Genomic DNA, 114,043 nt, shown 5'->3' on the forward strand with positions numbered 1-114,043 from the left:
GTAGTTGCGTCAGACATCGCGACTCTTATTCGCCGTAGCCGAAGCGCTCGAGCAGAGCACGGCGCTGGCGATCACCGAGGCCGCGCAGACGACGGGTCTGAGCAATCTCGAGATCTTCCATGATTTCCTTAGCCTTGACCTTGCCAACCTTCGGCAGAGCCTCGAGGAGCGCGGAGACCTTGGTCTTGCCGATGATCTCATCGGTCTCAGCCTTGTCCAGAACGTCCTTCAGGTTGGTCTCGCCGCGCTTCAGCGCAGCCTTGAGCTCAGCGCGAGCCTTGCGAGCCTCAGCAGCCTTTGCGAGAGCTTCCTTGCGCTGCTCATCAGTCAACTTGGGAAGGGCCACGGGTTTCCTCCGATTTCATTAGATCGATAATTTACGTCCAGTAAGTCTTACCAGATTCCGGCCGCAATAACGGGAGCGAATCCCTTGATGCCATGAGAACTCCCCGAGCTACAACCCTTGAGTAGAGCTCGGTTTTGCCACTTGGCGCGAACCGACTTCTGGCAATCCTAGCACTGGTGTTTACGCGATGACATTATTTGGGTCCAGTTTGGATGGAATTCCCGCACGTCATCGCGGTGCGTTTTACAAACTACCAGGTAAATGGCGGGCCTGTTAATCGGCCACACCACTTCCCTAAAAAGCAATCTCTGCCAGTGCTTCCTTCACGGCTTCCTGCAGGTCACGCACCTGAGGTCCGCGCGAGAGCACAGAGCGGGAAACATTTGCAAAACCAAGTTCCGGCGCTGCGATGGTGATTGCTTTCACGTCCTGTGCCGTGGCCCCTTGTGCTCCAACGCCAGGAAGCAGAACTGGACCCGCAAGCTGGTCAAGGACCGGTGGATGCTTTAATGTTGCACCAACGACTACTCCGACATTGCCAGCACGGCCTTCTGCTGCGTAAGACGCATTAATCGCAGCACATTGATTGACTACTCCCTGTGCCACCGTCACACCGTCAGCGTCCCTGATGGACTGGGAACTCACCGCTTCAGGATTGGAGGTCGCAGCGAGAACGAACACACCGCGTCCAGTCTCTTCCGCCAAGTCGAAGACTGGTTTAAGAGAGCCAACCCCCAAATACGGCGATACCGTGACCGCATCCGAAAGCAACGGTGAGGCCTCCCCTAACCAAGCATCAGCGTAGCCAGCCATGGTGGAACCGATATCACCGCGCTTTGCATCAGCAAGCGTCAGACATCCGGCCTCGCGTAGGCCCTGGAGTGTTTCTTCCAGTACTGCAAAGCCGGCGGAGCCGAAACGCTCAAAGAAGGCCACCTGCGGCTTAACCACGGCAACAGTGTCAGCAAATGCTTCCACACAGGTGCGAGCAAACGTCCGCAGACCGTCAACATCGTTGTTCAGGCCCCAGGCCTGCAGAAGGTGCGCGTGTGGGTCAACGCCTACGCACAGACGTCCACGCTCAGCCCCTGCAGCGACCAGCCGCTCACCAAAGGTCTTACTTGGTTGGACCATGCTCGAGCTCCTGGAGTGCACGGACCTCGAGGTCACCAACACGAAGCGCCTCGATACCCTGGACCGCTGCGGTTACGCCCTGCACAGTGGTGATAAGCGGCACGCCTACAGATACCGCAGCCGCGCGGATGTCGTAGCCATCGTGGCGTGCGGTACCAGAACCAGCTGGCGTATTGAGGATGAGGTCAATCTTGCCACCAAGGATTTGGTCCACGATGGATTCCTGGCCCTCTGCAGCCTCAGATACCTTGACTGCTACTTCACAGTCAATACCGTTGCGGCGCAGCATCTGCGCGGTTCCCGAGGTAGCGATGATGTTGTATCCCATGTAGGCCAGACGCTGGATCGGGAAGATGAGGGTGCGCTTGTCGCGGTTAGCCACCGAAACAAACACGTTGCCCTCAGTTGGCAGCGGGCCGAAGGCTGCCATCTCGCCCTTGGCATAAGCAGCACCGAAGTTGCTGGCAAGGCCCATGACCTCACCGGTGGACTTCATCTCCGGCGAAAGAAGGGTGTCAAGCAACTTGCCGTCTTCGCGGCGGAAGCGATTAAACGGCAGAACAGCTTCCTTAACGGCGATCGGGTGTTCAATTGGCAGCGAGCCGCCATCGTAGTCAGTTGGAATCATTCCCTCAGCCTGCAGGCTGGCGATAGAATCGCCCAACATCACACGTGCGGCAGCCTTAGCTAGCGGGACGCCTGTTGCCTTAGAAACGAAAGGCACGGTACGCGATGCGCGCGGGTTAGCCTCGATTACGTAGAGGATGTCATCCTTCAGCGCGTACTGAACGTTCATCAAGCCCTTCACGCCGATGCCGTGTGCAAGGGCGCGAGTGGACTGACGGACCTTTTCAATGTCCTCAGGGCCCAGGGTCATAGGAGGCAGTGCGCAGGAGGAGTCACCGGAGTGAATACCGGCTTCCTCGATGTGCTCCATCACGCCGCCCAGGTAGACATCCTTGCCGTCGCAGAGCGCGTCGACGTCAATTTCGATTGCATTATCCAAGAAGCGGTCAACCAACACTGGGTGGTCGGAGGTGATTTCGGTGGCGCGCTCAATGTAATCGCGCAAGGAGGTCTCGTCGTACACGATCTCCATACCGCGGCCGCCCAAGACATAGGACGGACGGACCAAGACAGGGTATCCAATGCTGAGGGCAACAGAACGTGCCTCCTCGAAGGAGGTGGCGGTACCAAAGTCTGGTGCTGGCAGCTTTGCTTCAGCAAGTACCTTGCCGAACTCGCCGCGGTCCTCGGCCAGGTCGATTGCCGATGCGGAAGTACCAACGACTGGAACACCGGCCTGAGTCAGGCGCTCAGCAAGGCCCAGTGGAGTTTGTCCACCAAGCTGGACAATGACGCCAGCTACCGGGCCGGACTCGGATTCCGCATGGAATACCTCCATCACGTCTTCGAAGGTTAACGGTTCAAAGTAAAGGCGGTCAGCAGTGTCGTAGTCCGTGGACACGGTCTCAGGGTTGCAGTTAACCATGACGGTCTCGTAGCCCTGTGCGGACAGCTCGAGCGCTGCGTGAACACAGGAGTAGTCAAATTCGATGCCCTGGCCAATTCGGTTCGGGCCGGAGCCCAGGATGATGACTTTTCCTTTGCTGTCGTCCGGCGCCAGCCGGACCTCGGACTCAGCGTCTGGGTCGAGCTCGTAAGAGCTGTAGTGGTACGGAGTCTGTGCCTCGAACTCACCTGCACAGGTGTCGACGGTCTTGTACACCGGGCGAATGCCCAGGGACCAACGCAGGGAACGAACGCCATCCTCGCCCGCGAACTCAGGACGAAGCGCGGCAATCTGGGCGTCGGAAAGCCCGAAGACCTTTGCCTCACGCAGAAGCTCAGCATCGAGAACCGGCGCATTAACGAGTTCTGCACGGAAATCAACGAGTGCCTTGAGCTCAGCAAGGAACCATGGGTCAATCTTGGAGTGCTCGTGGAGTTGCTCAACGGTAGCGCCCAAGCGGAAAGCTAGTTCGACGTCGTACATGCGGCCCTCAGTCGGGCGCTCGAGGTCCTTGAGGACTGCGTCCAGATCCTGAGCACGATCGCCTGCAAAGAATTCGTCAGGCTTGGTCCAGAACCCGTTAGGCTTGCTCTCGAGCGAACGCATCACCTTGTTGAGACCAGAGATGTAGTTGCGGCCGATGCCCATGGCCTCACCCACCGACTTCATGGTGGTGGTCAGGGTGTCATCTGCACCTGGGAACTTCTCGAAAGCAAAGCGAGGAGCCTTGACGATGACGTAGTCCAAGGTCGGTTCAAAGGCGGCCGGGGTAACACCCGTGATGTCGTTCTGAACCTCATCCAGCGTGTATCCAATGGCCAACTTTGCAGCCAACTTGGCGATGGGGAAGCCCGTTGCCTTGGAGGCAAGAGCGGAGGAACGAGACACACGCGGGTTCATCTCGATGACGATGATGCGGCCATCAACCGGGTTGACGGCGAACTGGATGTTGCAGCCGCCGGTGTCAACGCCGACCTCGCGAATAATCGCAATGCCGAGGTCACGCATCTTCTGGTACTCGCGGTCAGTCAGGGTCAGGGCTGGTGCCACGGTTACAGAGTCACCAGTGTGCACGCCCAATGCATCGACGTTTTCGATAGAAGCGATGACCACGACGTTATCGTCGCCGTCGCGCATCAGCTCGAGCTCAAATTCCTTCCAACCAAGGATGGATTCCTCAATGAGAACGTTGGCCTCGGGCGAAGCAGCCAGGCCGCCGCCTGCGATGCGGTCGAGATCTTCCTGGTTATAAGCCAGGCCAGAACCCAAACCACCCATGGTGAAGGAAGGACGCACGACTACCGGCAGGCCAAGGTCTGCAACGGTCTCGTGGACCTCGTCCATGTTGTGGCACACGCGGGAGCGCGCAGACTCGCCACCGATGGAGGCCACGATGTCCTTGAACTTCTGACGGTCCTCGCCGCGCTCGATAGCGTCAATGTCTGCACCAATGAGCTCGATACCGTACTTATCAAGAATGCCAGCGCGGTCGAGCTGCACGGCAGCGTTCAGCGCGGTTTGGCCGCCCAGGGTAGCCAGGACAGCATCAATCTTGTGGCCCTCTTCGAGCTCCTTGACGATGATCTTCTCAATGAAGACAGGGTCGATTGGCTCGACATAGGTGTGGTCGGCAAATTCCGGGTCGGTCATGATGGTGGCCGGGTTGGAGTTGACCAGGGTGACGCGCAGTCCTTCTTCTTTCAGGATGCGGCAGGCCTGGGTGCCCGAGTAGTCAAACTCACAAGCCTGACCAATGACGATCGGGCCGGAGCCGATAACCAGGACGTGGTTTACATCGTTGCGCTTTGGCATAAGTTTCTAATCCTCTTCCTGGTTCTTACTTGTTCGGGGTGTGCTCGGTCATCAGCTCAATGAACTGATTGAACAGCGGGTTGGCATCGTGAGGGCCGGCTGCCGATTCAGGGTGGTACTGCACGGAATAAGCCATACCGTCCTTGAGCGCCACGCCTTCAATGGTGTTGTCGTTAAGACAGGTGTGGGTCACGATGCCGCGACCGAAATCGGTGTCGAATTCCTCGCCAGCCGGATTCTCTTTGCCGGATGGGCTAGCGATAGCAAAACCGTGGTTCTGAGAGGTGATATCAATCTTGCCGGTCAGGTGATTCCGGACCGGAACGTTGATGCCACGGTGGCCGAACTTCATCTTGAAGGTGTCTAGGCCCAGGGCACGACCCAGAATCTGGTTACCGAAGCAGATTCCGAAGAAAGGCACGCGGGCGTCCAGAACATCGCGCACAACGACGACCATCTTGTCAGCGGTTGCTGGGTCACCAGGGCCGTTGGAAACGAAGACCCCGTCCGGGTTGTACTGTTTGATCTCCTCGTAAGGGGTGTTCGCCGGCACGACGATGGTCTCAATTCCGCGCTTAGCAAAGTTGGCCGGAGTCGCTGTCTTGACGCCCATATCGTAGGCAACAACGGTGAACTTCTTCTCCCCCTCTGCCGGAACGGTATAAGGCTCGTTAGTCGAGACCTCTGCCGAAAGGTCAAGACCTTCCATCGACGGCTGTCCCTTGACCTCAGCAAGCAACTCCTCGACAGGGCGCTCGGCTGCCTCGCCGCTGAACACGCCGGCGGCAATGGAACCGTAGTTGCGCAGGTGGCGAACTAGGGTGCGGGTGTCGATGCCGCGGATGCCGATAATGCCCTGGTTTTCCATCTCTTCGGAAAGTGAGCGCTCGGCACGCCAGTTAGACACGCGCTGTGCAAGGTCGCGGATAACCAAGCCCGCGACCCAGATCTTGTTGCCGTGGGACTCGTTGTCCTCGTCATTCCAGCCAGTGTTACCGATCTGTGGTGCGGCTGCAACCACAATCTGGCGGTGGTAGGACGGGTCCGTCAAGGTCTCCTGGTAACCGGTCATGGCGGTGGTAAACACTGCCTCGCCGAGTGTGGTGCCGGTGGCGCCGAACCCGTATCCACGGAAGGTACGACCGTCAGCCAGCACGAGAATTGCCGGGATCCTTGCCGGTTTGTTGTCAGTCACAATGTGGCCTTTCTCTGGCTCAAAAGATTTCCTAGGTTGCAAGATTACTTGCCTTCAGCTTCGTCTGCGCCGAGTTCATAAGTTACGGTGCCGCGCAGAATGGTGTGGGTGACGCGGGCGCCAAACTCCTCACCTTCATAAGGATTGTTTTCAGACTTCGAGGCAAGCTGCGTGGAATCAGATACCCACGGGTGCTCCGGGTCAACGATGGTCAGGTTCGCAGGCTCGCCAACCTCAATCGGACGACCATGACCTGGTAGCTTGGTGATCTCAGCTGGGCGCTCAGACATCACGCGGGCGACGAAACGCCAATCAGCGAGCCCAGTGGCAACGAAGATTTTCGCAATGACCGCCAGTGAAGACTCTAGGCCCAACATGCCAGGCTTCGCGTTCTCGAACTCCACACACTTGTCCTCCGAGCCATGCGGCGCATGGTCGGTTGCAACGACGTCGATAAGCCCATCGAGCAGGGCTTGGCGCAAAGCAAGGGTGTCACGCTCCTCGCGCAGCGGCGGGTTCACTCGGAACACACCGTCATAGGTCACGAGCTTCTCGTCGGTGAGCAGCAGGTGGTGCGGGGTGACCTCTGCGGTCAGCGGGATGTCCTGGCTCTTAGCCCACTTCAAAAGCTCCACCGTGCCTTCGGTCGAGGCGTGACAGATGTGCATACGGTTGCCGTAGTCACGGGCGAGCAGGGCGTCGCGGGCCACGATGGACTCCTCAGCCACGCGCGGCCAGCCACGCAGACCCAGCTTCGCGGCGGTCTCGCCCTCGTGCGCCGAAGCACCCTGGGTCATACGGTGATCCTCCGCGTGCTGCGCCAACAAGACATCCAACCCCTTGGCGTATTCCAGCGCGCGGCGCATCAGCTGCGGATCCTGGACGCACTTACCGTCGTCGGAGAACATGCGGACCTTCGCGTCAGAGCGCGCCATCATGCCGAACTCAGTAAGAGTCTTGCCCTCGAGGCCCTTGGTGATGGAACCCACCGGGTGAACGTCGCACAAGCCCAGTGCCTGCGACTTAGCCCAGACGGACTCAGCGATGATCGGCTGGTCAGTAACCGGAGTGGTGTTAGCCATGGTGAACACCGCAGTGAATCCACCCTTGGCGGCTGCCTTGGAACCGGTCTCGATGGTCTCGGTGTCCTCACGGCCAGGCTCGCGCAGGTGGACGTGCATGTCCACGAGGCCCGGCAGCAAGACGTTGCCCTGACCGTCGATGCTCTCATCGAAGGAGGTGTTGGATTCCAAGTTTGCTCCGATGGCAGCAATTACGCCGTTCTCAATAAGGAGCTGCACTGGCTCGCCTTCACCGTAAGGGCGAACGTTGGTCAGCAACAGACTCTTTTCCGCGGGGGCGGAAAGACGGCCGGTTTCTGGATAGTTAGTCATAAGTTGCTCTCCCCTTTTAGATTCCGGCGTTCTCGCCATTAGTCAGAAGTGTGAACAGCACTGCCATGCGCACGTGGACACCGTTGTTTACCTGCTGCAGAACCGCAGTCTGGTCATAGTCAGCAACCGCGTAATTGATCTCCATGCCACGGAGCATAGGACCTGGGTGCATGACGATGGCGTCCTTCTTCATCGCTGCAGCACGCGTCTTGGACAGCCCGTAGAGGTTGGCGTATTCGCGATGCGACGGGAAGAAGCCACCGTTCATGCGCTCAGCCTGAACGCGCAGCATCATCACAACGTCGGCGTCGGCAATCTCAGAGTCAAAATCATAGGAGACGTTCACCGGCCAGGTATCTACTCCGAAAGGCAAGAGGGTCGGCGGTGCCACAAGGGTGACCTCCGCGCCAAGCGTGGTCAGCAAATCAACATTGGAGCGGACCACGCGGGAGTGCAGGCAGTCACCAACGATCTTGACCTTGAGACCTGAGAAGTTTCCGTCCTTTAGACCAAGACGTTGACGCATAGTCAAGGCGTCGAGAAGCGCCTGCGTTGGGTGCTGGTGCGCACCATCGCCCGCGTTGATAACGGACGGGCCCTTGCCACCTGGTGCAACCCATTCGGAAAGCTGCTGAGCAGCTCCCGAAGATGGGTGGCGGATGATGATGGCGTCCGCGCCGATGGAGGAAAGAGTGAGGCCCGTGTCCTTGAGGGACTCACCCTTCTTCACTGACGACGTCGAGGCAGACAGGTTGATGACATCAGCAGACATCCACTTACCCGCGGTCTCAAACGAGGAACGGGTGCGAGTGGAGTTTTCATAGAACAGGGTAAAGACGGTACGGCCGCGCAGCGTCGGCAGCTTTTTAACCTCACGGCCGTCGAGAGCCTCGTGGAACCGGTCGGCTTCGTCGAGAAGGCCAACGATCTCGTCCTTGGACAGATCTGAAATGGACAGTAAGTGCTTCATTTAAGCCTCCGCGGTGGTGCGGGTCAGGACGACGGCGTCGCGGTCGTCAATATCAGCGTTGAAGACGGTGACGTCTTCGTCGCGTGCCGTAGGGATGTTCTTGCCCACGTAATCAGCGCGGATCGGAACCTGGCGGTGACCGCGATCAACGAGGACAGCGAGCTGGATGATGTCGGGGCGTCCCACGTCCGAGAGAGCATCAAGTGCCGCTCGAATCGTACGACCGGAGAACAAAACGTCATCAACCAAAATAACGGTTGCGCCGTTAATTCCTCCGTTAGGGATCTTGGTTGGCTGCAGGGCACGGTGCGGTTTGCTGTTGAGATCATCGCGGTAGAGCGTGATGTCCAACGAGCCCCATGGAACTTCCACCCCTGAAAATTCCTCAATTTTGGTTGCTAGGCGCATAGCCAATGGCACGCCACCAGAGGGAATGCCAAGGAGCACGACCCGAGGTGCGTCCTCAGAGTCGAGCGCCGTCTTTTCAATGATCTGGTGCGCGATGCGTGCGACAGTTCGCGCGACGTCATCAGAGCTCAACAGCTCATTTGACTCCGCGTTGGTGCCAGTTCCACTCATCGTGACCTCCTTCCCCGCCTCACGGTGCGGTCTTTAAAGGATGCCGGTAGATGTAATCGAGGGAAATCTGCCGCGGGATTGCGCAACAAACTCCACCTCGAATGGTATTGGATGTCTATGCTTAAAAGACAGCAATTACTTTAGCACTTCGGTGCCTAACTTGTGTGCACTTGCGCACGGTGAAACCACACAGCAGCACTCCGCGCTGCTAGCGTCGTGCATAGCTATCAAGAATTAGTTCGTTTGGTGCTGTTAAGGCGTTAATAAGGTAACCAAACAGATGAGAAGGAAGGCACAGGCCTAGTGAGTTTTTCGGCACAGCACGTGGTACCTGCCCCACGTGAGCAAGTATGGCAATGGCACGCCCGCCGAGGAGCCCTAGCGCGTCTTACTCCTCCATTCGTTTTCATGACGCCGCTCCAACAAGCCGAGTCCTTGGCAGACGGTACATCGATTCTCGGCCTGCCAGGCGGACTTAAATGGATCGCGCGGCATGACCTTTCGCGCTTCCAAACCGGAGTAAGTTTCACCGACGTCTGCCTGACCGCGCCAATGCGCTCCCTGGCTACATGGCGCCATGATCACCTTTTCAAAGACGAAAAGCAGGAAGGCGCCGAGGTCCCGTACACGCGGATCACGGATAACGTCGATACCCGCATTCCAGCCCACGCGATGAACTCCCTGTTCGCTTACCGCCAGCAGCAGCTCATCAAGGATTTTGAATTCCTTACGCAGCTCAAGGAGCTGGGACCGCATGCGCTACCCCCTGCAGTCGCTGAGCAACAAGCCGTCCGTCCGCTCGTCTTCGCTATTACCGGTTCCCGTGGCGGGGTGGGCCGTGCGTTGACTGCCCAGCTCACCACCGCTGGGCACCAGGTCAACCAACTTGTACGCGCCAACCCGAAGCCGGGCCAGCGTTTGTGGCGGCCACATCTGCCTTCACCTGAGCTCTTAGAAGGCGTAGATGTACTCATTCATCTCGCTGGCGAGCCGATCTTTGGGCGATTCAACAGCGCCCACAAGGCAGAGATTCGGGACTCCCGCGTGGGACCGACGCGCCTCCTGGCGCAGGTTGCAGCTCATACTCCAGGATTGAGCACCATGGTGTGCGCGTCTGCTATTGGTTTTTATGGATCTGACCGTGGCGATGAAGAGCTGACCGAAGCCGCACCGCGCGGCGAGGGATTCCTCGCCGATGTCGTAGAGGCCTGGGAAGATGCTTGTGCTCCTGCCCGGAACGCGGGAAAGCGGGTAGTAAATGTGCGCACCGGCATCGCTCTCTCTGGCAACACCGGCCTGCTCCCAATTCTGCGCGCCCTTTTCTCCACAGGACTCGGTGGCTCTTTCGGAAAAGGCGAATTTTGGTATAGCTGGATTGCACTCGATGATCTCACCGACATCTATTTCCGCGCCGCGGTAGATCCCCAACTTAACGGCGCTATCAACGCAGTCTCCCCCACCCCAATCCTTAACAAGGAGTTTGTGAGCGCATTGGGCGAGGAACTCAAACGGCCTGCTGTAGTGCCGATCCCCACGATCGGGCCGGCACTGCTTTTGGGCAAAGAAGGCGCGCGTGAGTTGGCCTTGGCCAACCAAAGGGTACTTCCCACAAAGCTTCAGCAGGTGCGTCATTCCTTCCGCTATGAAAGTGTCGATGCGGCCCTTGCACACGAGCTGGGCGGCGAAGAGCTGTGGGGGTCTAAGTCGCAGCGCGGGTGAGTAAACACATCACCTATCACTCCGGTACCCTTGGGTGAGTCGTCCAATTTGTTCACTAAGTACCAACGTGAGGATTGTAATCAGTGACTGATCAGCCCAACGGTCAACCCACCATCGTGCCAGACACCCCAATTGAGGCAGTGACTCTTGAGCGGGTGGCTGAAATCTTCGATTCAGAGAATCTGGAGTACCGCATCGAAGAGCAACCAGTATCTGAGGACCAGACGGTCCAGCTGCTGCGTACTGGTTTCTCGAATACCGCCATCGCATTGCAACTGCGCGGAAATACGCTCACTGCTGATTCTGTGTGGCGCGGTACTGTTCCTGCTTCTGAGGGGCCAAACCTCCTGATGCTGATCAACCAGTGGAATCAGACTCACTTTGCACCCACTTTCCGTTTCTTCGAAGGCCCGGAAAACACCCTGGCTGTTTCCGGCGTTCGAGAACTAGACATCACGCACGGCGCGTCGCGTAACCAGCTTGGTGCCTTCGTGATGTCCACTTTGGACGCCATCTTGCAGTCCTTCGCGTGGATGGAAGAACAGTACCCGCAGCTCGTAACCTGGGAGGAGCACCAGAATGACTAATCAAGCCGCCGCTCAGCCGCAGGTCGATCTAGACCGCGTTATTGAAGCCATGAAGACCTTCGACATTGAACTAACTGCAGTCGAAGGCCGCGATGACGCGGCTACCGCTAACCTAAACGGCCTACCATGCCTTTTTGCAGTCCTAGACTCAGTGACCATCGTCCGCTGCGATGTTCCTACCGATGCTTCTTATGCAAAAGCCGACGCCGGTCTTTTCTTGGCTGCTAATCAAATCAACTCCGTCGCGTTAGGTGCACGCGCAGTCATCACCGAGCACGAAGGACTCCTCGTGGTCCGGACCGAGCGGGATATTGCTTGCGCCGCTGGAATGTCCGATGAGCAACTCGCTGCTTCGTTGAAAGTAGCTGTTGACGGCGTTATTGGCGCCCAGGACGCCATGGTGGCTTCCGCAGAAGAGATGGCGAAGTTGGGGTCCGAGACAGCGGCGAAGGCCGGCGAGGATTCCTAGCCTCTACAACGCAGCTTAAGCGCCCCAAGCCTAAGTTCTCACCGTTTTCCGAGGGAGGCCAATGCGCCTCCCTCCTTTTATCCTCCATTGATAAAGAAGGCATCTTTCGTGGCTATCAAGTCCACTTCCAACCAATCTCTCGCATCCCCAGACCTGCATCAAATTAAGCCGGTCAATATCCACCGTCTCGCAGAGCTTTTTGAATTGCTTGAAGCAGACTATGTCTTGGTAGACAAGGTCAGCGAGTCCGGCAGCGACGGCGACCTTGATGACACCGCCGAGAAGCACGCTGAAAAGAACACTGAAAAGAACACTGAAAAGAACACTGAGAGCAGCACAGGCCCCTCGCTTGGCGACGCCCTTGTACTGCAAACCGGTCTTCCCCACATCACGATCCATTTTGATCTAGAGGACGATGTGCTTAGTGCCTTTGCGGTGTGGGAGGGCAGAATTCCAGCCCGCGCTGAGGCGAAAGTAGGAGCATTCGTCTCCCACTTCAACTGGAACATGGCCGCCCCGACGCTAAGCTATGACTTCCGGGTCAAAGGCAATGGCGCCCCCACAGATAAGGAACCCACGGAAGAGATTGCCATCTGCGCCAACCGCGCCATGGGCGTCGGCGAAGGTCTCACCCGCAACCAGCTCGGCAGCTTCGTGCTGAGCGCCTTGGATAGCTTCGGCTCCGCGTTCGAAACTGTGGCTCAGGAGTTTCCACAGTCTGTGAAGTGGCAGGAGAAAGAAAATGTGCACCAGTCCCCTGCTGCGCGCAAGAAAGGTCAAGGCCGCTAATGTCGAACAATAACGTTGACCCATTTCAACTCTTCGGTGAGCTGTCGTTTCCTGCTGTGACCGTTCAGCGCACCGCCAAGCAATTGGGCACCCCTGAACTCAACATGGACCCGGTTGAGAATCCTGACTTTCCGGATTCACTTAGCGGCAAGCTCAACAATCTTGACTGGGTGATTTCGGTTGCGGAGGATCTGGTCAAGCTGGAGTGCATCTTGCCCACCACGCTGTCCTACGAGGATGTCGCCCAAGTCCTGCAAGTGATCACGAACGAACACAACGCATCAGCTTTTGATGGCCGCGCGCTGCTCGGTCAAACCGAAGAAGGCATGATTGAGCTGCGTGGCGACGCCAGCTTTGTCACCACCGCCGGCATGAATGATGATCAGCTCTTTCACGCGCTGAATCTCGCCATCATCGCAGCTCAGGATGCCCTCTTTAGTTCCCTGGACCGCTTCAACGCCTTCGCGCTGGCCGTCAAAGAGGCCGATGAGCAAGGGGGCAACTAGCCCACTGGCTCTGTCGCCTCTTCGGCGTCGCGAATGCGCGGCCTTTCGGCCTCTGGGTCGAAGCCATGATCGAAGGGGCCACGAGTCGATTTCAAAGACTCAGCAAGCCGCGCACCAACGCACTGAACGCGCCCAATGACGCCACGCTCAAAGACAGCATGCGCGCCTTTTCGCGCGGGACGTGGCGAGCGATGCGCTTGCCCACCGTAATGCCGATGAACATGCCCAGCACGCCAGCTGGCCAAATGAGCCACGTGACATCGGAGAATCCCCCGGCACCAACAAGCAACTTCGTCGTCACGGAGAATAGCCCGCCGACGAAGAAGCACGGCTGCAACGTCGCGGCGTAGACGGCTTGCGGCCAGCGAGCAGCCTGCGCATAAACCGTGATCACTGGACCAGCCACACCCGCTAGTGTGTTGGTAAAGCCACCGATAACGCCGGCAGACAGGGCCGGGCCAATTCCGTTCATCTCCGGCACGAATTTCTTACCAAAAGTCACTACGCCCAGTGCCACGAGCAAAGCCGTACCGACCAAGACGAGCAGCACCGCCGAGTCAATGTTTGCGACCAGCAATGCCGCTGGTATTGCGCCCAGAACCATTACCGGTGCGATACTCAGGAACTTCTTCCAGTCTACGTTCGCGCGCATCGAATACGTGGTGAGCAGCGCATTGACCACCGCCAAAACGTTGATCACCATGATTCCTTGGACTGGTCCCAACAGCAGAGTTAGGATCGGTCCACCAACAAGACCCAGACCCATGCCTGAGACGCGCTGGAGGCACGACCCAAGCGCTACCGTCGCTAGGATCGCTAATGGAATCCACATCATTGTGCGTACTTCTCCACCACGGCTCGTCCTACGTGTTCAGGGAACATACCCGTCACGTCACCGCCAAACTTCGCCACCTGTTTGCACAACGAGGAGCTGATGTAACCGTACTTCTCGTCGGTTAGCAGAAAAATCGTATCGATCCCAGAAAGCCGGCGGTTCATCTGCGCCATCGGCAGCTCGTACTCGTAGTCGAGCGAGGAACGCAGGCCCTTAACCAAGGTGTCGATGCCATGCGCAGTGGTGTAGTCCACCAGCAGCCCCGACCACCAGTCGACCTTGATGCGGGAATCGAAGGTCTCGCGGATAAAGTCCACGCGTTCCTCAACGCTAAACAGGCCTGAAGGCTTGTCCGGATTGGCGGTCACCAGAACCGTCACCTCATCGAACATCACAGCCGCACGGTTGATGATGTCTACGTGGCCCAAGGTGATCGGGTCGAATGAACCCGGGCATACCGCTTTAGTGGTCAACTTCTATTCCTCTTCCTCGCTGGCATTGCCGTTCGGCTCAGTCTCGAGTGCTCGATGATAAATAGCCATGTCAAAGCGGGCGATGCCAAACGTACGCTTTTTCAGTTTCTGTCCGGTCGGCTCAAAGCCCTTCGGCCAAACGGGTTCGGGGCTATCAACGTGACGCTCGATGACCACTATCGCGGCGTCGTCAAGCACTGGCTCAATCGCCGCAAGCAAGCCATCGACGTCGTCAAAAGCGTACGGAGGATCCGCGAGTACCATGTCGAAGTATTTGCGCGGAGCGGATGCCAGGTACGTCGAGGCTTTCATCGCGCGGACAGTCACCCGCGGGTGCTTGACGACGCCCATGTTGTGCTGGATGACCTTTACGGCCGCCGGACTCGATTCAACGAGCACGACCTCCTCTGCCCCACGGCTCGCGGCTTCCAAGCCCAGTGCACCCGAGCCTGCAAACAGATCTAGAACGCGACTATCGGCAAAACCCCACCGCACGTTGAGCGAAGAAAACAGTCCTTCGCGTGCACGGTCGGAGGTCGGTCGAGTGCCGGACTCGGGCACCTTTATGCTGCGCCCACGCGCCTCGCCTGCAATGATTCTGGTCATCGTTCCTCCCCAATATTTGCGAGCGCATCCCCGCCATAAACACTGGCATAGTCTTCCTGGGACAACTCGGCGACGATACCTGGCCCCGGCACCACAACAGGCGCTTCGAGCTTGGTCGCCTCCACCGTCGCTATCACTTGTCCTGCCGCGACGTGCTCGCCCACGCGTACGTGATAGCGCACGGTGCCGGCGAAGGGGGCGCAAATAATCATGGCTTCTAGGTTAGCGCCTAAAGCGGGGCATCATTCAACCGGCTGCACTATCCGCCGGGAAAACTAATTCTTCTCCAAATATTCCTGCTCACTTTGGCTCAGATTTTTAGTGAGCTCATGCGCCAGTTGCGGATTGCGCTGCACTAAAGCGAAAGCATCATCATGTGTGCGCTCGACGATGTCCCTATCCTGAGCCAAGTCCAATAGCTTAAGGGAACGTTGCGTGCCCGACTGCACTGTGCCCAAGATGTCACCCTCGTGGCGTTGCTTTAAGTCCAACTCAGCGAGCTCGAAGCCGGAGGTGGTGTCCGCGATCTGCATGATGCGTTTAAAGGTCGGAGTGTTTTCCGCAGCCATGGTGTGAAATAAACAAATGGAGGCGTTGCCTCCACGACCCACACGTCCGCGCAGCTGGTGGAGCTGAGATACTCCAAAGTTCTCTGACTCGCGGATGAGCATCACCGTGGCATTGGGTACGTCCACACCCACCTCAATCACAGTCGTGGAGACCAGCACATCAGTCTCGCCTCGGCTAAAGCGATTCATGACTTCTTCTTTGTCGGCCGTCCTGCCGTGCAGTATGTCCACGGTTAGCCCCTGCAGCGGTCCACTTTCCAGTTGTTCTGCTACCTCGAGAACCCCACCCTCGCCTTCGATACGGGGGCACACGATATAGGCCTGATGGCCGGCCGCAACCTCCTCGCGGATGCGAGCCAAGGCGCGCTGCACCCAGGCGGGGGCCCATTCGGGAACCACATTCGATTGAATAGGTTTGCGCCCACCCGGCAGCTCCTTGAGCGTAGAGACCGCAAGATCGCCGAACACGGTCATGGCAATCGTGCGCGGAATCGGCGTCGCCGTCATCACCAATAGGTGTGGGCTAATTCCCTCCCTGGTTTTATTGCGCAGGCTGTCGCGCTGCTCGACTCCGAAGCGGTGTTGCTCGTCGACCACCACAAGGCCTAAGTCAAAGAACTCGACGGTGTCCTGGATTATCGCGTGTGTGCCGATAACGATGTCGGCCTCACCCGAGACAATGTCCAATAACGCTTGGCGCTTTTGTGCTGTACGCATAGAACCGGTCAACAAGGTAACGGTTACTCCAGCAGGGACGCTGGCGCTAATCGACGCCGCGTGTTGCGCCGCGAGGACCTCCGTCGGGGCAAGAAGTGCTGCCTGTTTGCCGGCATCGACGGCTTGGAGCATCGCGCAGGTTGCAACCATGGTCTTGCCCGAGCCGACCTCGCCTTGTAGCAGGCGCATCATTGGCAGCGTGCCGGAGAGATCCGCGTCGATCTCGCCGATGACCTGGCGTTGGCCTGCTGTGAGCTCGAAAGGCAGGTTAGCCAGCAACTCGTCACGATATCCCTCAAGAATGGCGGGCATGGCCACCGCAGTGCGCGCCTGGCTATCGCGCTGCCGCAGTGCCATAACAATACCGATGGACAGCGCCTCGTTGTACTTCAGCCGCTGGATAGCGCGTTCAGGGCCAGCGGCCGTGGGCTGATGAATCTCGCGCACAGCCTGATCCAGGCTCACCATCATGCGATAGTCCAATGGTTCAGGAATCGGCGGCGTATGTGCCAAGACCATGTGAATGGCGCCCATGATGTACCACGAGGTGACCTTACCGCTGGCCGGATACACAGGGATCCACTCCTGCTCGAGCAGCTGCTCGAGTTGGCCAAACTGCGAGAGGTTGCGCAGCGAGCCCGTGGCCTTGAGCTTGGGGCCACTTGCTGAATCGTCGACGTCGTAAAGCGCATCGCTCTGCCCGCCGGCATCGATGATGACAAAGTCAGGATGCTGAAGCTGTGGCTGACCGCGGAAGTACTTGAGCTTGCCACTGAGCATCAAGCGCATGCCCTGGCGCAAAACTCGCGTCAGGTAATGGGCGTTGAAAAAGGTGGCGGTGATGCCGTTATCCATCGACAATGTCAGCAGGAAAGCCTTGCCCGTGTTGCGCTGCTGGAGGCGCAATACTTGGCCGGTGACGGTGACGTAGTCGCCCTCATTGGCGCCGCCTAGGCCTACTTCCTTGTTGTGGCGGATGTAGTCGCGCGGATAATGGCTAAGCAGCTGCCCGCAGGTGGTGTACCCAAAGGCCTTTTTGATTTTGGCGGCATCCTTCGCAGGCAAGACATCCTTTAATAGCCGATCATCTTGCCAGCCCAACATGCCTACTCCACCCCAATTTCAGTAGTGATTCCGCCTACGTGAATCGCAACGACTTCTACGTCGAGCTCATCGCTCAACTCAGCGTCGCTGAGCTCAACACCAGACAGGATAGTCACTTGTTCCCCGCCCCCGGCGAGCAGCTCCCGGCTCTTGGCGATGATTGCCTCCACTGACTCTTCATCTGGGCTATCTACCCGCATGGAACGCGCGGCGTCGCGCATGACTGACACCATGGAGTCGGTATCCGGGTTATCTGGCTCGTAGACCGAAATCGCAGCGAGTCCGGCCACCAGGGAGGCGGTGGGCACAACGCGGGCATCGCCGGCGTCACCACCGTAGCCGTTGGGCAGATAGATGTCCTGCGCCGCCGAGGTCTCCACGACCTCATCAGGACGCACGATCCGGGCACCAACGGTCTCGAATAGCGCGGCTACAGGACCAGCTGGCGCAACGGCGAAGATGGTGCGCGTTTCCGCTTCAGCTTCCGCTTGTGCTTGTGCTTCAGGAAGAACCTCGAGGCGCAGGCTGCTTACTGCTCCAGCTGCGAAAGCCATCTCAATGACAGGGCCCGCCTCGCGGGTGTGAATGTGAACGGTGCCAGCGTCTTCGGTTGCGCGCGCTACGACCAAGCTGTTGCCGTGCGGCGCCAAGATCTGCTCGAGCGCAACCAAATCACCTTCGAAGAAGAAGACCACCTCGAGCTCAGCCTCTACCTCTTCAATAGCCTCAGCATCGCGAACGGCACCGCCCTCGATCTCGGCCAAGAGTGTCTCGAGCAGGATGACGAATCCAGTTCCTCCTGCATCGACCACTCCAGCCTCGCGGAGGACCGCCAGCTGGGTGGGTGTTTTCTCTAGCGCTTCGCGCGCAGCGGTGATGGTATCAACCAAGATTTCATGGAGCTGAACACCAGGGCGCTGGGCGGATTCCTCCGCTGCAGCTGCTGCTGCACGAAGCACCGAGATGACCGTTCCTTCGACTGGGCGCGCAATCGCTCTCTCAACGAGTCGAACTGCCAGGCTCAACGCCTCTGCCAGTGTTTGGCCATCCACCCGGGAGTCCACGGTTGAGTCGGCAACGCCACGGAGCACCTGCGAGAGCACCATGCCGGAGTTGCCGCGTGCACCACGCACCGAGCCGATAGCCAAAGCCTCGGCTACGTCGCCGCCCTTTTCCACCTCTGCGAGGGCGGCCTCCATGGTGTGCGCCATGTTTGAGCCGGTATCGGAGTCCGGGACCGGAAACACGTTAAGCGCATTGATCTCAGCTCTTCGATGGGAAAGCTCGCCGACGGTGCGGATCGCCCAATTGTGGAGACCGCGGGCATCTAACGAACTCGGGAAAGACATGCCGATTAGTTTACAAGTGCCAGTCGACACTCCGCGCGCCTTGGTCACTTAAATACGCATTGGTGCGGGAAAAGGGCCTAGAGCCAAAGAATCCTCGACGCGCAGAAAGCGGCGACGGGTGCGGCGACTCGATTCGCGGAACGTCGGGTAAAAATGCGCCGCACGCCTGGGCATCCTTACCCCATAAGATCGCCACCATTGGCTGTTTATTCAGGGCTTTAATCGCAGCCTCCGTGATGTGCTGCCACCCCAAATTCCGGTGCGAACCAGCATCACCTGGCGCAACGGTGAGAACGCGGTTGAGCATCAGAACCCCTTGCTCCTGCCACGCGCTCAGGTCCCCATCGGCCTTAGGCGCGATGCCCAGATCGGCCTCCAACTCGGCATAAATGTTACGCAGCGAACGAGGCGCGGGAACACCGGGAGCCGTTGAGAATGCCTTCCCCATCGCATGCCCTGGCGTGGGGTAAGGGTCCTGCCCCACGATGAGAACCTTCACCTGCGGCAGCGGCAGGCTAAAAGCAGCAAACACGTAAGGAGGCGCAGGCAAGAACTCCTGGCCAGCCAATGCTTCTTCAATGCCTGGCAGGTAGCGCTCAAGCGCAAGTTCTAAGACTGGCAACCATGACTCATCGATAACCGAGGTATCGAAGAGCTGACTGTGTAATGCTTTAATGTCCTATCCCCTCTCTTCACGCGTGAACGTCTCTTCACGCGTGACCGTGCTAGAGACTTTGCCATCCTGAGGCATAACGAGGCTTATTCCCGTCGATGGTGAGCCCGGTACCACGGTTGACCGTTCCGATAACGCGGAAGCCCGAAGGAGCGTCCTTCTGCGTCGTGGCCACAAGAGTGTGGTCTTCCCCACCGGTCAGGACCCATTCCCACGGGTCTATACCGAGAACTGCTCCGGCCGTCACCAACAAAGAGTCCGGCGCAATAGCGTGGGAGTTCAGGTCAATGTGGACATTCGACTGCTTCGCCATCGTGCCGATATCGGGCACCAAGCCATCCGAGTTATCAGTCATGGCGGTTGCACCGGTTGCCCGCGCAATCACGCCGCGGCCCGGCTTTAGCCAAGGATTGCAGTGGGCGTCGATAAGCGGCCACAGCTCTTCGTGTTCGGGCGGTAAATCTCTGCCAAACTCCTGGAGCAACGCAAGCCCCGCAGCCGAATAGCCAATCTTGCCGTGGCTGACCACCTTTTGACCCGGCCGCGCTCCTGACAAGACCAAGGGCTCTTGGCTGCCACCCAAGGAACCGATTGCAGTCACTGTAATGACTAGTTCCTTGGAACGCGTTAGGTCGCCGCCCACCAGCTCAGCGTTATAAAAAGCACAGCGCAGACCGATTCCCTCGGCTATCCCTCGCACGAAGTTAACTGGAGTATCCGCAGGCGCTGCAATAGCTAGTAGGGCTGCCGTGGGGCGCGCACCCATTGCTTCAACATCCGCAAAGTTGCGCAGAATGGCTTTTTGACCAATCTCGTTGGGAGTTGACCAATCGCGCCGGAAATGCCGCCCTTCGACCATCATGTCGGTCGATGCCACGGTCCGGGAATTCGGTGTGGCGGGATACATCACTGCCGCGTCGTCGCCATTGAGGGCACTCGGCGCCGCTGCGATGATCTCACCGATGACATAGTGTTCCCCTGCTTGCCCGAGAGTGTGAGACAAATGCACGATTGCCTTTCTCATGGGGTTTGAGTTTGTACTTCTACGACGCGTTAGGATAAACGCTTATGAGCAACCAATTTAACAGCACCGCCGTTCTCATCTCACTTGGCCTCTCCATAGCGATGGTGTTCGCGGTTATTTTTGGTGCCAAGTTCTACTTTGAGAACACAGCCAAAGCGCCAATTGCGCTTTCCCCTATTCAATCAGAAGACGCAGACTCCCCCGAGTGCCAGGCAGTTGTTGCAGCTGCCCCTGAAGAATTGATGGGCCAGCCCCGGGCTGAAATCGCCGAGCCAGTCCCACCAGGGGCCGTCGCATGGGCCAAACTATCTTCTGAATCGGTGAGCCTGCGCTGCGGAGCAAGTCTGCCCTATCAATACACCACCTATTCCCAAACCGAGGATGTTGATGGCGATCAATGGCTGCAGGTAAAAGACATGACCCCAGGATCGAACCTCACCACGTGGTACAACACTGAACGCACTCCGGTTGTTGCAGTAACCACGTTTAATGACGAACGTCCAGAAGGTCTTGGAGAAGCACTCACAAAGCTTCCTAAAGCCAAGCACGAGCCTCGTCAGGCACCGCTTTCCCAGCTCAAATCCGGACCCGCTGACATGTGCAACGCGCTAGAAAAAGCACTTCCAGCGGAGGCAGCCGACGAGTACACCCGCCGCACCGATATCAAAGAAAAGAACACCTACGTCTGGAGCGCTAAAGGCCGCGAGGACATTGTGGTGCGGTGTGGCATAGCACCCCCCGAGAACTATGCTGCTGGCGCGCAGCTGCAGCAGGTCAATAACGTCCCCTGGTTTGAGGACACCACCTTGGCTGAGGGCACCACTGGCGGCACTCGATTCGCACTCGGCCGTGCGAATGACTTAGCGCTGTTCGCACCGCAGGACGCCGCTAACTCCGCTCTGGTGCGGCTTAGCGACGCCCTCGTTAAAGCCACCCCAAGCCAGTAGCTGGAGGCTGGGCGCCGCGTTATGCGCGAGCCATCGCGCCTTCGATGAGGGCGTCGAGAAGCGCGGCGTAGTCCACGCCTGTTGCTGCAAGAACCTGTGGGTACATGGAGATCGGCGTGAATCCCGGAAACGTGTTGATCTCATTAATGTAGAAAGCATCCTTAGTGACGAAGAAGTCAACGCGGCTGAGCCCCTCGCAGCCGAGCGCGCGGAAGGCCGAGACCGCAGTTTCGCGCAAGGTCTGGATCAGATCCGGGTCAAGAGGCGCCGGAATTTGTGCGCTAACTCCTTCATCAATGTACTTAGCATCAAAGTCGTAGAAGCCTTCCTCTGCTTCTTCAATGCCGTTGAGCTGGGCAGGCACAGAGGCGATCACCGAACCATCCGCATATTCGAGCACACCGATTTCCACCTCAGCGCCCACGATTTCCGGCTCTACCAACACTTTGTTGTCGCTTTCGAATGCCACCTCGACGGCGCGCGAGAACTCTGCCCAATCGGTGACCTTGGAAACACCGATCGACGATCCGCCGCGTGCCGGCTTTACGAACACAGGCAGCCCCAGCTGCGCCTTCTCATCAGCGCTCAGCTCGGTGCGGCCTTTGAGAATCACCTCGGGCGCAACTGGCAGTCCCTCGGCAGTGAGCAGCTTCTTGGTGAACTCTTTATCCATGCCAGCGGAGGAGGCAAGGACCCCGGCGCCAACGTAAGGGATGTCGGAAAGCTCGAATAGACCCTGGACGGTTCCATCCTCGCCATAAGGACCATGCAGCACGGGGATAATAACGTCGACTTCCGCGAAGTGGCTGTGCTGGGTCACGTTGTGGAAACGGCCTTTGGTTTCAGGATTGAGGGAGAGCGCCAACTCGTCACCCATAGTGACCTCTGGCAACACGCCGTCAACAATCTCTAGGCCTTCCATGGTGCCTGGCGTCCATTGGCCATCCTTGGTGATGCCAATCGGCACCACCGTGTACTTGGCGGGATCCAGATGCTTCATAATCGCTCCTGCAGAAATGCAGGAAACTGAATGCTCGGAACTACGGCCGCCATAAACTACGGCTACACGGATCTTTTCGCTCATGGAGTCAAACTTTACCCCGCCGGCTACTCCGATTTTTTAGTACGCCCCATCAACGCAACAATCATGTCTTCTACGCTCACTCCGCGGTGGCACACGCCGAACACCGCCTGAGTAATTGGCATCTCCACCCCAACCTGTTGGGCGAGGCGGAAGATAGAATCCGAGGAGATGACGCCCTCTGCGACTTGCCCATTTGTGGCAGCCTTGGCTTCTTCCAGCGTTCCGCCTTGGCCTAGGCGGTAACCGAAGGTGCGGTTGCGAGACAACGTCGAGCTGCAGGTTGCCACCAAGTCGCCCATGCCCGCGAGGCCGGAAAAGGTGAAAGGATCCGCACCAAGCGCCACACCAAGCCGGGTGATCTCTGCCAATCCACGGGTGATAATGGTGGCAAGCGTGTTGTTGCCTAAGCCTCGTCCAGAGGCCATACCGCAGGCCAGGGCGATGACGTTCTTGCAAGCGCCACCGATTTCCGCGCCAATGACGTCCGTATTGGTATACGGACGTAGGTACGGGGCCGCCGCTGCATGCTGCACCAGCTTTGCGCGTTCCTCATCGGTGCACGCGATAACTGTGGCCGCCGGTTGTTCCCCAGCGATCTCCTTGGCCAAGTTTGGACCCGAGAGCACAGCAATACGCGACGCCTCTACTCCGGTTGCGTCTGCAATGACCTCGCTCATGCGCTTGAGCGTCGCAGACTCCACGCCCTTGGAGATCGATACCAGGGTGGAGTCAGCTGGCAGGAGCGGAGTCCACTTCTCTAGGTTGGAGCGCAGCGTCTGGGATGGCACGCCAAAGATCACGATGTCTGCGTTAGCCAGTGCCTCTGTAGCATCCGACGTCGCGTAAAGGCTTTCTGGCAGCGCCAAGCCCGGCAGATAATCGGCGTTGACGTGGGTCTGGTTGATTGCTTGCGCCAGTGCTGGGCGCCGAGCCCACAGACGAACTTCATTGCCTGCGTCAGCAAACACCTTTGCCAAGGTCGTACCCCAAGAACCGGCACCCATCACCGCAACGTTATGCATTGCCCTACCTCTAATCCCAGACTTATTCATGGACTATTTTCTGCACCCAGACTAACGCACGGGAAGCCTGGACTAAGACTGCTTCGGCGCTCGCTACTTCCACATAGGGGTGGACAAACTTCGCCGCGGCGCGTGCGGATGCAAAGCTCGCCCAGAAAGTGGAAAATAGAAGCGTTAATCTGCGCGCCATAATCATTAAAGGAGCACAATGCCGAAGGCAAAGAACATGCACGAGACTGACAAGGACGTAAAGTCTGAGGTATTCATCTCCGGCCGACACCAGGAAATTCCCACCAACCCAGCCAAGGAATTCAAGCGCACCACCTTGGCAGCTGGCGCTGTGCTGTGGCGCGGAAACCCTCATGACCCAGAGGTAGCCATTATTCACCGCCCCCGTTATGACGACTGGTCCCTGCCCAAGGGCAAGGTCGATCCGGGCGAATCGCTTCCTACTACCGCCGCGCGCGAACTCCGTGAGGAAACCGGTTACGACGCCAAGCTAGGCAAGCTCATCGGCAAGGTGACATACCCAGTGCAGGGGCGCACCAAGGTGGTCTACTACTGGCTCGCCAAGGTACTCAGCGGTGACTTCACAGACAACAGCGAAACCGATGAACTGCGCTGGATGCCCATCGATGAGGCCAGCGAGCTATTGACCTACGCCGTTGATACCGATGTGCTGGAAAAGGCTAAGAAACGCCTCCTCCTGGCCCCCACCACACGCGTGCTCTACGCCCGCCATGCCCACGCGCATGAGCGCCGCAACTGGGCTGGCGACGACAACCTGCGTCCGTTGGACAAGAAGGGGCGTCGCCAAGCAGAAATGCTCGTTCCCATGCTGGCGCCATTCCATCCCACCGCTATTTATTCGGCAGCACCGCAACGCTGCCAACAAACCGCAGCACCCTTGGCGGATGAACTTGGCTTGGACATTGCAATAAACAAGGACTTCGGTGACGAAGTGTGGCTAAGCAATCCCACTGCGGCGAAGGCAGCATTCCAACGCGTTGTCTCACGCGGCGGCATCCCCGTCATTGTCAGCCAGGGCGAAACTATCCCGGGCATCCTCAAGGACCTCGATCCAAAGTTCCTTAAGGTAGATTTTGAAGACCTCAAGTTTAAGAAGGGCTCGGTGTGGGTCCTTTCCTTCAACGAAGGCGAGCTCACCGGCGCTGACTACCTCGCCAGCTCCCTTCCTGTGCGTTAAAAGCAATAGGGACGACCGTAGAAAAAATCCCCAGACCTGTCGCTACTTCTAGAATGCGGCGAAAGGACTGGGGATTAGCTATTTTAGAACAGACTGCAAAGCAGCTTGTGCGCCTTTTGGCCTTAACTTAGGTCCAACGCACAGCGGGCTTACCCGCTGCGTAGCGGTAGAACAGCAGCAGCACCATCGATTGCACGCCGTAGGCAAAACCAAAACCTACGGCCGGAATGTAGAACAAGATGCCGACGAGCAATCCACAGATCACGATGCACAAAAGGCTCTGGCCAATGTTGTTTTTGGTCAATTCATAAGATGCGCGGAAAGTCTCCCCTATGCTCATCTGTGGGTTATCTGCCTTGATATATGGCACAAAGTAGAGCAAGAACGCTGCAATAATGCCGGGGATAACAAACAAAAGGGAAGCAGCACTAACCACTAGAGCAGCGACCAGTGAATGTCCTGCAACAGCGAATGCATTCTTGGACTTGAAGAAGTCTCCGAAGGTGGCTCGTTGCCCATCAGCTTCCTTGGACGCGGCACACTGGATATTGCCGATCATCCAACAGCTGTAGACCAAGCCAATCACGACTCCCAAGACTATTGACAGCACTGCAGCCGCGCTCATTCCCGTGCTGGCGCTATCGAAAGAGCTGTCGCCATAATAGTCATAGCTACTGCTCGTTGACGCCGATCCTAAGGCGAGTACGCCACCAAAAAGCATAGGGACGACCATGACTACGACGAGAATAATGAAGTGAACGGTAATCGCGCCGGTCCACGGAGCCCAATTGCGGAAGAAGCCCTTGAAACCCTGTCCGATAACGTCCATAGCATCGAGCTGGCGTGGCGCGTTCTGATAGGACCCGTTTCCATAGCCCGCATAACCTGCCTGCGACTGCATGTATTGTCCCTGTTGCGGCTGCATAGGCTGCTGCGAATAAGCCCCGTAGGACTGCTGATTGCTGTCGCTAAAAGGCTGCTGGCCGGGTACGCCACTATTGCCCTGCGAGAAGGGATTTGCCGGGCCGGTGGGCCCACCGTAAGAGCCACCACCGTAGGCGTCGCCGCCCTGCTGACCATAGTTTGAACCTTGACCGGCACCAAAGTCATTATTATTACCAAAATTATTACTCATGTAGGCAACAATATTATCGCTGGTAATTCGCTAACAGCCATGCGCGGCACCCGTTACCAATTGTTCACGCAACGGGGGCAAAACATAAGCAGTCCCACTCACCTTCATCTCCGCATGTGTCTGCGGATTAGGGCAAATAGGGCATTTCTAAACGCTGATACGAGCGCTAAAAATGCCTTAAGATACAGCGGGCTTAAAGGCAGCACGCTGTGCCTCGAATGTCTCGATGGCGTCTTCGCTGCGCAGGGTCAACCCAATGTCATCGAGGCCCTCCATCAGGCGCCAACGGGTGTAGTCATCGATATCGAAAGAGTAAGAGTTGCCGCCGACCGTGACACTGCGAGCCTCCAGATCCACCGTTACTTCGGTTTCGCCTTGCTCGAGCTGCTTCCAGATAAGCTCGATATCCTCTTGTTCCATAAGTCCAGTTAGCAAACCGGCTTTGCCAGAATTGCCGCGGAAAATATCGGCGAAGCGCGACGAGAATACCGCCTTGAAACCGAACTCGCTCAACGCCCACACCGCATGCTCGCGGGAGGAACCAGTACCAAAGTCGCGGCCGGCGAAGAGCACCGAACCATGGTTGAACGGCTCCTGGTTGAGGACGAAGTTCTCGTCGGAACGCCAGTTAGAAAACAGGCCGTCGGCAAAGCCTGTGCGCTTGACCGACTTCAAGTAGCGCGCCGGGATGATTTGGTCAGTATCGACGTTGGATGCGCGAAGTGGGACACCAACACCGGTATGGGTTACGAACTTTTCCATTGTCGTAGTCTCCTAGTTATCTGCAGATATGGCTATGGGTCGGTGAGTTAAAGGTCAGCCGGGGACGCGAGGTGACCGGTCACGGCAGTTGCTGCGGCAACCGCCGGCGAGACCAAGTGTGTGCGCCCGCCTGGGCCTTGGCGGCCCTCAAAGTTGCGGTTCGAGGTAGATGCCGAGCGCTCCCCAGGCTTGAGCTGATCCGGGTTCATACCCAGGCACATCGAGCAACCTGCGGTGCGCCACTCAGCACCGAAGTCGGTGAAAATCTTGTCCAGGCCTTCTTCTTCTGCCTGGACCTTGACTACAGCAGAGGAAGGAACCACCATCATACGGGTGCTCGGCGCGATGGTACGGCCCTTCACCACCTCCGCAGCGGCACGCAGATCCTCGATACGCGCGTTGGTGCACGAGCCCAGGAACACGGTGTCGATCTTGATGTCACGCAGCGGGGTGCCTGGCTGCAGGTCCATGTAGGCGAGAGCCTTCACAGTAGCGGCCTTCAAGTTCTCATCCCCAAAAGACTCGGGGTCCGGCACGCTCTCGCCCAGCGGGAGGCCTTGGCCTGGGTTGGTGCCCCAGGTGACGAACGGGGTCAGTGCAGAACCGTCAATTTCGACCACGGTGTCGAATTGCGCGCCCTCGTCGGTTGGCAGAGTCTTCCAGTACTCGACCGCTGCATCCCAGTCCTCACCCTTCGGCGCGAATTCACGGCCCTTGACGTACTCAAAGGTGGTCTCATCCGGCGCGACCATGCCAGCACGTGCACCAGCCTCGATGGACATATTGCAAATGGTCATGCGGGCTTCCATAGACATCTTGCGGATAGCCTCGCCGCGGTACTCGATAATGTGGCCCTGGCCGCCACCGGTACCGATCTTCGCGATGATCGCCAGAATCAGATCCTTGGCAGAAACGCCCTCTGCGAGCTCGCCGCTAACTTCGATTGCCATGGTCTTAAAGGGCTTCAGAGACAAGGTCTGGGTAGCCATAACGTGCTCAACCTCGGAGGTACCAATGCCCATCGCGATGGAGCCAAAAGCACCGTGGGTCGAAGTATGAGAGTCGCCACACACGATGGTCATGCCGGGTTGGGTGATACCCAGCTGGGGTCCCACGGTGTGGACAATGCCCTGCTGCGCATCGCCCATGGGGTGAAGACGAACCCCGAACTCTTCACAGTTTTGACGCAGCGTAGAGACCTGGGTGCGGGAAATCTCGTCTTTAATCTCCAAGAGGTTGCCGGTCTTGATACCTACGGTCGGGACATTGTGGTCCTCGGTGGCAAGGTGCAACTCCGGATGGCGCATCTTACGTCCAGCGAGGCGCAGGCCATCGAAGGCCTGTGGGCTGGTAACTTCATGGAGGAGCTGGAAGTCAATATAAATCAGATCAGGAGCGCCATTCTCGCCCTTCTGCACGACGTGGTCGCGCCAAACTTTCTCAGCTAGGGTCAGTTTCTCAGTCATTTCAATCACTCCACTTGAAATCTCATTAATTGGAACGTAGATTTCACTGTATGGGAGAGTATAGCGCAGTATCCGGAATTAAGGTACTTGACCGCGCCGTCGCCATCATGATGGCCGCAGCCAACCGTCCGTCCACCCTCAACGAACTATGTGAGACCACCGGTCTACCTCGGGCAACAGCCCATCGCCTCGCAACCGCACTGGAAGTTCACAGAATCCTGACCCGCACACCCGACGGCAAGTGGGGCGCGGGCCCTGCACTTCCCGGCAACCGGGATCACATCATCGAAGCAGCCGGTCCGATCATGGAACGCCTGCTCGCTGAGACTGGTGAATCCGTCCAGCTTTATCAGCTCTCCGGCAATTCTCGCACTTGCGTTGCCACTCGCGAGCCCGAGTCCGGCTTGCACAACGTGGTACCGGTAGGCCGCCAGCTACCGCTTACTTCCGGTTCAGCCGCCCGCATTTTCGCGGCATTCGACAACATCGACACTACTGGGGCCACCTTTAGCGATGAAGACGTCGCTCTAGCCCGCGAGAATGGCTATTCCGAGTCGATCGAAGAACGCGAGACGGGTCTTGCCTCGATCTCCGCCCCAGTATTCGACTCGGCCGGCAACCTCGTGGCGGTTATTTCGGTCTCAGGCTCCGCCGAGCGCTTCCGCCCCTCCCCGGCACAGAAGTACGCTCCGCTGCTTGCCGACGCCGCGACACAGCTCACCGCACGCCTCTAAACGGCTCCGCGCATTATGAGTTCAGCTCAACACTGAGTTCAGCTCACTACTGAGTTCTAAGCTACAGAGCCCGCAGCTTTTCTAGCTTCTGCCGGTACTCACCGAGCAGCGGCAGTTGCGGGCATCGCTGTTCTACAACGGAAAAGACGGCCCCATACCACCACTGTTGGTCTGATCTACCGCTGTTGAACCGCGCCCACAGCTTATCGCCATAAGCATCATGGTCGGCAAGGATAGAACTGAGGTTGTGAAGCTTATCGCAGGCGCTGACGATGACCGACGCCTCGGAGGCACCCCTCAGGTGAGCCAAGTATGCGTCTGCACGCTCGCGCCACGATTCCAAGGAGTCATCCTTAGTTACTCCCCGGACGATATTCAGTACGTGCGGGCCGAAGTCCTGTTCCATCTGCTGGGCCGAATAGCGCTCAGGGACATCCTCCAACGTGTCGTGGAGCAAACAAGCAATGAGGACGTCTTCACGGATATCGTCCGCCAGCCCCTGCGCTGCAGCGAGGTGCATCACGCCAAATAGATGCGAAACGTATGGGGTATCGCTCCCCTTGCGATAGTGTCCGTCGTGTGCCCGCGCAGCGACGTCTAGCGCACGCACAATATGCGGCGTGAGAACTTCAGACCCAGTGTTTTGCCACATGGTTTCGCCCCTCTCAAGCCACAGTCACTAGTCACTAGTCACTAGATGATAATGCCGTAGTTGTTTGCAATGCCACGGATGGCATCGAATCCAAAGCCTTCACTGCTCGTGGTGGCAAGGCCTTCCACCTGGTCGCCTACCTTGCGTAACTCGACGCCAGGAACCTCGACGATATTGCGTGGAGTGGCAATATCAGGACGGCGGGCGACAAAGCCCTTATGCGGAAGTGCGGCGAGCTCGTTCGCGTAAGGCATGCGCGCGTAGTTGCTAAAGAAGGCCGTTTGTCCATTACGTGAGACAACGGTGCCACCTTGGTAGATTCCGACAACGCCTGGTTGTCCCGGGACGTACACGCCCGAGCCACTGTCACCATTTACCTTCGGGATGTTGTTGGCATAGTTCATGCCATCGAAGTCACGCGGACCATTAATAGCCTGTGCACAGTCGTTGCCGCTCAGACGCCCATTAATGCAAACATCAGTACCTGGTGCAGGAACCGGGCGAATACCGTCACCCGTCTTTGGGTTGCCCCCACTATACGTTCCAGCCGCAAATTGGATATACGCCAAGTCATGTTCTGCAGCGCCCGATGGCTTAAACCAACGCAACGTTCCTACGTGCTGGCCAAACTGGTTATAAACCTGCTGCCCTGACAGGCCGCAGTGCGCAGCCGTCCAGGCACGGTCACCCTCAACATAGCCCACGGTGCAGCTGGCCCCCTCAGCCGTCATCACAACCTGCCCCTGCGTCACAGATACACCCGGCGCAGCTTGCGCAATGGCCTGGCCTCCCGCTATTGCAATGAAGGCCGCAGCAGCTGCGACCAGGCCGTTCTTTAAGCCTCGCATCTTCTCCCCTTTCACTTCAGTTACTTCCATAACATAGCGCTTTCACCAATTTTTTCCTATACCTACACGCGCTACCTCTTGCACCCCCTTCCCGGCTCACCCATTCGAAGCCAGGGAAAGACCAGGAAAAGGCTCAGAGTTTCACCGACAAGGAGTGAAATTGAAAATATTTTGAAAAAGTTAGCGCGGTTTATTGAAATTGGAATGAAAATGTTGTTAAATGAAAACGTACTGAAAACGCGGGCAAACCGCACCAACCTGAAGGAGCTTTCCATGAGCACCCACACCATCCACGAAGAGCACACCCACGTCCACGGCGCAGGCTGCGGCCACGTTGCTTTCCCTCACAAGGATCACACCGACTACCTCCACGAGGGCCACATCCACCGTGAGCACGAGGGCCACTGGGACGAGTGCGAGACCACCGAGCACCATGAGCACGCTGACCACGATCACCAGCATGGCGAGGGCTGCGGCCACGTTGCCATCCCTCACGGCGATCATGTTGACTACCTGCACGATGGCCACCGCCACGCCGCCCACGAAGGTCACTGGGATGACCACTAATCGGTAGCGAGCTATACCCGTTACCTCAACCGTCACCTCTTTCTTAGAGGTGACGGTTTTAATCTTTTCGAACATACGCCACACGATCCGCGTTAGGCTTAGGGCATGTTTGCTTCACGACGCCTTCCGCTAACGCTGGCCACCATCGCACTCGCCGGCGGCTTTGCTGCGGCCTGCAGCCCCGCCCCGAGCGATCAACCCTCCCCGGCTGAGCCAAGCTTCAACAACAGCTTTGAAGAGTTAAAGGCCCTTCAGCAAACCAACGGCGCTTCTGTCCCCGACGCCCCGCAGCCCACGCTGGACCTTAACGCACCACAAACCGTGGCACAGCAGGCAACCCCACAAGGTAATGGCCAGGAAGACCCCAGCAACCACGTCACCGACCAAGACGCACGCCAGAAGCTCATCGACTCCCTCGGCGTACAGGCGGGAGACGCTTCAGGAACGAAAGTGACGGTTAACGGCACTCCATCCGAGCTGTGCATGATGGGTGACGGTTACCACATCAACTTCCTCATGGCGGGCCCCAACACCAGCTGTGACTTTGCCAAGGAAACCACCAGTGCGCTTATCAATGCCACCCCAAGCCCTGCAGAGGACCTCCGCGGGTATATCCCCGGCTCCTTAAACGTTGCTAGCCCAGTAACCGGCAAGGCTTATCAGATGAGCTGCACCGTGTCCGAAAACTCGCTGATCACTTGCAAGGGCGGCAACAACGCCACGATTTTCATCGTCTAGGGCATTGAGTCAAAAGCGCCAGCGATCGGTACGCACGATTTTTAAACCATAAGCAAAAATCTCGAAACACTAACCACCTGGAAAGTGTTTCGAGATTTTCTATTTGTACCCCGTACGGGATTTGAACCCGTGTTACCGGCGTGAGAGGCCGGCGTCCTAGGCCGCTAGACGAACGGGGCTCGTTTAGCTGTCCGTTGCGGACTTGTTAAGAGTAAACGATGCCTAAACACTTAAACAAATCGCCTGCTAGCAATAGAAAAATCCCGAACCCTTTGGCGCTTTTCTTGCGTGGTTAGCAGCTTGCTTTCTCTTAGGCTGGGCGCGGATCGAATCAGTGGTTATTCCGCTTGCAATCTGTTGATAGACAGAGCCTGGAAATTTAGCGTGCCAACTCGGGTTCGGGATGACGCTTAACGTCTAACAGCATTCGCACGAGGCTCCTACTTCTACGAGAGTTGGTTTAAAAGGAAGTTAAGGATTCTAGCGATGCTGCCTAGTCGAAGGCGTTAGAGTAGCGTCGGTGAAAATGATGCGTTTCAATATCCGCCATCTACTCTCCTTTCATCCGGTAACTGCTTGTATCTGCAGTCTAGGCACCGAATATCAGCCGCGGAAGCACTTTGGAGAACTTCCCAGTGGTCCCCCCCTGGTACTTAAGCCTAAGACAAGAAGTGCTCGAGATTTAGCGCGCTGGTATGGGGTAAACAAGGACCGGTCCGCGCCGCCAACATAAGAAAAATCCCGAAACACGATCTTTAACGAAAGTGTTTCGAGATTTTCTATTTGTACCCCGTACGGGATTTGAACCCGTGTTACCGGCGTGAGAGGCCGGCGTCCTAGGCCGCTAGACGAACGGGGCATAGAACTGTGACTTCTGCTTAGCAGTCATCACTGCTGGCCTACCAGGACTCGAACCTAGAATGACGGTACCAGAAACCGTAGTGTTGCCAATTACACCATAGGCCATTATCGCTTTGAGCTCTTAACTACCTTGGAGTCAAACCCCGCGGTGTTGCTCGCTGCAACGGTTTATTACTATAGCCGCCGTTTCGGTTTTCACACAAATCGCAATGTCATTGCGGGTTTTGGGGCTAATAAGGTGGCTTTGAAAGCGTTCTAATTACATCGATGCGCTTTGCCCGGTGGCGGCCATTTACAGGCGCCCACAAAGACAGCAGCCCCACTCCCAACGCATTGCGGGAATGGGGCCACGAGAAGTGCCTAGCTAGTAGCTACATCTTTGCCACTACTGCTGCACGGGCGCCTGGAACGGCGTGACAGCCAGAGCGGCACGCAAGCGATTGAGGGTGGACTCCTTGCCCAGCAGCTCCATGGACTCAAACAGTGGCGGAGAGACCTGCTGGCCAGAGATAGCTACGCGCAAAGCTCCGTAGGCCTTGCGCGGCTTCAGCTCAAGCTCCTCGATGAGGGCCTTGGACAGTACAGACTCAATGGCGTCCGTCTTCCACTCTTCCAGTTCCTCCAAGCGAGCAATAGAGACCTCCAGCGGCTGCACCGCATCTTCCTTGAGGTTCTTCTTTGCGGACTTCTCGTCGAGCTCCAGCTCGGAATCCGGAGTAACCAGAAAGCTCATGAGACCATAGGCGTCGCCCAGCATCTTGATGCGGGTCTGAACGAGGTCTGCCACGAAGGCAAACTTCTGATCGTCATAGTCGGCCGGGAAATCGGTGTACTCGGTCAGGTAATCACGCAGACGCTGCGCGAAGACCTCGGGTTCCAGCAAGCGAATGTGATCGGCGTTAATAGCCTCCAGCTTCTTCTGATCGAAACGAGCCGGGTTACCCAGAACGTCTTCCACATCGAAGTTCGCAACGAGCTCGTCCACGGAGAAAATGTCCTGATCCGCAGACAGGGACCAGCCCAGCAGGGACAGGTAGTTGAGCATGCCCTCCGGGATAATGCCGGCGTCGCGGTGGTTAAAGAGGTTGGACTGCGGGTCACGCTTGGACAGCTTCTTATTGCCCTCACCCATAACGAATGGCAGGTGGCCAAACTCAGGGGTCTGCTTAGCGATGCCAAGTTCCTTCAGAGCCTCGTAGAGCGCCAACTGACGCGGAGTGGACGAAAGAAGGTCCTCACCACGCAGAACGTGAGTGATGCCCATCAGCGCGTCATCGACCGGGTTAACCAGAGTGTAAAGCGGCGCGCCGTTGGAACGTGCAACAACATAGTCCGGCTGGGTCTCAGACTTGAAGGTCAACTCGCCACGAACGAGATCCTTCCAGGTCCAATCCTGCTCCGGCATGCGCAGGCGCCACACCGGCTTGCGGCCTTCAGCCTCGAATGCAGCGATCTGCTCATCGGTGAGATCGCGGTCGTAGTTGTCATAGCCCAGCTTCGGGTCGCGGCCAGCCGCCTTGTGGCGCTCCTCCACTTCCTTAGCAGTTGAATAAGCCGGGTAGACGTAGCCACCCTCCTTCAGCTTCTCCAGAACATCGGCATAGATGTCCATGCGCTGAGACTGGCGGTAAGGCTCGTGCGGGCCGCCCGTAACAACGCCCTCATCCCAGTCCATGCCCAGCCACTTCAGCGAATCGATAATCGCCTGGTAGGACTCTTCGGAGTCACGTGCAGCGTCGGTGTCTTCGATGCGGAAGACGAGCTTGCCACCGGTATGGCGGGCGTAAGCCCAGTTAAACAGGGCTGTACGGACCATGCCCACGTGCGGGGTGCCGGTGGGCGATGGGCAGAAACGTACGCGTACGTCAGAAATAGTTTCAGTCATGCCGACCATGGTAGTGCAGGCGCTTTAGCGCCGTACCACCGGCCAAGCCTGCATCACCCCGCACTGCCCTCCCCATCGACGGGTTAAACCCAAATTGGGGTAACCGAAAGTCAATTTCATTAAGTTTTCCCAGCGACCACTATCGGGAGCGAGTTTCTGCTACCGGTAATGGTTGTCATTTTCTATAGTGAAGACCTCACATCAGAACTGAAGAAAGGTCTCCACACTGTGGCTCGTAACCGCACTCGCTATCTAGCTCTTCTCACTACCCTCTCGCTTCTCACACCTGGAGTGGCACTCGCTGGTCCTGACGACGGAAAAGCAATCGCAACCCAAAGTCACGTTGATTCCCCAAAGACATTTTGGGAAGGCGACAACTTTGTCCTAAAGTCTGAGCACAACTCAACCACCACGCCACTGCCAGATACCGTCGCGTGGATCGGAAAAGGCTGGGGCCGCGATGGTGGAAACCAGTACCAATTCACTCTTCCTGCAGATAACTCGTTCGACTTCATCGGAAAACCCGGCGAAACCTACTACGCGGCTCCTTTCAATCCTACTGGCTCCCACGATCCGATTTGGCTCGGCTTCGGCGCCGATGCAGGCTTGCCTGTGAAAAACTTCCGCGACGAGTACGCGTCCCTAGACATCGTATCTGTCGATGGTCCGGGCGACTTCGAGCTCTTCAACTACCACAACTCACCAGCCGACCTTCGCCGGATGCTCGGCACAACACCGAACTCTGCGCATTCTGCTGAGCTCACCGCTGGTACGCACACGCACAACTACACAATGTTCACGAAGCCTGGGCGTTACGAGGTCACCTACCGCACCACAGCGCGCAAGAAGGACGGCACGCTCATTGCTTCGGAGCCTACCACCACTTCCCTACAGGTAGGAGGCATGAAGCCTGCCGATAGCCCGACTCCTTCCTTGCAGGAGCGCTACGACGCTGCGGCTGACGGCGATGCCTCTGCGGCAGGCTACAAGCTCAGCATTGCTCCGAAATCCAATCCTGAAAAGGACGGCGACAAGAACCTGTCCACCATTAGCTTCAATGCAGAGAACAAGGCTTCGGGCACGTTAACGCTGCTTATCGACGGCTATTTCCTCACCGATCTGCCCGTAAGCGATGGCGTGGCGCAGTGGGATGAGTTCCTCGGCCCACTGGGCTCTGAGATTCAGGCGGTCTTTACCCCTGAGGGCGACGCACCACGCTGGATCTCCGAAACGCTCGCCTACGCGCCGCAGAGTCAAGTATCGACGGATTCCGCCAAGTCCGCTGACAAGTGGAACGAATCGCACAAGCCGCGCAATCTCGCGCCAATGGAAGAAACCGTTCCGTCGACACCTGAATTCCATACGCGAATCGAGCGTGTCAACGATTCTGTATCCAAGCTGGTGGTCGATACCGAGGACAAGAACTTCTCCGGCTTTATCAACGGCGGTCTTTACGAACGCGGTTCTAACTTCGCCACCTTGGATTTTGACGCTGCGATCAACAATGGGCACGCCGAGTTCCTCTTTGAAGACGAGGGATACTACGACGAGGCTAAAGTGAAGGTCACCGTCACGCCTCATCCAACTATTATGGCGGGATCCGGCTCAGTCGTCTTGACAGACAAGTACGAGTCCGGCAAGACCTACAAAGCCGACGGAAAGCTCGACGTAGCCGAGGCACCATCCGATGAAAATCCAACCAATCCGACGACCTCGTCAGTGCCCAAAGAGACCTCTGTACCGGCAACGGAAGGAAAGAACCCCGAGGGCACCGAGGGCACAGTGTGCTCTGCGAAACTCTCCCTGGACCACGGTCACGTCGACATCATGGGTGTTCGCGAGGGCGATGCGTTTGAGACCAAGCTCAAGGATGAGACAAACATCGGTGCTTCAGGGCTGACCTACCGCAAGCTTGACGACGTCGTCTTTGCGGTACACAACAATGCAATGATCCCCCGCCCTGAGAACCATAGCGACCCAAGCTTCGATTTCATGGGCCCGGTCGGTGAAAAGACTTTCTTGCTTCCGCAGACTCAAAAACGCGATGTTATCTGGCCTGGCTATAACACCGAGACACTCAATTACAAGGACTACAAGGACGGCGTCGTTCAGCTGAACATCAAGCCGGTTTCTATGCCTGAAGGGGCGTCGTTCGGTATGTGGCTCACCGATTTCGGTGGCCCAGGCGAGATTCTCGTGGACTCCACTAAGGACGACTTCACGATCGACACCACGTTTCCAACGCACACCCATACTAACTGGGCTTTCTCCAAGCCAGGTACCTATGTGTTCGAGGTGACCTACACCGCTGAGACGACAGACGGTAAGAAGCTTGCTTCCCAGCCACAGCATCTCACCATGGCAATGGGTGACAAAGCTATTGCTGACTGTGCCGCGGATAAGCCAGAGCCAAAGCCTGCACCAAGCTCCACGTCTAAGGCCCCTGCTCCTAAACCAGCACCGTCTTCGACGTCGGCTGCACCTAAACCAAAGCCAACGACAAAGCCTGCCCCAAGCTCCACGTCTAAGGCCCCTGCTCCTAAACCAGCACCGTCTTCGACGTCGGCTGCACCTAAACCAAAGCCAACGCCAAAGCCGCAACCAAAGCCACAGCCGGACAAGGAGGGTTCCTCCTTTAATCCGTTGTCGCTCGTGCTTCCAGTGGTCCTGGCAACTGTTTTCCAGGCGTTCTTCAATTTCTACCGCGATCACCGCGCCGAAATTGACCGGTGGATGCGTGGTCTTACCGGACGCTAATCCGAGGACTCCCCTCGCCTCCCCAACTCACCCAAACTCATTCAGGACCCATTTTCATGAACTCACTCGTACGCCTGTTGGAAACGCCTGTCATCCATACCCGCCAGCTGTGGCGGAGGTTTAGCCTGCTCTTGGCATGTCTGCTAGCGGTGTGCATCGCACCGTGGCCTATGGCGCATGCACAGGAAGTATTCGATTCCGGGCACGTCGACGCGTTCTTCGTGTCTGCGCCCGATGGTCAGCTTTCTTTGTCTATGAAAGAAGACATCACGGGCGCTGCCGTGGAGCGACCAGGCAATGACGTGATTTTGAAAGTCAATGAGAACGCGTGGTCCGACGTCACTGAGAGCATCGACGGAATCGGCGAATCCACCTACTACCTGCCCCAGACGCAGCGACAAGACATCCTTTGGCCCGGGTGGGACACCCAGCCCGCCCAAAAGGCCGGCTACACCGACGTTGATCTCAAGTTCCGTGAAGTCAGCGGACCAGGTTCCGTCTATGTTTTCGAAACCGCTGGCTTTGGCGAGCTCAACGCCGTGACCAACTCCGGCTCACTGGAGTTGACCAGCGGCGATGTCATCAATCAGCCATACCCAGCGCACCGTCACGTCAACTGGGCGTTTAGCCAACCAGGAATCTATACCATGACGGTGCAGGCAGCCTCCAACGGCGACACCAGTAACACCGTCACCTACACCTGGGACGTGGGCGATGGACAGGCAGCGTCCTCGGATGAAGAAGCGTCCGAGGACGGGGACTACTCCGGTTCGGAGGAATCCTCCGACTCCGCTGCCTCCGGAGTATCCCGCAGCGGTGGCTCGTCCGCCGCGGGCCTTGCCGGTGCTGGAAGCGGCGCAGCTGCAGGTTCGCGCAACGGCTCCTCCCGAGGATCGTCCAACGGAACCACGGGTGACGGACGAAAAGCCAAGGCTGATCAGAAGAAATCCCGCAACAAGCACCACTCCAAAAAAGCCGCGGCCCACGCTGGGGAAGGTGATCCGGATACCGACGTCGAGTTGCAATCAGTAGCAGGTGCTTACGGGGAGCCCAGGAGCTACTTGCCTTGGGGCATCGCAATCCTCGGCGGTGGAATGTTGGTACTTGGCTTGGGCGTTGCTCGTCTCGCATTGGCTAAGGCGCGCGACTAATGCAATACCCAATCCCTAGCCTTGGGATGCGCAGATGCATGGTGCTGGGGGCGTCGTTAAGCGCACTCGCTCTCAGCGCCTGTACCAGTGCAGGCCAAGCGGAACTACATCCGGGCGCGACGACCAGCCCCGCGGCCTTGAACGTAGTAGCCACTACGCCAATCCTCGCCGACGTTGTTCGCAACGTCGCAGGACCTGACGTCAACGTCACCACGCTCATTCCTGCAGGCAAAGACCCGCACACCTTTGAGCCCTCCCTGCGTACCATCCGCGACGCAGCGAACGCCGACGTCACCTTCGCCAACGGTTATCTCCTCGAACCCCAAGCGCTGATGGACACCCTCCGCGAGACGTCGTCGGCTCCCGTCGTTGAAGTCTCCGATCAAGCCTCAACCCGTGGTGCAAAGCTGGTCCCACTCGTAGAAAATGTCGCCCTCGACGCCATCTGGCTGGGCCTGCGCATCCAGGATGCCCCAGCAAACTCTCACGCCGTTGAGCTGAGCATGGTTTCTGCAGAGGGGCCCGGGGATGTGTCCGCATACGTGGTCACTACCTTTGGCACCCCAGAAGTTCTTTTCAACAGCGCTGATGGTATCTCCGCCCGCGAGGACACCGCGCAGCTGCCGGCCAACGCTCATACCCACGTCTCCTGGGGCTTTTCCAAGCCGGGCATCTACCGCCTTGGGTTCCGCGCGAACTCCAGGGAGGGCGATACCGAGCCGACCGAAAGCACCGAGGTCACCGTGGCTGTGGGCGTTAACCCACCTGACGGGATGCAGGCACTTAGTGAAGGCCACGTGGACATCACCGCGAACATGGCGGGCAGCACCATTGACCTCCAAGACAACGGAAAGCATTTCGATCCAGCGACTACTGCCCTGGCACTTCCCTCTTCAACGCTGCAGGAGATTCCCCCGAACCCAAGCTATCGTTTCCTCGGCCGGCCGGGTTCGGAAACCTATCTTCTTCCCCAGGCGGTCTTGGGCAAGCACATCCACGGCGAGGTGGACCCGCACCTGTGGCACGACGTGGACAACGTCATTGCCGAGGCCGAGGTGATCGCGGACCAACTTGCCCTGGTCGATCCCACCCATGGCGCAGACTATCGCAAGCGAGCGCAATCCTATTCAGACTCGTTACGTCAGACCGATGAATACGTCGCCGCGCAGTTAAACGCCATTCCGCCAAGCCGCCGGCACCTGGTCACGCCGCACCACGGCTACGCCTACCTCGAACAGGGCTACGGAATGCAGGTGGCTGGTTTCGTGACACCAAACCCGGCAATCGAACCCTCACCCCGCGACGTCATCGCGCTGCGCCGCACGCTGGAAAACCTCCAGCTGCCCGCAGTCTTTGTCGAGCCCACTCAGCAATCAAGCACCGCCACGCTCACTGAAGCCGCGGCTCAACTAGGGGTGGCAGTCTGTCCCATTTATGGCGACACCCTCGACGAACGCGTCCCCACCTACATCGACTTCATGCGTTTCAACGCTGATTCGCTTCGCCGATGTCTGGCCTAACCCAATTCACGCCCCCTCGCTCGCACACACCGATACACACCACAGAAGGAAACACTCATGCATAGATTTTTACTGTCACCCGATACTCCACATGGTTCCCTCCTCGCCCGTCTCCCCGTGGTCTTCCTAGGGTTGGCCACCGCCTTGACAGTGCTGGTGACCTCGGTGGTTCCGGTTCCGAGTGCGTGGGCAGGCGATCTGGCCCAGGTGGTCTCGGGGGACGAGGAAATCGCGCAGCCTGGCACCGAAGCTGTCATCGACCATGGCCACGTCGATGTGGGCGCGCAATTTATCGACGGTAAAGCGCAGTTCTTGGCGCGTGACGATTCCGCCGCCACCCCAGTGTGGCGAGACTTGAACGATGTTGTGTTCAAGGTCGGCGATGACGCACAGCTGGCGCTGCCTGACGACGCCCAGTTCGACTTCGTTGGCGGCACCCCTGGCGAAAATGTTTGGGTTGTTCCGCAGACAGAGCAGGCCGGGGTGCCGTGGGTAGGTTGGAATACTCAGTCGCCCTCGCTTGTCGACGCCGTCGATCGTGGCGTCACCTTGGAGTTCCTCGGGCATTCCGGCCCCGGTGAGTTCTCCTTGTTCCTGCAAAACGGCGGCTTTGAGGCACCCCAAGTCCTCTGGTCCACTGCTAAGCAACAGCAGGAAGGCTTTTGGGTCGATCTCAACACCCACACCCATGCGAACTGGACCTTTACCGAACCCGGTGTGCATCAAGTAGGAGTCCGCTTCTCCGGCAAAACCAAGGACGGTAGTGACTTCAGCACAGACGGCGTCCTCACCTTTGCGGTGGGCAATGACACCGACGTGGCGGAGGCCCAAAACACCGAGTGGGATCCGGCCGCGGTAGATGAGAAAGCCGATTCTGGATTGGCGTGGTGGATATGGGCCCTCGTGGGGCTAGGCGCCCTGGTCCTCGTAGGTTCCGTGGCGATGCTCGTCGCCTCTTCACGCAGGGAAGGCAAATAATGGAAACCTCTAAGGTGATTAGCGCGGAGCGCGTATGTGTCACGCTCAGCGGTCGAAACGTAATCGAAAATGCTTCTCTGCGGGTTGACCGCGGCGAGTTCATCGGCCTCTTGGGCCCTAATGGTGCTGGCAAGACAACATTTATGCGCTCGATCCTGGGCCTCATTCCGTATCAAGGCAACATAGACCGCTCAGCTTCCGTGGGCTATGTTCCGCAGCGCCACGACGTGGAGTGGGACTTCCCTATAAACGTCTATCGCGCCGTCTTGGGCGGACGCACTGGACTTATCGGTTGGTGCCGACGCCCCAAGCGCGTGGATCATGAGGCCGCTCGCCGGGCGTTGGAGTTGACCAACCTCGAGGAATTGTCGCGTCGACCCATTGCACAGCTTTCCGGTGGGCAGCGCCAACGAGTACTTATCGCCAGAGCCCTTGCCACTGAACCGGAGGTCCTGCTGCTCGACGAGCCTTTCACCGGGCTGGATGCACCCAACACGGAGGAGTTGCTTTTCCTTTTTGACCGGCTGTGTCACCAGGGGACGAGCATCGTCATGTCCACCCACAACCTCGCTGAAGCCGCCCACTCCTGCCATCGCCTAGTCCTGTTCAACCGGGGTGTGGTGGCAGATGGGCCAGCAGAGCTCGTGCTTGGCGACGCCGCCTCGTGGGTCGCTACGTTCGGTGTTCAGGCAGACTCTCCCTTGCTGTCCGCGATTGGAGTCGCCGCATGATTGAAGTGACATTAATTGACTTCTTTAGGGACCTGGCGAATCCGCACTTGGACTTTCTCGCGCGTGCGGTCGGGATTTCCATATTGGCTGCCATTGTCTGCGGTGTGGTGGGTTGCTACGTGGTGCTACGCGGAATGGCCTTCATAGGTGACGCCGTCTCCCACGCCGTGTTCCCGGGGCTGGCGGTCGCCTTCGCCTTGCAGGGTTCTGTGCTTTTGGGCGGCGCCGTCGCAGGGACTGTCGTGGCGCTGCTCATTGCGGGCTTCTCACAGCGTCGTAACCTACGGGAAGACTCAGTCATCGGAATCTTCTTTGCCGCATCTTTCGCGCTCGGTATGGTCATCATCTCGCGTGTTGAGGGCTACACGGCTTCCTTAACCAGTTTCCTCTTCGGAACACTGACGGGCGTGTCCCGCATTGATTTGTACACCGCTGCGGCAGTAACCGTCTGCGTGGTCGGCGTCATCGTGTTGCTCGGACCGCAGCTGACAGCCGCGTGCCTAGACAAAGAGACCGCCCGCGCGATGGGACTTCCAGTCTTCGCTCTGGACTTAGTTCTCTACCTGTGCGTTACCGCCGCGGTTGTCATCTCAGTGGGGACCATCGGCAACATCTTGGTGCTGGCCCTTCTCATCACGCCGGCTGCGACAGCCCGGCTGCTTACCAACTCGCTTGGCGCCATGATGTGCGCCTCTAGTCTCATCGGCGCCGCAGCGAGCTTCGCCGGTATCTACCTCGCATGGGCCATCGACCTGCCCGCGGGCGCGACCATCGTCCTAGTACTAACGGCCTTGTTCCTTCTGGCCTGGCTTGTCTCCCCGTTACTCCAACGCAGGCCGTCACGCCAGCCAAGAATGAATTCAACTAAGGACGCAGCCTCTCCAGGTTCTTCAACCCCATCCATTTCCGCCCCTGTAGCTAGCGAAACCCAGAACCAAACCGATAAGGAGCATTCAGCATGAACTTCCTAAAACGACCACTCCGTTCCAAGCTTTCTCATACTCGTCTCCCGCGCACAGCGCTTGCCTTGGGCGCAGCCGCTCTGCTGGGCACCGCAGCTCCCGTTCTCATGCCGACGTATGCCAACACCGCCGTGGCTCATGCCGAAGAATCATGCAGCCTTGCTAACGCTTACCAAATTACGAAGGGTCACCAGGATCTAGCGGTACGCGACGACAATGGCCCTTTGCGCTTTACCGTCGACGATGACAGCAGTGGTAGCCACGTGGAGCGCGAAGAGGGCGAGTTCGTCGTTATAGTAGACGACGCAATGACGCGCTCCCTCGACGATCTCGGGTTCCCAGGTATCTCTGGCAATGCGTGGCTCTTGCCGCAAAACCAGGAATACTCCCGCCCCTGGTTCGGTTTCTCGCTTCTCCACTTGTCCACGATGACGGACTCCGATACAGCACAGCTGACAATGGAGCTCAACAGCGCGCCGGCCGGTGGGCGTATCGTTGCATGGAAAGACGAGCTTACCGGTCACCAGCTGCTGCTCGACAGCGACGACCCAGGCATGGCGTGGGACTATTACCGTTCACACACTCACGTCAATCTTGGCTTTACCGAGCCTGGCGCATACGCGGTCACGTTTACTTTCACCATGTCCGATGGCTCCGAGCACTCCATGAAGGTGCCTTTCCTGGTGGGTAGCAATACCTCGGACTCGGAACTGTGCAATCTGGGCTTTGACGCTGGGGGGTCCACTGCTAAGCCAAAAAACAGGGCCCAGCAGTTGGCCAAGGACATAAATGATACTGGCAAAGCCATCGCCGGCCTCGACAAAACCCTAGCTGGAACGCTCAAGGAAGCAGAGAAGCTAGTAGGCAGCCCTAGTTCCGCAAAGCCCACTGCAACCAAGAACGCTAAGAAAGACAAGACAGGTTCCACGACGGCGAAGAAGACCTCGAAAGAGCCGACAAAGGACTCGTCCGACGGACAAAAATCTGGTGGCTCAGCTCAACGCGGTCAGACTGCACCCGCTATGCGTTCAGGCGGGACCACGAGCGACCACAGCCCAAAGAACTCCGGCTCAGGCAATTCCGGGAAAGGCACGGCCCAGAAAACAGCGGACAAACAGAGCGATAAGAAGACACAAGACGCCAAGGGCCATGGCCTTAGAAATCCAGCTAAAAGCCATAGTCTTGCCGCAGGTGACGAGCAAGGATATGTGGAAACAGATGCGCAAGAGATGAGCTACGAGATGCCTTTGTTTAACTTTTGGGCAGGATTCCTCGCAGGAATGGGGGTATTTGCTTTGTTCCTCGGCACCGGCCTTTTCGTGTGGGTGCAGTTCTTCCGAAACCGCAACCGACAAACCGATGTACCCGCCCAGCAGTTCCCGAGTAACACGCTGAGCTAGGAACTAATGCCTAGTGGCTGGGCTCCTCACCGGTCCTAGCCACGGTGCTACTTACGCTTGTCGGACAGGAAGTTCCATACCTCGTTGGAGGTGTCCGGCTCATGCCACCAGGTATGGTCGCCCTTGACCTTAAGAAGCTCGACAGTCTTCAGGCAGTTGTTAAAGCGGAGTCGCTCAGCCATAGGACCGTTCTGCTCGGCTTGGAAGGTCATGTCACATCGGTTGCGATTAAGGTAACCACCGACCACATCGCGAACGGGAAGATACCCGGCCTCATGGTGAGTTCCGCCTTCATACTGCATCATGTGGTCATTGACACCATGCATGATGAGGGTGTGCATGGGCGCATCAACACAGTTGACCTCTACCGGGTTGTAGAAAGCACCGGAAACAGTGGCAATAGCTGCAAATGTTTCCTGTGCGTGGCAGCCCAATACCGAGGTAAAGCCACCACCATTGGACATACCCATTGCGTATACGCGCGAGTGGTCTACGCGGTAATCAGCATCGACCGCGTCCAAGATCCGCTGGATGAAACGGATGTCCTCGCCATCGCGGGTCTTGGCATAGGGAGCCGCTTCCCAAGCACGCTCAAAGCCTTCTGGATAGACAATGATTGCCTCGTTAGCAGCGCCAGTACTACCCATTCGGGATTGGCTGAACTGGGCCGCTCACGACGAGGGCAGCAGCTCCTACAGCCATCGCCGAGCGAGCTACCTTCTTCGACCAATTTCCCAGGTTTAACACCGACAACTCCTTAATCAGGGCAAAATTTACCCTTGTCACACTAGTCACATTCTTCACGCAGGCATCTTTGAACGCGCGGAATTCTGTGAATTTTCAGCAAAGAAGTAAGCTAGATATTCATGCATGCGAACAGACCTTCCACGGCCCCCGACTTTTTGCTCTCCCGCGCCACAGGATCTGTCCGCACCCAAGGAGCGAAAAAGACCTTCACTGACACTGATGCCGCAATTAACGCCCTTCGAACTGGCAACGTAGAAATGATTGTCGGCGCCCTTCCCTTCAACCCTGACGAAGCTGTTGCCCTAACCGAACCCGCATCCATCATTCGCGAAGACGGACCGCTGGAACCACACGCGTACTACCGCCAGGGCACCCTCAATGCGCGCGTTACCGGTTTCGACCCAGAGCCCGAGGAACACCTGCGTCGAGTAGATGCTGCAATCGCCACGATTCAATCCTCAAAGCTTGACAAGGTAGTTTTGGCTCGTGGGGTAGACATCGAATTTGCCGCACCGGTCGACCCCCGATTCGTCGCAGCACGTCTTATCGATCTCTCCGCCAACCGTGACGGCTTCATCGCGGATCTCTCTCCAGCAGGACGTCCCGGCGCAATGTTGGTCGGCTCTTCCCCTGAGATTCTGGTCAAGAAGCAGGGTTCTACCGTAACCGCTTTCCCACTAGCAGGCTCAGCCCCACGCCAAGCAGACCGCGCCCGCGACCACATCGCCGGACAGGACCTACTACACTCCACAAAAGATCTCCACGAGCACATGTTCGTCGTTGACCATCTACGCCGCGTGCTCACTCCGCTCTGCGATACCCTGAGTGCGCCAACCACCCCGGAGCTCATCAGCACCAATGAAATGTGGCACCTAGGCACGCCAATCGCAGGCACTCTTAAGGACCCAAAGCTCACCGCACTCGAGCTCGCCCTCCTGGTGCACCCCACACCAGCGATTTGCGGCACTCCAACTGAGGCTGCTCAAGCGCTCATTGAAACTGCGGAATCCGACCGCGGCTTCTATGCCGGCGCCGTTGGCTGGTGCGATTCCTCTGGCGACGGCGAGTACATGGTCGCCATTCGCTGCGCCGAAGTCGCAGGCGACGGCCTCTCCGCGCGAGCTTGGGCCGGTGGCGGAATAGTTGAATCCTCTAACTCTCAAGAAGAGCTCGCCGAGACGAGCGCAAAGCTACGCACCATCCTCAAGGCTTTGGGCCTCTAACTTTCGGAACGTCGAACCCCTAGCCCTTTAGCCAGCAGCTTCAGTTGGGCGCTTGGCCACCAAAACCACGTCGTGGGAATGGTGGGCACCTGCGCCGCCCTCGACGCGGCGTTCCCGCTTATCCAGCTTGACCACCTCAAGCTCCTTGAGGTTCTCCGCAAGCCACGCGGGCATGGCAACGGCATCTGATTCAAGATCGTGGTGAACAAAGACCAAAACATCACCAGTCAAGGCCTCAAGCTTAGCCACGCCCTCCTCGGTCGCCGGGATACCGCCATAGTGCACCGACACCAAATCGAAAGGTTCGTGCTCAAACTCGTTATAGTCTGCCACCTCTGCGTGCAGCCCACGATCCAAGCAACGCTGCACAGCAGTCGGCGCAAAGTCTATGCCGAGTGCCCCCCACCCGCGGTCAGTTAACCACTGGAGGTCCGCACCTTCGCCACAGCCGACGTCAAGCGCGGTACCGGGCCGTAGGTCAGCTACTTCGTCAACCAACGTTGCGTTCACATTGCCAGACCATATCTGTTGGCTCTGTGCGTAGCGTTCCTCAAACTCTTCCCGGGTGGGCAGATGCCCTGGGCCATGAGTTGACCCATGCCCCTCATTATCGTACTCATGATGATTGTGCATACTGTCCACGTGGGGCATGGGTCTACCTTTCGCCAAATTAAGCGCGTTCGATCGGGTTGATCAGCGAGCCTAGACCCGGAATCTCAATCTCGATGGTGTCGCCCGGAACCATCGGCGCTGTACCAGCCGGAGAACCGGTAGTTACTACGTCGCCAGGCAGCAGCGTATAAGCCGCGGAGATCTCCTCCAGGATGCCGCCCATCTTAACGATCATCTGGTCAGTGTTGGAGTCCTGCTTCTGCTCACGCTTGCCATCGTGGGTCAGGTAGGCGTTGATCTTCTGATCATCCAGGTTCAGTGAATCCAGGTCGGTCTCAATCCATGGACCCAGTGGGCAGAAGGTATCAATGCCCTTTGCACGCGCCCACTGGCCGTCCTTGAACTGCAGGTCGCGAGAGGAAACATCATTGCAGATGACGTAACCCAAAACGTGGTCTTTCCAGTTCTCAGCCTTGATATTCTTAGAAACCTTAGAGATAACAACGGCCAGTTCGCCCTCGAACTCTACGTTGGTGGCAAAGTCTGGAATCTTGATCGGCACGTTCGGCCCGACGACCGCGGTCGATGGCTTGATAAAGATTGTCGGCGGAAGGTGCTCAGCGGACTCCTTGAAGACCTCAGCCACGTGGTCCGCGTAGTTGCGGCCCAGGGCAACAACCTTGGTGGGCAAAGTCGGGGCGAGCAACCGCACGTCGCTCACCTTCCATTCGCGTCCGGTAGGTTCTGGGGTGGTAAATGGAGTGCCGGAGATTTCCTTAGCCACAAGCTCCTCGAGCGGGGCGCCCTCCGGCCCGTCGATGATGGCAAAGCAGATTCCTTCTGGGTGAGCAATTCGTCCTAAACGCATAACGGCCATGCTACCAATATGGGATCTTCACACGTTAGCTAAGGTCATATTTGAATTCTGCGAATTCCTCCAAGAACTCTCCTGCACCCAGCGTGGACCCGTGACCTGAAGCTGAAATCGCATAACCTATCGCCGCTCCGACGCCGCCACCACTTGTTTCAACGTCATCCCCGCAAGGTCGTGGCGCAGGGCAAGGAAGAGCTCGGCGCATGCCTGGGCGTCGCTAAGCGCATTGTGATTGCCGTAATTGGGCAGGCCGTAACGCTGCCGAACGCGCGCAAGGCGGAGATCCTCCCCACGCGGGTACGTGGCCATGCGTTCCATGTGGCGCCGTTCCAACGCAAAGGTATCCACCACATCAAGGCGCAGCGCAGCTCCGTAAATTCGCTTGCAGGCGGCCTTAAGAAAACCCACTTCAAGCGCTGCGAAGTGCGCCAGCAACGCCCGCCCCTGCAAGGCTTCGCGCAGTCTCGATATACCTTCTTTTTCTGCAACGCCCGCATCCACCACGTCCTGGGTCAACATGTGGATGTGCACGGACTGTTCAATCTGGCCAGCAGTAGCTCCCTTAATCAGCACGTAATCGGCGCCGCCGAGATCGATAACACCGCCGTTAATGGGTACCCAGCCAATCGAAACAATCGCGCCTTCTCTTGGATCCAGCGACGTGGTTTCCATGTCGACAGCCAACAGCGGAAGGTCCTCTAAGCGCGTGCGCGGATCAGGGCGCTGCCAATCGAGGCGCTGCACGAAGCGATCAAAGAGTCCCATCTAGATGTTCCTCACGGGATACTTCGTGGCCAGGGCATTCTGCATGCTCTTGATCGCGCGAAATGCGTCACGCAGGCGCTCGCGCTCGAGGCGGCCCAGCTGTTTCGGATCGATGTGATAGTCCGGCGCAACGCCATCGCGCAGCTGCCGTGCCTGATGCGCGAGAGTAAGTGAACGCAGGTAGTCGAAGGCGTCGAGAAGCTCCTGGGCTCCCATCTTGCTTAGTGAGTCCCCCGCAGCCTCCCGCAGACGCTTGCGGGTATCGACCTCCTCACTGCCGATGGCCAAAGCAAAAAGGCGCGCCATCTGCACGATTCCTGCGGTACCGCCCTTCTTGATGTCTAGGGTATTGGCGTATTCGCCGTCCCTTTCCACCACCAGTCCGCGGAAGAAGGTCAGCGGTGGTTCACGGCGGGCAGCCAAACTCGCCAGGTGCGCATGCATGCGGCGAGCCCCCTTGCCCATGGTCACGGCCGCAGAATGGACGCGCTCGCCCAGTTCCCGGCTGCCGTAGAGGACGCGGAAGTCGAAGAAGATCTGCGCATTGAGCAGCGCGTCCGGCTGCGGTGCGGTAATCCATTCGTGGAAGGTCTTCTCCCACTGCGTCACCGTCATGCGCCACTGTGGCGTCATCGCCATCATCTCTCCCGGGCACAGCACCTGGCCGGCCTTGTCCAATCCGGTGCACACGAACAAAGATAGTCGCGCAAAGTACTCCCCATGGAGAGCTTCGTCATAGTCGTCCGCCAACACCAGCGCATTGTCCTGGTCGGAGGCAAGCGCCATCTCGCGCCGGCCCTGGGAACCCACCGCCACGAAGGCGTAGTCGACTGGTGGGGCGCCCAGCTCGCGCTCGGCAAGCACACACAAACGCCGCGCGATTGCGTCTGCCGCGATGGTGATGAGGCTCGCTGCTTCCGAAGGCGTGGAGCCGCGCTCGACGTAGCGTGCTGCGAGTGCGGTGGCCTCGTTGAAGGAACCAGCAAGCTCCTCGGCAGAGTTCTTGCGGGAAAGATCCGCAGTCAGATAGAGCGGGTCGTTCTGCAACAAACGCGTGATGTCGGATTGGGTAACGATGCCGCGCAACTGCCCTTTGGCCACGACGGGCAAGTGATGGATTCCTCGTTCTGCCATGTGCAGCAGCGCTTCCATGGCCGGCACGCTAGCGTTCACGGTGACCGGAGTACACGTCATAATCTCCGCGATCGCCTCCTGCGGGTCACGGCCTAATGCAAGAACCCGCGAGCGCAGGTCCCTATCGGTCACAATTCCGGTCAGTTCCCCACCGTCAACCACGAGCAGGGAGGACGCGCCATGCTCAGACATGAGTTGGGCAGCTGCGCTTATCGACGTCGTGGAATCGGCCTGCAACGGGTCCGTGCGGGTGATCTCTTCAATAGGTGTGCGCAGGGCGTCGCCCGTGGTGGCGTCCGACAGCTCGCGCGCAGCGGCACGGATCTGCCGGGACTGCGCCGAGAAGAAGCGCGCGATGTCCGGGTTGCGCTCGGCGAGTTGAGTAAAAGCTTCTTGTGGCAGGCGAAAGACCAAGCAGTCTTCCACGGCGATCATCTCGTAACGAGATTCCGGCTGCCCCATTAACGTGGAATAGCCAAAGGTCAGCCCGGAATCGCGACGATCCAAAAGCACGCCATCTTCACCGAGGACATCGATTGCCCCGGTACGGATGACATGTAGGAAGAAGTTTTCTTCGCCAAGACGGACGATGACATCGCCGCGGCGAAAATACGCAATGCTTAGGTGCGCGGGCAGCGCGTCGAGCTCCTCCTCCGGAAGGCGGGAGAAGGGCTCGTGCTGGGCGAGGAAACTGCGGACCTCGTCTAATTCAACGCTCATGCACCCACAGCGTAGCGGTTTTTAGGTCAGTGCGGCGGCGATTCGGTCACCAATTTCGGTGGTGCCGAGCTGCTCGCTACCACGAGCGGAGACGTCGGCGGCAACGGCTTCCTCGATGCGCACCGCATTGGTTTCGTCGCCAATGTGACGCAGCAGCATCGCTGCAGACAAAATGGCAGCGGTTGGATCAGCAATGCCCTTTCCCGCAATGTCCGGCGCCGAGCCGTGGACCGGCTCAAACATCGAAGGGTTGGTGCCGGAAGCATCGATGTTGCCAGACGCGGCCAGGCCGATACCGCCGGTCACAGCGCCAGCCAGGTCGGTGAGGATGTCGCCGAAAAGGTTGTCGGTGACGATGACGTCGTAGCGGCCAGGATCAGTAACCATGTGAATCGTGGCGGCGTCGATGTGGTTGTAGTCCACGGTGACCTCAGGGTATTCCTTAGCCACCTCTTCTACGGTGCGCTGCCACAAGCCACCGGCATTGACCAGGACGTTGGTCTTGTGAACCAAGGTCACATGCTTGCGGCGGCCCATTGCGCGTTCGAAGGCATCGCGAACAACGCGCTCAACGCCGAAGCGGGTGTTCTGGGAGACCTCGGAGGCTACCTCGTGCGGAGTGCCCTCGCGCAGGGTGCCACCGTTGCCGCAGTACAGGCCCTCTGTGCCCTCGCGGACGACGACGAAGTCGATCTCTCCTGGGTTCGCCAGCGGCGAGGTAGCCGTCGGGTACAGCTTGGAGGGGCGCAGGTTCACGTGGTGGTCCAGGGCGAAACGCATCTTCAGCAACAGCCCACGCTCCAGGATTCCCGGGGGAACCTGACCTGGCGCGCCGATAGCACCCAGCAGAATTGCGTCGTGCTCGCGAATAGAGGCGAGGTCGGCATCGGTGAGGAGCTCGCCATTGCGCAGGTAGCGTCGCGCACCCAAGTCATACTCGGTGGTCTCGATGTCGCCCCGTACCGCGTTGAGCACCTTGAGGGCCTCTGCAGTAACTTCTGGGCCGATTCCGTCTCCGCCAATAACCGCCAGTTTCATTTTGCGGGATTCCTTTCTCACAATATGGATACATCGGCCACATTAGCAGACCCCCATGCATTCCGCATGCAGCGGGAACACATGGGGGTCAGATTGACGGATTAAGCAGAAAGCGTCAGGCTAGGCGTCCAGATCCAGCTGGACACACTCTGCGCCGAGGGCAACCTTGATGTCCTCAACCAGCTCTTCTGCAACCTCGCACTCGACGCGCAGAATAAGCACGGCGTCAGCTGGCGTCTTGCCCTGCGTAAGAGCTGCGGCGACGATGTTGATGCCGGCAGCACCGAGCTTCGTACCCACGGTACCCAAGGCGCCTGGGACGTCATCGTAGCTAAAGAACAGGTTGCGGCCGGTGGCGCGCATGTCGACGCCGCGTTCATTGATGCGAATGAACTTCTCAACACCGTCGATACCCGTGATGGCACCAGTGAGCTGCGACGTCGCGCCGTCCGCACCAATGACGGTGACAACAAGGGAGGAACGCTGACCCTTGGACTCGGTGTGAGTGCGAACCTCAACATTGACGCCACGGGATTCTGCGATCTGCATAGCGTTGACGAAGGTGACTGCTTCGGAGACCACGCCGCTGAACAAACCGCGGACAGCGGAGAGTCCCAGCGCAGAAACATCCTCGTTGGAAAGCTCACCACGGGCCTCGACCTCGATAGCCACGGGCGCCTGACCCAGCAGCTTGCCAGCGGTAAGGCCCAACTTACGAGCCAGGTCGAGCCAGCCCGCAACTTCTTCGCCCACACGGCCACCCGAGACATTCACGGCATCTGCCACGAACTCTCCAGCCAGCGCCTTGAGAACCGAGTCTGCGACGTCGGTACCAGCACGGTCCTGTGCCTCGACGGTCGAAGCTCCCAAGTGCGGGGAAACCGTCACCTGCGGCAGCTCGAACAAAGGGGAATCCGTGCACGGCTCGTTGGCATAAACATCGAATCCGGCACCGCGGTGGTGACCCGCCTTAATGGAATCTGCCAACGCCTGCTCGTCGACGAGTCCGCCACGCGCAGCATTAATGATGATCTGGCCTTTCTTGGCCTTGGCAAGCAGCTCGGCGTCGAACATGCCGGCGGTTTCCTCAGTCTTCGGCAGGTGAATCGTCACAAAGTCAGCACGGGCCATCAGTTCTTCAAGCTCGACAAGCTCCACGCCCAGTGCTGCCGCACGAGCCGGGTTTGCATAAGGGTCGTGCGCGATGATGGTGGTCTCAAATGCTTTCAAACGCTGAGCGAATAGCTGACCGATGTGGCCAAAGCCAACGATACCGATGGTCTTGCCGTATACCTCGACACCCTTGAAGGAAGAACGCTTCCATTCCCCCTGACGCAGCGACTGGTCAGCCGCTGGAATTTGGCGTGCTGCGGCAAGCAACAGAGCAATTGCCTGTTCACAGGCGCTGTGAATGTTACTGGTTGGGGCGTTAACGACCATAACGCCGCGCGCGGTAGCTGCGGGGATATCGACGTTGTCAAGGCCCACACCTGCACGACCAACAATCTTGAGGTTGGTGGCCGCGGCGAGCACCTCGGCGTCGACTGTAGTGGCGGAGCGCACCAGCAATGCATCAGCTTCTGGCACCGCCGCAAGCAACTCAGCACGGTTGGGACCGTCGACCCACCGAACTTCTACTGAGTCGCCCAAAGCGGCGACGGTGGACTGAGCAAGCTTATCGGCGATAAGAACAACCGGCTTCGACATGACTTCCTTAACTTGGTTGGGAGGGCGAACGTATACATAACGCATACGTTGCATGGAAGTGTAGTTTATTCCGTCCATCCGCGGGAAATTTTTGCGCTAAATTCTTTCGCTGAACCGAATTCGGGGCCAAGGGCAACTACCGGCCCTTCTTCTAACCCAGCTACCATCGCAGCCCCTACCTTGGTGGCACTGGGGTCAGGGTCGGGCATGATTAAAACGGTTCCGCCGTATGCATTGGCATTCACAACATTTGCAATGGGACTCTGGGAGGTCGCAACGATATTCGGTGACATCTGGCCATCCCTACGGGCCGAACCAGGGATTGCAGGCATCTTCTTATGCGAGATTTGCTGTGGCAGCGGCTCCCAAGCCGCCTTCAATTCAATCTTTTCATTCGAGTCTAAGGCGGCAACTTCCTCCACCATACGGTTGGGATCGACAATCACTTTGGAGGTAAACCCAAACGCAGTGTACTCGCCGAGCGCCTTGGTATTGCCGGGGTCACGGACCACTTGGTGTTGCCTCTCCTCGCCAGGGTAAAAGGCATCCGCAAACGGCACCTTGCCCACGGTCACGATAAGGTTGGCGCCGACGTCTTCGGCCAAGCGGTATATATCATTGCGCACCGAATCGTCATAAACCACCATCGGCGCTCGTTGGGAGACTGCAATTGAGGCAGCACGCAACTTAGCTGCGTCCGAGTTCTCAGCCACAAAGAGCGTATGGGACTGTTTGAAGAACAGACGTGCCGACTCAAATCCCCACGGGTCTTGGACAACGGTGGTCTTCCCCACAAAGGCAGGATCGATCAGTCGGTTGGTGTTTTCAGCCGCCGCCCGCGCCAGATCGATGTCTTCATTTGCAAGCTCCGCCAGCTCAGGGGTGACGAGTTTTTGACCGCGACCAATGTCAGAGCAGCCGCCGATGGTGGGAACCATTACGGCGGCTAACGACAGCGCGAGGAACTGCCTAACGCGCAAAGGCCTGCGGGCCCTCCTCGCCGCCAGAGAGGTTTGCTTCGTCGACATCGCGGATAACCTGCTTGTCCAATGCATACTCGACAATTCCTACGAACCGCTCACGGCGGTCAATAAAGAATTCCTGGGCACGGGTAGAACGGAAAAGATCGATGTCGAGCTCATGGGAGGACAATACCTCATCGAACTCAGCATCCTCCATGATGGACTTAGACTGCACACGCGGCAGGTACCGTTCAGGCGCGTAGCCATCGAGCACGACTTCCGTGCGCTTACCCATTGGGGTGCGATTGAGCACCGAGTTTGCCAGCACCTCGCTCACACCGTGACGCTTGCACCAGTTGAGTGGGAAGACCGGGAAGAACCCCGGCTTCAGCTCCTCGAAGGTATTGCGATTGAACTCGGTTCCCGTACGCCAATCGCGAGCACCGCGAGCCATCAACAGCGCGTAGAGGCCATGCCAGACGCCATCGGATTCGTCGATGGAAAGCAGACGAGACTCGCGGAACGTTGCATCTTGGACGGTCTTCGGCACTACCTCGGACTCCCCTGCCACCCATGCGGTGACCTCATCGACGTCGCGGGCTGCACGCAGCTTGACTGCGGAAGAGCCGTAAAGCTCACCAAACACGCCACTCCAGAACCACTGATTGAGGCGATCCCACGCCTCCTTCTTAGAGAGCACACCGTGGCGCTCGGCCAGACGAGCAAGGATGACGGCGAGCGGAATGATCTGCTCGTTGTAAGGAACCTGTTCCAGGCTCAAGATGCAGCGCTCCGCAAGGTACTCCGCAACCTCTCGGAACGTGATGCGCAGCGTTGCCGACGCCGCCTTGTACTCCGCGAGCGAAAGCTGCAGGATGTCCTCGCGCTGCCCACCCGCCTTGCCTTTCTCACCGGAAACATAAAGGGATACCGCAGAAAGAAACTCGTTGCGTCCAATACCGTCGAGTGCTGGAGAGCGGCGCAGATCAGCCTCTACTTCTGCCCAGTCCTGCGCCAAGTGGAAATCAGGATCCTCTGATGCAAAGACAGCGGTCAGGAGGTCGAATACGTCCATCTGCAAGCCAGCGGAATTGGCCTGCGCGAAGATGGAGCCCACGCCAGCGCGAGCGGTCTCACGAGACAGACGGATCATCGGTACGTCGTAACCAGACAGGGGGCGCAAAATGCGGTTGTTGAACGCCGATACGACGTCGCGGTTCACGCCATCGTGTGCCGCAGCCAGCTCAAAGAGCATGCTAGTGCCCTCTTCGCTGAGAAGCGCCGAAACCGGGATGCAGCAAGCATCAAGCGCGGTTTCGCGGTCCACAATTGCGCCCTCAATATTTGGGGCAAAGTGCGAACGCAGCTCGCCATGCTGGTTCACAGCAAACACCGCCTCATCGGGCATGATCTCCTCCGAGATTGCCTTGTGCAGATCAACGTAGAAAGTACGGGTGATCTTCTTCGAACGGAAGTCAGTGGTGTCGACCGAGCCATTGCCGCGGAAGCAATGGTACAGCGTGGTCAAGCGCTGCTGGCCGTCCAGCAGTAGCAAGCCAGGATTAACGCCAGTATCCGGCGCGCCGGCGAGAGGACGCGGCCTAAAACGCATCGTTTCATTTCGTGTATCCAGCGCCATCAGAGCACCCACTGGGTAGCCGCGCAGCACGGTAACAATGAGGGAACGAATGCGGTCCTCATCCCAGGAGTAGGCACGTTGGAAATCCGGAAGTTGAATATCGCCGCGGTCGATGCGTGCGAAGAGGTCATTAAGATCGTAGCTTGGCGTGGTAAAACCCATGGTTCCGACTGTACCCCTGCTCCCAGCATCTTGCCCGTCCAGAAATATATCTCACATATTCCGACAAAATCGGACTCTAAAACCACAAATGCGCCGCCTAATTAAGCAGTAACATCGAGCGGGTTCTTAACCCAGCTCATCAATAATCGCCAGATTCGCGACCAGCGGCATCGGGATAGTCACAGGTGAGAAACATGCCACCTCGCCACCCTCGCCACCCTTGCCACCTCTAGCACGGTTGCCAGCCCGTTTGTGGGATCTTTGCGTGATCGAGCCTGCAATCCGACGCACAACAGGACAGATTAAATATCAGGGTCGAAAAGTTTCCGATTTTCGACTTACCCATAGCGTCCTAGCGCGCTATAATAAAGGTACTCCTTAAGAGAGGAGGTGAAGCGATGAGCGAAATTGCACAGGCAATAGCCGCCACAACAGCGGCCATAATCGCAATCAGCACTGAAGCCCGAAAATGGTACGAAACCATGAAAGGCTCCAAAAACGCAAAAAGTAAGACCCCGATTCAGGATGCAACAACCATTCTGAACCGGGGCTTGCCCCCCCCCCCCCCCCCCCCATACTTCCACACCACAGAAAGGAAAGACAATGAAACCACTCGAGCTAGCCGCCACCTACACAATCGGCGCATTCCTGCTCTACGCCTTCACCGGCTACAAATGGACCCTCGCACTCGGCGGCGCCCTCGCACTATCCGCAATCGCACGCCACATCTACCAACCCGAAAACGCAGCATGAAACCAATCATCACCGACCGCGACACCGGGCGAGAGCTCTGGCGAGTAAAAGAATGCGCCGCACACTGCGGAATAAAACCATCGACCTGGACCACCTACGTCGCCCAAGGGCGCACCCCGCAACCCAGCGGCCACTTCGATGGCCGCACACCACTATGGGACGCCAATGAGGTAGCCCAATGGCACAACTCCAGGCCCGGCTCCCCCGTCCCCAATCACCCATAAAACGACAAAGCAGCCCCTTCAACGATCTCCTCGACCGCTGAAGGGACTGCTTCACGCCAAAAACCTGCTCCAACTCGTCCGCAATCGGCAACTCATCGACCGACTCCTGGTACCGTAAACGCCACTGACGAATGTAGTGCACAACAATAAAATACCGCGACCGCCAAACCTCGAGCTTGTCCCGCAATAAACTAACCTCAACGCGCAGTTGAGCAATATCCTCGTCGCGTTCCGCGAGCTGCTTATTCGTCCATTCCTGAATCTGCTGGGTAAAAGCCTCCCATTCAAGACCACGGGCTTCAATATTTGAACTGCTCCCCATAATCCGGACTGTGTTGCCACCTCCGTGGCGGTGTCCTCGGTGGTGGCGGTTGCTTCTTCTGCCATGGTTAACCTCTTGGGTTAGTTTTTGGGCATAAAAAATCCCCCGCCACCTACCAGTGGTGTAGGGGTAGTAGCAAGGCGGGGACTCGCTCCCCGCAGGTGTGACTACTTCATGCTTTCGTCGGCGCCAAGCGCCGAACGTACTTCTGGGGAAACATCGTTCACATCGGCGACATCCACGATGAGGTCCGGTTCGCCAGAGTGCTCGAGGAAGCGCCGCTTGGCTTCTTCCATAGGAACCTCCGATTCGGCGCAATCGAACAGGAAATCCTGCATCGAGTCACCGCGTGCAGCGTCATCGATGCCCATGAGGTTCTTCGACATTACGGTAGCGCAGTGGATAATGCCATGAAGGGGTGCCCTCTGCGACAGTAAGTCCGCCAACTGTTGCGTTTGATCAGTGTCCGTCAAGGCACATTGGCATGCGTGTGCAACCCCATCGAATTGAGAAGCATCCGTTTGAATGCTGGAAGCCGCTTCATGCGAGGCGAGCCATGTATAGGACACGTCGTATCTCTCTCAATAGCCGGGACACAACTGCCCGACGATACCCCTGGTTGCACCGGTGACGAGAACGTGTTTACGCATCTGAAGACTTCCTACTATTCGGTGTACTTTCAACGATTCTGCCATCGGCGACTGTTAGAATCCGTTCTGCCAGATTCACGATGTTTGCATCGTGGGAGGTGAAGATGACCGTAGCATCGGTTTCCAAGAGCCTGCTCATCGACAGCTTTGCTGACATTGAATCGAGAGCGGATGTCGGCTCATCCACAAGAATGACCGGTGATTTTTGCAGGACAGCACGGATGATGGCAACTCGTTGCCGCTCCCCGCCCGACAACCCGCTATTACCGGAACCTACTAACCTGCCTAGTCCATCGGTGCTGGCGAAGTTTTCCAGCCCGAACTGACCTAGCATTGCGATAAGTATTTCGTCGTCGACACTCTTCCCTGTCCCGAGGATTAGGTTCTCTCTGAGCGTGCCCGGAAGCAAATCGGGCTCCTGTTCAACATACGTAACCATAGTTCGAAGAGCCCTCCTGTTCCAGTCCTCAAGATCTTTCTCTCCGACACGGATATGGCCGGCCGAGACGTCATAAAACTTCAACAGAAGACTAAATATGGTGGTTTTCCCGGCGCCAGAAGCTCCTGTAAGTGCTACTTTCTCGCCAGCTTGAATAATTACGGTTGCATTATCTAAAATGGTCCTTCCGTCTCGGCCATACGATACCGACTCGAACTCGATGGATCCTGGGGGAACGGTCCTAGGTGCTAGAAGCGAATCCTCCCCAATTGAATCTTCAACTTCGAGGCTGAAAAGCTGGTTAATTCTGTCCAGCGCTCCCCTAGCCTCAAAGAAGGTGCCAAGAGACTGAGACACCTGCACAATGGGGGCAAGCATCAGAAATAACGCGGTAACGAAGACGGTAAGTGCCTCTCCCGACAAATCACCGTTGCTCAACCTAATGGACCCGAAAAGAACGACCGCGAGAAGTGCCATGTAGGAAGCTACAGTGCTCAAGGGCTCAAGAACGGCTTCTACAAAACTCATCCTTCTCCGATTTCGGTAGGCGTGGTCTATCTCGGCTGACAAGTTGCCAATGACCTTCGTCTCTACGCGAAAAGCTTTAATAGTTCGAATTGCCGATAACGCCGACTGTAGGATTTCTCCGAGCGCTGCAAGATGGTCCTGAACGTTTGACGAGAGATTTTGCAAAGAACTTGAGATAACCACAATGATGACTAAGGCCACCAGCAACACTGCAACAACAACCAAAAGCAATTTCCAGTCCACCACCGCCATATAAATGAGTGCACCAATGATGACAGTGAATCCACCTACGAAATCAGTGAGGGTGGAAGAAAAAGCAGTACTGACGATGGAGGTGTCTGAAGTGACCCGTGTGGTAAAGCTACCTGCCCCTCCTTTCTCAAACTCTCTCATCCGCAGGTAGAGAAGATGATTTGTAATCTTTTTGCGCATGTCGCGGACTGTTCTATCCGCTGCGATGGAGACCACGTACATTGTGGCTGCTGTCAAAACAGATGTACCCAGAATAGTTAACAGAAGCAGCATGAGAGGTTGCTGAAGCTTTCCGCTACTCACACCTGATATCAACTGTCCGACAAGTGCGGGTTGAAAAAGAGTAACAGTGGTAGATAGCAATGACAGGAGGATCCCTAGGGTGATCAGTCCAGCATTGTTTCGTAGAAGGTTAAAGGCTGTCATTGAGTCGAATTTCTCAGTTCAGGGTCTCGCCCGGGTCTGGGGTTAATGTGGTGCGTCAGCGATTCTATTTCGGACCGTGCAGCGGTAGTAAAAGACGGGATCGGACCCGGCCCCCGGAAAGTGGACACGTCGGGGGTTAGCTATGCTGCTTTGGTCAGTGTAGCTGAAGTCTCGGCTTCTAAGACATCAGGGGCTACAAGATTGCACCACGAGTGTCGCCGGCGTGTGTTGCAGCGCATGCACCATCGAAAGACTTCCTGCCGGCAGGCGATCGGATTGTCAAAGACTCTCCTATCACGCAAGACTTCCCGCGTGAGCGTCGCGTTAAATGATTCTGCTAGGGCGTTAACCGCACTCGTTCCTACCGAGGGTGTCGGAATCTTTGTGTATGAGGTTTAATCTTCAATCACGAAGGAGAGTGCGCAACAATGACTGCCTAAGCCCCCGAAGAAACATAGTGACGCTGAGCGCGTCGCCGATATCAGCCGCCGGCTGATGGAGAACCCGAAAACCGCCAAGTCATCGAGGCTTTGTCCCATGCCAGCACAGTCCGCGGAAGCCTTGACGGGGCTATTTTCCATTCCGATCACGGCAGTGTGTACACCTCACAGGCGTTTAGGGACCACTGCGCCTGGCTTGGTGTACGCCAATCCGTGGGAGCGGTGGGTACAAGTGCTGATAATGCCCTGGCAGAGTCCTTTAATGCCGCCTTAAAGTGTGAAGTTCTGCGTGATCGGAAAGTCTTTGACAATCCCATCGTCTGCCGCCAAGAAGTCTTCCGATGGTGCATGCGCTACAACACGCGCAGACGACACTCCTGGTGCAACCTTCTAGCCCCCAATGACTTCGAAGCACTCACATCAGCTACACTGACCCAAGCAGCATAGCTAACCCCCGACGTGTCCACTTTCCGGGGGTCAGGCCCCAACCCCGAACCGGCGTAACAATAGGGTGTAATCAACTTTTACAAGTGTTATCTGTCTCGGAGAGGATAAGAATCAGAGAATGATCCTCTACGTCCGGTTCCTACCCCAGATCATTCCCACCGAAAGCCGCCGCCAACCGGCCTGACCTCGCTTACTCGCCGGGCCACGGCATCACCATGGGGCTTGACCTTCGAGCCGGGAGCCCGGGCGCTTGCCAAGGTCCAGCGAAGCTCTCCTGCTGCCGTGAACTATGTCGCGGTGGACATCGCGTCCTACGAGACGGCCGATGAAATCAGGGAATTCCTGGCCGGAAATGGGGCGTCATCCCTGGCCTTTGCCTCTGATACCGATACGCGGCTCATCACCGCCTACCGGATAAACCAGGTAAGCACCGCTGTAATCCTAGACGCCGCGGGCACGGAGGTCTTCCGTGCCGTGGAGCCGGGTGCTGCGTAACTGCGGACGGCACTGGCCGCGGCGGGAGCCGGCTCAGTGAAGCCCCTTAGCCTGCGGCGGGCTCAGATGTAACTGCAGATTTGTTCAGCATCGCAGCGCTGAGGGTCGGCCACCTCGGCGGTTGCATATTGTTCGGCCACGGTCACCCGGAGCGCGGTGAGCTCCGCGATTTTCCGGTCCAGGTCCTGCAACTGTTTCCCCAGGACATCCCGTACGTGGGTGCAAGGCGTCAAACCGCTATCGCGGATCCGCAGAATGCCCTGGATCTGCGCCAGTGTCAGCCCGGCGACTTGGCTGCGGCGAATGAATTCGAGGCGGCTGAGGGTGTCGTGGGTGTAGTCACGATAGCCGTTGGCCGAGCGCTCAGCCGGTGGGAGCAGGCCCCGGTCCTCATAGAACCTGATCGTCTTGGTTGTTATACCGGCAGCATCAGCAACTTCACCGATTCGCATTTCGGGTCCTCATCTCGTTCCAAAAAATCGCATATGACCCTTCCATCGTACTGGAACGTTCCGCATCGGCACCCGCAAACCAACAGGTCCCGTCGCCAGCTTGACCTTCCCCCTTAGTGGAAGGTTGATAATGGGGTGTGACGTACTACTGGCCGTCCGGTTTCGTGTTGGGGTCCCCTGTCGGGGTCCCGGACACGAGCCGGACATATGAAGGGATGATCATGTCAATAAAAGTGAAGGGCCGGAAGCGCTCTGGCCTGGTGCTTGCGGCAGGCACTCTGCTGTCCTTCCTTGGTGTTGTGATGGTGGCGCTGGTGTGCTGCGGGGTACCCGTTCTGACGGCTGCAGCCGGTGTTTTCGCCGCGGCCGGCGCAATGGCCGGCAACCTCTGGTTCATTGCCGCCGCAGCCCTTGCCGCCGCAGCCCTTGCCGCGGGGGCCCTGCTCCTGCGGGCGCAGCGTCGGGGCAGCCCGGGGACGGATTGTTGCGCCCGTTCCCGCCCGGGGGCCAGCCTGTCCGCGGGTTCTACTCCAACACCTCATTCATCGTCGGAGCAGGAGCGGTCCGGGCAGTCCCGGGCCGGTGCTTCTGAGGATGCGGGGTCACAGGGATGACGGGTGTTTTGGGTCTGGCCTTTCTGACCGGAATGCTTGCCACGGTGAATCCATGCGGGTTTGCGATGCTGCCAACCTATCTGGCGTATTTCATTGGTTCAGGCCCCGGTGCGGGACGGAAGCGGCCGTTGCTTGCAGGTCTTCAGGCCGGGGTTGCCCTCAGCGCCGGTTTCGCCACTGTCTTTGTTACGGCCGGCCTGCTCGCCGCTGTAGGCCTGCGGTCGGTGGCGTCGGCGCTTCCCTGGGCGGCGGCGCTGATCGGAGCGGTTATTGTGGTTGCCGGCCTTGGCATGGTGTTCGGATGGCAGCTGCCCGGGGCGAGGTTGAACCTGCCCCGGATTCTGAAGACGGACGGGACCAGTTCGGGCCTCAGGGCGGTCTTTGGCTACGGGGTGGCCTATGCGGTGGCTGCGCTCTCTTGCAGCCTGGCCCTGCTGCTGGCTGTTGTCGCCCAGGCTGTGTCCACCGGGAGCCTGGCCGGGCTGCTGGCGGTCTTCGCCGCCTACGCCTTGGGCTCCTCGGTGGTGCTGGTCCTTCTGTCCCTCGGTGCAGCGGTAGCGCGGGACGTCCTGGCACGCCACGTCCGAAGGATCCTGCCGTTTGTTAATCGTCTCGGCGGAGCCGCGCTTATCCTCGCAGGGATCTACCTGTTGCTCTACTGGGTTCCGGCCCTGTCCGGCGGGCAGGCCGGGGAGATCATGGGCGGGACGGTCACCGAAGCCAGCGTGGCGCTGTCCGGTTTCATCTCGGGCAACTGGCCCATCATCACCCTCACCGCGGTGGCCGCCGTCCTCGCCGCCGCGGCCCTGGCCCTGCGGCGCCGCAGTAAAAGCAAGGCACAGGACAACAGCGCAATCACGGATGGGGCTGAGAGCAGCGACAGCACCGAAGCGTGCTGCGGCCCGGAACATCTTCTTCCCGACACGGCGCCAGGGCGCACCAACCAGAAAGGAAACCCATGACAACGACCAGAAACCACCGGCGGATCTTCACCATTACTGCCGTCGTAGCGGCCGCGGCCCTCATCCTGGTCCTGGCCCTCACTGCGTTGAACCGCGGGAGCGAAACCGCTCCCGCCGCCGGGCCAGCGGGCGCAAACAACGTGGACAGGATCGAGATCACATCTGTGGACGGCAAGGCCCTCACCGTCCCTTCCACCCGCCCGACAGTGCTGTATTTCATGGCGAGCTGGTGCTATACCTGCGTTCCGCAGGCAGAAGCGATGAAGGAACTGGAACAGGAATATGCCGATAAGGCAGACTTCGTCGCCGTGGACGTGACGCCGGAGAACACAAAAACCCAAGTGGACCAGTTCCGCGAAATGGCCGGCACACCCGGATACCCCTTCGTTGTCGACCGGACCGGGGAACTCACCCAAAAGTACGCGGTCACATCCCTGGACAGTACCGTCGTCATCGCACCTGACGGTGACATCCTGGGCCGGGCCGATTCCCGGCCCATGAAAGCCGATGCCCTGAAGGAATTTCTTGACACAACACTTCCGTAGCAACACCGATCTCTTCGCTCCCGTTCTTGACCTTCCCGTGCAGGGGAAGGTGCAGACTGGGGACAGCATGCAAAAAGGAACGCCCCCGGGGTGTTCATTCGAGACTCCAAGGAGGACTAATGCCTGAGGCAGCACCAGATTTTGATTTAGCCGTGATCGGTTCCGGAGGCGGCGCCTTCGCCGCCGCCATCCGGGCCACCAAGCTGGGCTATCGGGTCGTGATGATCGAACGCTCCACGGTGGGCGGGACCTGTGTGAACACCGGGTGCGTTCCCTCCAAAGCCCTGCTGGCCGCCGCCGAAGCCCGGCATGTCGCTGTGGATGCGACCGGAAGGTTCCCCGGGATCAGCACTTCCGCCGCCCCGGTGGACATGGGTGTACTGATAGACGGGAAACGCTCCCTGGTCGAGCGAATGCGCTCGGATAAATACGTGGATCTGGCCGCCGACTACGGATGGGACCTGCGCCAGGGCACCGCGGTGTTCGCCGGCACCCCGGAGGAACCGGTCCTGGAAATCACCGGACCCGACGGCACCCGCGACTCCCTGACCGCCGCCCATTATCTGGTCGCGACCGGTTCGACCCCGTGGGCACCCCCGGTGCCGGGACTGGATGAAGTCAACTACCTGACCTCGACCACCGCCATGGAACTGAACGAAGTGCCCGAGTCCCTGATCGTCTTCGGCGGCGGGTACGTGGCCCTGGAGCAGGCGCAGCTTTTTGCCCGCCTCGGATCCAAAGTGACCTTGCTGGTCCGCTCCAGGCTTGCCTCGCACGAGGAACCGGAAGCCTCCCGTGCGCTGATGGGCGTCTTCGCCGACGAGGGCATCCGCGTGGTCCGCCGCGCAGCCGTAACTTCGGTCCGCACAGATCCCGCCGGCGCAGAGGTCCTTGTCACCGCCACGGTCGCCGGGGGCCAGGAGGAATTCCGCGCCGCAAAGCTGCTGGTAGCCACCGGCCGACGCGCCGTCACCGACGGACTGAACCTGGACGCCGTCGGCGTCAAGACCGGCGACACCGGCCAGATCCTGGTCGAGAGCACACTCGCCAGCTCCAACCCCAGGATCTGGGCCGCAGGGGATGTGACCGGGCACCGAGAATTCGTCTACGTCGCGTCCGCCCACGGAACCCTGATGGTGGAGAACGCCTTCAACAACGCCGGGCGCGAGGTCGACTACCGGCACCTGCCCCGCGTGACGTTCACCAGCCCGTCACTGGCCGCGGTCGGCATGACCGACAAGGAAGCCAACGAGGCGGGCATCCGGTGTGAATGCCGGGTCCTGCCCCTGGAATACGTTCCCCGGGCACTGGTGAACCGGGACACCCGCGGCTTCATCAAAATCGTCGCCGACGCCGACACCGGACGGATTGTGGGGATCACCGCCGTCGGCAAGGAGGCCGGTGACCTGGCCGCCGCCGGAGTCTACATCCTCGAGGCCGGCACGACCGTTGACCAGGTCGCGAACCTCTGGTGCCCATACCTGACCATGGCCGAAGGGATCAAAATCGCCGCACAGTCCTTCACCACCGACGTCTCCAAACTCTCCTGCTGCGCCTCCTGACCCGCGCCAGATCCCAGCCTAATCCCATTACGTTGTTGGCAGTTCCGCTTGAAGGAGCCCAGGATTCGTACTCCTAGCCCCATGCTGGGGCAGGCTATGTTTATCTGCGTTCCTTCTGCCTTGTGTCAGTGGAACTAGTCGCTGGCTTCGGTATGGCTTATTTTCGTCCCTGTCTGAAAATGATCCGGGGGGTGTTCCCGATCTCTGTCTTCGCATAGATCAAGCGCGTTAGCATTTATTGGGCCTGACCCCCGGAAAGTGGACACGTCGGGGGTTAGCTATGCTGCTTTGGTCAGTGTAGCTGATGTGAGTGCTTCGAAGTCATTGGGGGCTAGAAGGTTGCACCAGGAGTGTCGCCTGCGCGTGTTGTAGCGCATGCACCACCGGAAGACTTCCTGGCGGCAGGCGATCGGATTGTCAAAGACTTTCCGATCACGCAAGACTTCACGCTTTAAGGCGGCATTAAAGGACTCTGCCAGGGCATTATCCGCACTCGTTCCTACCGCTCCCATGGATTGGCGTACACCAAGCCAGGCGCAGTGGTCCCTAAACGCCTGTGAGGTGTACACACTTCCATGATCAGAATGGAAAATAGCCCCGTCAAGGCTTCCGCGGACTGTGCTGGCATGGGACAAAGCCTCGACGACCAGTGAGACACGCATGTGGTCTGCGAGCGCATAACCTGCAGGTTTCCGCGAGTAAGTGTCAATGACTGTGGCCAGGTACATGTTCTTGCCGCCCTTACACGGCAGGTATGTGATGTCGCCTACATAAACACGGTTTGGCTCGTTGGCTGTGAATTTACGGCCTACTAAATCTGGCATGACGCGGTGTCCAGGCTTGCGCCTGGTAGTGACACATCGGCGGCGCTTGGTAAAGCCTTTTAGCCCCATGGATTTCATGATGCGTGCGACCTTCTTGTGATTGATCGGAGGAAAGTCCTTATCGTCGTTGAGGCTTGCAGCGATGCGTTTAGCACCATAAAGCCCGTGCTCATCATCGAAGATGGCCTTGATTCTTGCACCAATAAGAGCATCCGAACACGTCTTTAACCTGCGTTTTTCGCGGGTGTTGAGCCATTTGTAGAACGAGGAGCGATTGAGCTTTAACACATGGCACATCCGCTTGACCGAGTACTCGGTTCGGTGGTCATAGACAAACTGGAAGCGGATCACCAGCGTGTCTCTTTAAGCAAAATATTTCGCGGCCTTGCGCAGGATATCGCGTTCTTCGCGCAGCTTCGAGACTTCTTTTTCGAGCTGGCGGATTCGCTCGGAATCAGTCGTCTCCTTGGCGTTGTCGCGCATGGCCTTCGTGCGGGCACGTTTGCCGGTGCCGTACTTCTTGACCCAAGAATGAAGCGAGGCACGGTTGATACCGAGCTCTGTTGATGCTGCGTTCAGCGAGAGGTCCTTATTGTTTTCATAGAGGGCCACAGCATCGCGTTTGAACTGTTCGGAGTACCTGGACATAATGGTAGTTTACCTTTCTTCCCAACCCAACCGGGCTGGATATCAGGTGTCCACCAAAAAGGGGTCAGGTCCCTACGTGTAAAAATCCGTGACAACGGACGCGTCGTCAACAAGGCGGTCTACATGGCTGTCGGTGTGGACATGGAAGGCATCAAGCACATCTTGGGCTTGTGGGTAGCTACCAATGAAGGTGCAGCATTCTGGTCGCAGGTATGCGCAGAAATCGCCAACCGCGGTGTCAACGATGTTTTTATTGTCTGTTGTGACGGACTGAAAGGTTTTCCCGAAGCAATCCAGGCAACCTAGCCGGACTCCATGGTCCAAACCTGAGTGGTGCATCTGATTCGTGCCGCTAACAGGTGGGTAGCCTCCGGCGACCGGAAAGAGATCTCGAAGCAACTACGAGGCATCTATACCGCTGTCAACGAGAATGAAGCTCGACGTGCACTCGATGAGTTTGAGACCAGCGAGCTTGGCCAGAAGTATCCGTAATCAGTGAAAGTCTGGCGCGACGCGTAGGACAGGTTCATTCCGTTCCTGCAGTTCCCGCCAGCGGCAAGGAAGGTTATCTACACCACCAATTCCATCGAATCGATGAACAGTCAGCTGCGAAAAACAACACGAAACCGAGTTCAGTTCCCGTCGGATTCAGCGGCAGTGAAGACGCTGTGGTTGATGATCTGTAACATCGAGAACCGTCGTCCTGCCCGCCGCGCTAAAGAAGGAGCCAAAGCTTCTGCTTCAGCCAAGCAACCTATCGAAGGCAGCAAGACCAGCAACTGGAAGCAGGCAATCAATCAGCTATCCGTGGCCTACCCCAACAGGTTCGCCGCATACTTGTAAATCAACCCCCGTACTCAAACGGACAGACACCCTCGCCGGTGGCAGGATATAAATAGTCGCATCGATTATATCACACAGCGTGACAAAACTCAGTCGTCATTCTCCCCATCGTGTCGCACTGGATTCACCTGCAGACCTTCTTTGCCCGTGCGATACGCCATGTATGCACTTGCAGCAGTAACAATTAGCGCCACTACGCTGGGGACCGGTTTGTCGAACCAAGCCATAATAAGCGTGCCAAGAAGAGCGATGATGGCAACCGCTGAAAACAACCCTTGCTGACGTCGTTCAATTAATCCTCGATTGTCAATCGAACGAGCAGTTGCTTTTTGAATTTCTGCATCAGCCGAAGCAGTTTGATGGTAGGCATCAATTGATTTCTCGGCCATCTGGACAATACGATCCGCAGCACCGGGAAGAACATCGTCATACCCAGCGAAATCGTTTACTCATGGTAGCGGCCCTGTGTGAGTCGCTATCATCGTTTGGAACTCAGCCGAAGTGATTTGGCGTTCTTCGTCTGGAGTTATTACCTCGAGATCGGGATCTGTTGCATTGCACTCGTCAATGCTCGACCGGTGTCTTTCCAGCCCTCCACGACCAGGGTCTCGGGCCTCGGAGTTCTCACTCCGTAAATCTTTTCCCCGCTGTTCGTCGTCGCTAGTAGCTTCCGACTCCGCGTCTGGAAGTTCATCTTCCGGCGTGCCATCTGACATCACTACTCCTTTCGCTAGACGGTCACGGTTCTATGGGCTTTTGATTGTAGCCGTTTCTGATGCGCAAGACATCGTGAACCTCGTTTACTTCATATAAGTTAACCCCATCCGCTTGTTTTCGCGTCGCTAACGCTCCTCTTTCCACCCACTTTCTGAAGCGCTCAGGTTTGATGTGAAACCCCTGCTGGTTTAATCGGTAGCAGATAATGTTCTATCAAATACCTCTAAGCCTTGAGCCGCTGGGCATCCGTGTATCGCACATTAATCATACGGGAAATCCTCCAAGATTTCGTCCGCATCCCCTTCAGGACGTGGCCCACGTGATGGGGCATTCTCCCAATGTTTTGTTGTCTACGTATGCGCATGTGCTTTCAGGTTCGCAGGACCGTATCACGGCGGCGATTAGCGCCCATGTGGGCAAAGACCTATCGCCAGGCCGTCCGGCTTTGCGGGCGGTCGGCGAGTAGCAGAACAGCAGTAGCGCCCCCGGCTCTTGAATCTAATCAAATCGCCGGGGCGCTTTCGTATCTATTGCGGGATTTTTGCGGGATCCCCGCCTATTGAAAAAGGGTGTCTAACGCTTTCACCTGCGAATTCTTAGGCGGTAGCGTCCAAAGGGTTTTTGACCCAGCTCATGAGGTCACGCAGCTTGGCACCGGTGTCCTCGATTGGGTGTGCGTTAACCTTAGCGCGCATATCCTCGAGTTCCTTGTTGCCGCCCTCAACGTTGGCAACCAGGCGCTTGACGAAGGTGCCATCCTGAATGTCGGTAAGAACGTCCTTCATGCGAGCCTTAACGGAATCGTCAATGATGCGCGGTCCAGCAACGTAGCCACCGAACTCAGCGGTATCAGAGATGGAGTAGTTCATGTTGGCCAGGCCGCCCTCCCAGATGAGGTCGACGATGAGCTTCATCTCATGAAGAACCTCAAAGTAGGCCATCTCCGGCTCATAGCCAGCCTCGGTCAGGGTCTCAAATCCCGCCATCATCAGGTACTCGAGGCCACCGCAGAGCACAGCCTGCTCACCGAAGAGGTCGGTCTCGGTCTCGTCCTTGAAGGTGGTCGGAATAACACCCGCACGAGCGCCACCGATTGCCGCAGCGTAGGACAGGGAAAGGTCGTGACCCTCCCCCTTCGGATCCTGCTCGGTAGCGATAAGACAAGGAACACCCTTACCGTCAACAAACTGACGGCGAACCAGGTGGCCTGGGCCCTTCGGGGCAACCATGCCGATGGTGATGTTCTCTGCCGGTTTGATGAGCCCGAAGTGGATGTTCAGGCCGTGGCCGAAGAACAGCGCGTTGCCGCCCTCCAGGTTCGGCTCAATGTCCTCGGAGAAGATCTGTGCCTGGGAGGTATCCGGCGCCAGCAACATGATGACGTCTGCCCACTTAGCCGCCTCAGCGTTGGTGAGAACCTTAAAGCCGGCCTCCTCAGCCTTTGGGCGGGATTTGGAGCCCTCACGCAGACCAATCGCAACCTCAACACCAGAATCACGCAGGTTCTGTGCGTGTGCGTGGCCTTGGGAGCCATAACCAATGATGGCGACCTTGCGACCCTGAATGATGGAGAGGTCTGCGTCAGCGTCGTAGAAAGTCTCGATTGCCATGTCAGTATTCCTTACATAGATATTGCTGTGCGGTGAACTACCTATAGTTGTACCACACAACGGGATGGTTTGTTCACGATGTGAGATATTTATTTCGAAGGAGCCATCGTCTTTGGTCCGCGTCCCAGCGCCACGTGACCCGATTGGACAAGTTCACGGATACCAAAAGGCTCCAAGACATCAAGCAACGCCCGCAGTTTGCCGGGTGTACCAGTGGCTTCAATAACCACGGACTCTTGCGCGACGTCGACAATGCGCGCGCGGAAGATGTTGACCGCATCAACCACCTGCGGACGATTGGTGTTGTCTGCAGAGACCTTCACCAGCATAATGGCGCGAGCGATGGTGGATTCCTTTTTCAGTTCCACAACTTTGAGAACCGGAATGATCTTGTTGAGCTGCTTGGTAACTTGCTCAATGACGACGTCGGAAGCATCGACCACGATAGTAAGACGGTTGATGCCTTCCGTTTCCGTACGCGCAGAAACTAGCGAGATCAGGTTGTAGCCACGGCGGGTAAACATACCCGCAACGCGAGAGATGATGCCCTCGATGTCTTGCACCAAGACGGACAGGGTGTGGCGGGTGATTTCATTCGTTGCCATTATTCTTAGGCCTCCTCGACCATCTCGTGGATTTCTGCGGGATCCTCAGCAGCGGACTCGTTCTCATCAAATAGTGGTCGCAGTCCCAATGCATACTGGATCTCCTCATTGGAAGCGCCACCACCAATCATCGGCCATACCTGAGCATCCTGCCCCACGATGAAGTCGATGACCACTGGACGGTCGTTGATTTCGCGCGCCCGCTTGATGGCCGGCTCGACTTCCTCTTCCTTGGTGACGCGAATCGACTCGCAGCCCAGCGCCTCCGCGAGCTTGACAAAGTCCGGGAGATACTCATCGTGCTCACGCAGCTTGGTGTTGGAGTAGTTCTGGTCGTAGAAAAGTGTCTGCCACTGACGCACCATGCCCAAATTGCCGTTATTAATAACAGCCACCTTGAATGGAAAGCCTTCCACCGCCGCGGTGGTCAGCTCCTGGTTGGTCATCTGGAAGCAGCCATCGCCGTCGATAGCCCACACTTCCCTATCCGGGCAAGCAGCCTTAGCACCCAGCGCAGCGGGGACCGCGTAGCCCATCGTGCCCGCACCACCGGAGTTAATCCAGGTCCGCGGCTTTTCAAAGTCAATAAACTGAGCAGACCACATCTGATGCTGGCCCACACCGGCACAATAGATTGCCTCAGCGCCGACGATGGAGCTGAGCTTTTCCAATACGAACTGCGGATTGAGCAAACCGTCCGGCGTGGGCTCATAGCCCCGCGGGAAACGCTTCTTTAGATCCTCCAGGTAGGCCATCCACTCCCCGATCGCCGGTGGGTTGAGCTTCGCATCATTCTGGAAAGCCTTGGTCAACTGCAGCAGCACCTCGCGGGCATCACCGACGATTGGAACGGCCACCTCCCGGATCTTGCCAATTTCGGCCGGGTCCACGTCCGCGTGGATAACCTGTGCGTTCGGCGCGAAGGTTTCGGTATCGCCCGTAACACGGTCGTCGAAACGCGCACCAATAGCGATAAGCAGATCCGCGCGCTGCATCGCAGCCACCGCCGGAACCGTACCGTGCATGCCCGGCATACCCATGTGCTGCGGGTGCGAATCGGGGAAGGAACCCAGCGCCATCAAGGTGGTGACAACCGGGATCCCAGAAAGCTCGGCAAACTCCAGCAGCTCGCGAGAGGCATTCGCTTTGATGACGCCGCCGCCGATGTAGAGAACAGGCGCCTCAGCCTCAGCAATCAACTTTGCAGCCTGCGTGATCTGACGCGGATGCGGCGTAGTGGTGGGCTTATAACCCGGCAGCTCAATCTGCGGCGGATACACGTACTCGAGCGTGGCGTTCTGCACGTCCTTCGGGATATCAACTAGCACCGGTCCAGGACGTCCAGTCGAAGCCAGGTGGAAGGCTGCAGCGATAGCGGTGGGAATCTGCTGCGGATCAGTAACGATAAAATTGTGCTTGGTAATCGGCATCGTCACGCCGCGGATGTCTGCTTCCTGGAACGCGTCCGTCCCCAGCAGGCTGGTGCCCACTTGGCCGGTGATGGCCACAACAGGAACGGAGTCCAGGTTGGCGTCGGCAAGCGGCGTAACCAAGTTGGTTGCACCCGGACCGGAGGTCGCGATCATCACTCCCACCTTGCCGGAGGCTTGGGCATAACCTTCTGCGGCGTGACCCGCACCCTGCTCGTGGCGGGTGAGCACGTGGCGCAGCTTGGTGGAATGGTGCAATGCATCATAGAGCGGCAGCACTGCGCCGCCCGGAATGCCGAATACTAGGTCAGTGCCTAGGTCTTCTAGGGTGCGGACGATCGCTTGCGCGCCGGTGATAATCTCGGCCCCTTGCTTCTTAACAGAGGCCACCGATGCCGGGGTGGGCGGATGTGTAGCTGCCACGGGGAATGAGCTCCTTGTTGATGAATTGCTGTATCTGCTTTGGGTGACAACCCGGGGATGGTGGGATGTCCGTTTGCTAATGAAACACCCCGGGTGCGGTGCCACTTTTGCTGAACTGACCAGAAAATGCCAACGCCCCCGTCTCAACTTCCGCTAAGAAGTTGGCGAGGGCGCTTGCTTTTCGACGTCGCTGAAGTTTGATTCGGCAACCCGTTACGGCAAACGCCGCGCCGGTACTACTAGCTGAAGTCGAATAATGATCATGGGAATTACTATACACATATAGATATCGGTCCACTGGAAATACCCCCACTTTTGGGAGCGACGTTCCATTTTGCGAGATAGCACAGGTGGGGCGGTTAGCACGGAGGGGGCAAAGTCAATTAGCATAAGCACCTATGACGTCATCTCACCCACAGAACGCCGACTCCGCTCCCGCCTCGGAGGCCCGGGCCACCCACGCCCAGGCAGAGGAATTCAAGCCCGCTCGAGACCACATTTTGGGCATCATTCTTTTATCCGCCATCGCACTGCTCAGCATCGGTTGGGCTCCCAAGTATCTGGCTTGGCTGCTCATCGTTCCAGTGTTGTGCATCTGGTGGGTATTGAAGTCCCGCACTCGTGTCTCCGAAAAGGGCATTGCAATCAGCTACGCTTTCAAGGGTTCCCAAAACATCTCTTGGGACAACTTCGCAGGCATTGGTTTCCAGCGTGCCAAAGCATTCGCCCGCACGAAGTCCGGAAAGCAGTTCACGCTTCCGGGCGTCACCTTCAATTCGTTGCCAAGGCTTTCCGACGCCTCCCGCGGCCGCATCCCCGATGCGCTAACCGCCGGGCGTGACGCCGCCGACGAGAAAGTGGTGATCGTGCACCGCGATGGTCAGCAGGTTCTCATGTCCAAGGAAGAATACAGCCAATACCTCGAAAAACACCCCGAGCGAGCCCCCAAAGCTGAGCATTAACGACCTTCTCAGCCCACCAGTAAGCGTCTAGTAGCACGCCATAGAGATAAAGGATTATCACCCCATGTTTCCGCTGCGCTCGAAAGTAACCACCGTTGGCCGCCAGGCATCTGGTGCGCGTGCCCTATGGCGCGCAACCGGCACCCAGGAGCACGAATTCGGCAAGCCAATCGTGGCGATTGCTAACTCCTACACCCAGTTTGTGCCAGGCCACGTTCACCTCAAAAATGTGGGCGACATCGTGGCCGATGCGGTCCGCGCAGCCGGTGGCGTCCCAAAGGAGTTCAACACCATCGCTGTCGACGACGGAATCGCCATGGGCCACCAGGGCATGCTGTACTCCCTGCCTTCACGTGAAATCATCTCTGATTCCATCGAGTACATGGTCAATGCCCACACCGCGGACGCACTGGTGTGTATCTCCAACTGTGACAAGATAACCCCGGGCATGCTCAACGCAGCACTGCGCCTGAACATCCCCACCATCTTCGTCTCCGGCGGCCCCATGGAGGCAGGCAAGGTCGTCGTAGTCGACGGCGTCGCCAAGGCCCCGACCGACCTCATCACCGCTATCACGGCGTCGGCAAGCGACGACGTCTCTGACGAGGATCTGCTCACCGTCGAGCAGTCTGCCTGCCCTACCTGCGGTTCATGCTCCGGCATGTTCACCGCCAACTCCATGAACTGCCTGACCGAGGCACTCGGCTTGGCACTGCCGGGCAACGGCACCACCCTGGCCACGCACACAGCCCGCAAGGCGCTGTTTGAAGAGGCCGGCTCCACCATCGTGGACATGTGCCGCCGCTACTACGGCGAGGAGGACGAATCCGTCCTCCCGCGCAGCATCGCCACTAAGGAAGCCTTCACCAACGCCATGGCACTCGACATGGCGATGGGCGGTTCCACCAACACCATCCTCCACACCTTGGCCGCTGCGCAGGAGGGCGAGGTGGACTTCACTTTGGAGGACATCAACGAGATCTCCTACCGCGTACCGTGCCTGTCCAAGGTCGCGCCTAACGGCACCTACCACATCGAGGACGTCCACCGTGCCGGCGGCATCCCCGCCATCCTTGGCGAGCTACGTCGCGCCGGCCACCTCAACCTGAAGGTGCACACCGCGCTCTACGACAACGCTGAACAGTGGTTGGACGACTGGGACATCCGTAACGACAAGGCTCTAGACAAGGCCCGCGAGCTCTTCTACGCCGCACCGGGCGGCGTGCGCACCACCGAGCCTTTCTCCCAGTCCAACCGCTGGGAGTCGCTGGATACCGACCAAGCCAATGGCTGCATCCACGATGTAGAACACGCTTTCTCCTCCGACGGCGGCCTCGTGGTCTTGCGCGGCAACCTCGCACCGAACGGCGCCATCGTCAAGGCTGCTGGTGTCGAGGAAGAGCTGTGGAAGTTCTCCGGCCCGGCCCGCGTGGTCGAGTCCCAGGAAGAGGCCGTCTCCATCATCTTGAAGCGCGAGGTGCAGGCGGGCGATGTCATCGTCATCCGTTACGAGGGCCCGGCCGGCGGCCCAGGCATGCAGGAGATGCTCCACCCGACGTCCTTCCTCAAAGGCTCGGGCCTGGGCAAGGCCTGCGCGCTCATCACGGACGGCCGCTTCTCCGGCGGCACTTCCGGCCTATCCATCGGCCACATCTCCCCTGAGGCAGCCCACGGCGGCCTCATCGGTTTGGTTGAAAACGGCGACACCATCTCCATTGACATCCACGAGCGCAAGCTCTCCTTGGACGTTGATGAGACGGAGCTGAAGCGACGTCGCCAAGCGCAAGAGCAGCGCGAAAAGCCATGGACCCCGGTTGAGCGCAACCGCCCTGTCTCCAAGGCTCTGCGCGCTTATGCCAACATGGCAACCTCCGCTGACCGCGGTGCCGTCCGCGTGGTGGATGGCCACGTGAACTAAGCGTTCCCGCTGCTTATTCCAACTAACTTCGCCCATGCGCCACGTCCTACGCAGCGCATGGGCGAAAGTGTCCTATTGTTGAATCCGATGAAACCCGCGAATACAACTTTGAAATGGGCACTAACGCTGTTCGGCCTCATTGCCGGAACTGTGGGAATGATCCTGCATGTGCGCATGACAGACTTCCCCATCGACATGGTCATCTACCGGGAAGGCGTGAAGGCTTATCTCGAGGGCCGCTCCATGTATTCGGAGCCCATGATGGCCGGCGACATTGCGCTACCCTTCATCTACCCGCCATTCGGCGCGCTCGCGATGGTGCCACTCACGGCGCCTGACTGGATTACCCACGACATGGCCGGCAACATCATGAACGTGTTGTCGGACGTACTTGTGCTCGCCTGCCTGTATTTCATTTTCCGCGCGTTGCTCAAGGACCGCACATGGCTCTTGCCGGTGGTTTCCCTGGTTTGGGCTCTGACGATGGCCTTCGAACCAATTCGCCTCAACAACGGCTTTGCGCAGGTCAACATCGTCATCATGGCCCTGGTCATCTTCGATCTCGTTCCGCGCAAGCGCTGGCTACCGCAGGGCATCCTCATCGGTCTCGCTGCAGCCATCAAGATCACTCCCCTGGCAATGCTGCTCTACTTCTTGCTGCGCAAGGAGCTTAAGCCGATCCTGATTGCTATCGGCACTGCAGCCGCGGCCACGCTGGCAGCCGCAGCGGTTCGCTGGCAGGCATTCGTAGAGTTCTTTACCTCAAAGCTGCTCGACATGGGCTCGGGCGCCGACTTCGGCGTGGCCACCGATTACCAGTCCAACAGCTCACTCAAGGCGGTCGTGCAGCGCCTGTTCCCCTCCACGGAGTCGATGGAGGCCAACGGAACCCTCATCAACATCATCTGGCTGGTGCTGGCGCTTGCGGTGGTCGCCGTAGGCTCGCTGCTCATCTTGGCATTGCTCAAACGCAACATGCTTATCGACGCCCAGCTGGTCACCGCACTAGTCATGCTGCTGATTTCCCCAGTCTCTTGGTCTCACCACTGGGTCTGGCTCGCACTCGTTATCCCGGTCTTCACCTACCGTGCATGGACATGGCGCAACAACACGTGGGTCGCAGGCTCCTTCCTAGCGGTTATGGCAGCGTGGGGCGCGATGGTCATTACGGTGCCACCAAAGTGGTGGTTCGGTGACTCCATTGACGTGCACGGCCAGCCCTTCTATCAGAAGTTCCTCGTGGACGACTTTGTGTGGTTGACCTTCATCGTAGTAGCACTTTTTGCCTACTGCCTGCGTTATGTAACACCGTCGCCTGCGATTTCCCGCAGCGCCGCTAAGTGAGAATTAAACACGTTTTTCCTTCTGCGGTCAGCATGACCCAGACGGTGTCTTTGGCGCGCGTTGAGCCGTACTCGCGGAAGCGGGTAACAAAGCCTGCCTCCTCCAAGACCTTCAGCTGCTTCGACAGCATCGCATCTGTGAGTCCCGTTTCATCGCGCAGCGCACCGAAACGCATCTCCTTCCGCTGCTGGCCCTCGACTGCCCCGAAAGCCCTGAGCGCCGCACAGATCTTGAATCGGTTAAGTGGCTGGATGATGGGGTTTAGAGCAGATAGTGACTCACGCATTGCGGCTCGCCCTCTTGTTTAGATCCAGCGCATCGCTTTGCAGCGCCCAAAACATCGCGCAGCCCCAGATGAAAGCTGCGGCGATCCCAAGCCATATCTTTTCATCAAAAGCCCACATAAGCAGAGCAGGCGCAAACAGCACTGCCATCCCGGCATAGTATTTCTTGTCCGGCTTAGGTTCCTTGCGTGGGTCTTGGCGATAAGACATGCGGGTCTTGGAGCGTTTCTTCCAAGCAAAAATGCACGCGGCAACAGCCACGACCATGACCACCGCAAATACAGGCCATCCCCATTGCTCTGGCGCTACCCCCACCGCCAGCAAGCATAGGGGAAAGACAAAAGAAAATCCGCCCACCGTTATTCTGGCAGGCGGATTCAGAGCGATTAAGCGATTGGATTAACTCCCGCACCGAACCACCACAGTGCGACAAGCACGGCGATACCGATGATGACGAAGATCCAAGAGGTGGCCAGCGGACGGCGGGTCCACGAGCGCTTGACATCGAAAGAAATAAAGCCAGGGCCGGTAAACTGAAGCGCGATAGCGATGACAAAAAGCACCAAAGACAGCCACACAGACTCTGGCCAAGTAAAGACATCGAGTCCCGCGCCCGAAGCTGCCAGCTCGTGGAGAGCCATAAAGCCGGTGACGACAAGGCCGACCATCGCAGCCAACGGCGTGACTAGGCCCAGCAGGAGGAATGCACCCGCGATCAGCTGCATAGCCGGCACAGCAATGGCCAACGGCGACGCAAATGCATAGTTGGCAAACTCAGACTCGAGGCCGGATAGCCCCTCGCCGCCACCCAGCTTAAAGAAGGTCGTTGCGCCAGCCAGAAGCAGATAAGCACTCAATGCAATACGCACAAAGAGAAGACCGAAGTCAATCGTGCCGCGGCGGCCGTACTCGCGGTATCCATCACGCTCGGCCTGTTCCGCTTTGAGGCGATCCGACTTTTCTTCCTCTGTCTCTGCCTCTAGGTCAACATCCGAGACGCTGGCCGGCATAACGGTGGTCGCTGCCGCTGGCGCCGCAGCGGCAACAGCCGTGGGAGCAAAGTCAGCATCGTCATAAGAGGAATCTTCTGCCCGATCCTCGGCAACAGCGGGCTCCTCATCGCGCGGGGCAACGAACTGTTTTGTTTCCGCAGCCGGTTCAGCATCTTCAGCTATAGGCTCACCTGCAGGGGCGGCGACTGGAGCGGCCTGCGAATGCTTGCGAGAAGAGTCAAAGGACAGCCCCTCGCCTTCCTTGTGCCCGTTCTCCGGAGCCTGAACAGCCTGAGATGCCACTGTAGAGTCAGCCTCTGAGGCAGACGCGAAGACCTCGGTGGGCTCGGGCTCAACAGATGCAGTCTCAGCAGGTTCCGAGTCATGGACTTTAGGTTCTTTGGGCTTGATTTCCTGCGGCTCCGCTCGGCCCGGACGTTGGAATAGCCGGGACCGCGTTGGTGCAGCCGCGGGAGTGACCTCGGTAGCGGCGTCGGCATTGTCCGCAGCCGCATCTGCGGCGGCCTTGTCGCGGCTATAGGTCGGGAGATCGAGATCCTCGTCGAAGCTCGTCGCTTTATCGGGTACATTCTTATCGCTCATACCTCCAACTTAGGGCAGCATACAGCACTAATGGTGCACATCACACGGCGCGGCGCGGCCGCAAAATCCTTTAAGCCCCCGAAATAGGCGCGGCCGGAACCATATTGCCATCGCAACTTTGAGTATGTATCATCAAAAATATATTTTGTTGACACGTTAACAAAATCGGTGGTTTACCTACCTGCCCGCATTTTTCAATGCTCTAAGAATCAAAACATCAACCCAAAGGAATGAACTGTGACAGCCACAAACGATAAGGACTGGGCGGGCGACGCAAAGAATGCCTCGCCCGACGGCGAGTTCATCCGCGACACCAACTACATCGAGGACCGCATCTCTTCCCAGGTTTCCGAGGTAACCGCACAAGAAGACGGCACCTTCCTTTGGCCAATGGAAGCAGATCGCTACCGCCTCATTGCCGCCCGCGCTTGCCCATGGGCGCACCGTGCTGTCATCACCCGCCGCCTCATGGGTTTGGAAAACTCAATTTCACTCGGCCTCGCCGGCCCAACCCACGACATTCGTTCCTGGACTTTCGACCTCGATGAGGGCGGGGTGGATCCAGTACTGGGCATTCCTCGTCTCCAGGATGCCTATTTCAACCGCTTCCCCGAGTACCCACGCGGCATCACTGTTCCAGCAATCGTGGAGGAATCTTCCAAGCGCGTTGTCACTAACGACTACCCTTCCATCGTCCGTGACTTCATCAAGGAATGGTCCCAGTTCCAGACCCCAGGTGCGCCAAACCTCTACCCCGAGGAGCACGCGTCTGAAATGGAAGAAATAAACGACTACATCTTCCGCAACATTAACAACGGCGTATACCGCTGTGGCTTTGCCGGCTCCCAAGAGGCTTACGAGGCTGCCTACGTCCAATTGTGGGAGGCACTTGATTGGGTCGAGGAACGCCTAGACAAACAGCGCTATATGGTCGGAAATCACATCACGGAAACTGACATCCGCCTCTTCGTTACCCTCATACGCTTTGATCCGGTCTACTATTCCCACTTCAAATGCTCACGGACCAAGATGGCTGAGATGCCAAATATCCGTGGCTATCTACAGGAGCTTTTCCAGATCCCAGGTTTCGGAGACACCACCGATTTCACCGAAATCAAGGAACACTACTTCATCGTCCACACCGAGATTAACCCGACGAAGATCGTTCCTGTCGGCCCGAACATGGAATGGCTCATGGAAGACCACGACCGTGACCGTTTCGGCAGTCAGCCTTTCGCCGCAGGCACCGTCCTTCCTGGCCCAGTGCCTAAAGGTGAAGAGGTCAAGAACCCGGAGAGCTTCCAGCAGGCACTGTTTGCAACCTACTAAAAGGCGAGTCTCCTTACTGCCCGCGGAGGACGCTCGACGCAGCCACCACGGATTGCGTTAACTCCTCCAAAACCTCCGACTCCAAGCGCCACCGCTGCCAATAGAGCTCAACGTCCATTGGCTTATCGTCGAGAAGCACCAGTTCCCCGTTGTCCAACAGCGGCCGCGCTTGGAGTTCGGCGATCAAGCCCCAGCCCAGCCCGTAGCGCACCGCGTCCAAGTAGCCCTCCGACGAGGGCACCTGGGAAACCCGGGCACGAATGACGTGCGAATCGATGAAGCGCTCGCGCATGGCGTCGTCCAGAATCTGATCATTGGGACCATAGCCCACCAGCGGCAGCGTCTCCCAACTATCAAAGCCTTCCGCCAGCCAGGGCGCCGCCACCGCGAAATAGCGCATGGTGCCGAGGTACGTCGACTCACAACCTGAAACGGGAGTGTGCTCGCGCGTAATCGCACCAAGCACGTCTCCCCTACGCAGCATCGCCAACGTACGAGCTTCGTCCTCAATACGGATACGCAGGGCCACCTCGCCGCGCGTCGCGACATCACGCACCACCTCCTTGAACCAGGTGGCCAGGGAGTCCGAGTTCACTGCAACCGTCAAGGGCACACGGGAAAGCCTCGTCTGCAAGCGTGCATCGGTCTCCGCCTGCACCAGCGCCATGCGCCGGGCAGATTGCACAAGAATCTCTCCTGCCTCCGTGGCAGTGACCGGAGTGGCGCGATGCAAGAGCACGCGACCGGTGTTGTGCTCGAGCGCCTTGATACGCTGGCTCACCGCCGAAGGAGTGATTCCTAACACAGCGGCGGCATCCTCAAAACTGCCTTCCTCAACAATGGCCAGCAAAGTTTCCAAATGGACTGGGTTCATGAAGCTATTCTAAACTAGGTTTAGTTTCTTTAACTGGACTTCAGCTTGCAGCGTGGGCACACTAAAAGCATGTCAGTTTTGCTCGCAGGCTTCCTCCTTGGCCTCTCCCTCATCGTCGCTATCGGCCCCCAAAATGCCTACATCATCAAGATGGGCGTCAAACGCGACCACATCGGTGCCATAATCCTTGCCTGCTTGCTTAGCGACGTCATCCTCATCAACGCCGGCGTAGGCGGCATGGGCGTGCTCGTGGAGAAGTTCCCCACCGGCCTGATCATCATGAAGTACCTCGGCGCGGCTTACCTGATTTACTTTGGCTTTACCTGTTTCCGGGATGCATTCAAAAAGGAACAGGAAGCACTCGTCGTTTCAAGCACGCCCCCGTCTGCCCCTAATGAAACAGAGCTTGGCGGCGCCACCACCGTCATGACCAAGCAGCGCACCAAGTCGCGCACCTGGGTCAAGCCAGTCATGGGCGCCATGGCTCTAACCTGGCTCAACCCACTCGCCTACGTCGACGTCCTGGTGATGCTCGGCGGTATCGCCCAGCATTACGGCGATCAACGCTGGGTCTTCGCTGCAGGCGCAATCATGGCGAGCGCAGTCTGGTTCCCCACCGTGGGTTATGGCGCCTTCAAACTGTCCCACGTCCTGGCAAAGCCCACTACCTGGCGCTACGTCAACTTCGCCATCGGCTGCGTCATGATGCTGCTGACAGCCAAGCTCCTGCTCCACTAATCGCGCCTTCACCAGTCGTGCCTTCACTAGTCGCACTCAGCGGCGCCAAAGCCGCCCGGTTACAAAGTCGAGTGCTCAAAACCACACCAGAGCGCCGGGCGCTACTCTATTGTGACCTGTAAAACATTTCGATTTACAGGAAGGCGCACCCATGAGCACCCCCGCATCCTCATCACCTCCCGCTAGTGGGCATAAAGACGTACCGAAGTGGAAAGTAATCGGACCTGGCCTCGTCGCCGCCGCAACCGGTGTTGGTTCTGGTGACTTGGTCGCCACACTCATCGCCGGTCAGAAGTACGGCTTCGCGCTTCTCTGGGCCTGCATCGCGGGCACCATCATGAAGATCGTCTTGGTCGAGGGCGTCGGACGCTACACCCTGGCCACCGGCAACACCATGTTCCATGGTTGGTCATCCCTCGGTAAATGGACCTCCTGGTACTTCGCCCCTTACATCATCATCTGGGGATTTGTGTACGGTGCCGCCGCCATGAGCGCCACCGGCATGGCTCTCCACGCGCTCATCCCGCAAGTCCCACTCGTAGCCTGGGCCGTCATCTCCGGCCTCATCGGCTTCGGATTAACCTGGGCCGGCCAATACCGAATGTTCGAGAAGATCATTGCCGTCTTGGTGGGCATCATGTTCCTCACCGTGGTGGGAATCGCCTGCCTATCGCTAAGCAACATCGGAGAAATCCTCAAGGGCTTGGTACCAACGCTGCCAGAGGGCTCATTCGTTTATGTGCTCTCTCTTGCCGGTGGTGTGGGTGGCACAATCACACTTGCCGCTTATGGCTATTGGCTGCATGAGAAAGGCTGGGACTCCCCTCCGTGGATGCGCGTCATGCGCCTCGACAACACCGTGGCTTACGTGGTCACCGGCATCTTTGTTGCTGCAATGCTCATCATCGGCGGCGACTTGCTCTACTCTGCCAACATCGCTGTTTCCAAGGGCGATAAGGGACTGATTGATCTGGCTGACGTCCTCCGTGACCGCTATGGCAGCTTCATGGCACCGGTCTTCTTGATTGGATTCTGGGCCGCCGCGCTGTCTTCCGTTCTTGGCGTGTGGAACGGCGTTTCCATGATGTTCGCCGACTACGTCGGGCACATCAAAAAGCTGCCCCAGGAACACCCCGATACGCAGATGGGTGGCAAGTACTACCGCTGGTTCGTCTTGTGGCTTACCTTCCCACCGATGCTGCTGCTCTTCCTGGGCAAGCCCACGGCACTCGTTATTGCCTACGGTGTCCTCGGCGCATTCTTCATGCCATTCCTCGGCCTCACCCTATTGATATTGCTCAACACAAGGCACACGCCGCGCGAGTGGCGCAACGGTTGGTTCGTCAACACGTTGATGGCCATTATCTCGGCGGCGTTTGTATATATCTGCGTCAACGAGCTCATCAAGATCTTCGTTGGCGGCTAGTTAAGCTATTTCGCGACTTCTTCCCCTTCGGTAGCTTCTTCAACGGGTTCCTCCGGGTCTCCGGATGCGCCCGTTTCTTCGATCCAGGCCTTGATCTCTTCCTCCGTGCGATCTGTTTCTACAGCGTCACGCTCGGTATAGAAGGAAGCATCGTTGCGGTTTTCCTCCCACACTTCCTTATCGAAATCAACGTCGTCATCGCTGTCGAGAGACTCGGCGACCTCGTAAGCAAGGTCGTCGAAAAGCGCCTCATCCTCCATGTTGGAGTCAACGATGTGCTGGCCGAGCTCGTCGTCAAAGCGCTCCGCATCATATTCCTTGTCCGGGTGCAGCTTCAGGTGCAGCAGTGCGCGGATTCGCTCACGACGTATGCCCTCATCCTTAATCTGGCCGAGCGATTTGAGCCACGCCACCGCCAAGATGAAGACTAGGACAATGCCCATGTAACCAAGAACCGGGTACACGTATTGCATCAGCGTCTTAAAGCCGGCGAAGGACACCGCGAAACCAGCAACACAACCAACAATAAAGATGATGCGGTAGCGGGCTTCATGTCCGGAGGAAAGGCGCTTACCCAGGGCGTAGAACATTCCGATCGCGGTATTAAAGATCATCAGATAAATGATGACCGCCATGATCACGCCGAGCACTGGGTGAATGGAATCCACCAAGGTCAACATCGGAATATCAGAGTCCCCGAGCATCTCGGAGTTCATGAGCAATGCAAACCCGGCAACGCCCATGAGTACCGAATAGAGAGCGCCGCCGACGACGCCGCCCCAGCCAGCCTCACGCGGGCTAATGTTGTCGCCGCCAATAACAAGGGACATGGACACGGCCAGAATCAGAGCCAGACCGTTGTAGTTGAGCGCGGATACCAGCCAGTTAGAGATTGGTGACTCGATTTCTGCGGATGCTGCGATGGCCGCGCTCGGGTCTGCCGGCATATTCAGCGCAGTATAGATACCAACACCGATGACCGCGATGATGATGGTCGGAGTCAGCAAGCCAATCACCTGGGAAACCTTACTGACGTCCATCATGCCCACGGCAATCACCATGACCAGCATCAGCAAAGAACCAACCCAAGCAGGCCAGCCGAATTGTTGTTCCATGTTGGAACCCGCGCCGGCGAGCATCACGAAGCCCACGGCAAAGAGCGTCAAAATGACAGCCACGTCCAAGACTCGCGAGATGAATGGGTGAGTTACCTCGCGGAAGACCTGATTGTGCTCAGAAGCGTGGAAGTAGCTTCCCAGCTGAAGGAACACGGTGCCCGCAAGCGTCATAACGATGCCGGCGACAATAATTCCCCACACGCCGGACAGGCCGAAGGACGTGAAGTACTGCACGACTTCCTGGCCAGTGGCAAACCCAGCACCGACGAGGAGGCCAACAAAGGACAAAGAAATGGACAGGATATTTTTCAAAGACACGGGTGTCTCATTGCCTTACTTGATAGACGATAGTCCCTTTCCACGATACGGAAAGCCGCACGTTATGACGTTAAAGAACGGGGTGAGATTACGCCGCTTCCATAAAAAGCGTGACGTACCTCATCCCGTGGGGAATGCACCAAGGCCCGGCTCCTAGGCCGGGAAGGTCTCCGTATCGATAACGAACCGGAACTTCACATCACCCGCGACCACGCGGTCATACGCCGCATCGACCTCGTCGACGCTGACCTTTTCAATCACTGCGCCAAAGCCGTGTTCGGCACAGAAATCCAGCATCTCCTGGGTTTCCGCAATGCCGCCGATGTTGTTACCGGTGAGCACCTTGCCACCGCCAATGATGCGGTTCATACGCAGCGACAGCGCCTCTGGTGGCAAGCCAACAACGGACATAATGCCGCGTGGTTTCAGCAACCCTAGGTAAGCCTCTAGGTCGTATTGCGCAGAAATCGTAGACAGGATGAAGTCGAACTCGCCGCGATGGTTCTTGAAGAAGTCTTCCTCTTCATTCGTCGCAAGAATGCGAGCCGCACCAAGTTCCTTTGCTTCCTTCTCCTTTCGGGAGGTACGAGAAAGAACAGTTACGTCAGCACCCTTGGCTACAGCAATCTGGACGCCCATGTGGCCCAAACCACCAAGGCCCACAATCGCGACCTTGTCGCCTTCCTGCACGTTCCAGCGAGCCAGCGGCGAATACGTAGTAATACCTGCGCACAGCAAAGGTGCCGCGACGTCGAAGTCAAGGGAGTCAGGGATGTTCAGGACGAAGTTCTCATTAACCACGACTTTCTGGGCGTAACCACCTTGAGTGATGGTGCCGTCCACGTCCTTAGAGTTATACGTTCCGACGCCACCATTAAGGCAGTTTTGTTCCATTCCGGCCTGGCACTGCTCGCACTCGCCGCAGGAGTTCACGAGGCAGCCAACGCCCACACGGTCGCCGACCTTAAACTTGGTGACCTTATCTCCGACTGCGGAAACTACGCCCGCGATTTCATGGCCCACCGTCAGCGGAAAGTGGGCCTCTCCCCACTCGTTGCGAATGGTGTGGATATCGGAGTGACAGATGCCAGCAGCCTTAATATCGATAACAACGTCGTCTTCACGAGGATCGCGGCGCTCGATATCTACTACCTTGAAAGGCGCATCGGGCGCGGTCTTTTGCAGAGCTTTTGTCTTAATGGGCATGGGGACGATCCTACGCCAATTTTCATTATCAGCGCTTAATGGAAATCGTCCCCATGTAGCGAAGGTGCAAAGGCACCCAGTTATTTACTTAAGCTTCTCCGCAATCAGCTTGTTGACCTGTGCCGGGTCAGCCTTACCGCGGGTGGCCTTCATGACTGCACCCACGATTGCGCCGGTGACCTTGGTGTTGCCGGCCTTGTACTTCTCAACGATGTCTGGGTTAGCGGCAAGTGCCTCGTCCACGGCTGCCTCAATGGCACCGTCGTCACGCACAACCTCGAGCCCGCGCTTTGCGACGACCTCATCAACGTCACCCTCGCCTGCCAAGACGCCGTCGACAGCCTGGCGAGCAAGCTTATTCGTCAGCTTGCCCTCGTTAACCAAAGCCACAACCCGTGCGACCTGCTCCGGGGTGATTGCGAGCTCGGCCAGCTCGATACCGGCCTCGTTCGCCTTACCAGTCAGGTAAGAAACCCACCAAGAACGAGCCTCGTCCGGCTTTGCACCGGCTTCGGCAGTAGCGACGATAAGGTCAAGCGCACCGGCGTTTACCAGGTCGCGCATCTCCTCATCCTTAAGGCCCCACTCCTCTTGGATGCGGGCGCGGCGAATCCACGGCATCTCCGGAAGGGTCTTGCGGATCTCTTCGACCCAGTCACGGGAGACGATAACCGGCGGAAGGTCCGGATCGTTGAAGTAGCGGTAGTCCTCAGCGGTCTCCTTCGGACGGCCCTTAGAGGTGGATCCGTCAGCTTCTTGGTAGTGGCGGGTCTCCTGCACGATTTCGCCGCCGTCGGTGATGACCTGAGCCTGGCGCTGCATCTCGTAGCGCACTGCCTGCTCGACGGATTTCAGCGAGTTGATGTTCTTGGTCTCGGTACGGGTACCAAACTCCTCCTGGCCAATCGGGCGCAGGGAAAGGTTGGAGTCCACACGCATCGAGCCCTGGTCCATGCGCGCGTCAGAAACGCCGAGCGCTGCGACGAGCTCGCGAAGTGCAGAAACATATGCCTTAGCTACCTCTGGGGCGCGCTCACCCGCACCAATGATCGGCTTGGTGACGATCTCAATAAGCGGGATGCCTGCACGGTTGCAGTCAACCAGGGAGCTCGTCGCACCATGGATACGGCCGGTAGCGCCACCGATGTGGGTTAGCTTGCCGGTATCTTCCTCCATGTGTGCGCGCTCGATCTCCACACGCCACTCGGTGCCATCCTCCAGCACGACGTCTAGGTAACCGTCGTACGCGATAGGCTCATCGTACTGGGAAATCTGGTAGTTCTTTGGCTGGTCTGGGTAGAAGTAGTTCTTGCGAGCAAAGCGTGAAGATTCAGCAATCTTGCAGTTGAGCGCGAGACCAATCTTGATAGCGCCTTCGACGCCCTTAGAGTTCACAACCGGCAGTGCGCCCGGCAGACCCAAGGAAACTGGGTCTACGTTGGAGTTAGGAGCCGCATTGAAGTTCGTCGGCGATGTCGAAAACATCTTGGTCTCCGTGTTGAGCTCCACGTGAACTTCCATACCCATCACGGGTTCAAACTTTTCAAGGACCTCGTCGTAGTCCATCAGGTCATACATCGCAGCAGTCATGGGTGCCATCTTAGTATGAAGCCACGAACGCGCATGCATTCCCCTAGGATGGCCGATACGGTTGCGCACTACCTCGCATCCACTTCTAGGCAAAACGAAAAATGTCACCGCACAGGCGCGGTGACATTTTTATATACGTCCTATTTAGCCAAACAACGCTTGGGCATTGGCATAACGCTTTGGCGGAACCGTCTTAAGCTTGCCCACTGCCTCTTCGAGCGGAACAAGATCGATGTTCTCGCCATGCAAAGCGACACACATACCGGACTTGCCCTCGTGAGCGGCACGAGCGGCGTGCACGCCGTAACGGGTAGCCAGAACGCGGTCGTAGGCAGTCGGCGTACCGCCACGCTGGATGTGGCCAAGAACGGTGGTACGAACGTCGTAGCCCGTACGCTTCTTGATTTCATCGCCGATGACTTGGCCAATGCCGTTGAAAGTCTGGTGACCGAACTGGTCTACCCCGCCTTCCTCGAACTCCATGGTGCCTTCCTTCGGCAGCGCACCCTCAGCCACGCAGATGATTCCGTACTTCTCGCCCATCTGGAAGCGGCGCTCCATAGCTTTGGTGATCTCAGCGATGTCAAATGGAACCTCTGGGATAACCGTGTAATGAGCGCCACCAGCCATGCCGGCATGCAATGCGATCCAACCCACGTGACGGCCCATGACCTCGACGATGAGGATACGGTCATGGGACTCAGCAGTGGTGTGCAGGCGGTCGATAGCGTCAGTAGCCACGGATACTGCGGTATCGAAACCAAAGGTGTAGTCCGTAGCGTTAACGTCGTTATCAATGGTCTTCGGAACGCCGATAACCGGGATTCCGTTGTCGGACAGCCACTTGGCGCCCTTGAGCGTTCCCTCGCCACCGATGGCGACCAATGCGTCAACACCCGCATCCGCCATGTTGGTCTTGATGGTGTCCAGCCCAGCCTTGAACTTGTCTGGGTGCAGGCGACCCGTGCCGAGGATGGTACCGCCTCGCAGGAGGATACGGTCGATCTCGGCATCGTCGTAAAGATCGCGACGGCGGTCCTCCATGAGGCCTACCCATCCGTCCTCGTAGCCCACGACGGTGGAGCCAAATTCGTTGGAAGCGGTGCGAACGACCGCGCGGATAACAGCATTCAGTCCGGGGCAGTCGCCGCCGGAGGTAAGTACAGCAAGGCGCATATTCTCCAACTTACCCCTGATGGGCCGCGCCCGCACCGTGCAGGGTGTCTCTGAAGAAGAGCGAGGCGCATAGTCCCACGGCAAGCACCGCGACAATCACCCATAACGATGTGGCAATCCCCGCCGCTTGCAGCGCCGCAGACACCCCAGCAACGCCGAGCACCGACCCCACTTGGCGCGAGGTGTTGTACACGCCCGAAGCAGCGCCCATGAGTTCCGGCGCAACGTCGCGCATGGTCGTCGCAGCATTCGAGCCCCAGATGAAGGACTGCCCGAAACCAAGCAAGGCGATAGGAGCACACATCCACCACGCAGAAACGTCACTGATGATGACCGCAAACGCCGCGCCAAACGATGCCACCAGGATGCTAAATCCGGTCATCGCCAAGCGCCGCGGGTCCAAGCGGTCAGCCAAGATGCCCGCCAATGGCGAGACCACCAGCGAAACAATCGCCATTGGAGCGACGATGATTCCCGCTGTCCCCGCCGGCATACCCTTTTCGTTCTGCAGCCAGAGCATGATGGGCAACATCATCGAGGCCGCCATAAAGCCCATTGTCACGATGGCCACGCTGCCTACCGAGTAATTCCTATCTGCAAAGAGCTGCAATGGCACTAGCGGCTCTGTTCCTCGTGCAGCTGCTGTTGCCTGCAAGCACATGAACCCCGCCAACGCGAGGCACCCAAACGCTAACAGCGCCCAAATCCACACCGGCCATCCCGTTGCCGGACCCTGCTGTATTCCAAACACCAGCGCCGTCAGGGCGAGAAAGGAAACAAATACCGACAGCACATCGATCTTGCGAGACGTCGTCTGGAGCACGGGTACCCAAATTGCCGAAAGCACCACGGCAGCGATAACGAAAGGCATGTGCACCCAAAAGACCGCTTGCCAGCCGAATGCACCGACCAAAAAGCCACCCAGCAATGGTCCAGTCAGCGAAGCAACCGAACCAATAACACCCCAGGCGCCCAGCGCGCGGCCGCGGCGTTCACGCGCGAACACGCGATTAATAACCGCCATCGTCTGCGGCATCTGCAACGAAGCACCAATACCCTGCACCGCACGGGCTGCAATCAATATCTGGATATTTGGCGCCAGCGCGCACATCAGCGCGCCGATACCAAACAAACTCACTCCACACTGGAACATCTTCTTTTGTCCGAAGACGTCTCCCAAGCGACCCGTGAACAACAGTGGCACGACCACCGCTAGCAAGTAAATGGCTGAGACCCACAGAACCTCATTGACGTTGGCTGACAAATCAGCCTGAATGCGAGGGAGGGCCACCGCAATCATCGATTGATCCAACAGGGAGACGAAAAATCCCAGGGAAAGCGCGAACATCGCGCGCCACGCATCGCGTTCCGGTGGCACCTCTGAGACGGCTGCAAAAGTGGGCACTGTCATGCCGGGAAGTCTAGCCATCTCCCCAAAAGGAAGCCTAAACTGACCCCATGTCCATGATTGATGTAAAGAAACCAAAGCAAGTATCCACCGCAACCACCGTTGCCCTTGGCCTCATCGGCGGCTGGGTAACCGCCAAAGAAACGGGTATCCGCCCTCTCGGTGGCGTAATCCTCGGCGCGGCGGGCATCTGGGCCGGCCGTTCCTGGCTCGACAAGACCAATCCTGCCACCACTGCCGCTCTGTCTGCGCTCTACCTCGGCGCATTCGGCGCTTCCCACCCCCTCGCTAAGAAGATCGGAGCGTGGCCGTCTGTCCTTACCGTGACTGCAGCCTCTGCGGGCGCTGCATACTTCCTTTCAGATGCAAAGTAACTTCGGCGACAGCCTAGGAGTTAAGTAGCAAACCAAATAAGGCGCCCTGTCAGCCACCCTTAAAGTAGCGAGGGCGGCCGAGGGCGCCTTATTCATCTCTCTTACAGTGTGCCCCACCCTCAAACAACGCGTGCGCTCAAAACCCTATCGCCGGTTCTTCCAGTATCCAGAGATCGACGCATCCTGCTTAGCGACGCCCCTCTCCCGGAACAGGTAGCGCCGCGCATCCTTCACTATGCTCGACGGCCCACGCACGAACCAGGCCGTACGCGCGTGCTTTACGTTGTGTTCACGCAGGGCGTCGACAAGCGCCTGCCCTGCCGGCTTACCCTCCCGGTACAGCCACACCACCGACGAGCCCTCCGGCATCGGAATCTCGTGGCCCGGTGCTGCGACCTCCACGTAGGCAGTTGCGCTCGCCCCAGCCGGAATCCTCTCCAGGCCACACGCAATCGCTGGTGCCGCCGACTCGTCGCCAGCAAACACAAACTCTTGAACCCCGGGCAGCGGTGTCGTCGGTGACCACTTGCCGCCTGGCCCCTTATAAGAAAACGTTTCTCCCACGTGCACATCACGCGCCCATGGTCCTGCCACCCCAACATCACCGTGGAAGAAGAAGTCGATCGCGATCTCTCCGGTGGCGGTGTCCACCTTGCGCAACGTGTACGAACGCGTCTGCTCACCGAAGAAAATCTTGATGTAGTGATCCGTCTTGTCTAAGGAAAGACCGACCATATCGGGCGCCTGAGCAAAGACCCGAATCATATCGACTGAAAGCTGCTGCTTGCCTGTCACGGTGGCGGTGCCATACCGCTTCTTAGCAACATGCTTGTGTGGCACCGCAGCGGGTGCGAGCTCGCCAGAAGAAAGAGCCTCACGTGCCGCACGGAACCCATCAGAGAATCCGGCGGCATAACCTGCCCGGAAGCCCTCGGTCCAGTCTTGCTCAGGCATCGCCGCTACTTTCGGCCAGCCTCGTATGCCGCGCCAACCTTGTAGAGGCGATCGTCGGCAAACGCTGGCGCCATGATCTGCAGACCGGTGGGCAGGTTCGTGTCCGACGCCAAGCCGGAAGGAACGGACATGCCGCACACGCCAGCCAGGTTCAATGGCAGGGTGCACAGGTCGAAGTTGTACATCGCCATCGGATCCTCAACCTTCTCGCCCAGCTTGAAGGCCGTGGTCGGAGTGGTTGGGGAAACTAGGACGTCAACCTGCTCAAATGCCTTGGTAAAGTCCTGCGCAATGAGGGTACGCACACGCTGTGCCTGCAGGTAGTACGCGTCGTAGTAACCCACGGACAGCGCGTAGGTGCCCAGCATGATGCGGCGCTTGACCTCGGGACCAAAGCCCTTAGCACGCGAGAGGGACATGACCTCTTCAGCAGAGTGCGTGCCGTCGTCGCCTTCACGCAGGCCGTAACGCATGCCATCGAAGCGAGCGAGGTTTGAGGAAACCTCGCACGGCATGATCAGGTAGTAAGCGGCCAGCGCATCATCAAAGTGTGGGCAGTCCACCTCGACAATCTCCGCGCCCTGCGCCTTGAGCTGCTCTACCGCGGCGTGGTAAGCCTCCATGACGCCCGGCTGCCAGCCATCGCGCTCGAACTGCTTGATGAGGCCAACCTTCACGCCCGAGAGGTCGCCGTTAGCACCCTCGCGGGCAGCAGCGACAACCGGAGCAACCGGCTTGTCCACCGAGGTGGCATCGAAGGAATCGTGGCCCGCGATGATCTCGTGCAGCAGTGCAGTATCCAGAACCGTGCGAGCGGTCGGACCAGCCTGGTCCAGCGAAGATGCGGCGGCGATCAGGCCGTAACGGGACACGGTGCCGTAGGTCGGCTTCACGCCAACGGTGTTGGTCAGGGCGGCCGGCTGACGAATGGATCCACCGGTATCGGTACCAATGCCCAGCGGTGCCTGGCCCGCAGCCAGTGCAGCGGCGGTGCCGCCGCCAGAACCGCCCGGGGTGCGGTCAGTATCGTACGGGTTATGGGCTGGGCCATAAGCGGAGTTCTCATTGGAAGAACCCATGGCGAACTCGTCCAGGTTCGTCTTGCCCAGGATCGGGATGCCTGCCTCGCGCAGCTTGGTGACCAGTGTGGCGTCATAAGGAGACATCCAGCCTTCGAGCATCTTGGATGCTGCGGTGGTCGGTGCGTCGGTGGTAACCAGAAGGTCCTTAAGTGCCAATGGCACGCCAGCTAGAGCTGACGCCGGCTTCTCCCCCGCGTCGAGTGCCTTATCGACAGCGTCGGCGGTAGCGAGCGCCTGCTCTGCACCGACGTACAGGAACGCGTTGAGCTCGCCATCGGTCTCCGCGATGCGGTCCAAGAAAGCCTGGGTAACCTCGCGCGACGTCAGCTCGCGGGAGTGAATCTTCTCCGCCAGCTCCGCAGCGGTCATGGACAGAACTCCCTCGGTTGGAGCGATAAAAGTAGCCATTATTCGTCTCCTCCACCCAGAATCTGCGGTACTACGAAACGCTCATCCTCTGCAGCCGGAGCCTGGTCCAGAGCCTGCTCGGCGGTCAGCGTGCGAACAATGACGTCCTCACGCATCGGGGCAACAACGGAGTGCGGGTGGGACATCGGCTCAACACCCTCGGCATCGACCTTGCCCACGGCAGACACGGAATCGACAATCTTGTCGATCTGCGTCGCAAACTGCTCCAGCTCTTCGTCGCTCAGCGCGAGGCGCGACAGCTTAGCCAGGTGCGCGACCTCTTCACGCGAAATCTCAGACACGCGTTCTCCATCCTTTTATTCACAGACGTGATTGGTTACATGCTTGTAGCTATCGCACCATGTTACTGCACCCAACCGGACACCACAGCACCAGTCCCACCTGCAGGTAACGATATGGATACACCCGCGTCTTTATTGAACAGCGTCAATTGCGGCTTGTACGATGGTAAAAACTATTCCTCCTACCGAAAGTTAGTCATGTCCTTCCTCGTACGCGTCCTCATTCCAGACACACCTGGCAGTTTAGGCTTGCTGGCGGACGCGTTAGGCAACGTCAATGCCAATATTCAATCGGTAGACATCGTGGAAAACTTCCCCGACGGAACTGTCATGGATGACATTGTCATCGAACTTCCGCAAGGGACCATGGCGGATGAGATTATTACAGCCGCGCAAGGCGTCGACGGCGTAGAGATCGACTCCATCCGACCATTTAGTGGCCGCGTCGACCGCCGCGGCCAGATTAGCTTGCTTGCCGACGTCGCTTCCAAGAACAACGTCACCGCCGCTATGCAGGAAGTATGCGCTGCAATCCCGAAGGCACTTACCTCTAACTGGGCCATCGTAATCAACATCAATGCCCCCATCAGCCGCGTGGCTGGCTCCGATGCCGCACCAGAAGATGACGGCTCCATCCCCACTAGCATCGCCGTAGACACCGCCCGAGTCCTTCACCCTGAGCGCGAGGACTGGATCCCTGAGTCCTGGGCACTCCTTGATTCTGCACTAGCCGCTGCCCCCCTCGTTGGCACCGACTACGTCATCGTAATGGGCCGCGTCGGTGGACCTGACTACCTCGCATCAGAGGTCGAGCACCTTGGACACTTGGGAACTATCTTGGGGGCATTCCTGCGCTAGTTGCGCAAAGAGCCGCATTAGTTTTCTAGGCCCCTCAAGGCCGTGATCACGTCTTCGGCAACAACATCGCATGCCGCCTGCACCTCAGGCGCGGCCCACGGAAAGGTTACCGAGACGTCGGCAAGCGCATGCATGGGCAGGTCGTTGTGTCCATCGCCAAAGGTGATCACCTGCATCTCGGCACGGGGGCGGTGCAGGTACTCGAGCAACCAGTTGATAGCGAACCCCTTGTCATGGCCCGGCGGCGTGATATCGAAGAAATTCCGGTTCATCGCCGTACCAACGTCGAAGCGCTGCCGCACCCACGAGGCGATCTCCAGCTGCAGGTTCTTCTGCCCCGGCGTCCACACCGCCACCAACGGAAAGACACCAGCGTTAAGCTCAACCGGAACTGGGTCTTTAATAATCGGGTTGTGCAACCCTTCTACCTTGCGCAGCAGCGCCCCGTCACGCTCACGCAGCCGCGTGCAATACAGGTCGATAGCCGGGACGTCGTGAAGCTTGGTATAAACCGCTTCGACCACCGCCGGTGGCACGTGGCTTTCATAGAGCAGGTTCCACTCGCCGTCCATGATGACGGTCCCGTTACACAGCAGGTAGTAATCAAATTCGAGCCCCGAGCCACGCAAGTCGCGGCGCGCAGAGAATGCAGACTTGCCCGTGGTCACCACCGCTAAGTTGCCGGCGGCACGCCAAGCGGCGATTTCCTCCGCAATGCCATCAGGCACACTTCCGTCGAAGTAGACGGTGCCGTCCAGGTCAAAGGCCGCCAGCTTCATCGCCTAAGCTTCACCCGTCTCCAACAAGCGCTGGAATCCGGCTTCATCCAGGATGGTAAGACCCAGCTCACGCGCCTTGGTTTCCTTAGAACCAGCGTTCTCACCGACCACCACGTAGTCCGTTTTCTTGGACACCGAGCCCGACGCCTTGCCGCCGCGCGTAATGATGGCCTCCTTGGCCGAGTCGCGAGAGAAGTTCTCCAGCGTGCCCGTCACCACGATGGTCAAGCCTTCCAGGGTCTGCTCGTGTTGCTCCGTAGCGGTATCCTCCATGGTCACGCCTGCGGCAGCCCACTTCTCGACGATGTTGCGATGCCAATCTTCCTCGAACCACGCTTTAAACGACGCCGCGATGATCCCGCCTACGCCGTCGGTATCCGCGAGGTCGCTTTCCGACGCTGCCCGCAGCGCCTCCATCGAGCGATACCTAGTGGCCAGTGCACGCGCTGCAATCGGGCCAACGTGGCGAATGGACAGGCTGACAAGCACTCGCCAAAAATCAGTCTGCCGCGCGCTTTCCAAGTTCTTCAACAGCTTCTTGCCTTGCGCGTTGAGCTTGCCTGCTTTTGTCGTATAGGCAGAGGACTTCAGAAGCTTTTCTTCGTCGAGGTCGAAAAGATCCGCTTCGTCAACAAGCACGCCCGACTCAATGAGATCTACCGCGGCCTTCTCCCCCAATGCCTCAATGTCCATACCCTTGCGGGAGGCCAAGTACTCAAGGCGCGCGGAAAGCTGAGCTGGGCAGCTACGTGTATTCGGGCAACGCCAGTCTTGGTCGCCGTCTTTTTGCGGTGCCAGCTTGGTGCCGCAGGAAGGACAATTCTCCGGAAATACCCACTCGTGCACGGAGTCATCCCGCAGCTCCAGAACCGGTCCCAGCACCTCAGGGATAATCTCGCCGGCCTTGCGGATGACAATGGTATCGCCAATCATCACGCCCTTGTTCTTGACCTCGAACTGATTGTGGAGGGTCGCCTTCGACACCGTGGAGCCTGAGACAAACACCGGCTCCATCACCGCGAATGGCGTGATCCTGCCCGTGCGACCCACTCCTACCTCAATGTCCAGCAGCTTGGTGGTCACCTCCTCAGGCGGGTATTTATAAGCGATGGCCCAACGCGGCGCGCGGGACGTCGCACCCAACGCACGCTGCGAAGCCAAGTCGTCGACCTTGACCACGAGGCCGTCCATTTCAAAATAGGCGTCATGGCGGTGTTCCGCCCAGTGATTGATTTCCTTTTGCACTGCGGCCGCTGATTTAACCTGCTTGGTGTACGGCGAGACTGGGAATCCCCAGGCCTCCAAGGCCTGGTAGGCATCATGTTGGGAGCTTGGTTGGAAGCCATCACGTGCGCCAATACCGTGGCACACCATGTGTAGGCGGCGCTTCTTCACCTCGTTGGGGTCCTTCATGCGCAGGCCACCTGCCGCAGCATTACGCGGGTTGGCAAACGTCGGCTTGCCATCCTCGCGGCGCGCCGCGTTGATCTCCGCAAACTCGTCAGGGCGCATGTAGACCTCGCCGCGAACCTCAATCAGCGCCGGCACAGGATACTCATCGGTGCCGCTTAGCTCGTGCGGGATATCCGTAATCACCTTGGCATTGGCGGTTATGTCCTCTCCCACGCGGCCGTCGCCACGGGTTGCCGCCGTGGTCAGCTTGCCATCCCGATAGACCAAGTCGATGGACAGGCCATCAATCTTCAGCTCAGTCAGGTACGTCTGCGCCGGCGTTCGGTCGAGCCAATCCTGCATCTCCGATTCATTGAATACATTGTCCAAGCTGTAGAGGCGCTCCAAGTGCTCAATATCCGCAGCGCCCTCCGGCGCCGCGCCAACCTGTTGGGTGGGCGAATCAGGAACAGCCAACTCAGGATGCTCTGCCTCAAGCTTGAGCAGGCGCTGAAACAGTTCGTCAAAGTCAGCATCAGGGATCGAAGGCTCACCGTTGTAATAGAGCTCGCGGTGCTTACGCACTTCTTGCGCAAGCTCGGACCACTTTCGTTGGATATCTACGGAGTTTTCTGCAGAGTTAGTCACGGTCAACCAGTCTAGTCATCACCTCCGACACCGAGTGCCACAGTCCGTGTCCGATCCAAGCGCTAGAGTGTTTCACATGAACTTCGACGCCACCCGCATGCTCTCCTTCGACCTCGAAACCACCTCCGTCAACCCCAAAGAAGCGCGCATCGTCACCTCTGCGTTGGTGCGCATTGATGGACGCGACGTCGACAAACGCGAAATGCTCGCAGACCCCGGCGTGGAAATCCCCGAGGCAGCCGCCAAGATCCATGGCATCACCACTGAAAAGGCACGCGCGGAGGGCCAGCCACACGACGAAGTCCTAGCCGAGACGCTCCGCTCCATCCGTCAGGCGTGGGACGACGGTCTGACGCTCATCGTCTACAACGCCGCCTATGACCTCTCCGTTTTGCGCGCACTCACGGGCGATTTCACGGTTGACGGTCCGGTTTTCGATCCCTTCGTCATCGACCGAGTCAAGGACAAGTGGCGCAAGGGCAAGCGCACGCTTGGCGACGTTTCTGCACACTACGGCGTCACCCTCGAAAACGCTCACGAAGCAACCTCGGACGCACTCGCCGCAGCTCGCATCGCCTGGATGCAGGTGCGTCAGCACTTCCCAGAACTGGCCCAAATGGACACCACCGAGCTCATGGAGTACCAGGCCGTCGAGTGGTACAAGGACCGCGAGTCCTTCAAGAAGTACTTGGAAGGCCAAGGTAAGGACGCAAGCGACATCTCCACCGCTTGGCCAATGATTGGCTAAATATTGCGACATTTTTAAAATTCTGGAATTCTATAAATATGAATTCCAGAACTTCCGCACCTCAACTCGAAGCCCGCCTCGCCGCCCTCGAGGCCCGTGTCGAGGCTCTCGAAGGGCAGCACTCGGTCACTCCGCCCCCAGCACCCACCTCCGATTCCCGCTACTGGCTCGTCGAGGCCCTCGAAGAAGGGCCCGACATTCCCGACGGCTCCGTCATCTTTGGCGGCGACGTCACCATCGGCAATCGCGAGTACAAATACCAATGGCAGCGCCCCACCCAATTCGTCACCGACGAGTCTTGGGAAGAAAACATCAAGCGTCTTAGCGCCATCGCACATCCCACCCGCGCGGAGATCCTGCGTCGCCTCCTGTGTGCGCCCGCCAGCGTCAGCGACCTTGTGCAGGAGGGGCTGGCTAGCTCGACAGGAACCGCATATCACCACCTCAACGAACTCAGCAGCGCCGGGTGGATCGCCAAATCCAAGTCCGGCGCCTTCGAAATCCGGCCGGCCCGCGTCATCCCCCTCATGACAATCATCACGGCGGTGGAGGCACACTAATGAGCTTTTCCATTGGCAAACTCGCAATCGGATTCCTGGTCGCTGCTCTCGTAGCAGCCGTCCTTGTCCTGGTAGGCCCTCACCGCATCGCCCTGGCAACCGAGGCCACTGGCTCGACCGACCTAGCCCAGAAGCTGCGTGACAATGCACAGCGCGGTCACCACAATCTGACGGCCTTTACGCTGTCGAACGGCAAGGTCTCCTTCGCAGGCCTTGGCGCCGACGAACATACCGAGGTCGAAATCGGCTCCGTAACCAAGATGTTCACCGCTGAACTGCTGCGCCAGGAGGTTGAGAGCCAGCATCTGACCTACGAAACCAAGGTGGGCGAGGTCCTCGACACCGGCGACTCCCCCATTAGCGACGTCACCCTCACCGAGCTCACCGAGCACACCTCGGGACTTCCCCGCCTCGCCCAAGGCACCAGCTTTCTTAGTTTAACCTCGGCTTTTAGCGGCAAGAATCCCTACGCCAACGAGACCAAGGCAGACATCCTCTCCGCCGCCAAGGACGCGAAATTAACGGGCCGCGGCACCGAGTCCTATTCCAACCTCGGATACGCCTTGTTGGGCTTGGTGCTAGAAGAGTCCTCCGGCAAATCCTACGAGCAGCTCCTACGATCCAACATCCTCGAGCCCGCCGGCATGGAGGAGACTTACCTCATGAGCCTAGGGGCAGTGCCTGACAACGCCTCGCGCGGGCTGACCAATCGCGGCAGAAGCGCCGAACCCTGGGAGATGCCCGGCACAGGTCCAGCCGGCGCTATCCGTTCGACTGCACACGACATGACTAAGTTTGCCGAGTGGATGCTCGCGTACGGCGACTTCACCCATGGCTGGCAAGAAAACCCAGTCGAGGACGGCGGCGGCTTCTGGCACAACGGCGGCACCTACGGCTATTCCTCGATGCTCATCATTGACCCACGCACTCGCCACGCAGCCTTCGTCAACAACGATTCCCCTGCCGGGACCGAAAACATCACGCGAACCATCTTCAAGGAGCTGCCATGATGGACTATTTACCCCTGCTGGTCACCGCATTTTTCCTCTGCAACATCGTCTGGTCCATATGGAAGTCCTGGACCGCTCCGAAAATCACGAGCTACCGCATTTTCGATGCCGTGATAACCTGGCTCGTCGTCGCTTTTCTCGGAGGTGTACTCGGCTGGAACAGCTCGCTGAGCATCTGGTGGTGGTATGCGCTCGTGGCGCTGACCGCGCTTTATGCGGGCGCAGTCGCGCTACGCCTACAGATCCCCCGCGTCGCGCACGAGCATCTTCACCAGCAATCGCAAAACCAATGCGGCGTCCCTCGCTGAGATGTTCGCCCAAGCCGTCGATGTTCTGCCCAGTCTCCAACCCCTTGAACAAGGTGATGAAAGTACCTGCCGCGGCTGCCATCTCCCACAAAGGTTCAGCGTGGAGATAGTCAGCACCAAAAGATTCGAGCGTATCGAAGGCCACTTCAGCCGGTTGGTAGCAATGACGGCACTTTATGCTGGAAAAGCGGCCTTTCACAGAAAGTCTCCCAAATCTCCAACCTCCGAAAAGTCTCCCAAATCTCCAAAATCTCCCATCTTGAGGTAGCCTTGCCGTCTACGAGCACCCGCAGTAATCCTTTCCGCCCCACCTTCGGAGTCCCGCCTCTTTATTGGGTGGGCCGCACTGCTGTGCTCGATGCATTCCGCAATGCCCTGTAGTCCCCAGCCGGCGCCTCCGCTCGCACGATGATCGTCAGCGGTGCACGCGGTATCGGAAAGACGGTTCTGCTCAATGAACTGGAGGATTCTGCGAAAGCACAAGGCTGGATATGCATTCGAGCTTCTGGGCGCACCAACATGGTCGAGGAGCTCGTCGAGACCACCATTCCGCGGTTGATCGAGCAACTCGCGCCCCGAGATAAGCGGAAAATCAACCGCATCGGAATCGGCGGGGTCGGAATTCTGCTCAGCATCGACGAAGTTCAAGACGCCTCAGTAGAAGACCTCACTTCTATCGCAGTGGCCTACCAGGATCTCCTGCGCTATGAGCTCGACATTTCCTTTGTCGCCGCCGGATTGCCGCAAGGCGTCAACCGCCTGCTCGATCTCCCAGGCGTTACTTTCTTACGCCGCGCCCAAAGATTCGTTCTGGGTCCGCTTTCTGCAGGCAACGCCTCCGAAGCCTTTACTGCCACCGCAGCTGACTCGGGCCTTAATTTCTCATCGGAGGCAATCAGCAAGGCCGTCGAGCTGTCGAAGGGCTACCCATACCTCGTTCAGCTGGTGGGTTCCTTGGCTTGGGAGCGCGCATACGCCCGCGACGAGACCCAGATTGAAGCTTCAGACGTAGACAGCATTGCCGACGAAGCCATTTCCATCCTGTGCGCTCAAGTGCACTTGCCCGCCGCGTCTTCGCTGCCTCCTGCTCAGCGCCAGTTCCTTGACTCGATGTCTAGTGCTTCCGTTGATGGCATCGCCACGATTACGGAGATTGCAGAAAGCCAAGGCCGCACGGTCCGCTCGCTTTCGGCAACGCGCCAAAGGCTTATCGACGCCGACCTCATCGAGCCCGCCGCCCACGGCGAGCTGCAATTCGTCATCCCCTACATGGAGCGCTTCTTCAACTCCACCGACAAACTCGGCAGGGCCGACTAGCTAGAGATCACCGGCGTCGCGCACCAACATGCCCGCCGTCTCCACGACCGAGCGCAGCGTGCTTGCCGACGCCTCCCTTGGCACCACGTCCACCGCATCCACCAGCAGCTCACGTGGCATACCCATGCGGTCAAAGTGCCGGGCCACAGCCACTGCTTCTGCCCGCGCATCGACACCCGCGATTGCGAAACCGATTCGCTTGCCTTCGCTTAAGAACTCGCCAAGGCCATCGATGTTCTTTGCCGTGTCAAGCCCAACGAAGTCAGTCACGAATGTTTCCGCGGCATCGGCGATTTCCCAATGCGTCCCCGAAACGAGATAGTCCGCACCCAACTCCTTGAGCTTCTCCCGAGCAACTTCCGCTGGGACCGCGCGAATCTCGTCAAAGTCGGTGGTCCCGGGGACCTTTCCAGTAAGGACGTCGCCAAGCAAAGGCTCATCCACCTGCACCCGCACCTGACCGTGAAAACGCCGCTGCAACTTAGCCACGTGATCCGCGATGCCCATCTGCAGGGCTTCATGCAGATCGCGGGTAGCACCGGCGTCGGAAAGCACGCGGTGTCCATTCGAAAGCTCCACCGCCGCTGCTAAGCTCCACGGCCCCAAAACCTGCATCTTTAAGACGGGAACAGACTCGCCCCATACCTCTTGGATGGCGTCCAAATCACGCTCCCACAGATCCCAGGTGCGTCGCATCATCAGCTGTGGGCGCTGGGTCATCTGCCACGCGCGTGGGCCGCGGTCAACGTTGACCGCTTCTAAAAGCGCGGCCGTAGAGCCCACGGCATCCGCACCAAGCCCGCGCTCGGGAAGCTGCGGAATCGCCGGCAGATGCCCAGACTCGCCCATCACGATGTCGGCAGCCTCCGTCATGGAAACCCCACGCATCGGCCCCAGCGAAAAGCCCGTCACTATGCCGTCCCGCAGATGGTTCCGGAACCCAAGACGATGTCGCCCAGCTCATCGGGGCTTGGCAGGTACAGCACTGCGGCTTGGCCGCGTGCAACACCGGAGAGCGGTTCTTTCAGCTCCAGCGTCATCTTGTCGCCATCGCGATCCACGTATGCCTTGCAAGGCACAACCGACCCGTGCGCGCGAACCTGAACCTCGCACTCCAGCTCGCCGTCCATGGCCGGGTGCAGATACTTCAGGCGATCTGCCTGAATCGTTGAAACCGCCAAATCCTCGCGCGCGCCTACCGTCACCGTTCCTGTTGCAGCGTCGATATCCGTGACATAGCGCGGGCGCCCGTCCGCCGTGGGCTCCTTAATGTCAAGGCCCTTGCGCTGACCGATGGTGTAGTTCCACGCACCATCATGTTGCTTGAGCTCCTGGCCCTCCTGGTCCACGATCATGCCCGGACGCAAACCGATTCGGGAGCCCAAAAATGCCTGCGTATTGCCATCCGGAATAAAGCAAATGTCGTAGGAATCGGGCTTCTTCGCTGTGGAAAAGCCATGCCGCGCCGCTTCCTCGCGAATCTGCGGCTTTGGGGTATCACCAATCGGGAAGTAGCAATGCTCGAGCTCTTCTGCGGAAATCACGCCGAGAACATAGGACTGATCCTTGTTCTCGTCCTTGGAACGGCGCATGTAGCCGGCGTCGTCAAGCGTGGCGTAATGGCCCGTGGCTACGGCATCGAAGCCGAGCGCCATGCCCTTTTGGAGCAGCGCCCGGAACTTGATCTTCTCGTTGCACCGCAGACAAGGATTCGGCGTCTCGCCCCGGGCATAAGAATCCACGAAGTCCCCGATGACCTCCTCTTTAAACTGCTCGGAAAAATCCCACACGTAGAAAGGAATGCCCAGCTTGTCACAGATGCGACGCGCGTCTGCAGAGTCCTCCAAGGAGCAGCAGCCTCGCGCCTTCTCACGGGTCTGCTGAGCATCCTTATGTAGGGCCAAGTGCACGCCCACGACGTCGTGGCCTGCCTCCACCGCTCGGGCTGCAGCCACCGAGGAATCGACGCCACCTGACATCGCAACGAGAACTCGCACACATACTCCTTTACTTCGGCCGAATACGTTACTCTTTTTCTCCTTTTAGGCCCAACGACAATCGCAGCTCCTACATTCCCTAGGCTTAAAGACATGCGCAAAACGGATGAGTTGGTTGGCACTTACGAGATTTCCACAGGCACGGCTGAGGTACTCGCAGACGAATATCACGACAATGGTTACATCCTCATGGTCAATGGTGTGCCATCGAGCCACATCGTGATTGGTTCCCCGGAAGTCCTCGAGTTCGAGTACATGCGGTGGATTGCCGCGGCGGTAGAAACGCTTCTGCCAGTCGATCCAGCTTCGCTGCGCATGACCCACTTGGGCGGCGCGGGCTGCTCCCTTCCCCGCTATTTCGCCAGTATCTGGCCCAAATCACGGCACACAGTGGTCGAGCTCGATGCAAAGCTGGGCGAGCTTGTGCGTACGCTTTTCGACGTCCCCCGCTCGCCCACCGTCAAGATTCGCGCCGGCGAGGCCCGCGCGGTTACAGACAGTTTCGTCCCTGCCAGCCGCGACGTCATCATCCGTGACGTCTTTGCAGGCGACACGACGCCATATCCCCTCACCACGGTTGAATTCTTCCGTGCGGCTCACGACGCCCTCGCTCCCGGAGGCCTCTACGTAGCTAACTGCGGCGATCACCACGACTTGTCTATCGCCAAAGCTGAGCTGCAGGGAATGTCGCAGGTCTTTGAACACATCTCCGTTATTGCCGATCCACCAATGCTCAAAGGCAGGCGTTACGGCAACATCATCCTCTTGGGCTCTGATCGCGAAATGCCAGCTGCGGGCTCCGTTGCAGCCGCACAACTGGCAAAGTTGCTGTTAGGTGGCGCTGTCCCCGCCCATTACAAAGACGAGAAGTGGACCAAAAAGCACATGCAGGGCGCTACTGCGCGAGCTGATTAACTGCTTCCTGTGCCTGCTCTACTTGGTCTGGATTGACGCCGTTTTTCGTAGCGATATGGCCCGCGTTGTCCAGAAGGATGGCCAAGTCGCCGACTGTGAAGTCGCCAGTTGCCATTTCTACGAGGTCATCGATAGGCAGCGTTCCATTCTGGGTGAGCTGCTTGACGAAGTCCGTGAACACGCCCGCAGCGTTCCCGCCAAGACCTGCCTGCTCGGCGGCGTCGACAAGCTGCGGCGTCGCGATAATGCCTGCCGCCAACGCGAGGATGGCTCCGATCAGCGGACCACTGTTGGAGCTGAGGTCTGGTGCGTCGTCGCCGAGCACAAGGCCCTCAAGGATTCCGCCGATGTCGAGGTAGTTGCCGTTGCTGAAGGACTCGAGCTGCCCCTCGCTACCGTTAAACAGGTTCATGTCCACCGGACCGGTAATGCCGTTAACGCGGCCGGAGCCGGAACGTTGCCAGAAGGAGATCTTGTCCCAGCCGCCCACTGGTTCCGGGGCCTTATCCTGGTATGCGGCGAGCCAGAGCGGCATATCGGAGAATTCCTTGGTGTTACCCATCTGCCCCATCCAGAAGTACTTGTAGGTGTAGATCATCGGGGTACGGCCGGTAAGCGCGCGCAGTTCGGTGGTGAATTGGCGAATCCAATTGGCTAGTTGCACCGGTGACAAGCCCTCGTCTACCTCAATGTCAAGAACAGGAGGCAGGGTCTGACCTGGCACGAGCGCCAGCTGCGCCGCAAAGTGGGCAGCCTGCGCTGAAGCTGACGACGCCGGGCGCGCGTAGTGATAAGCACCAACCTTGAGGCCCGCAGCAGAGGCTGCGTTGGCATCAGCAACAAAATAAGAGTTTGTCCAGTCGCTGCCCTCACTTGCCTTGACGAAGGCGAAGGACTGACCGTCAGTCTTGACGTCACTCCAATTAATCAGCGCTCCACCTGGATGCTGGTGTGCTGCGATGTCAATTCCCGAAGGGGCACTCGAGGTCCAAGCGCCGGCGGTCATCGTTCCTGCGATAGCTAGAGCAACGGATCCAACAACAGCAACGATGGCCTTGCGCATTCCCTTATTTGAAGTCATGCGCGTAACTGTACCGAGACAAACCCAATTATCCCTTTATTAACACGCGTATCTTTTATAATATTTTTCCACTTTTACCTCTTTCACTTCTTTCGTACACATTTTCGATTTTCCCTTGAGTTTAACTCCGTGCATGTTTAGAATGAGGGGCATGAACATGCAAACAGATATTCTAACGGCGGGGGCCTGGGGGAATGAACGGATACTACCTGGTCAATGACACCTCATGCCCTGTAGCCACTGCCGCCAGGGAAGTAAGAAAGCTTGAGTTTGAGCTCTGGGCCAAATGTATTCCAGAGCACGACGCAGATATCGAACTTGTTATCCAAAATCTGGCCACCACAACAGGCCGCGGTACCTACCAAACAAAGAAGATTCTCTTCGCTCTATACCGCATCCACGAATTGCCTCAATTGCTTGCGTTGCAACATGAGTCATACTTCCTCGACATATCCAGGCTCACTGCCATCGACCTCGCTCTCAACAAACTCGGCGCGCCTTCACCGGAAGCTCTCGAGCAAATTGACGCGGCGTTGTGCGAGTTTTTCACTCCCACTAAGCCGCGGCAGGGTCTTCCATCCAACCGCGCCATCACCAAATTCATCTACGACCTCCTCCGCCTGCTTGATGACAACATCGAGCCAGAATCAAAGGAAGAGGAAAAGCGAAATGATTCCTACTCCACCTACCCAGTACCGGGCGGCCGAGAGGCCATCAGCGCCGAATACGACGCCGCCACAGCATTCGAACTAGACAAACACATCAAAGACACCGCCGAAAAGCTAGAGATCACTCCGGCCGAGGCCCTCGAAAAACTCATTCGCGGAGAAGCTAATTCCCAAGCCACAGTCATCCTCAACATGTACCGCGCTAGCGACCTCAAGGATGCGCCTGCGTTCATTCAAGACGTCGGCTGGGTATCCGCTGAGGTAGCGGACACACTGGAACCCACTGTCGTTCGTGACATGGAAAAGGCCGAGACCGCGGTAAGCAGCAGTTACACCACACCGGCCACGATCCGTGCGTACGTCGAAGGGCGCGACCTCACCTGCCGCATCCCTGGTTGTGACCGCCCAGCCTGGGAATGCCAGATGGACCACCGCATAAACTTCGCAGACGGAGGCCAAACCACAGCATCGAATTTGGTGAGCCTATGCCAGCCTCACCACAACCTCAAGACCGACGGCCGCGTCTGGTACATCATGGACGAAGAAACCAATGACATCATCTGGCTCTTCGACGATGGCCACTACGAATTCTCCCGAGCCGAAGGCCCCCTCGCTCCGAAGAAACGCAACTGGTTGCGAACTTTCATGGAGGCCGTGGCAGCAAGAAGAAGGGAGGCCCGAGCTAACTGTTTGAAAGACGAAGAGCGTTAAGCGCCTCGGATGCTTTCAAGTTGGGCAGGTATGCGTGAACAACTGCCAGACCGATCGAAGGAAGCGATAGCTCGTCCTCGTAGCAAAGGAACCACTTGTGCTCTTCAGGCTGAAACTTCCTCTTACTGGCAGCCAGAGAACGGAATCCATAGAGAGGTTCCATCTGCTCTCCTATTTTGGCGAGCAAAGTATCAAGTGTGGATGGCTTCTCGGCTGATCCTGCCAACGGCGCACCAGAAAGCGAAATCCACTCGCAGCCTTCTCCAGCCGCAATCACAAGCGCCTCCGAGATGAGCAGTTCCATCACGCCCTTAAACCCCTGATCATTGCGGCGCATCACGTCGAGCGTATACCCCGCAAGTTGCCCATCACGGCGGACCGGCATCCAGCTGGTCATGCCATGAATCATGCCATCATCACCAATTGCTAGGAGGAGCCGCGTGCCAGCCACCTTCATTTCTTCGATACCACCCAAGGTGAACCCCATCTCTGGGAGCGCTTTCTCGCTCACCCATTCCTCACTCAGTGCCACGAGGGCGGATGCCACACCGACGTCGAGTTCGTCCCAAGTGGTCCAGACAGTTGTGACGCCTTCCTTCGCCGCCTTGTTACGCGCGGTGCGGATGTTCTGGAATTTCTTACCCTTAAATTCGGTGTTCTCACAGCTCAGCACCGCTTCCTCGGCGACCTCGAGACGCTTAAAATCTGGGTGGTTATTAGCAAAGTCAGCATTCACGGAATACCACGCCGGTGTCATGCCTTCGGTCCTGACAAAGTCTTCAAACTCACGCGAAATATCGTCGCCGACCGGTCCGCCCAGAGTCAGGGCAATTCCGTTGGAAGCACGGTAGGCCACGTAGGAATCTCGCTCGAAGAAATATCGGTTGCCCTGCCACAAAGTCATGAAAGAGAGGTGGTCGCCAGAACGTCGTTCCAGGATTTCGCGCGCCTTGACACGGTCGGCCTCCTGCTGAGGATCCGAAGGGGCGGAAAAGCAGCGCCACAGGGCCCAAATCACTGCGAGCCACCATACGTTGCCCACCCATTCGTAAAGGAACCAGCCGAAACCGCTGGCGGGGATCAGCTCGTGTGGAGCGACCAGTGTGATCACTGCAGGAAGGAATCGCAACGGCCACTCAGCAAGAGCAGTGCTTAACGACGCCCCGCCTACAAACGCCGACTTAACCAGCAGCGTTCCGAGCAGCCACGCAGCCGAACAGGAAGCAGCCACAATGGCCAGGATGCCCGCGTATTTCTTAAGCATGCGCGGGGATTCGTGAACGCTAAAAAGCTTGTGCGAGTAGAGCAACACAGCAATGCAGAACAGCCAAGGAAGCAGCGCTTCAAACAGATTAACCCTATACAAAAAGAAGCCATCTTGGTCAAGATCCCAAAGCTGAATCAGGAGGAAGCCCAAGGACGCGAGCTGGACGACCAAGGAAAGAGACCAAGCAACACGCCGGCCGCGCACCAAGCCAAAGCACAATACAAGCTGAAGAAGAAGCGGCATCAGGTTGGCCAACATGGGCCCAAAGCCATGCATGCGAGCAATGTCAGCTGACGAGATGCACGCAGCGGACGTGGAATCGAGTGTGCACAGAACTTCGACGGAGACGTCGGAAAGCACAGGCCCCCACATGAGTCGGGTGAGGTCAGAAAAGGGCCCTTCGGCGGTGGGATTGATTGCCACGAGGACGGGGCTGATGGCAACCGCGCCCAAAATCAGGGCAACGAGGACGCGCCGCTCGCGAAGTGAGGGCGTCGCACGCGATTGAGGATGCCTCCACATGCCCAAGAAAAGACCAAGCAGGGCCGCGGTAAGGCCAAGCACATCTGCAAGAGAGCCGGCGTAAAAGACGTTGGTCAAGGCCAGCACCATGATAAGTACTCGGAAGCGGCGCTTCCACAGGCGGGGCATAATCGCTGAGGCATACATGGCTGCGCCAAAGATCCAGCCAACCGGCGTAAACAAGAAGTTGTGGAGCAAGTCGTCGCCCCATCGATTCAAGCCGGTGATCTCAATTCCACGGGCAATAACAAGAGCGAGCGGTGCCGAAACCATTTGTGCCAGAAGGCCAACGACGAAGTATTTCTTGCTGCCCAAAACCTTTTCTGTGGGGATGCCAAAGACGAGCGCAAAGAAGGTCACGACTATCGAGCCACCAATGGTGACGGTACTCAACCCAGAGGTGACGACCCATTCGTAGTCAAGCAGATGCAAAGCCCACATCACCGCGATAAGAGCTGCGGTAACTGGGAAGAACTTGAGCTTCTTAAGCGTGGACATCGGATTCCTTAATTCCGTCGAATGGGTCTCGTTCTACTTGGATTCCTCCGCGGGCTGCAGCCCACGCGAAGGTTTGTCTAAGCGCGGGCCGCCAAACCCCGAAGGAATGGCCGCCGGGCAGCGTGGCAACGTAGCTCTTAGCGCCTGCCTGCCGGAGCATCTCGGCGAGATCGTTCTGCGCGCTCTGGGCATCTTTATCCTTATCGCCGGAAATGAACGCCACCGCAAGATTGGGATATTTCTTGTTCTGAAGCAGGTGCGCAGGATTTTGTGCTTGGAAGGCGCGCTCGTCGCCTTCGAAGAGCTTCGTCACGGTGTCCGAGTGATTGCCCAGGGTGGGCTCAGCTTGACCGGAAAAGTCCATGTAACTGCCGTAACTTGCGGGATGGTTCGTGGCCACTTGCAGCGAACACGTACCGCCATAGGACAAGCCTGCAAGTGACCAGTGCGACTGATCCTCGTCTACGCGCAGCTGCTTTTTGATTGCAGCGGGCACGTCCTGCGAGAGATAGGTCATGACCTTGGCACGGGCAGAGTCGGCGCATACGGGATTTCCAGTTTCCGAGCCAGTCGCATCCACCGCGATAACGATTGGCGAGACTCCTCCGTTTGCTGCTTGGAACTGGTCCGCGGTCTGCGCGGCGCCTCCTGAACCAAACCATTGTTCAGGTCCACCCGGGTTGCCGTGGAGAAGCACCATCACTGGCAGTCGTTGTCCGCGGAAATAAGCAGGTGGCAGGTAAGCGATGGCCTCCCGCGCCTTAAAGCCTGACTTCTCCCCTTGCAGGTTCAAATGCACCGTCGCAGCGCCTTGGCCCTTGTAGGTAGGCAACTGCCAAGGTGAGATCTCTTGGGCCACGGGCCTAGGGTCGAGGGAACCGACGGTCGGGTACGTTTGGTACTCCAAATTCACCAAACCGGCCAGTGCGATCAAGGACAACAGCCCAGCGATCACGGTCGAAGTCTTAGGTTTGCGAAGCAACGCAGCGATAGCAATGGCACCCGCGATCAGAATGTAGACGGGAACGTCCCAGTGCCGAAGGAAAAGCCACGCGATGATCGCGGCAGCAACGGCGAACAAGACCGGCTTTATCTTGCGGGTCCATGCAATCAAGCCAACTGCGCCCACGAGGATGACCACGTAAATGATGCCATTAACAGGATCAGCCAGCGGAAGGTCTAGGAAAAAATTCACTCCTAAACACTAGTCCTGCGCTGGCTGAATACGCTGTGAGAAGGCTGCGAGGTTGGTACTGAATCGCTACCTAAACGCTGCGGGCACGCGCTACCACTGCGGGCAGCTCCTGGAGCACGAAGTCAACGTCCTCTTGGGTGGTGTTGCGTCCGAGGGTAAAGCGTAGCGAACCAATTCCATCGGCCTCGGAAACATTCATTGCTTCCAGCACGTGTGACATGCGATTCACGCCGGAATGGCATGCACTGCCTGTCGACGCCTCGATGCCCAACGAGTCGAGCAGCATGATGAGGCTGTCGCCATCAGTTCCGGGGAAAGAAACGTGCAGGTGCGAAGGAAGCATCGGCTCGGAGGAGTTGAGCACCACGTTGTCAATGCTGGATACGATGCCTGCGCGGAGGGCGTCGCGAAGCTGGCCCACGCGCTGGGACTCGGAAGGAATCTCGGCGATGGACTCCTCGAGAGCTGCGGCTAGAGCCGAGGCACTGGCGACGTCGACTGTGCCAGGGCGGATTCCACGTTCCTGGCCGCCGCCATAGGCGATGGGCTGCGGGGCCGGGCTGCGCTTGGCCAGCAGGAGTCCGATGCCGCGCGGGCCGCCGAACTTGTGGGCGCTCGCAGCCAGAGTGGTCAGCCCCAGCTCGTGGAAGTTAATGGGCAACTTACCTGCCACCTGGACCGCATCCACGTGAACGGGCGTCCCGGCAGCTTGCGCGCGCGCCGCGAACTCAGCGATGGGCTGGATAGCACCGGTCTCGTTGTTGGCCCACATGCAAGTGGCGACGTCGGCCGGGGTATCCAGCAGCGAGAGGTCGCTGACGTGGGAGTGTCTGTCGACAGGCAGCAGATCCACCTGCGCGCCCTTCAACTGTGCGACGGTGTCGCGGACAGCGGGATGCTCGATGGGCGTCGAGATGACGCGGTTCGTGTTGCCAGCCTTGTAAAGGCCCTGGATAGCGATGTTGTCTGCTTCAGTTCCAGAAGAAGTGAAGATCACTTCGATGGGTTCGCAGCCAAGGAGCTCGGCGACTTTCTCGCGGGCGTCGTCAAGCACGGAGCGAGCGCGCCTGCCAGAGGCATACTGGGCTCCCGAGTTAACGGCCCCGGAGGCGGCAACCCAAGCATCGATGGCCACCTGGCGCATGGGTTGGGTGGCCGCGTAGTCGAAGTAGCGAGACATTACTTGCGGGACTCCAACTCAGCAACGAGTGCCGGGGCGATCTCGTGCACGTCGCCCACGACGCCGAGGTCGGCGATCTGGAAAAAGGGCTCGTCCTGGTCCTGGTTGACCACGACGATGGTGCCGGAGGTCTGCATACCGGAAGTGTGCTGGATGGCGCCGGAGATTCCGAGGGCGATGTAGAGATCGGGTGACACGGTGACGCCAGTCTGGCCTACTTGATGTGCTGGGTCGTAGAAGCCCTGGTCAACAGCGTCGCGGGTGGCGCCGACGGCGCCGCCGAGGGCGTCAGCCAGCGGCTCCACGATGGTGGAGAAGTTGTCTTCAACGCCGCGGCCGCCGGAGACGACGACCTTCGCTGCGGTCAGCTCTGGGCGAGCCGACTTCTCGTGCGGGGTGAAAGAAGCAACGGTGACGTCCTTCGCGGTGGCGGCGGGCAGCGGCATCGGTGCGGGAGCGACGGCAGCCGGCTGCGGATCAACGGTCACGGCGCCTGGGCGCAGAGTGTAAATCGGGGTGGCCCCGGCTGCGGTGGCGGTGGTCTCGTAGGAGCCGCCGAAGATGGTCAGGTGTGCGGAACCATCGGCGTTGATGCCGTCGACGTTGACCAAGGCGCCAGACGCCAAACGCGCAGAAAGGCGGCCGGCGATCTCGTTGTTGGTCGGGGTGGCTGCCAGCACGATTGGGGCTGGGTTCGCGGCGGCGAGGGCGTGCAGGGCATCCACCTCGGGCAGAATGATGCGCTTGTCGTAGTCCTCGGCGGTCGCCTGGACGATCTGGGCGGCACCCAGTGCTGCGAGCTCGGAATCGAAGGCATCGGCTTGCTTGCCGACGACGACCGCAGAAACGGTGCCCAGGGCACGAGCGGCGGTAATGAGCTCGCCGGTGACAGGGCTCAGGACGTTATCTTCGTGTTCTACAAGTACGTATACGTGAGACATTTATTCTCCTAGATAAGGTTCTTCGCGGCGAGGAAGTCAGCGATCTGCTTGGCGGCTTCTTGTGGGTTCGGCTCGATAATGACCTCGCCGGCGGTACGGGCTGGGCGCTGAGCAGAGGCCGTAACGGTGGTGGTCGGAGCCACGGCATCGATGCCGAGCTTGGCGACGTCGAGGGTGCTAACCTCTGCCTTCTTCGCGGCCATGAGGCCCTTGAAGTTGGGGAAACGCGGTTTGTCGGCCTTGTCGGTGAAGGAGACGATCGCAGGCACAGGCGCCTCGAGCTTCCAGTGACCGTGGGCGTCCTCGCGGACGCCGCGCAGGACGCCGCCATCTAGGCTCAGGGACTTCAGATCGGTAAGCGCAGGCAGCTGGCGGTACTCGGCGAGCAGACCTGCGAGCAGGCCGGTGGATGCGTCCGAAGAGGAGTTGCCGAGGGTAATAACCTGCACGTCCTCAATAGTGTTGATGGCCGCGTTCAGGGTCCATGCGGTGGACAGCGCGTCGGCGCCGGAGAGGGCGTCATCAAGCACGTGCACTGCCTCGTCCGCGCCCATGGCAAGAGCCTTGCGCAGCGCCTCATCGGCGGCGGCTGGACCCATGGTTAGTGCTACGACCTTGAACTCGGGGTTAGCCTCCTTCAGGCGCAGGGCCTGCTCAACGGAGTACTCGTTAATCTCGTCGATGACGTTGTCGACGCTGGTGCGGTCGAGGGTGTGGTCTTCCTCGAGGGACTTGGTGGACCAGGTATCCGGTACGTGTTTGACCAGAGCCACGATTGCGGGCATTGGACACTTCCCTTTCCGATAGATTTATGTTGCGTAATTATCCTCGGACGATACTACTCGCGGTCCGCACAGCAACGCGATTCCCTGCGTGCCAATGCGTGTCATCACAATCGCCATGGAACGTTTGCCCTTGAGCTTGAGCTTCTTGCGCAGCTGATCCGGATCGACGTTTAGACCGCGGACCAGTATTTCGAGCGAGCCCGCGCCGTGTGCCTGCAGCGCAGCCTTAAGCCGCTTGACGGGCACGGCCTCAATGAATGGAAATCCGGACGTGCCTGCCGGGATGCGTTCCCCGGTGAGGTACGCGATACGCGGATCGAGCTGGTGCAGGCCCTCCCGGGCCGCGTAGTGGCGCACCAGACCCGCGCGGACCACGGCGCCATCGGGGTCGATGATGTAGCTGCCGATGTCGCCGGCCTCGGGCAGGTTGTCCTCGTCAAAGTCGTTGCTGTCGAGGATGTCTGCGGCGCCTTCAGTACCTTCAGCGCCTTCAGTGTCTTCCGTGCCGTCTTTGAGCAACACAGCCTGGCGGCCGGTGGCCAAGCCCGGGGTATAGAGACACGCTTCCTTGACGTTGCCGTTCACGCTGGCCACAGAGACCAGTCCCGGCCACTGCGAGAAGTCGAGGCCGGGCGCGCACTTCACGGCCAGCTCGGCACTGTGCGCAATGCGCGAACTGTCAGCACTGTGCGCAGCAACTAGGTCCGGCAGAGGCGGCAAAAGCTTGGCGGGATCGGTGATCCGCTTGCCGTCCTTGCGGCGCGCGGGGTCAGCGATGAGTACCCGTGCAGTGGAGGTTTGGGTCAGCGCATCGGCGCGGAAGAAGGGGTGGGCCACGTTGTGCTGGGCCATTTTGATGCGGGAAGCATCCAGGTCGGAGCCGATGTAGGTGCCCTTGTTCCAGGCGTGCCCTTCGGTGCCGATGGAACAGGTGACATCGTGGACAAGTTCCACGCCCAGGCCTTGCAGAAAGCGGCGTCGGTACTGCGCCAGCACCAAAGGCGTGGCCTGCTGCGCAGAGTCGGAATCCATGAGCCAGTCGGCTGGTAGCTTGCCGCTGCGCCGGGCTTTGATCAGTTCGGCCACGCAGCGATAGTTCTCACCGTAGAGCTGCTGGAGCTTGGCGACGTCGCTCAGCTGCGAGGCTTTGCTGAACTCAAGGTTTAGGCCCGCGATTTCGGGCAGATGCTGGGTGAGGAAATCGACCTCAGCGAGGGTATAACTCATATTCTGTCTACTGGGACAGTCGTAAAGTACTCGCGGTAGCGCGGGTCGTCTTTGGGATCGCCGATGATGGGGCGAAGGTCGGAGAAGGAGGCGTCGTCAAGCGCTTCTTGCACCGTGGAATAGCTGGATAGCCGCAGCATCTGTGCCCACGTGGGCAGCGCAAGGCGCACCAGCCCGGCGCGCCAACCGTCGAGGACGAGCTGCGGTGGAAACCAACCGGCGTCGTCGGCCTCCATGGTGTGACCGTCCGGCTCCTGGCCCTCGGGCAGTACCCCAATGAAAAAGAAGGTGTCGAACCACTGTCCCCCGTCTTCGCCTGCCCAACGGGACCACGGGCGGAGCATGTCGGAATCGGCGCGCATGCCGTTGTTGCTGAGAAACTCGGTAAAAGAGATGTCATGGGATTCGAGGAGGACGCGCTCGCGGTGATAACGCGATGCGTCGGAGACAATGCCGTCGTCGCGAATGGCGAGCAGCGTGCCGGATTCCTCGAACAGTTCGCGGATCGCTGCAAACACCAAGGCATGTGCTTTGTACTTGGTTACTCCCATGCGCCGTGCCAGGGAGATAACGGAGCGGCCTGTCCACAGATCGCCTGAGTCCCACATACGGGGCGGGAAGTCACGTGGGTCGACTCCCCCGCCCGGGAACACCGCGTGCCCTGGATAGTTGCGCATGGTGGACACGCGCTCCTGAATCCATACCTCGAGCCCTTCTCCGCCGTCTCTAAGAAGCAAGACAGTCGCCGCCAAGCGTCCACCATTGAACCCGGTGGTTTCGTTATGGTCGATCGCGTCAAGGCGGTCATGGATGGGCTGGGTCATGCATCTTTCCGTTTAGCGTAGGCGGCGGGCGAAGTACCGATCACCGATGCGATCCACTTGGATCGGCTGGTGGAATGCCTGCGTGAGGTTCGCGGAGGTGAGGACCGAGTTAATGAGGCCCTTGGCCACGACCTTACCCTCATCGAGGATCATCGCATGCGTAAATCCGAAAGGGATTTCTTCTACGTGGTGAGTAATCATGACGATTGCAGGCGCATCAGGGTCGAGAGCTAAGCCTCCCAGATATCCCACTAGGTCTTCCCGACCTCCTAAGTCCATGCCTGCGGAGGGCTCGTCGAGGATGAGTAATTCGGGGTTCGACATCAAGGCACGCGCCAAGATGACGCGTTTCTTCTCCCCTTCCGACAGGGTGCCCCAAGTGCGCTCCGCAAGGCGGCTAGCGCCCACTTGTTCGAGAATTTCATAAGCGCGAGAGAAGTCCATGTCTTGATATTCCTCGCGCCAGCGGCCGAGCACTGCGTAGCCTGCGGAGATAACGAGGTCATCGACGCGCTCGTTATCGGGGATGCGATGTTGCACGGCAGCTGAGGAGATGCCGATGGCGGCGCGGAGATCGCGCATGTCGGTCTTGCCAATGCGCTCGCCCATAAGGAAGGCAGTACCGCTGGAGGGGAACTCTTC

105 protein-coding genes, 3 tRNA genes and 3 pseudogenes (2 of these 111 running past the window's edge) are annotated in these 114,043 nt (G+C 58.3%); 41 read left to right on the forward strand and 70 right to left on the reverse strand.

Translation table 11 applies throughout. From position 1 onward, the window contains the following. The 8 genes from gmk to pyrR form a co-directional block, all read right to left on the reverse strand. On the reverse strand, positions 1–17 hold the beginning of the coding sequence (gene gmk, locus I6I72_RS00815) for a guanylate kinase (protein ID WP_005531650.1). It extends 553 nt beyond the left edge of the window; 17 of the gene's 570 nt are visible here — the first part of the coding sequence; the start codon lies at positions 15–17; the stop codon falls past the left edge of the window. A gap of 8 nt (positions 18–25) precedes the next feature. Then, positions 26–346, reverse strand: coding sequence for an integration host factor, actinobacterial type (gene mihF / locus I6I72_RS00820; RefSeq protein ID WP_005531652.1), 321 nt, complete (start codon positions 344–346; stop codon positions 26–28). A gap of 294 nt (positions 347–640) precedes the next feature. Further along, a complete protein-coding gene (pyrF, locus tag I6I72_RS00825; RefSeq protein WP_070508563.1) occupies positions 641–1,480 on the reverse strand; it encodes an orotidine-5'-phosphate decarboxylase in 840 nt (279 codons plus the stop codon). Beyond that, positions 1,464–4,805, reverse strand: coding sequence for a carbamoyl-phosphate synthase large subunit (gene carB / locus I6I72_RS00830; RefSeq protein ID WP_070508562.1), 3,342 nt, complete (start codon positions 4,803–4,805; stop codon positions 1,464–1,466). The genes pyrF and carB overlap by 17 nt, the downstream gene beginning before the upstream one ends. Positions 4,806–4,830: 25 nt before the next feature. Further along, positions 4,831–6,000, reverse strand: coding sequence for a glutamine-hydrolyzing carbamoyl-phosphate synthase small subunit (gene carA, locus I6I72_RS00835; RefSeq protein ID WP_049062358.1), 1,170 nt, complete (start codon positions 5,998–6,000; stop codon positions 4,831–4,833). Between the two features lie 44 nt (positions 6,001–6,044). Then, positions 6,045–7,394, reverse strand: coding sequence for a dihydroorotase (locus I6I72_RS00840; RefSeq protein ID WP_049145867.1), 1,350 nt, complete (start codon positions 7,392–7,394; stop codon positions 6,045–6,047). A gap of 16 nt (positions 7,395–7,410) precedes the next feature. Then, positions 7,411–8,364 (reverse strand): aspartate carbamoyltransferase catalytic subunit, encoded by a 954-nt coding sequence (locus I6I72_RS00845; protein ID WP_049151711.1) that lies wholly within the window; start codon positions 8,362–8,364, stop codon positions 7,411–7,413. Then, positions 8,365–8,943 (reverse strand): bifunctional pyr operon transcriptional regulator/uracil phosphoribosyltransferase PyrR, encoded by a 579-nt coding sequence (gene pyrR / locus I6I72_RS00850; RefSeq protein ID WP_005531662.1) that lies wholly within the window; start codon positions 8,941–8,943, stop codon positions 8,365–8,367. 303 nt (positions 8,944–9,246) lie between these two features. On the opposite strand from pyrR, the gene I6I72_RS00855 reads away from it, so the two are divergent. The 5 genes from I6I72_RS00855 to I6I72_RS00875 all read left to right on the forward strand — a co-directional run bounded on the left by I6I72_RS00855 (position 9,247) and on the right by I6I72_RS00875 (position 13,013). Then, the gene (locus tag I6I72_RS00855; protein ID WP_049151712.1) at positions 9,247–10,662 is read left to right on the forward strand and encodes a TIGR01777 family oxidoreductase; all 1,416 of its coding nucleotides are present in this window, start codon (positions 9,247–9,249) and stop codon (positions 10,660–10,662) included. An 83-nt stretch (positions 10,663–10,745) separates the two neighbouring features. After that, positions 10,746–11,249 carry a YbjN domain-containing protein gene (locus I6I72_RS00860; protein WP_005531666.1) on the forward strand — a complete coding sequence of 168 codons (504 nt, stop codon included), beginning with the start codon at positions 10,746–10,748 and terminating at the stop codon, positions 11,247–11,249. Further along, a complete protein-coding gene (locus I6I72_RS00865; RefSeq protein WP_005531668.1) occupies positions 11,242–11,718 on the forward strand; it encodes a YbjN domain-containing protein in 477 nt (158 codons plus the stop codon). Before I6I72_RS00860 ends, I6I72_RS00865 begins: the two co-directional genes overlap by 8 nt. Before the next feature lie 108 nt (positions 11,719–11,826). After that, positions 11,827–12,507, forward strand: coding sequence for a hypothetical protein (locus tag I6I72_RS00870; protein WP_236592647.1), 681 nt, complete (start codon positions 11,827–11,829; stop codon positions 12,505–12,507). Then, the gene (locus tag I6I72_RS00875) at positions 12,507–13,013 is read left to right on the forward strand and encodes a hypothetical protein (protein ID WP_053084999.1); all 507 of its coding nucleotides are present in this window, start codon (positions 12,507–12,509) and stop codon (positions 13,011–13,013) included. The genes I6I72_RS00870 and I6I72_RS00875 overlap by 1 nt, the downstream gene beginning before the upstream one ends. A gap of 91 nt (positions 13,014–13,104) precedes the next feature. Here the strand turns inward: I6I72_RS00875 and I6I72_RS00880 are convergent, their stop codons facing one another. From I6I72_RS00880 to I6I72_RS00915, 8 genes are all read right to left on the reverse strand, one after another. Further along, the gene (locus tag I6I72_RS00880) at positions 13,105–13,845 is read right to left on the reverse strand and encodes a sulfite exporter TauE/SafE family protein (RefSeq protein WP_034657546.1); all 741 of its coding nucleotides are present in this window, start codon (positions 13,843–13,845) and stop codon (positions 13,105–13,107) included. Then, positions 13,845–14,321 carry a pantetheine-phosphate adenylyltransferase gene (gene coaD, locus I6I72_RS00885; protein ID WP_049151714.1) on the reverse strand — a complete coding sequence of 159 codons (477 nt, stop codon included), beginning with the start codon at positions 14,319–14,321 and terminating at the stop codon, positions 13,845–13,847. Before coaD ends, I6I72_RS00880 begins: the two co-directional genes overlap by 1 nt. A 3-nt stretch (positions 14,322–14,324) precedes the next feature. Beyond that, on the reverse strand, positions 14,325–14,927 hold the full coding sequence (gene rsmD, locus I6I72_RS00890) for a 16S rRNA (guanine(966)-N(2))-methyltransferase RsmD (RefSeq protein WP_005531678.1): 603 nt from the start codon (positions 14,925–14,927) through the stop codon (positions 14,325–14,327). Continuing rightward, positions 14,924–15,139, reverse strand: coding sequence for an acetyl-CoA carboxylase biotin carboxyl carrier protein subunit (locus I6I72_RS00895; protein ID WP_049145872.1), 216 nt, complete (start codon positions 15,137–15,139; stop codon positions 14,924–14,926). Before I6I72_RS00895 ends, rsmD begins: the two co-directional genes overlap by 4 nt. A gap of 63 nt (positions 15,140–15,202) precedes the next feature. Then, positions 15,203–17,317: an ATP-dependent DNA helicase RecG gene (locus tag I6I72_RS00900; protein ID WP_049145874.1), complete on the reverse strand. Its 2,115-nt coding sequence runs from the start codon at positions 17,315–17,317 to the stop codon at positions 15,203–15,205. Positions 17,318–17,319: 2 nt separating this feature from the next. After that, positions 17,320–18,666: a DAK2 domain-containing protein gene (locus tag I6I72_RS00905; protein ID WP_049145876.1), complete on the reverse strand. Its 1,347-nt coding sequence runs from the start codon at positions 18,664–18,666 to the stop codon at positions 17,320–17,322. A 10-nt stretch (positions 18,667–18,676) separates the two neighbouring features. Then, a complete protein-coding gene (locus tag I6I72_RS00910) occupies positions 18,677–19,288 on the reverse strand; it encodes a uracil-DNA glycosylase (protein ID WP_201807297.1) in 612 nt (203 codons plus the stop codon). A 103-nt stretch (positions 19,289–19,391) separates the two neighbouring features. Then, complete coding sequence (locus I6I72_RS00915; RefSeq protein WP_049151715.1) at positions 19,392–20,363, reverse strand: thiamine-phosphate kinase; 972 nt, start codon at positions 20,361–20,363, stop codon at positions 19,392–19,394. Positions 20,364–20,407: 44 nt separating this feature from the next. Between I6I72_RS00915 and I6I72_RS00920 the strand changes: the two genes are divergently transcribed. Beyond that, positions 20,408–21,310 (forward strand): DUF3515 domain-containing protein, encoded by a 903-nt coding sequence (locus tag I6I72_RS00920; protein WP_049145883.1) that lies wholly within the window; start codon positions 20,408–20,410, stop codon positions 21,308–21,310. Between the two features lie 19 nt (positions 21,311–21,329). On the opposite strand, the gene I6I72_RS00925 is transcribed toward I6I72_RS00920, so the two are convergent. Next, positions 21,330–22,394, reverse strand: coding sequence for a D-alanine--D-alanine ligase family protein (locus I6I72_RS00925; protein WP_049063543.1), 1,065 nt, complete (start codon positions 22,392–22,394; stop codon positions 21,330–21,332). Between the two features lie 23 nt (positions 22,395–22,417). Next, a complete protein-coding gene (locus I6I72_RS00930) occupies positions 22,418–23,416 on the reverse strand; it encodes an NAD(P)H-dependent glycerol-3-phosphate dehydrogenase (protein ID WP_005531693.1) in 999 nt (332 codons plus the stop codon). Between the two features lie 208 nt (positions 23,417–23,624). On the opposite strand from I6I72_RS00930, the gene I6I72_RS00935 reads away from it, so the two are divergent. Next, positions 23,625–24,623: an NUDIX hydrolase gene (locus I6I72_RS00935; protein ID WP_049145886.1), complete on the forward strand. Its 999-nt coding sequence runs from the start codon at positions 23,625–23,627 to the stop codon at positions 24,621–24,623. 127 nt (positions 24,624–24,750) lie between these two features. Here the strand turns inward: I6I72_RS00935 and I6I72_RS00940 are convergent, their stop codons facing one another. The 3 genes from I6I72_RS00940 to leuC all read right to left on the reverse strand — a co-directional run bounded on the left by I6I72_RS00940 (position 24,751) and on the right by leuC (position 27,986). Continuing rightward, on the reverse strand, positions 24,751–25,758 hold the full coding sequence (locus I6I72_RS00940; RefSeq protein WP_129720886.1) for a hypothetical protein: 1,008 nt from the start codon (positions 25,756–25,758) through the stop codon (positions 24,751–24,753). 177 nt (positions 25,759–25,935) lie between these two features. Further along, the gene (gene leuD, locus I6I72_RS00945; RefSeq protein ID WP_049145891.1) at positions 25,936–26,520 is read right to left on the reverse strand and encodes a 3-isopropylmalate dehydratase small subunit; all 585 of its coding nucleotides are present in this window, start codon (positions 26,518–26,520) and stop codon (positions 25,936–25,938) included. Between the two features lie 47 nt (positions 26,521–26,567). Further along, entirely contained in the window at positions 26,568–27,986 is a 1,419-nt protein-coding gene (gene leuC, locus I6I72_RS00950) for a 3-isopropylmalate dehydratase large subunit (RefSeq protein ID WP_005531697.1), read from the reverse strand. A 50-nt stretch (positions 27,987–28,036) separates the two neighbouring features. Between leuC and I6I72_RS00955 the strand changes: the two genes are divergently transcribed. Beyond that, positions 28,037–28,720, forward strand: coding sequence for an IclR family transcriptional regulator (locus I6I72_RS00955; RefSeq protein ID WP_070508559.1), 684 nt, complete (start codon positions 28,037–28,039; stop codon positions 28,718–28,720). A 61-nt stretch (positions 28,721–28,781) separates the two neighbouring features. Here the strand turns inward: I6I72_RS00955 and I6I72_RS00960 are convergent, their stop codons facing one another. Continuing rightward, complete coding sequence (locus I6I72_RS00960) at positions 28,782–29,372, reverse strand: HD domain-containing protein (protein WP_049063548.1); 591 nt, start codon at positions 29,370–29,372, stop codon at positions 28,782–28,784. 41 nt (positions 29,373–29,413) lie between these two features. Beyond that, positions 29,414–30,220, reverse strand: a complete 807-nt coding sequence (locus tag I6I72_RS00965; RefSeq protein ID WP_236592648.1) for a hypothetical protein — start codon at positions 30,218–30,220, stop codon at positions 29,414–29,416. 273 nt (positions 30,221–30,493) lie between these two features. Between I6I72_RS00965 and I6I72_RS00970 the strand changes: the two genes are divergently transcribed. Together I6I72_RS00970 and I6I72_RS00975 are read left to right on the forward strand one after the other, a co-directional pair. Then, on the forward strand, positions 30,494–30,787 hold the full coding sequence (locus I6I72_RS00970) for a hypothetical protein (protein WP_005531701.1): 294 nt from the start codon (positions 30,494–30,496) through the stop codon (positions 30,785–30,787). A gap of 105 nt (positions 30,788–30,892) precedes the next feature. After that, positions 30,893–31,525: a hypothetical protein gene (locus tag I6I72_RS00975; RefSeq protein WP_049145897.1), complete on the forward strand. Its 633-nt coding sequence runs from the start codon at positions 30,893–30,895 to the stop codon at positions 31,523–31,525. A 106-nt stretch (positions 31,526–31,631) separates the two neighbouring features. Here I6I72_RS00975 and I6I72_RS00980 read toward each other — a convergent pair. The 4 genes from I6I72_RS00980 to gltX all read right to left on the reverse strand — a co-directional run bounded on the left by I6I72_RS00980 (position 31,632) and on the right by gltX (position 34,280). After that, positions 31,632–31,704, reverse strand: a tRNA-Glu gene (locus tag I6I72_RS00980). A gap of 607 nt (positions 31,705–32,311) precedes the next feature. Beyond that, positions 32,312–32,384, reverse strand: a tRNA-Glu gene (locus I6I72_RS00985). A 35-nt stretch (positions 32,385–32,419) separates the two neighbouring features. After that, a tRNA-Gln gene (locus I6I72_RS00990) sits at positions 32,420–32,491 on the reverse strand. A gap of 280 nt (positions 32,492–32,771) precedes the next feature. Continuing rightward, positions 32,772–34,280, reverse strand: coding sequence for a glutamate--tRNA ligase (gene gltX, locus I6I72_RS00995; protein WP_172954268.1), 1,509 nt, complete (start codon positions 34,278–34,280; stop codon positions 32,772–32,774). A gap of 219 nt (positions 34,281–34,499) precedes the next feature. On the opposite strand from gltX, the gene I6I72_RS01000 reads away from it, so the two are divergent. From I6I72_RS01000 to I6I72_RS01030, 7 genes are read left to right on the forward strand one after another with little or no spacing between them, the layout of a single operon-like run. Beyond that, positions 34,500–37,028, forward strand: a complete 2,529-nt coding sequence (locus I6I72_RS01000; protein WP_236592649.1) for a choice-of-anchor M domain-containing protein — start codon at positions 34,500–34,502, stop codon at positions 37,026–37,028. 56 nt (positions 37,029–37,084) lie between these two features. Continuing rightward, positions 37,085–38,179, forward strand: coding sequence for a choice-of-anchor M domain-containing protein (locus tag I6I72_RS01005; RefSeq protein ID WP_053085000.1), 1,095 nt, complete (start codon positions 37,085–37,087; stop codon positions 38,177–38,179). Between the two features lie 26 nt (positions 38,180–38,205). Further along, on the forward strand, positions 38,206–39,699 hold the full coding sequence (locus I6I72_RS01010) for an anchored repeat ABC transporter, substrate-binding protein (RefSeq protein WP_049145948.1): 1,494 nt from the start codon (positions 38,206–38,208) through the stop codon (positions 39,697–39,699). Positions 39,700–39,756: 57 nt separating this feature from the next. Next, positions 39,757–40,677, forward strand: a complete 921-nt coding sequence (locus I6I72_RS01015; RefSeq protein WP_236081468.1) for a choice-of-anchor M domain-containing protein — start codon at positions 39,757–39,759, stop codon at positions 40,675–40,677. After that, complete coding sequence (locus tag I6I72_RS01020) at positions 40,677–41,408, forward strand: anchored repeat-type ABC transporter ATP-binding subunit (RefSeq protein ID WP_049145901.1); 732 nt, start codon at positions 40,677–40,679, stop codon at positions 41,406–41,408. The genes I6I72_RS01015 and I6I72_RS01020 overlap by 1 nt, the downstream gene beginning before the upstream one ends. Beyond that, positions 41,405–42,370 (forward strand): anchored repeat-type ABC transporter permease subunit, encoded by a 966-nt coding sequence (locus I6I72_RS01025; protein WP_049151716.1) that lies wholly within the window; start codon positions 41,405–41,407, stop codon positions 42,368–42,370. Before I6I72_RS01020 ends, I6I72_RS01025 begins: the two co-directional genes overlap by 4 nt. Continuing rightward, positions 42,367–43,770 carry a choice-of-anchor M domain-containing protein gene (locus tag I6I72_RS01030; protein ID WP_049145905.1) on the forward strand — a complete coding sequence of 468 codons (1,404 nt, stop codon included), beginning with the start codon at positions 42,367–42,369 and terminating at the stop codon, positions 43,768–43,770. Before I6I72_RS01025 ends, I6I72_RS01030 begins: the two co-directional genes overlap by 4 nt. A 47-nt stretch (positions 43,771–43,817) precedes the next feature. Here I6I72_RS01030 and I6I72_RS01035 read toward each other — a convergent pair whose 3' ends face one another. Continuing rightward, the gene (locus tag I6I72_RS01035) at positions 43,818–44,417 is read right to left on the reverse strand and encodes an alpha/beta hydrolase family esterase (RefSeq protein ID WP_080986238.1); all 600 of its coding nucleotides are present in this window, start codon (positions 44,415–44,417) and stop codon (positions 43,818–43,820) included. Positions 44,418–44,636: 219 nt separating this feature from the next. On the opposite strand from I6I72_RS01035, the gene I6I72_RS01040 reads away from it, so the two are divergent. Continuing rightward, a complete protein-coding gene (locus I6I72_RS01040; RefSeq protein WP_049145907.1) occupies positions 44,637–45,740 on the forward strand; it encodes an isochorismate synthase in 1,104 nt (367 codons plus the stop codon). A 27-nt stretch (positions 45,741–45,767) separates the two neighbouring features. Here I6I72_RS01040 and I6I72_RS01045 read toward each other — a convergent pair whose 3' ends face one another. From I6I72_RS01045 to I6I72_RS01080, 8 genes are all read right to left on the reverse strand, one after another. Beyond that, positions 45,768–46,250, reverse strand: a complete 483-nt coding sequence (locus I6I72_RS01045; RefSeq protein ID WP_236081554.1) for a class I SAM-dependent methyltransferase — start codon at positions 46,248–46,250, stop codon at positions 45,768–45,770. A 160-nt stretch (positions 46,251–46,410) separates the two neighbouring features. Beyond that, positions 46,411–47,220, reverse strand: a complete 810-nt coding sequence (locus I6I72_RS01050; protein WP_188093140.1) for a fumarylacetoacetate hydrolase family protein — start codon at positions 47,218–47,220, stop codon at positions 46,411–46,413. A gap of 126 nt (positions 47,221–47,346) precedes the next feature. Beyond that, positions 47,347–47,991 (reverse strand): exonuclease domain-containing protein, encoded by a 645-nt coding sequence (locus tag I6I72_RS01055; protein ID WP_049145914.1) that lies wholly within the window; start codon positions 47,989–47,991, stop codon positions 47,347–47,349. Further along, positions 47,992–49,845, reverse strand: coding sequence for a DUF294 nucleotidyltransferase-like domain-containing protein (locus tag I6I72_RS01060; RefSeq protein WP_049145916.1), 1,854 nt, complete (start codon positions 49,843–49,845; stop codon positions 47,992–47,994). Positions 49,846–49,866: 21 nt separating this feature from the next. Beyond that, positions 49,867–50,883 (reverse strand): 3-isopropylmalate dehydrogenase, encoded by a 1,017-nt coding sequence (locus tag I6I72_RS01065; RefSeq protein WP_049151719.1) that lies wholly within the window; start codon positions 50,881–50,883, stop codon positions 49,867–49,869. A 120-nt stretch (positions 50,884–51,003) separates the two neighbouring features. Then, positions 51,004–52,590 carry a phosphoglycerate dehydrogenase gene (serA, locus tag I6I72_RS01070; RefSeq protein ID WP_049151720.1) on the reverse strand — a complete coding sequence of 529 codons (1,587 nt, stop codon included), beginning with the start codon at positions 52,588–52,590 and terminating at the stop codon, positions 51,004–51,006. A gap of 65 nt (positions 52,591–52,655) precedes the next feature. Continuing rightward, positions 52,656–53,528, reverse strand: coding sequence for a hypothetical protein (locus tag I6I72_RS01075; RefSeq protein WP_235429948.1), 873 nt, complete (start codon positions 53,526–53,528; stop codon positions 52,656–52,658). 31 nt (positions 53,529–53,559) lie between these two features. Further along, positions 53,560–55,353: a GmrSD restriction endonuclease domain-containing protein gene (locus tag I6I72_RS01080; protein WP_049062908.1), complete on the reverse strand. Its 1,794-nt coding sequence runs from the start codon at positions 55,351–55,353 to the stop codon at positions 53,560–53,562. 603 nt (positions 55,354–55,956) lie between these two features. Here I6I72_RS01080 and I6I72_RS01085 point away from each other — a divergent pair. Beyond that, on the forward strand, positions 55,957–56,106 hold the full coding sequence (locus I6I72_RS01085; protein WP_005531724.1) for a hypothetical protein: 150 nt from the start codon (positions 55,957–55,959) through the stop codon (positions 56,104–56,106). 713 nt (positions 56,107–56,819) lie between these two features. Here the strand turns inward: I6I72_RS01085 and I6I72_RS01090 are convergent. From I6I72_RS01090 to I6I72_RS01100, 3 genes are all read right to left on the reverse strand, one after another. After that, on the reverse strand, positions 56,820–57,038 hold the full coding sequence (locus tag I6I72_RS01090) for a hypothetical protein (protein ID WP_034657529.1): 219 nt from the start codon (positions 57,036–57,038) through the stop codon (positions 56,820–56,822). Between the two features lie 256 nt (positions 57,039–57,294). Beyond that, complete coding sequence (locus I6I72_RS01095; RefSeq protein ID WP_080972054.1) at positions 57,295–58,947, reverse strand: ABC transporter ATP-binding protein; 1,653 nt, start codon at positions 58,945–58,947, stop codon at positions 57,295–57,297. Positions 58,948–59,087: 140 nt separating this feature from the next. Next, on the reverse strand, positions 59,088–59,327 hold the full coding sequence (locus I6I72_RS01100) for an integrase core domain-containing protein (RefSeq protein ID WP_080969982.1): 240 nt from the start codon (positions 59,325–59,327) through the stop codon (positions 59,088–59,090). Between the two features lie 138 nt (positions 59,328–59,465). On the opposite strand from I6I72_RS01100, the pseudogene I6I72_RS01105 reads away from it, so the two are divergent. Together I6I72_RS01105 and I6I72_RS01110 are read left to right on the forward strand one after the other, a co-directional pair. Then, positions 59,466–59,834: pseudogene (locus tag I6I72_RS01105) on the forward strand (transposase); the annotation flags it as partial. A 222-nt stretch (positions 59,835–60,056) separates the two neighbouring features. Next, complete coding sequence (locus tag I6I72_RS01110) at positions 60,057–60,329, forward strand: hypothetical protein (RefSeq protein WP_005532165.1); 273 nt, start codon at positions 60,057–60,059, stop codon at positions 60,327–60,329. Between the two features lie 62 nt (positions 60,330–60,391). Here I6I72_RS01110 and I6I72_RS01115 read toward each other — a convergent pair whose 3' ends face one another. Then, complete coding sequence (locus I6I72_RS01115) at positions 60,392–60,775, reverse strand: heavy metal-responsive transcriptional regulator (RefSeq protein WP_370445677.1); 384 nt, start codon at positions 60,773–60,775, stop codon at positions 60,392–60,394. 227 nt (positions 60,776–61,002) lie between these two features. Here I6I72_RS01115 and I6I72_RS01120 point away from each other — a divergent pair, with 227 nt between their 5' ends. From I6I72_RS01120 to merA, 4 genes are all read left to right on the forward strand, one after another. After that, positions 61,003–61,395 carry a hypothetical protein gene (locus I6I72_RS01120; protein WP_049361040.1) on the forward strand — a complete coding sequence of 131 codons (393 nt, stop codon included), beginning with the start codon at positions 61,003–61,005 and terminating at the stop codon, positions 61,393–61,395. After that, on the forward strand, positions 61,392–62,357 hold the full coding sequence (locus I6I72_RS01125; protein ID WP_005532162.1) for a cytochrome c biogenesis CcdA family protein: 966 nt from the start codon (positions 61,392–61,394) through the stop codon (positions 62,355–62,357). Before I6I72_RS01120 ends, I6I72_RS01125 begins: the two co-directional genes overlap by 4 nt. Beyond that, the gene (locus I6I72_RS01130) at positions 62,354–62,902 is read left to right on the forward strand and encodes a TlpA family protein disulfide reductase (RefSeq protein ID WP_005532161.1); all 549 of its coding nucleotides are present in this window, start codon (positions 62,354–62,356) and stop codon (positions 62,900–62,902) included. The genes I6I72_RS01125 and I6I72_RS01130 overlap by 4 nt, the downstream gene beginning before the upstream one ends. Positions 62,903–63,021: 119 nt before the next feature. Further along, a complete protein-coding gene (gene merA, locus I6I72_RS01135; protein ID WP_201807313.1) occupies positions 63,022–64,464 on the forward strand; it encodes a mercury(II) reductase in 1,443 nt (480 codons plus the stop codon). Between the two features lie 278 nt (positions 64,465–64,742). Here the strand turns inward: merA and I6I72_RS01140 are convergent. Further along, positions 64,743–65,936: pseudogene (locus I6I72_RS01140) on the reverse strand (IS3 family transposase). Between the two features lie 69 nt (positions 65,937–66,005). Here I6I72_RS01140 and I6I72_RS01145 point away from each other — a divergent pair. Beyond that, a pseudogene (locus I6I72_RS01145) lies at positions 66,006–66,779 on the forward strand (IS256 family transposase); the annotation flags it as partial. Positions 66,780–66,868: 89 nt separating this feature from the next. Here the strand turns inward: I6I72_RS01145 and I6I72_RS01150 are convergent. The 4 genes from I6I72_RS01150 to I6I72_RS01165 all read right to left on the reverse strand — a co-directional run bounded on the left by I6I72_RS01150 (position 66,869) and on the right by I6I72_RS01165 (position 71,564). Next, on the reverse strand, positions 66,869–67,168 hold the full coding sequence (locus tag I6I72_RS01150) for a hypothetical protein (protein ID WP_005532151.1): 300 nt from the start codon (positions 67,166–67,168) through the stop codon (positions 66,869–66,871). 924 nt (positions 67,169–68,092) lie between these two features. Next, positions 68,093–69,106, reverse strand: a complete 1,014-nt coding sequence (gene ilvC, locus I6I72_RS01155) for a ketol-acid reductoisomerase (protein ID WP_049146452.1) — start codon at positions 69,104–69,106, stop codon at positions 68,093–68,095. Between the two features lie 89 nt (positions 69,107–69,195). Continuing rightward, positions 69,196–69,711 carry an acetolactate synthase small subunit gene (gene ilvN, locus I6I72_RS01160; RefSeq protein WP_049063709.1) on the reverse strand — a complete coding sequence of 172 codons (516 nt, stop codon included), beginning with the start codon at positions 69,709–69,711 and terminating at the stop codon, positions 69,196–69,198. A 5-nt stretch (positions 69,712–69,716) separates the two neighbouring features. Further along, entirely contained in the window at positions 69,717–71,564 is a 1,848-nt protein-coding gene (locus I6I72_RS01165; RefSeq protein ID WP_065420389.1) for an acetolactate synthase large subunit, read from the reverse strand. Positions 71,565–71,962: 398 nt separating this feature from the next. Here I6I72_RS01165 and I6I72_RS01170 point away from each other — a divergent pair, with 398 nt between their 5' ends. The 3 genes from I6I72_RS01170 (at position 71,963) to I6I72_RS01180 (ending at position 75,788) form a co-directional block, all read left to right on the forward strand. Continuing rightward, entirely contained in the window at positions 71,963–72,526 is a 564-nt protein-coding gene (locus I6I72_RS01170) for a PH domain-containing protein (protein ID WP_005532144.1), read from the forward strand. Between the two features lie 64 nt (positions 72,527–72,590). Next, complete coding sequence (gene ilvD / locus I6I72_RS01175) at positions 72,591–74,444, forward strand: dihydroxy-acid dehydratase (RefSeq protein WP_049146450.1); 1,854 nt, start codon at positions 72,591–72,593, stop codon at positions 74,442–74,444. An 87-nt stretch (positions 74,445–74,531) separates the two neighbouring features. Continuing rightward, the gene (locus I6I72_RS01180) at positions 74,532–75,788 is read left to right on the forward strand and encodes a glycosyltransferase family 87 protein (protein ID WP_049146448.1); all 1,257 of its coding nucleotides are present in this window, start codon (positions 74,532–74,534) and stop codon (positions 75,786–75,788) included. Here the strand turns inward: I6I72_RS01180 and I6I72_RS01185 are convergent. Genes I6I72_RS01185 through I6I72_RS01195 form a run of 3 tightly spaced genes read right to left on the reverse strand, consistent with a single transcriptional unit; the run spans position 75,781 to position 77,667 of the window. Then, the gene (locus I6I72_RS01185; RefSeq protein WP_005532140.1) at positions 75,781–76,074 is read right to left on the reverse strand and encodes a winged helix-turn-helix transcriptional regulator; all 294 of its coding nucleotides are present in this window, start codon (positions 76,072–76,074) and stop codon (positions 75,781–75,783) included. The genes I6I72_RS01180 and I6I72_RS01185 overlap by 8 nt on opposite strands. After that, complete coding sequence (locus tag I6I72_RS01190) at positions 76,067–76,429, reverse strand: hypothetical protein (RefSeq protein ID WP_129721017.1); 363 nt, start codon at positions 76,427–76,429, stop codon at positions 76,067–76,069. The genes I6I72_RS01185 and I6I72_RS01190 overlap by 8 nt, the downstream gene beginning before the upstream one ends. A 29-nt stretch (positions 76,430–76,458) precedes the next feature. Then, the gene (locus I6I72_RS01195; protein ID WP_049146444.1) at positions 76,459–77,667 is read right to left on the reverse strand and encodes a DoxX family protein; all 1,209 of its coding nucleotides are present in this window, start codon (positions 77,665–77,667) and stop codon (positions 76,459–76,461) included. Between the two features lie 237 nt (positions 77,668–77,904). Here I6I72_RS01195 and I6I72_RS01200 point away from each other — a divergent pair, with 237 nt between their 5' ends. Beyond that, entirely contained in the window at positions 77,905–78,996 is a 1,092-nt protein-coding gene (locus I6I72_RS01200; RefSeq protein WP_005532135.1) for a glutathione S-transferase C-terminal domain-containing protein, read from the forward strand. Between the two features lie 13 nt (positions 78,997–79,009). Here the strand turns inward: I6I72_RS01200 and I6I72_RS01205 are convergent, their stop codons facing one another. Next, the gene (locus tag I6I72_RS01205) at positions 79,010–79,870 is read right to left on the reverse strand and encodes a LysR family transcriptional regulator ArgP (RefSeq protein ID WP_005532133.1); all 861 of its coding nucleotides are present in this window, start codon (positions 79,868–79,870) and stop codon (positions 79,010–79,012) included. A gap of 69 nt (positions 79,871–79,939) precedes the next feature. On the opposite strand from I6I72_RS01205, the gene I6I72_RS01210 reads away from it, so the two are divergent. Both I6I72_RS01210 and I6I72_RS01215 read left to right on the forward strand, forming a co-directional pair. Continuing rightward, a complete protein-coding gene (locus tag I6I72_RS01210) occupies positions 79,940–80,608 on the forward strand; it encodes a LysE/ArgO family amino acid transporter (RefSeq protein ID WP_005532131.1) in 669 nt (222 codons plus the stop codon). Between the two features lie 151 nt (positions 80,609–80,759). Next, positions 80,760–82,034 carry an Nramp family divalent metal transporter gene (locus tag I6I72_RS01215; RefSeq protein ID WP_049063720.1) on the forward strand — a complete coding sequence of 425 codons (1,275 nt, stop codon included), beginning with the start codon at positions 80,760–80,762 and terminating at the stop codon, positions 82,032–82,034. Positions 82,035–82,039: 5 nt separating this feature from the next. Here I6I72_RS01215 and I6I72_RS01220 read toward each other — a convergent pair whose 3' ends face one another. From I6I72_RS01220 to I6I72_RS01240, 5 genes are all read right to left on the reverse strand, one after another. Beyond that, the gene (locus I6I72_RS01220) at positions 82,040–83,470 is read right to left on the reverse strand and encodes a YkvI family membrane protein (RefSeq protein WP_046645567.1); all 1,431 of its coding nucleotides are present in this window, start codon (positions 83,468–83,470) and stop codon (positions 82,040–82,042) included. A gap of 153 nt (positions 83,471–83,623) precedes the next feature. Then, positions 83,624–84,676, reverse strand: coding sequence for an NAD(P)-dependent alcohol dehydrogenase (locus I6I72_RS01225; protein ID WP_049063722.1), 1,053 nt, complete (start codon positions 84,674–84,676; stop codon positions 83,624–83,626). Between the two features lie 84 nt (positions 84,677–84,760). Further along, positions 84,761–86,266 carry an Asp-tRNA(Asn)/Glu-tRNA(Gln) amidotransferase subunit GatB gene (gene gatB / locus I6I72_RS01230; protein ID WP_049063723.1) on the reverse strand — a complete coding sequence of 502 codons (1,506 nt, stop codon included), beginning with the start codon at positions 86,264–86,266 and terminating at the stop codon, positions 84,761–84,763. A gap of 144 nt (positions 86,267–86,410) precedes the next feature. After that, positions 86,411–87,442, reverse strand: a complete 1,032-nt coding sequence (locus I6I72_RS01235) for an ATP-dependent 6-phosphofructokinase (RefSeq protein ID WP_034657607.1) — start codon at positions 87,440–87,442, stop codon at positions 86,411–86,413. 10 nt (positions 87,443–87,452) lie between these two features. Continuing rightward, positions 87,453–88,853, reverse strand: a complete 1,401-nt coding sequence (locus I6I72_RS01240) for a DHA2 family efflux MFS transporter permease subunit (RefSeq protein ID WP_049063761.1) — start codon at positions 88,851–88,853, stop codon at positions 87,453–87,455. Positions 88,854–88,900: 47 nt separating this feature from the next. On the opposite strand from I6I72_RS01240, the gene I6I72_RS01245 reads away from it, so the two are divergent. Beyond that, positions 88,901–89,224 (forward strand): hypothetical protein, encoded by a 324-nt coding sequence (locus tag I6I72_RS01245; RefSeq protein WP_005532119.1) that lies wholly within the window; start codon positions 88,901–88,903, stop codon positions 89,222–89,224. Positions 89,225–89,368: 144 nt separating this feature from the next. On the opposite strand, the gene I6I72_RS01250 is transcribed toward I6I72_RS01245, so the two are convergent. Genes I6I72_RS01250 through gatC form a run of 3 tightly spaced genes read right to left on the reverse strand, consistent with a single transcriptional unit; the run spans position 89,369 to position 91,970 of the window. Beyond that, positions 89,369–90,178, reverse strand: a complete 810-nt coding sequence (locus I6I72_RS01250) for a siderophore-interacting protein (RefSeq protein WP_005532116.1) — start codon at positions 90,176–90,178, stop codon at positions 89,369–89,371. Positions 90,179–90,183: 5 nt separating this feature from the next. After that, positions 90,184–91,668, reverse strand: coding sequence for an Asp-tRNA(Asn)/Glu-tRNA(Gln) amidotransferase subunit GatA (gene gatA, locus I6I72_RS01255; RefSeq protein ID WP_049063725.1), 1,485 nt, complete (start codon positions 91,666–91,668; stop codon positions 90,184–90,186). Next, positions 91,668–91,970, reverse strand: a complete 303-nt coding sequence (gene gatC, locus I6I72_RS01260; protein WP_005532113.1) for an Asp-tRNA(Asn)/Glu-tRNA(Gln) amidotransferase subunit GatC — start codon at positions 91,968–91,970, stop codon at positions 91,668–91,670. The genes gatA and gatC overlap by 1 nt, the downstream gene beginning before the upstream one ends. A 198-nt stretch (positions 91,971–92,168) precedes the next feature. Here gatC and I6I72_RS01265 point away from each other — a divergent pair, with 198 nt between their 5' ends. Next, a complete protein-coding gene (locus I6I72_RS01265) occupies positions 92,169–92,828 on the forward strand; it encodes an ACT domain-containing protein (protein ID WP_046645562.1) in 660 nt (219 codons plus the stop codon). A gap of 17 nt (positions 92,829–92,845) precedes the next feature. Here I6I72_RS01265 and I6I72_RS01270 read toward each other — a convergent pair whose 3' ends face one another. Further along, a complete protein-coding gene (locus I6I72_RS01270; protein WP_049063727.1) occupies positions 92,846–93,607 on the reverse strand; it encodes an HAD family hydrolase in 762 nt (253 codons plus the stop codon). Positions 93,608–93,610: 3 nt separating this feature from the next. Further along, the gene (gene ligA / locus I6I72_RS01275) at positions 93,611–95,647 is read right to left on the reverse strand and encodes an NAD-dependent DNA ligase LigA (protein WP_165033284.1); all 2,037 of its coding nucleotides are present in this window, start codon (positions 95,645–95,647) and stop codon (positions 93,611–93,613) included. Positions 95,648–95,723: 76 nt separating this feature from the next. Here ligA and I6I72_RS01280 point away from each other — a divergent pair, with 76 nt between their 5' ends. From I6I72_RS01280 to I6I72_RS01300, 5 genes are all read left to right on the forward strand, one after another. After that, positions 95,724–96,395 carry a 3'-5' exonuclease gene (locus I6I72_RS01280; protein ID WP_046645560.1) on the forward strand — a complete coding sequence of 224 codons (672 nt, stop codon included), beginning with the start codon at positions 95,724–95,726 and terminating at the stop codon, positions 96,393–96,395. A 38-nt stretch (positions 96,396–96,433) separates the two neighbouring features. Then, positions 96,434–96,955: an ArsR/SmtB family transcription factor gene (locus I6I72_RS01285; protein WP_049063732.1), complete on the forward strand. Its 522-nt coding sequence runs from the start codon at positions 96,434–96,436 to the stop codon at positions 96,953–96,955. Further along, on the forward strand, positions 96,955–97,965 hold the full coding sequence (locus tag I6I72_RS01290; RefSeq protein ID WP_201807315.1) for a serine hydrolase domain-containing protein: 1,011 nt from the start codon (positions 96,955–96,957) through the stop codon (positions 97,963–97,965). Before I6I72_RS01285 ends, I6I72_RS01290 begins: the two co-directional genes overlap by 1 nt. Further along, positions 97,962–98,273, forward strand: a complete 312-nt coding sequence (locus I6I72_RS01295) for a hypothetical protein (protein WP_049063734.1) — start codon at positions 97,962–97,964, stop codon at positions 98,271–98,273. Before I6I72_RS01290 ends, I6I72_RS01295 begins: the two co-directional genes overlap by 4 nt. Before the next feature lie 408 nt (positions 98,274–98,681). Next, positions 98,682–99,590, forward strand: a complete 909-nt coding sequence (locus tag I6I72_RS01300) for an ATP-binding protein (protein ID WP_065420388.1) — start codon at positions 98,682–98,684, stop codon at positions 99,588–99,590. On the opposite strand, the gene I6I72_RS01305 is transcribed toward I6I72_RS01300, so the two are convergent. Then, positions 99,591–100,502 carry a uroporphyrinogen decarboxylase/cobalamine-independent methonine synthase family protein gene (locus I6I72_RS01305; protein WP_005532100.1) on the reverse strand — a complete coding sequence of 304 codons (912 nt, stop codon included), beginning with the start codon at positions 100,500–100,502 and terminating at the stop codon, positions 99,591–99,593. It lies immediately after the preceding gene. Next, positions 100,502–101,587, reverse strand: a complete 1,086-nt coding sequence (gene mnmA, locus I6I72_RS01310; protein WP_049063735.1) for a tRNA 2-thiouridine(34) synthase MnmA — start codon at positions 101,585–101,587, stop codon at positions 100,502–100,504. Before mnmA ends, I6I72_RS01305 begins: the two co-directional genes overlap by 1 nt. A 93-nt stretch (positions 101,588–101,680) precedes the next feature. Here mnmA and I6I72_RS01315 point away from each other — a divergent pair, with 93 nt between their 5' ends. After that, positions 101,681–102,502: a spermidine synthase gene (locus I6I72_RS01315; protein ID WP_049063737.1), complete on the forward strand. Its 822-nt coding sequence runs from the start codon at positions 101,681–101,683 to the stop codon at positions 102,500–102,502. Here I6I72_RS01315 and I6I72_RS01320 read toward each other — a convergent pair. Beyond that, the gene (locus I6I72_RS01320) at positions 102,483–103,583 is read right to left on the reverse strand and encodes a glycoside hydrolase family 25 protein (protein WP_049063740.1); all 1,101 of its coding nucleotides are present in this window, start codon (positions 103,581–103,583) and stop codon (positions 102,483–102,485) included. The two genes, I6I72_RS01315 and I6I72_RS01320, sit on opposite strands and share 20 nt — an antisense overlap. 194 nt (positions 103,584–103,777) lie before the next feature. On the opposite strand from I6I72_RS01320, the gene I6I72_RS01325 reads away from it, so the two are divergent. Continuing rightward, complete coding sequence (locus tag I6I72_RS01325; protein ID WP_049063742.1) at positions 103,778–104,962, forward strand: HNH endonuclease signature motif containing protein; 1,185 nt, start codon at positions 103,778–103,780, stop codon at positions 104,960–104,962. Here I6I72_RS01325 and I6I72_RS01330 read toward each other — a convergent pair. The 8 genes from I6I72_RS01330 to I6I72_RS01365 form a co-directional block, all read right to left on the reverse strand. Further along, positions 104,934–107,249, reverse strand: a complete 2,316-nt coding sequence (locus tag I6I72_RS01330) for a bifunctional lysylphosphatidylglycerol flippase/synthetase MprF (RefSeq protein WP_201807317.1) — start codon at positions 107,247–107,249, stop codon at positions 104,934–104,936. The genes I6I72_RS01325 and I6I72_RS01330 overlap by 29 nt on opposite strands. Further along, positions 107,236–108,444: an alpha/beta hydrolase gene (locus I6I72_RS01335; RefSeq protein ID WP_005532093.1), complete on the reverse strand. Its 1,209-nt coding sequence runs from the start codon at positions 108,442–108,444 to the stop codon at positions 107,236–107,238. Before I6I72_RS01335 ends, I6I72_RS01330 begins: the two co-directional genes overlap by 14 nt. 70 nt (positions 108,445–108,514) lie before the next feature. After that, complete coding sequence (locus tag I6I72_RS01340; protein ID WP_046645553.1) at positions 108,515–109,624, reverse strand: cysteine desulfurase family protein; 1,110 nt, start codon at positions 109,622–109,624, stop codon at positions 108,515–108,517. Continuing rightward, positions 109,624–110,565, reverse strand: coding sequence for an electron transfer flavoprotein subunit alpha/FixB family protein (locus tag I6I72_RS01345; RefSeq protein WP_046645552.1), 942 nt, complete (start codon positions 110,563–110,565; stop codon positions 109,624–109,626). Before I6I72_RS01345 ends, I6I72_RS01340 begins: the two co-directional genes overlap by 1 nt. A gap of 8 nt (positions 110,566–110,573) precedes the next feature. Beyond that, positions 110,574–111,350 carry an electron transfer flavoprotein subunit beta/FixA family protein gene (locus I6I72_RS01350; protein WP_049160234.1) on the reverse strand — a complete coding sequence of 259 codons (777 nt, stop codon included), beginning with the start codon at positions 111,348–111,350 and terminating at the stop codon, positions 110,574–110,576. A 24-nt stretch (positions 111,351–111,374) separates the two neighbouring features. Beyond that, positions 111,375–112,577, reverse strand: a complete 1,203-nt coding sequence (locus I6I72_RS01355) for a THUMP-like domain-containing protein (protein WP_049160236.1) — start codon at positions 112,575–112,577, stop codon at positions 111,375–111,377. Beyond that, complete coding sequence (locus tag I6I72_RS01360; RefSeq protein WP_049160238.1) at positions 112,574–113,401, reverse strand: NUDIX hydrolase; 828 nt, start codon at positions 113,399–113,401, stop codon at positions 112,574–112,576. Before I6I72_RS01360 ends, I6I72_RS01355 begins: the two co-directional genes overlap by 4 nt. Before the next feature lie 12 nt (positions 113,402–113,413). Beyond that, positions 113,414–114,043 carry the 3' portion of an ABC transporter ATP-binding protein gene (locus I6I72_RS01365; protein WP_049063752.1) on the reverse strand. Its footprint extends 222 nt past the window's final position, so 630 of the gene's 852 nt are visible here — the last part of the coding sequence; its start codon lies beyond the right edge, outside the window — the gene reads right to left on this strand; it ends in the stop codon at positions 113,414–113,416.

The organism is Corynebacterium striatum (assembly GCF_016728105.1).
In the GTDB taxonomy this organism is placed as follows: Bacteria; Actinomycetota; Actinomycetes; order Mycobacteriales; family Mycobacteriaceae; genus Corynebacterium; species Corynebacterium striatum.

What these genes read in the sequence shown, in the direction of transcription:
- pyrF (WP_070508563.1), bottom strand. Translation starts at nt 1,480, where the DNA reads ATGGTCCAACCAAGTAAGACCTTTGGTGAGCGGCTGGTCGCTGCAGGG.
- carB (WP_070508562.1), bottom strand. Translation starts at nt 4,805, where the DNA reads ATGCCAAAGCGCAACGATGTAAACCACGTCCTGGTTATCGGCTCCGGC.
- I6I72_RS00840 (WP_049145867.1), bottom strand. Translation starts at nt 7,394, where the DNA reads ATGACTAACTATCCAGAAACCGGCCGTCTTTCCGCCCCCGCGGAAAAG.
- I6I72_RS00845 (WP_049151711.1), bottom strand. Translation starts at nt 8,364, where the DNA reads ATGAAGCACTTACTGTCCATTTCAGATCTGTCCAAGGACGAGATCGTT.
- pyrR (WP_005531662.1), bottom strand. Translation starts at nt 8,943, where the DNA reads ATGAGTGGAACTGGCACCAACGCGGAGTCAAATGAGCTGTTGAGCTCT.
- I6I72_RS00865 (WP_005531668.1), top strand. Translation starts at nt 11,242, where the DNA reads ATGACTAATCAAGCCGCCGCTCAGCCGCAGGTCGATCTAGACCGCGTT.
- I6I72_RS00875 (WP_053084999.1), top strand. Translation starts at nt 12,507, where the DNA reads ATGTCGAACAATAACGTTGACCCATTTCAACTCTTCGGTGAGCTGTCG.
- I6I72_RS00880 (WP_034657546.1), bottom strand. Translation starts at nt 13,845, where the DNA reads ATGTGGATTCCATTAGCGATCCTAGCGACGGTAGCGCTTGGGTCGTGC.
- rsmD (WP_005531678.1), bottom strand. Translation starts at nt 14,927, where the DNA reads ATGACCAGAATCATTGCAGGCGAGGCGCGTGGGCGCAGCATAAAGGTG.
- I6I72_RS00895 (WP_049145872.1), bottom strand. Translation starts at nt 15,139, where the DNA reads ATGATTATTTGCGCCCCCTTCGCCGGCACCGTGCGCTATCACGTACGC.
- I6I72_RS00900 (WP_049145874.1), bottom strand. Translation starts at nt 17,317, where the DNA reads ATGTTGGGCTGGCAAGATGATCGGCTATTAAAGGATGTCTTGCCTGCG.
- I6I72_RS00905 (WP_049145876.1), bottom strand. Translation starts at nt 18,666, where the DNA reads ATGTCTTTCCCGAGTTCGTTAGATGCCCGCGGTCTCCACAATTGGGCG.
- I6I72_RS00915 (WP_049151715.1), bottom strand. Translation starts at nt 20,363, where the DNA reads ATGAGAAAGGCAATCGTGCATTTGTCTCACACTCTCGGGCAAGCAGGG.
- I6I72_RS00920 (WP_049145883.1), top strand. Translation starts at nt 20,408, where the DNA reads ATGAGCAACCAATTTAACAGCACCGCCGTTCTCATCTCACTTGGCCTC.
- I6I72_RS00925 (WP_049063543.1), bottom strand. Translation starts at nt 22,394, where the DNA reads ATGAGCGAAAAGATCCGTGTAGCCGTAGTTTATGGCGGCCGTAGTTCC.
- I6I72_RS00930 (WP_005531693.1), bottom strand. Translation starts at nt 23,416, where the DNA reads ATGCATAACGTTGCGGTGATGGGTGCCGGTTCTTGGGGTACGACCTTG.
- I6I72_RS00935 (WP_049145886.1), top strand. Translation starts at nt 23,625, where the DNA reads ATGCCGAAGGCAAAGAACATGCACGAGACTGACAAGGACGTAAAGTCT.
- I6I72_RS00940 (WP_129720886.1), bottom strand. Translation starts at nt 25,758, where the DNA reads ATGAGTAATAATTTTGGTAATAATAATGACTTTGGTGCCGGTCAAGGT.
- leuD (WP_049145891.1), bottom strand. Translation starts at nt 26,520, where the DNA reads ATGGAAAAGTTCGTAACCCATACCGGTGTTGGTGTCCCACTTCGCGCA.
- leuC (WP_005531697.1), bottom strand. Translation starts at nt 27,986, where the DNA reads ATGACTGAGAAACTGACCCTAGCTGAGAAAGTTTGGCGCGACCACGTC.
- I6I72_RS00955 (WP_070508559.1), top strand. Translation starts at nt 28,037, where the DNA reads ATGGGAGAGTATAGCGCAGTATCCGGAATTAAGGTACTTGACCGCGCC.
- I6I72_RS00960 (WP_049063548.1), bottom strand. Translation starts at nt 29,372, where the DNA reads ATGTGGCAAAACACTGGGTCTGAAGTTCTCACGCCGCATATTGTGCGT.
- I6I72_RS00965 (WP_236592648.1), bottom strand. Translation starts at nt 30,220, where the DNA reads ATGCGAGGCTTAAAGAACGGCCTGGTCGCAGCTGCTGCGGCCTTCATT.
- I6I72_RS00970 (WP_005531701.1), top strand. Translation starts at nt 30,494, where the DNA reads ATGAGCACCCACACCATCCACGAAGAGCACACCCACGTCCACGGCGCA.
- I6I72_RS00975 (WP_049145897.1), top strand. Translation starts at nt 30,893, where the DNA reads ATGTTTGCTTCACGACGCCTTCCGCTAACGCTGGCCACCATCGCACTC.
- gltX (WP_172954268.1), bottom strand. Translation starts at nt 34,280, where the DNA reads ATGGTCGGCATGACTGAAACTATTTCTGACGTACGCGTACGTTTCTGC.
- I6I72_RS01005 (WP_053085000.1), top strand. Translation starts at nt 37,085, where the DNA reads ATGAACTCACTCGTACGCCTGTTGGAAACGCCTGTCATCCATACCCGC.
- I6I72_RS01010 (WP_049145948.1), top strand. Translation starts at nt 38,206, where the DNA reads ATGCGCAGATGCATGGTGCTGGGGGCGTCGTTAAGCGCACTCGCTCTC.
- I6I72_RS01015 (WP_236081468.1), top strand. Translation starts at nt 39,757, where the DNA reads ATGCATAGATTTTTACTGTCACCCGATACTCCACATGGTTCCCTCCTC.
- I6I72_RS01020 (WP_049145901.1), top strand. Translation starts at nt 40,677, where the DNA reads ATGGAAACCTCTAAGGTGATTAGCGCGGAGCGCGTATGTGTCACGCTC.
- I6I72_RS01025 (WP_049151716.1), top strand. Translation starts at nt 41,405, where the DNA reads ATGATTGAAGTGACATTAATTGACTTCTTTAGGGACCTGGCGAATCCG.
- I6I72_RS01030 (WP_049145905.1), top strand. Translation starts at nt 42,367, where the DNA reads ATGAACTTCCTAAAACGACCACTCCGTTCCAAGCTTTCTCATACTCGT.
- I6I72_RS01035 (WP_080986238.1), bottom strand. Translation starts at nt 44,417, where the DNA reads ATGGGTAGTACTGGCGCTGCTAACGAGGCAATCATTGTCTATCCAGAA.
- I6I72_RS01040 (WP_049145907.1), top strand. Translation starts at nt 44,637, where the DNA reads ATGCATGCGAACAGACCTTCCACGGCCCCCGACTTTTTGCTCTCCCGC.
- I6I72_RS01050 (WP_188093140.1), bottom strand. Translation starts at nt 47,220, where the DNA reads ATGCGTTTAGGACGAATTGCTCACCCAGAAGGAATCTGCTTTGCCATC.
- I6I72_RS01055 (WP_049145914.1), bottom strand. Translation starts at nt 47,991, where the DNA reads ATGGGACTCTTTGATCGCTTCGTGCAGCGCCTCGATTGGCAGCGCCCT.
- I6I72_RS01060 (WP_049145916.1), bottom strand. Translation starts at nt 49,845, where the DNA reads ATGAGCGTTGAATTAGACGAGGTCCGCAGTTTCCTCGCCCAGCACGAG.
- I6I72_RS01065 (WP_049151719.1), bottom strand. Translation starts at nt 50,883, where the DNA reads ATGAAACTGGCGGTTATTGGCGGAGACGGAATCGGCCCAGAAGTTACT.
- serA (WP_049151720.1), bottom strand. Translation starts at nt 52,590, where the DNA reads ATGTCGAAGCCGGTTGTTCTTATCGCCGATAAGCTTGCTCAGTCCACC.
- I6I72_RS01075 (WP_235429948.1), bottom strand. Translation starts at nt 53,528, where the DNA reads ATGGTTCCCACCATCGGCGGCTGCTCTGACATTGGTCGCGGTCAAAAA.
- I6I72_RS01080 (WP_049062908.1), bottom strand. Translation starts at nt 55,353, where the DNA reads ATGGGTTTTACCACGCCAAGCTACGATCTTAATGACCTCTTCGCACGC.
- I6I72_RS01085 (WP_005531724.1), top strand. Translation starts at nt 55,957, where the DNA reads ATGAAACCACTCGAGCTAGCCGCCACCTACACAATCGGCGCATTCCTG.
- I6I72_RS01090 (WP_034657529.1), bottom strand. Translation starts at nt 57,038, where the DNA reads ATGTCGAAGAACCTCATGGGCATCGATGACGCTGCACGCGGTGACTCG.
- I6I72_RS01095 (WP_080972054.1), bottom strand. Translation starts at nt 58,947, where the DNA reads ATGACAGCCTTTAACCTTCTACGAAACAATGCTGGACTGATCACCCTA.
- I6I72_RS01120 (WP_049361040.1), top strand. Translation starts at nt 61,003, where the DNA reads ATGTCAATAAAAGTGAAGGGCCGGAAGCGCTCTGGCCTGGTGCTTGCG.
- I6I72_RS01125 (WP_005532162.1), top strand. Translation starts at nt 61,392, where the DNA reads ATGACGGGTGTTTTGGGTCTGGCCTTTCTGACCGGAATGCTTGCCACG.
- I6I72_RS01130 (WP_005532161.1), top strand. Translation starts at nt 62,354, where the DNA reads ATGACAACGACCAGAAACCACCGGCGGATCTTCACCATTACTGCCGTC.
- merA (WP_201807313.1), top strand. Translation starts at nt 63,022, where the DNA reads ATGCCTGAGGCAGCACCAGATTTTGATTTAGCCGTGATCGGTTCCGGA.
- I6I72_RS01150 (WP_005532151.1), bottom strand. Translation starts at nt 67,168, where the DNA reads ATGGCCGAGAAATCAATTGATGCCTACCATCAAACTGCTTCGGCTGAT.
- ilvC (WP_049146452.1), bottom strand. Translation starts at nt 69,106, where the DNA reads ATGGCAATCGAGACTTTCTACGACGCTGACGCAGACCTCTCCATCATT.
- ilvN (WP_049063709.1), bottom strand. Translation starts at nt 69,711, where the DNA reads ATGGCAACGAATGAAATCACCCGCCACACCCTGTCCGTCTTGGTGCAA.
- I6I72_RS01170 (WP_005532144.1), top strand. Translation starts at nt 71,963, where the DNA reads ATGACGTCATCTCACCCACAGAACGCCGACTCCGCTCCCGCCTCGGAG.
- ilvD (WP_049146450.1), top strand. Translation starts at nt 72,591, where the DNA reads ATGTTTCCGCTGCGCTCGAAAGTAACCACCGTTGGCCGCCAGGCATCT.
- I6I72_RS01180 (WP_049146448.1), top strand. Translation starts at nt 74,532, where the DNA reads ATGAAACCCGCGAATACAACTTTGAAATGGGCACTAACGCTGTTCGGC.
- I6I72_RS01185 (WP_005532140.1), bottom strand. Translation starts at nt 76,074, where the DNA reads ATGCGTGAGTCACTATCTGCTCTAAACCCCATCATCCAGCCACTTAAC.
- I6I72_RS01195 (WP_049146444.1), bottom strand. Translation starts at nt 77,667, where the DNA reads ATGAGCGATAAGAATGTACCCGATAAAGCGACGAGCTTCGACGAGGAT.
- I6I72_RS01205 (WP_005532133.1), bottom strand. Translation starts at nt 79,870, where the DNA reads ATGAACCCAGTCCATTTGGAAACTTTGCTGGCCATTGTTGAGGAAGGC.
- I6I72_RS01210 (WP_005532131.1), top strand. Translation starts at nt 79,940, where the DNA reads ATGTCAGTTTTGCTCGCAGGCTTCCTCCTTGGCCTCTCCCTCATCGTC.
- I6I72_RS01215 (WP_049063720.1), top strand. Translation starts at nt 80,760, where the DNA reads ATGAGCACCCCCGCATCCTCATCACCTCCCGCTAGTGGGCATAAAGAC.
- I6I72_RS01225 (WP_049063722.1), bottom strand. Translation starts at nt 84,676, where the DNA reads ATGCCCATTAAGACAAAAGCTCTGCAAAAGACCGCGCCCGATGCGCCT.
- gatB (WP_049063723.1), bottom strand. Translation starts at nt 86,266, where the DNA reads ATGACTGCTGCGATGTATGACCTGATGGACTACGACGAGGTCCTTGAA.
- I6I72_RS01235 (WP_034657607.1), bottom strand. Translation starts at nt 87,442, where the DNA reads ATGCGCCTTGCTGTACTTACCTCCGGCGGCGACTGCCCCGGACTGAAT.
- I6I72_RS01240 (WP_049063761.1), bottom strand. Translation starts at nt 88,853, where the DNA reads ATGACAGTGCCCACTTTTGCAGCCGTCTCAGAGGTGCCACCGGAACGC.
- I6I72_RS01245 (WP_005532119.1), top strand. Translation starts at nt 88,901, where the DNA reads ATGTCCATGATTGATGTAAAGAAACCAAAGCAAGTATCCACCGCAACC.
- I6I72_RS01250 (WP_005532116.1), bottom strand. Translation starts at nt 90,178, where the DNA reads ATGCCTGAGCAAGACTGGACCGAGGGCTTCCGGGCAGGTTATGCCGCC.
- gatA (WP_049063725.1), bottom strand. Translation starts at nt 91,668, where the DNA reads ATGGCTACTTTTATCGCTCCAACCGAGGGAGTTCTGTCCATGACCGCT.
- I6I72_RS01265 (WP_046645562.1), top strand. Translation starts at nt 92,169, where the DNA reads ATGTCCTTCCTCGTACGCGTCCTCATTCCAGACACACCTGGCAGTTTA.
- I6I72_RS01270 (WP_049063727.1), bottom strand. Translation starts at nt 93,607, where the DNA reads ATGAAGCTGGCGGCCTTTGACCTGGACGGCACCGTCTACTTCGACGGA.
- I6I72_RS01280 (WP_046645560.1), top strand. Translation starts at nt 95,724, where the DNA reads ATGAACTTCGACGCCACCCGCATGCTCTCCTTCGACCTCGAAACCACC.
- I6I72_RS01285 (WP_049063732.1), top strand. Translation starts at nt 96,434, where the DNA reads ATGAATTCCAGAACTTCCGCACCTCAACTCGAAGCCCGCCTCGCCGCC.
- I6I72_RS01290 (WP_201807315.1), top strand. Translation starts at nt 96,955, where the DNA reads ATGAGCTTTTCCATTGGCAAACTCGCAATCGGATTCCTGGTCGCTGCT.
- I6I72_RS01295 (WP_049063734.1), top strand. Translation starts at nt 97,962, where the DNA reads ATGATGGACTATTTACCCCTGCTGGTCACCGCATTTTTCCTCTGCAAC.
- I6I72_RS01300 (WP_065420388.1), top strand. Translation starts at nt 98,682, where the DNA reads ATGATCGTCAGCGGTGCACGCGGTATCGGAAAGACGGTTCTGCTCAAT.
- I6I72_RS01315 (WP_049063737.1), top strand. Translation starts at nt 101,681, where the DNA reads ATGCGCAAAACGGATGAGTTGGTTGGCACTTACGAGATTTCCACAGGC.
- I6I72_RS01320 (WP_049063740.1), bottom strand. Translation starts at nt 103,583, where the DNA reads ATGACTTCAAATAAGGGAATGCGCAAGGCCATCGTTGCTGTTGTTGGA.
- I6I72_RS01325 (WP_049063742.1), top strand. Translation starts at nt 103,778, where the DNA reads ATGAACGGATACTACCTGGTCAATGACACCTCATGCCCTGTAGCCACT.
- I6I72_RS01330 (WP_201807317.1), bottom strand. Translation starts at nt 107,249, where the DNA reads ATGTCCACGCTTAAGAAGCTCAAGTTCTTCCCAGTTACCGCAGCTCTT.
- I6I72_RS01340 (WP_046645553.1), bottom strand. Translation starts at nt 109,624, where the DNA reads ATGTCTCGCTACTTCGACTACGCGGCCACCCAACCCATGCGCCAGGTG.
- I6I72_RS01345 (WP_046645552.1), bottom strand. Translation starts at nt 110,565, where the DNA reads ATGTCTCACGTATACGTACTTGTAGAACACGAAGATAACGTCCTGAGC.
- I6I72_RS01350 (WP_049160234.1), bottom strand. Translation starts at nt 111,350, where the DNA reads ATGCCCGCAATCGTGGCTCTGGTCAAACACGTACCGGATACCTGGTCC.
- I6I72_RS01355 (WP_049160236.1), bottom strand. Translation starts at nt 112,577, where the DNA reads ATGAGTTATACCCTCGCTGAGGTCGATTTCCTCACCCAGCATCTGCCC.
- I6I72_RS01360 (WP_049160238.1), bottom strand. Translation starts at nt 113,401, where the DNA reads ATGACCCAGCCCATCCATGACCGCCTTGACGCGATCGACCATAACGAA.